We start from the raw sequence: 115343 nt of genomic DNA, 5'->3' as shown, positions 1-115343 counted from the left end.
CCGTCACCCGCGCCCCCGGTCCCGACCCGAAGGCCTCGAACAGGGCGAACACCAGCGCCAGACAGGTCAGCAGCACGATCGCCCACGACCACAGCGCCGTCGACCGCCGCGACCCCTCCGTCCTGCGCCGGTACCAGTTCCGCTGCTCGATGAGCCGGTCGCGGACGTACGTCTCGCGCCGCACGTGGTAGTCCCGGCCGCGCAGCCGCTCCATCGCCCCCGTGATCTCCGCCCCCTGCGGCACCAGCCCCGCCTCGCGCGGGTCCTGCCACCCCATCTTGCGCAGTTCGGCCAGCCCCGCCTCCAGGCGCGTCCGGTACAGCTGCGCCGCCCCCGCGTCGGCCTCCCCGAAGGGCGCCCCGTGCACCGCGTACCGCCAGGCCAGCGACTTGATGAACTCGGCGGCGCTCCGGTTGAGCTGCCACTGTGGACGCGCCCGGCGCCGGCCGGCCCGCAACCCCACCACCAGCACCCCCGCGTACGCCAGCGCGCTCAGCGCCCCGAACAGGCGCACCGGACCCGCCGAGGGTCCGGTGGGCAGGGCCGCCGCCCCCGCCGCCACGACCAGCAGCGTCAGTTGCGCACGGGTGGCCTGCGTCGACTCCCGCTGCCGGGAGATCGCCGCCCGGTCGGTGTGGTGGAAGAGGACCGGCAGGTCCTCGTTGGACAAGGTCATGCTGTCGCTCACAGCGCCCCCCAAGGTGCTGTCGGGCCTTGTGCCGTCCGGCGCCCACCGCCGTCCGGCCTTCCGCTGTCCGGCCTACCGCCGACCGGTCGGCGGGGCACCGAGGGCCCCGCCGACCGGACGGATCACACCGCCAGCGGCTCCAGGTCCCGGTGGACCCGCCGCTCGTCGCGCGCGTACCGGGTCAGACCGTGGTCCTCCCCGAGGAGCCGGGTCAGTTCCGACACCGTCTCCGCCCGCACCCGGGCCGCCTCCTCCTTGCGGCCCAACATGTCCAGGCTCACCGCCATGTTGGACGCGCTCGCCAGCGTCTCCGGGTGGTGCGTCCCGAGGGCCTCGCGCAGCCGCCGCACCGCGACCCGCTCCAGCTCCAGGGCACCCTCCGGGTCACCGAGGTCGGCGCGCGCGTTCGCCAGGTTCAGATGGGCGAAGATGGTGTGCGGGTGCTGGTCGCCCAGGACCTCGCGCATCGCGCGGATCGTGCGGCGCAGCATCGGCTCCGCCGTCTCCGGGGCGCCCGTGCCCCAGTGGAACACCGCCAGGTTGTTCACCGCGGCCAAGGTGTACGGGTGCCGCTCGCCCGGGACCTTCACGTACTCGTCCACCACCTCCTGCGCCAGGTCCCGCGCCGCGCCCGCCTCCCCGGTCGCGAACAGGTCCGCGGCCAGGTTGAGCTCGCAGGCCAGCAGGTCCGGGTTGACCGAGGTGTACTTGGCCCGGTAGCGGTTGCGGGTCGCCGTCGTCAGCCGCAGTGCGTCCTCCAGCTCCCCGGCCCGCCGCAGCGACACCGCGAGGTTCTTCGCCGCCGACAGCGTGCCGGGGAAGGCCCGGCCCAGCTGCCGCTTGTAGATCTCGTAGGTCCGGCTCAGCAGTTGCACCGAGTCGTCGTAGCGCCCCACCTCCCGCAGGTCCCGGGCCAGGTTCTGCGCCGAGGACAGGGTGTACGGGTGGTCGGGGCCCAGGACCTCCGTCCGCCGGTCGAAGACCTCCTGGTCGATCTCCCGGGCGCGCGCGTACTGCCCGATCATGCGCAGGTTCAGCGCCAGGTTGTTCGCGGCGGCCAGGGTGCGCGGGTGCGCCTCGTGGAAGATCTGCCCGAAGCCCTCGTGCGCGGCCGTCGCCAGCTCCATCGCCTCCCCGTACCGGCCCAGCGCGCCCAGGTCCATCGCCAGACCGCTCGTGGTCATGTACGTGTGCGGGTGCGAGGGTCCGAGCGCGGCCCGCTGGCGCTCCAGCGTGACCTCGTCCAGCTCCTTCGCCTCCACGAAGCGGCCCTGCGAGCGCAGGATGTTGGAGAGGTGGAAGCGCAGGTACAGGTACTGGAGGTCGTCACTGCCGAGCAGCTCCCGCCAGGACTCGCGCAGCTCCTCGCCCAGCGCGTACGCCGCCTTGAAGTCGCCGCGCTTCCACAGGTAGCGCACCCGGTCGATCAACAGCCGGCGGGTCTCCGGCTCCTTGCAGAACCGGGCCTCGGACGGACTGAGGTGCGGCCAGATCGTGTTGAACCGCGGCCAGGTCTCCGGGTTGTCTATCGGCTCGTCGTCGTCGGGCCGGGCACCCGCCAGGATCCGGTGCACCGCGTGCCGCGCCTCGCGCTGCTCCTCCTCCGACAGCTGCGCCCGGATGACGGCCTGCACCAGCCGGTGCACCTGGATGCTGTTGCCGACCTGGTCCACCTTGGCCATCGCGAAACGGCCGATCTCCCGGATCACCCGGCCCAGCACCAGCTTCTCCTGGAGGGAGGAGTCGTAGGGCTTGAGCGCGTCGATCATCTCCTTGCTGTACAGGAGGTTCGCGGAGATCGGCTCGGGCGCGAAGAAGGCGCACAGCTGCAGGAGCCGCACGGCGGCGGGGGAGCGGGACTGGAGCCGCTCGATCGACACGTTCCACGTCGCCGCGACCGGCTGCGGGTACCCGGGCGGCTGGTTCAGGCTGAGCACGCCGGCCGTCTGACGGTCCAACTGCTCCAGGTACGCGGACACCGGCGTCGCCGTCTCCGCGATCCAGGCACCCGCCTGCTCGACGGCGAGCGGCAGGTCGCCCACCGCGACGGCCACCTGCTCGGCGTCCTCCTTGGTCAGCCCCGGGGCCCGCCGCTGGAGGTGCTCGATCGACTCCTCGCGCAGGAACACGTCCACCGGCAGCGCGTCCCCGTACTGCGACCAGGACTGGTTGCGGGAGGTCACCAGCACGTGCCCGGGGCCGCTCGGCGGGAAGAACCGCTTGAGCGTCTCGGGATCGTCGGCGTTGTCGAAGACCAGCAGCCAGCGCGAGGTCGGGACCCCGCGCCGCAGCAGGTCGATCGCCTCCTGGGAGGCCGCCGACATGTCCTCGCCGGTCTGCGCGCCCAGCCGTACGGCCAGCTCCGCGAGGGCCGCCACCACGTCGTCGGTCTGCTCCGAGGAGATCCACCAGACCAGGTCGTAGTCGGCCATGAACCGGTGCACGTACTCCAGGGCCACCTGCGTCTTGCCGACGCCCCCGAGCCCGTACAGGGTCTGCGGCTGCGGCAGCACCACGGCCATGCCGCCGCCCAGCTGGTCGCGCATCCGCTCCAGCACGATGCTGCGCCCGGTGAAGCCGGGGTTGCGGGGCGGCGCGTTCCAGATCTTCGGCACCGTGCCGGGGAAGCGCGGGCCCGGCCCGTGGGCGCCGGCGACGGTGTCCGGCAGGGCCGCCGGGCGCTCCACCGCCCGCAGCAGGGCCGTGGTGGCGTGGACCTCGTCGAGGCGGAACAGGTCGACCGGGTTGCGGTCGATGTAGGGGGTGGCCAGGCGTACGTCGCCCACGCGCAGCGCCACGAGCTGCCGGCGCCCCCCGGTCGGGTCCTCGGCGGCGGCCCGGTTCCACACGTCGACGGCCCGCGCCGACTTCAGGTAGGCGCTGGAGAGCAGCACCACGGTCCGGGCGGCGGTGTCGACGGCGATGCCCGTCCCCCCGCCCAGGGTGTCGCCGGGGCCGGTGGGCGCCGACCGCTCGGCGGAGACGTCCTTGGGGACGACGCGGAACCCGGCCCGGGTCAGCACCGACTCGATCCAGTCGGCCCACATCCGGTTCTCGGCGACGTAGGACAGGAACAGGTCGGCGGGCAGCGCGGGGCGCCGGCGGGTGAACGCGTCCCGGATCCGCAGCCGCACCTCGTCGCCGATGACCGGCATGGAGGTGACCTCGCCCTCCGTGACCACGGCGGTCAGCCGCTCGAAGGCGGAGAGCAGGGAGTTGGTGAGCCCGGCCTCGTCGCCGAACGTGGCCAGCGTCTCCTCGTAGGCGTAGTAGGGGCGGTAGGGGATCTCCACCGCGCCCCAGTAGGAGGTGAGCTCGTCGCCGACCAGGCCGTTCGGGAAGCGGTCGAACTTGATCCGGGCCAGGGCCCGGCCCGCGTCGGCCTTCTCCTTCTCGCCCTCGTCGATGCGCATCGGCACCGGGTAGATCTTGATGCCGCGGTCGTTGAACCGGTCGTCGATCTGCCGCGCCACGGAGGCGGCGCCGTCGATGGACTGGTCGGAAAGGGTGAAGCAGTCGACGAGCACGTCGGGGAGGTGGACGGTGCAGATGTCGGCGATGTCGGACAGCCCGGTGCGGCTGTCGATCAGCACGTAGTCGTAGTTCCGCTTCATGTCGGCCCGCAGGGCGTCGAAGAAGAGGCCCCCGCCGAGGCGGTCGTAGAAGTTGTCCCAGTCGAAGGTGGACACGGTCGCCGAGTACTCGCGGTTCTGCCGGCCCGCGGAGACGAAGTCCAGGGTGCCGCCGTCCGGGAACTGCCAGCCCAGGTTCTCCGGGGTCAGGGAGACGGCGTGCGGCTGGATCCGGGCGTAGTCCTTGTGCCAGTCGTCGGCGCGCTGCACGGGGCTGGTCGCGGCCCACGCGTACTCGCTGATCAGGTCGATGACGCCGGTGGTGGCGCCGAGCGTGGAGGGGTCCAGGAAGGGGTGGAAGAAGCGGTGCAGGCCGGGGGCCTCCAGGTCCCAGTCCAGGGCGAGGACCCGCTTGCCGTTGGCGGCCAGGATCCAGGCGGTGTTGGCCAGCGCCATCGTGCGGCCCGTGCCGCCCTTGTACGAGTAGAAGGTGACGATCCGTCCGTCTCGGTTGTCACGACTCGCTGTCATCCGCGTCCCCCCGGTCGTTGTGGCTGCTGTCGTCGGTCCGTTCGGGTCCGCCGCGCCCGGGGCGGCCCCGGGCGCCGCCCGGCTCCCGGAGCGTGTCGGGCGGGAAGGGGGCGGGCGGCCCGTTCATCCCCATCGGCCCGAGCAGGCGCGGGCGTTCGGTGTGCGTGTTGCCCGCCGGCAGGTACACCTGGGCGTGTCTGAGGAACTGCTGCGCCGCCGCCTCGACGACCTGCGGCAGGATCTGCCCGAGGGTCTCCATGTTGGCCACGCCGTTGGCGGCGGCCCGGCAGGCGGCCCGGCCCTGGCCCATCTTGACCGGCAGGGTCTCCTCCAGCCGGCGGGCCAGCTCGTCCTCCTTGGCCTTGCTCTGGTGGTCGTAGCGGTTCCAGGGCACGACCACGTTGATCCACGGACGGGACTCCTGGTCGAAGGCGGCCAGGCGCCGGCGGCGCTGCTCGTCCTCCACGGCCCAGCGGTCCACGATCAGGATCTCGGGCCGGGTGGGCGGCTGCTTGCCGTCGAAGTGGCCGGCCTCGTCGTCGAAGGAGGACATCGTCGTGCGGTAGTTGAGGTTCTTGACCAGCTCCTCGGCGACGTAGGCGATCGGCCGCTGGGAGACGGGATGGTACGGGTTCCAGTCGAGCGCGCTCTCCCCGTAGTACTCGGGGCTGCGCCCCTCCGGCAGGTCGTGCCGGGAGGCGGCGGCGACGGTCACGTGCAGGGTGCGGACCGTCCCTCCGCCGGGCCCGCCGTGCCGGGAGCCGTGCCCCGCGGAGGGGCCGAAGGCGCTGGGCACCGTCCGGTAGTCCACCGGCCGGACGGGTTCCAGGCGTACGGTCTCGGCGACCCGCACGATGCGTTTGGCCAGCTCGTACACGGCCCGCTCGTACTGTTCTGCGTAGCTGCGCAGTTTGATCAGGCCGTACAGCCCGTCGGTGACGTAGCGCTCGCCGAAGGTGTTGTGGTTGAACTGCAACCGCTCTGCGGGTCCCGGGAGTTGGGTGGGCGGGACCGGCACCCACAGGGCGGGCACGATGGCCTCGGCCGGCTGGTTGCTGACCGCCCCCTGGTGGATGGCCCGCTGCGCGAAGGCGAACCACTCCTTGCCGCACATCTCACTGGCGAAGTAGCGCGGCGAGAACAGGGGGACGAAGACCCGGCAGGTGGCGAGCGCCGCCGCCAGCCGTTCCGACCAGCCCTCGCCGCTGCGTATCTCCCGGTCCATGAATCCGGCCTCGGACCCGGCGGGCAGGTCCGTCAGTGCCATGACGTGGCTGCACAGGTCCCGGAAGAGGCGCTCGACCCACATGTCGGGATCGGGGCCCCCGGCCCCGAACCTCGGCGTATGCGCGTAACTGAGAAAGAAATACGGCTGCACTGATGCGGGCACACGACCCCCGTCCCGAAGATGCGAGCGAAGGAACATCATTCCGGAGCCGCTTCGCCACATCCCCTCCTCGTTCAGTCAATCAGCGTCTGTTTTCGGTCATCCAATCGAGGGCGTGATCCACCGCGTCCGCGAGCGAGAAGAGGGTCGCGGGCACGCCGGCCACCCGACCCCGGCGCATCCGCGAAGCCGGGAAGGCCGCGCCGATCTCCGCGAAATCCCCGTCGTCCAGGGCGACGTCCTCGAACGCGGTCCACTCCTCCCCCTGATCGCCCTCCGGAAGATTCACCTTCACCACACAGTCGTACATGCGCAAGGGGGGCTTTGGAATTCGATACTCCGCGAGATGGAAAGCCGTGCAGGCCGAAAATCCCACATTGATCAGGAGTACCTGGCCCCCCTCCCAACACAGCTTTCCCAGCGGCGACTCCTCACCCAGGTGGCATTCCCGCCGGTGGCCCGCGCACAGCCGCGCGGCGTCCGCGCCGAGCGCCGCGAAGGAGGTCTGCGGATGCGCGCTGCGCGCGGCCCCGGCGGTGGTGCGGACGGTCTCGGCGAACGCGCCCATCCCCTGGGAGGGGGTCCGCCCGGGGTCGAAGGCGGGCATCCGGGAGCGGAAGAGGGCCTTCTCGGGCTCCGTGAGGCCCTCGACCCGGGCCAGGTGGGCGGTGGAGGTGAGGGAGTTCTCCGGGGTGAACGTCGGCACCACCAGCGTGCCGTGGGGGCCCAGCACCCCCCTCAGCGCGTCGCGCAGCACCTCGGCCCGCAGCCCGGTGCCGCCGAGGGCGGCGTGGACCAGCAGCGGCCGGCGGGGCCGCACTCCGAGCGACCGCAGGTGCACGGCCAGGGCGTACGCCGAGCCGGGCACGGTTCCGGCGGGTGCCGGGCCGGGCACGGGTCCGGCGGTCGGCGGGCCGGCGGGGCGGTCCGGGTGGCCGGGTCGGTCCGCGTGGGCGGGCCCGCTCACGCGTCCACCGTCTTCAGCTCCCAGCGCAGCCGGGCCAGCAGGTGCTTGCCGTCCACCGTCAGCTCGGCGGCCTCCGACAGCCGGTCCAGGGCCCGGTGGATGCGGTCCGCCCCGTCCGGCTCGTGGGTGCCCGTCGCCCGCCGGTACGCCTCGACGGCGACCCGCTCGTGCACGTCGGCCAGCAGCCGCGACACCGGGACCGGGCGGGTCCGCCACGGCGAGGGGTGCTGCCAGGCCCCGTCCAGCGCGTACAGGTCGGCCACCTCCGTCAGGGCCCGCAGCCGGGCCCGTCGCCGGCCCGTCAGCAGGGCCAGGGCGGTCTCGCGGACCCCGGCGGCGTACGGGAGGCCGAGCGCGCCCGGCCCGTGGCGTCCGGCCTCGCCCCAACCCCCCGCGCGGGGGCCCCCGGCCAGCGGGGTCAGCGTGTCCAGCCCGGCGGCGGCCTCCCGGGCGAACCCGGGAACGGTGCGGTGCAGCAGGGCCCAGGCCGCGTCCAGCCGGCCCCGCCAGGCCTCCGCCTCGGCCGCCCCCAGGCGCAGCCGGGCCGGGCGCGCGAAGCAGTTGCGGTACGGGTCCAGGTCCTCCAGCGCCACCGGGGCGCGACCGGGCCCGGGGGACCAGCTCCGTACGGGCAGCCACCGCGCGTCCCCCGCCGTCGGGCCGAAGCGGTGCTCGGTGCGCCCGTCCCGCGCCGCGTACCCGCCGTCGGCGGCGCGCAGGACCGCCCGGCCGTCGGTGCCCGGGGCCCCGAGCCGCAGCAGCCCCAGCGTCGGCAGGTAGACCTCGCCGTCGCGGTAGGTCACCTCGGCCCGCGGTTCCAGCCCGCCGCGCAGCACGGCCGCGGCCGTCAGCGCGGCGAGCCGGCGGGCCGCCGCGGGGGCGTCCGGGCGTCCCCGGCGGACGCCCTCCAGGGCTTCCAGCACCCAGGTCCGGGTGAAGGGGTGCTCCAGGACCGCGGCCAGCGCCCGCGCCCCCGCCTCCCCGGCCTCCTCGATTCCGACCAGCAGCTCCCAGGCCCGGGCCCAGTCCGGGTCGGCGGCCAGGTCGCCGCCCAGCCGGGCCAGCAGGACGCGGGTCAGCTCCTCCTGGGACCGGGCCAGCTCGGCCGGGTCGGCCAGCTCGGGCGAGGTCGCGCGGGAGGCGGTGCGGCCCTCGACCCCGTCGACGAGCTCGCGCAGGTCGGAGCAGTAGACCGACGGGTGGTCGAAGCCGGGCCCGGCGGGTCCGTCCTCCCGGTAGCGGTGGGTGTACAGCCCGCCGCCGCACGAACGTACGACGGGGCAGCGCCGGCAGGTCTCGCTGACTCCCGCCAGACCCAGCTGCCGGGCACGGACCCCGGGGTGGGCGGCGACCCGGTCGAAGGCGTGGTCGAACACGTCGAACCCGGTGGCGGCGGCGCCGTCGAAGGCGCTCTTGAGGGAGTCGACCTGCTCCAGCGTCCCGTCGGTCTCGACGACCACGAGGTCGGTCGGCGCGAGCCCGAGGGACTCCGTCAGGCTGGGCCCGCCGCGCAGCGTCGACAGCAGGGACTCGAAGAGCCGTACGGGCACCGGCCGGCCCCGCTCCTCCCAGCGGTCGAAGACGCGCAGCAGCCAGCGGGCGTACGCGTCGGGGGCGCCGTCGGGGCGCGGGGGCGGCGTCTGCCAGGTGGCGTGCGGGAGGAGGAAGTCCACCCGGGGCGGCTCCAGTTCGACCAGCGCGTCCAGGACGGCGACGGGGTCGTTGGCCACGTCCACGGTGCACAACAGGCCCTGGTAGAGCCGGCGGTAGGGCGCGGAGCGCAACAGGTCGACCGCGGCCAGGACCAGGGGGTGGCTGCTGCGGCCGTCCGCGAAGCGGCGGTGGCGGTCGTTGGCGACGCGGTCCCCGTCGAGGCTGATGCCGACGCGGACGTCGTACTCGGCGAAGAGGTCCAGGAAACGACGGTCGAGCCGGAGGCCGTTGGTGTGGATGCGCAGGTCCAGCGCGGCCGTCCCGGCGAGGGCGCGGGTGAACTCCTCGCACACGAGGCGGAGTCGGTCCGGGCCCGCCAACAGGGGTTCCCCTCCGTGGAGGATCACCGTGACGGAGGGGAGCGCGTGCTCACGCGCGTGTTCGGCGAGCCGCGACGCGGTCTGGGAAATGACCCCGGGGGAGATCACCTTCGGCCGGGCTCGCCAGCTCTGATCTGCGTGTTCGTAGACGTAGCAATGATCACAAGCGAGGTCGCACCTGCTGTGGACCTTGAGGACGATCTCGCGAAATGCGATCAGGCCGGTCATATCCGCCAGTGTAGGGGCGGACTTCGCCGTCAGAGCGCGGAGTTGAAGATCGGTGCCTGAACGCGACGACCGGATTCCGACGGAAGGACGCGACCGAGTGCGGCGGTGGCGGAGGCACTACGGAAATCGATCTTCGCGACGGGGACCGGACGGTCCTTGACCGTGCTGGTCTGGGGGGTTGCGGGAGTGTTCACGGAACCGTCCTCGGGGAGGCCATGTGAAAGGGGGAGGGAATGACACCAACACGTCGCTGCTGTCAAGCGTGGACTTTACTCGTCCACCCCCCATTGGCAACCGAGACATGACGCCTGGTCAAGCGTTCTATGGAAAGAGGTGCGGATTTGTCGAGAGGGCGTATTCGGCCGTTCGCCGCAATGCAAGATCCATTCCAGTGTGGGTGTACGGGCGACCGGCGCCCGGTGCACGCGGGGTGCCGGCGGTGGGTACGTTGGGCCGATGACCACGCCCCCCGTGATCCTCCTGCTCTCCGGAAGCCTGCGCGCCGGCTCCTCCAACGAGTCCGTCCTGCGCACCGCGCAGGCCCTGGCCCCCGGCGTCCCCGGGTCGCCGCGCACCGTCCTGTACGACGGCCTCGGCGGGCTCCCGCACTTCAACCCCGATGACGACCGCGCCCCGTTGCCCGAGCCGGTGGCCCGGCTGCGGGAGGCCATCGCCGGGGCCTCCGCGCTGCTGATCTGCTGCCCGGAGTACGCGGGCACGCTGCCGGGCGCCTTCAAGAACCTGCTGGACTGGACCGTCGGGGGCACCGAGATCGGCGACAAGCCCGTCGCCTGGGTGAACGCGGCGGCCCCGGGCCGGGGCGAGGGCGCCTCGGCCGCCCTGCGCACGGTGCTCGGCTACACGGGCGCCGCCGTGGTGGACGGCGCCTGCGCGCGGATCCCGGTGGACGCCCGTACGGTCGACGCCGACGGGACGATCGCGGACCCGGCGGCGCGCGAGCGCCTGTCCGCGGCGCTCGGCTCCCTGATCGAGGCGGCGGCCGCCGCCACCGCCGCCGACGAACCCGCCTGAGCCGTGTCCCGCGGATGCCGCCGGGCGGCGCGCCCTACACCGGCTGTTGTTCGCCCAGCGGGGTCGGCGACTCGCGCAGCAGCCAGGTGAGTACGTCGGGCAGCGCGCGCAGCGCCGCGAAGTGGGCGGCGGCCGGGTCGATGGTGGTCGTGGCGCCGGGGATGCGCCGGCCCAGCCACCGGGAGTGGCCGACGGGGGAGAAGACGTCGAGCTCCCCGTGCCAGATGAGCACCGGGCAGCGGATGTCGGCGGGGTCGAAGCCCCAGGGGCCGCTGAAGGCGAGGATGTCGTCGATCCACCCCCACGCGGAGGTGCGCACGCCCTCCCGGTAGTTGCGCAGCAGCATCGCCCGCAACCCGGCGTCGGAGACGATCATGCGGTCGTTCGCGGTCAGTTCCCGGCGCAGCTCGTCCAGCAGGCGCCCCGGGTCGCGTCGGATGCCGGCGGCCCGGGGGATCATCCGGGCGACGAGCCGCTCGGGGTCGGTGCCGGCCGTGCTGTACGCCTCCACGTTGGAGGCGGCCATCCCGGCGAACCAGTCGAGGTCCTCCGCGTCCCTCGGGGCGAGGGGGACCAGGGCGGCCGTCCGCGTGACCCGTTCGGGCAGCAGCGCGGCGCAGGCCAGGGCGCCGGGTCCGCCGCCCGAGCGGCCGGCCACGGCGAAGCCGTCCAGGCCGAAGGCGTCGGCGACGGCGGCCACCTCCCGGGCGACGTCGGCGACGGTGCGGCCGGGATGGCGGTCGGAGCCGCCGTAGCCGGGCCGGTCGTAGGCGATGAGCTGCACGCGCCGCTGGTAGAGCACCATGCCCCGAGGGGCGGGCCCCAGGCGGCTGCCCGGCATGCCGTGGAGCAGGAAGACGGGTTTGCCGTCCGGGTCGCCCCAGCGCTCCGCGACGAGGGAGCGTCCCTCCGCGGTGCGCACTTCTCGGCGCACGCGTTCCTCCTTCGCGTCCGTCGACGTGGACCGTCACGACGTGGACCGTCAGGCCGATTGTGCTCCCGGGTGGGGGAATGCGGTAGGGCGCACTCGACCGGAATTCTTGTGAAAGTTTTCACAAGCGCACGCGGGTCCAAGGTCCTGATCTTCCTTCGCAGGTCAGAGCCGGTTTGTGGGGCAGGTGAACGCGTGTGAACGGTCCTTCGACCCGCCGGGAAAGGGCTTTTTCGGCGGGGCGGCTTCCGCTTTCGGGTGTCGAATTGAGTCATCAGGAAAACGGGTCACCGGTTCGGACCGGGTCGAAATGAAGGAGTTCCCGTCATGCAGGCCGACGAGAGGGTGGACGGACTGGTCCGCGGCGCACTGGGCGCGCTGGAGCGGTTCGAGGCGCTGGGTCAGGAGCAGGTCGACCACATCGTGAAGAAGGCCTCCCTGGCGGCGCTGGGGCGACACGGCGAACTCGCCCGGCTGGCGGTGGAGGAGACCGGCCGCGGCCTGTTCGAGGACAAGGCCGTCAAGAACCTCTTCGCGTGCGAGCACGTCGTGAACTCGATGCGCGGACTGAAGACCGCGGGCGTCATCCGCCGCGACGAGGTCGCCGGCATCACGGAGATCGCCGAGCCGGTGGGCGTGATCTGCGCGATGACCCCCGTCACCAACCCCACCTCCACCACGCTCTTCAAGGCCCTGATCGCCCTGAAGACCCGCAACCCGATCGTCTTCGCCTTCCACCCCTCCGCGCAGAACTGCTCCGTCGAGGCCGCCCGCACGGTGCGCGACGCCGCCGTCGCCGCCGGTGCCCCCGAGGACTGCGTCCAGTGGATCGAGGAGCCCTCGATGGAGGCCACCTCGGCCCTGATGAACCACCCGGGCGTCTCGACCATCCTCGCCACCGGCGGCAACGCCATGGTCAAGGCCGCCTACTCCTGCGGGAAGCCGGCCCTGGGCGTCGGCGCCGGCAACGTCCCGGCGTACGTCCACAAGAGCGCCAGGCTGGGCCGGGCGATCCACGACATCGCGCTCTCCAAGACCTTCGACAACGGCATGATCTGCGCCTCCGAGCAGGCCGTCATCCTCGACGCCGAGATCTACGAACGCGGCGTGGCCGAGTTCGAGCGGCTCGGGGCCCACGTGGTCACCGCCGCCGAGAAGACCAAGCTGGAGCAGTACGTCTTCGGTACGACGGCCCACGCCGCCGACTGCTCCGGCGCCCGCCTGAACGCGGCGGTCGTCGGCAAGTCCGCCCGGTGGATCGCCGAACAGGCCGGCTTCACGGTCCCCGAGGGCACCTCCCTCCTGCTCGCCGAGTGCCACGAGGTCGGCGAGGGCGAACCGCTCACCCGCGAGAAGCTCTCCCCGATCCTGGCCGTCCTGAAGGCGGACGACACCGGGCACGGCCTCGAACTCGCCGCGCGGATGGTCGAGTTCCACGGGCTGGGGCACAGCGCCGCCATCCACGCCGAGGACGAGGAGCTCGTCGAGGAGTTCGGCCGGCGGGTCAAGGCGGTCCGCGTCATCGCCAACTCGCCCTCCACCTTCGGCGGCATCGGCGACGTCTACAACGCCTTCCTGCCCTCGCTCACCCTCGGCTGCGGTTCGTACGGCCACAACTCGGTGTCCGACAACGTCAGCGCGGTCAACCTGATCAACGTCAAGCGGATCGGACGGCGCAACAACAACATGCAGTGGTTCAAGGTCCCGCCGAAGATCTACTTCGAGCGCAACTCCCTGCGCTACCTGGGGGCGATGGACGGCATCGGCCGCGTCTCGATCGTCACCGACAAGACGATGGTCTCCCTCGGCTTCGTCCAGCGGGTCACCGACATCCTGAACTCCCGTCCCGGCGCGGTCTCCATCCAGGTCATCGACAACGTCGAGCCCAACCCCGAGCTCGCCACCGTGCGCGCCGGCGCGGCGATGATGCGGGAGTTCGGCCCCGACACGATCATCGCCCTCGGCGGCGGCTCCCCGATGGACGCGGCCAAGATCATGTGGCTGATGTACGAGCGCCCGGAGGTGGAGTTCGCCGACACGAAGGAGAAGTTCTTCGACATCCGCAAGCGGGCCTACACCTTCCCCTCGCTCGGCGAGAAGGCCCGGCTGGTCGCCGTCCCGACCACCTCGGGCACCGGCTCCGAGGTCACCCCCTTCGCGGTCATCTCCGACCCGGTCGCGGCGCAGAAGTACCCGCTCGCCGACTACGCGCTGACCCCGAACGTGGCCATCGTCGACCCGGTCCTGTCGATGGGCCTGCCGCCCGAGGTGACGGCCGACTCCGGCTTCGACGCCCTGACCCACGCCACGGAGGCGTACGTGTCCGCGTACGCCAACGACTACACGGACGGGCTCTGCCTCCAGGCGATCAAGCTGATCTTCGAGAACCTGCAGCGGTGCGTGGTCGACGGCCCGAACGACCCCGAGGCCCGCGAGAAGATGCACAACGCCTCGACGGTGGCGGGCATGGCCTTCGCCAACGCCTTCCTCGGCCTGGTGCACGCCATGGCCCACACCCTGGGCAACACCTTCAAGGTGGCCCACGGCCGCACCAACGCGATCCTGCTGCCGCACGTGATCCGCCACAACGGCACGGTCACGCACAAGGCCACCCCGTGGCCGAAGGCGGAGGTCTACCGGGCGCCGGAGCGCTTCCAGGAGATCGCCCGGATGCTCGGCCTGCCGGCCGACACCGCCGCCGAGGGCGTCGAGTCCTACGCCCGGGCCGTCGAGGAGCTGCGCACGCGGTGCGGGATCCCCGCCTCCTTCGCCGAGCAGGGAGTCGACGAGGCCGCCTTCGTCGAGGCCCTCCCGCAGCAGACCGCGAACGCCTACGCCGACCAGTGCGCCCCGGCCAACCCGCGGATGCCGATGATCGACGACATGCGCCGGCTGATGCTCCAGGCCTACTACGGCAACGCGGAGGGAGCCCCGGCCGAGGGTCGCTGACCCGCCCGCCCCGACGCACGCGACGGCCCGCCCGGAGTCCTCAGGCTCCGGGCGGGCCGTCGCGTCGTATCCGGGTCGGGGTCGGGGCGGGCCTGCCGGGCGCCTCAGGCCGGGCGCCTCAGGCCGGGCGCCTCAGGCCGGCGGCACCAGCAGGGCCGCCGCCGAGCGGGCCCGCTCCAGCGCCCCGGCCCGGTCCGCGCCGCGCTGGCCGAGGACGACCCGGGTGCTCAGGCCGTCCAGCAGGGCCAGCAGCTCCGATGCCCGCGCCGGCACGTCCACCGGCGCGAGGCGGCCCTGCTCCACGCCCCGGGTCAGCAGCGCCTCCAGATCGCGCCGCCAGCCGTCGTCGATCTCCTCCTGGGCGGCCTTCAGCGGCTCGTTGGACGCCGTGCGCGCCCACAGTTCGATCCACAGCGTCCAGCGCGGGTCGCGGGGGCCCCGCGGCAGGTACAGCTCGATGAACTGGTCCAGCTTGCGCGCCGCCGTCACCCGGCGGGCCAGCAGGGCCCGGCGCTCCGCGGTGAGCAGTTCCTCGCTCCAGCGCAGGGCCTCCAGCAGGAGCCGGTCCTTGCTGCCGAAGTAGTACAGGATGTGGCCGCCGCTGGTGCCGAGCCGGTCGGCCAGCGCGGACATGGTGAGCGCGGCCAGTCCGTCCTCGGCGATGGCCCGCATGGCCTCTTCCAGCATCCGCTCCTGGGCGATCCGCCCGTCGCGCCGCCGCGCTGCTCCCGCCACCGCTCCCGCCCTCCGGATCTCCCTGGCCCGACCTTATCCCGGACAGGGTCTTGACGGGCTCGCCGTCGAACCCTCATCTTGAATGCCATTCAAGAACTTAGAACGGCATTCAAGATCGCTCGCGGCGCACCCGCGGCCCGATCGCAGTTCGCCCACCGCGCACACAGTCAGGGGTCCGTCATGGGGCAGCAGGAGACAGCCGACGTCGACGAGGTGTTCCGGGTCGAGACACACGGCATCGACCCCATCCCCGACTCCGAACGCCACGGCAGCGCCAAGGACCTCTTCTGGCTCTGGTTCGGCTCCAACCTCACCTTCACCTACGTGATCAACGGCGCCCTCGCCGTCGCCTTCGGGCTCTCCTTCTGGCAGGCCACCGCCGTCGTCGTGATCGGCGGACTGTCCTTCTTCGTCATCAGCGCCGCCGGCCTCGCCGGCATCCGCACCGGCACCGCCACCCTGGTCGTCTCCCGGGCCGCCTTCGGCGTGCGCGGCAACTTCCCGGCCGGTGTCCTCAACTGGGTGGTGAGCATCGGCTACACCATCGTCAACACCGTGGTCGGCACGCTCGCGCTGGAGGTCTTCCTCGCCGGGATCGGCGGGCCGGGCGGCACGACGGGCCGGGCCCTCGCCCTCGGGTTCACCCTCGCGCTGACCTTCGCCGTCGCCATGTGGGGCCACGCCACCGTGCAGTTCGCCGAACGCTGGATGGCCTACGTCCTCGCCGCCGGCTTCGGCGCCCTGCTCCTGTTCGTCCTGCCCGGCGCCGACACCGCCGCCCCGGCGACCCCCGCCGGGCTCTCCGGCTGGAGCCTGGCCTTCGTGGTCATGTTCGCCGGGCCGTTCTCGTACGTGCCCATGCCCGCCGACTACACCCGCTACCTGCCCCGCACCACCACGCTGAGGTCCATCACCTGGACCGGCGCCCTCGGCGGCTTCCTCTCCTCCGTCGCCCTCGGCGTCGCCGGCGTCGCCGCCGCCACCCAGACCGACATGACCGACGCCGTCGCCGGCGCCGAGAGCCTGCTGCCCGGCTGGTTCCAGCCGCTGTTCCTCGCCCTCGTCCTCGGCGGCTCCGTCACCAACTCGATCATCACGCTGTACTCCTCCAGCCTGAACCTCCAGGTCCTCGGCATCCCGTGGAACCGCGCCCGGGCCATCGTCATCAGCGCCGCCGTCACCGCGGTCGGCTCCCTCGCCGCCCTGTTCCTGACGGACTTCACCACCTCCCTGCTCTCCTTCCTCTCCCTCCTGATCATCGTGTTCGCGCCCTGGGGCGGCGTCTTCCTCGCCGACATGCTGCTGCGGCGCTGCCACTACGACGCCGACGCCCTGCACGCGGGCGCCGCCGGCGCCTACTGGTACCGCTCCGGCTACCACCCCGCCGGCCTGGCCGCCCTGCTCGCCGGCATGACCTTCGCCGCCCTGACCTGCGACTCCGAACTGTGGACCGGGCCGCTCGTCGCCCCGCTCGGCGGCGCCGACCTCACCCTGCTCGGCGCGCTCGTCTCCGGCCTCGTCTACTGGGCCCTCGCCCGCCGCCGCGTACCCGCCTACGCCCCGGCCGCCTGAGGGCCGCCCGGCGCCGCCCGCCCGGCGCCGCCCCCCCGCCGCCCGCCCCTCCGCACCGCATCGCCCCCCCCGCACACCGCACGGCACCCCTGGAGCACCACCCATGCCTCACCACCCCCTCCCCGCCGACCTGCTGCTCACCGGCGCCCGCGTCCACACCGTGGACCCCGACCTGCCCGAGGCCCAGGCCCTCGCCGTCCGCGACGGGCTGATCGTCTGGGTGGGCCCCGACGCCGAGGCCGACGCCTGGGCCGGCCCGGACACCGAACGCCTCGACGCGGGCGGCCGACTCGTCCTGCCCGGCTTCGTCGACGCCCACAACCACGTCCGCCTCGGCTCCGACGCCGACTGCGTGCAGCTGGCCGGGGCGAACACCCTGGAGGGCATCCACGAGCGGATATGGGCCTGGCACGTGGAGCACCCCGACGCCGAGTGGATCGAGGCCGAGGCCTTCGACTACTCGGCCCTGCCCGGCGGGCGGATGCCGTGCGCGGCCGACCTGGACCCCGTCACCGGGGACACGCCGGCGATCGTCCTCTCGTACGACGTCCACACGGCCTGGCTGAACACCGCCGCCATGCGCCGCCTCGGCGTCACCCGCGACCGCACCGACCTCCCCTTCGGCACCGCCGCCACGGACCCGGAGACCGGAGAGCCGACCGGCTTCGTCAAGGACTTCGCCGTCAAGGGCCTCTCCCGCGCCGGCCACCGGGCCCTGCGCGAGCTGGGCGTGCCCTGGGCCTCGCCCGACCGGCAGTACGGGCGCCTCGCCAAGAGCCTCGACGACGCCATCGGCTTCGGCATCACCACCGTCGTGGAACCGCAGAACTCCCTCGACGACCTGGAGCTGTACGAACGGGCCCGCGCCGAGGGCCGGCTGCGCTCCCGCGTCGTCGCCGCGCTCTTCCACCCGCGCGGCACGGACGACGCCGACCTGGACGAGTTCGCCGACGCGGCACGCCGCTTCGCCGACGACCGGCTGCGCGTGGGCCCGCTCAAGCTGTACATCGACGACGTGGTGGAACCCCGTACCGCCGCCCTGCTGGAGCCGTACACGGGCTGCGGACGCCACCGGGGCGAGACCTTCTATCCGGCGGAGGAGTTCGCGGACCTGTTGGCGAAGCTGGACGCGCGCGGGTTCCAGTGCTTCGTCCACGCCACCGGGGACCGGGGCATCCGTACCGTCCTGGACGCGGTGGCGCACGCCCGCGCGCTGAACGGCCCGCGCGACGCCCGCCACCAGGTCGTCCACGTGGAGTGCCTCGACCCCGAGGACGTGCCGCGCTTCGCGGAGCTGGGCGTGGTCGCCTGCATGCAGCCCCGCCACTGCGCGCCGGAGATCGCGGGCCCCGGCAAGGACTGGGCCGAGAACGTGGGGGAGGGGCGCTGGCACAAGGCGTGGCCGATGCGCAGCCTGCACGAGGCGGGGGCGACGCTCGCCTTCTCCAGCGACTGGAACGTCGCCGAGATGGACCCGATGATCGGCATCTACACGGCGGTCACCCGCCGCTCCCTCGACGGCGGCCCGGCGTGGCAGCCGCAGGAGACGGTCGACGTGGAGACGGCGGTGTACGGCTACACGATGGGCTCCGCCCGCGCCAACTTCCTCGACCGGGAGCGGGGTTCCCTCACGGTCGGCAAGGCGGCGGACTTCGTGGTCCTGTCCCGGGACATCCTGCGCGTCCCGCCGCAGGAGATCCTCGGCACCGTCGCCGAGACGGTGGTCGTGGCGGGAGAGGTGGTCCACACCGCGTAGGGCGGGCGCCGGCGGGGTCGGTTGCGGGCCGGGGCGTCAGGCCTCCGGGTGTTCCTCGGGGGCGAGGAAGCGGCCCATCGGCAGCACCTGGCGTCCCCAGGTGCTCGCCATGATCTGACCGGCGAGCAGGTACGTGGCCCCCAGCGCGGCGAGCAGGCCGGACCAGCCCGTGATCCGCAGCCACGTCTGGGATCCGGTGAACCCGCTGACCGTCATCCCGACGAAGACGACCAGCACGCACGTGAAGGTCGACAGCAGCACCAGGTGGATGCGCAGGCTGCCGAGCCACAGGACGAACACCACGAACACCCAGGGCAGGGTGAACACCGCGCTCACCTCTCCGCGCAGGTCCGCGTCCAGGCCCGGCAGCACCCACTGGAGGAGGCATGCCTTCGCCATCCAGAAGAGTCCGAAGCCGCCGAAGACGGTGGCGTGCCAGGTGTCGCCGCGTTGGGCCTGGAACAGCCCGGCGAGGAGTTGGGCGAGACCGCCGACGAAGAATCCGACCAGGGGCAGCACCGGGTGCCCGAGCCTTTCGGGGAGGATCCCCGCGTCGACTCCGGTCGCGATGACGGTGACCACGATGAAGCCGGTCAGGCCGAGGGCGCCCAGCTGGGCCTGGGCGCTCGGTTCCATCCGCTTGACGGAGACGGCCTGTTCGGCGGGCCCCTGCCGGTTGCGCAGGGCGGGGGTGTTCACCGGCTCCCGCCGCCCTCGCCGCCCTCGGCGCCCTCGGCGGCGAAGCGGGGGACGGACGGGGCGTCGTCGGGGAGGCCGCTGCCCACCGCGGCCCCCGGCCGGCCGCGCCGGAACACGGCGCAGGCGAGGGTGACGGCGGCGCCCACCACCGCCCAGGCGGCCAGCACCAGCATCGGGCCGCCCGCGCCGTTGCCCCGGAAGTAGGCGATGGAACGCGCGGCGTACGTCCCGGCCCCCGGCGGGAGCGCCGGTCCGATGGCGCTCCAGAACGGCGGCAGCAGAGGGTATGCGTAGGCGCCGCCCGCGCTCGGGTTGCCGAACACCACGATCAGCAGGATCGCCAGGCCGATGCCGACCACGCCCGCGAGCCCCTGGAGGGCCAGGGTGACGGCGCCGACGGCGAAGACGACCAGGGTGCCGAGTCCCCACAGGGCCGGCAGGGAGCCGGGCAGCGCGCCGAGGACCGGGCCGGCGATGATTGCGCCGAGCAGTCCGGCGACGAGGGCGTACAGCAGCAGCGCGCCGAGCCGGACGACGGCGCGGGCGGAGTTCGCGGGCCGGGCGCCGGCGCTGATCGCGAGGATCGCGGCGCACAGGTAGCCGCCCACGCACCAGCCGACGACCAGGTAGAAGGAGCTGAGCCCGCGGCTGTCGCCCCGGTCGGCGGGGGCCACGTCGACGACCCGCACCGCGCGCCCCCGCGCCACCTCGGCCCGGCCGACGACCTCCTCCAGGGCCTGGGAGAGGGAGGCCCCGCCGCCGCTCGCGACGAGGAGCCTGTCGGTCTTCCCGGCCGGGTCGACGATCAGGGCCCCGTCCACCTCCCGCTCGCGGATCCGGTGCGTGGCCTCGGCCTCGTCGGCGACGGTGCTGGGGTCCAGGGGCTTGCCGGGCAGCTCCGCGAGCTGCCGCGCCGTCTGCTCGGCCACCCCGGCGACGGGGGCCGCCACCGCGAGCGGGACCTCGTGCGGCTTCGGATGGTGGAAGGCGCCGATGTAGGAGGTGACGAAGGCCAGCTGGAGGGCCAGTACGCCCAGGACCAGCAGGGCGGCCCGGAGGGTCACGGCGTCCTTGACCTCGGCGAGGAAGCCGTGACCCTCCGGGCCGGCCTCGGGGTTCTGGGTGGGCTGGGTCATGCCCCCACGCTCCGGGCGGAGGGGGGCGGGCGCAGCAGGGGAGCGCCGAATGGATGATCGAACACATGTTTCGCACGGATATTCGAATTGCTCTATGGTGGAGACGGGGGAGGTGATGATCGAGCGAAGCAGGAGGCCGCGGGTGCCTGGTTTTACGCATCTGCACACCGTTTCGGGGTTCTCCGTGCGGTACGGGGCCTCGCACCCGGAGCGGCTGGCGCAACGCGCCGCCGAAAGGGACATGGACGCGCTCGCCCTGACCGACCGCGACACCCTCGCGGGAGCGGTGCGCTTCGCGAAGGCCGCCGCCGAGGCCGGGATCCGCCCCCTGTTCGGCGTGGACCTGGCCGTGGCCCCCGCCGGGCCGGGGGAGCCGTCCCCCGCGCCGCGCGGGGCGGCCGGGGAGGTCTCGTACCGGCGCCGGGTCCCCGTCAAGGGCGGGGCCTTCGTCGACGAGTCCGCCCCCCGGGCCCTGTTCCTGGCCCGGGACGGCGCCACCGGCTGGGCGCGGCTGTGCCGGCTGGTCACCGCCGCCCACGCCCGGTCCGGCCGGGGGGCCGGACCGGGCGCGGGTTCCGCCGCGACCGCCCCCGCCGCCGGGGACCCGCGCCCGGCCCCGGCGCCCGCCCTCGGCCCCGGCGCGCTCGGCCCCGGTGCCCTTGCCCCCGCCGCTTTCGACCCTGCCGCTTTCGACCCCGCCGCCCCCGCTCTCGGCCTCCCCTCCCGGCGCCCGCCGCTGCTGCCCCGCGAGGCCCTGGGCGGCGACGGCGTGTTCGTCCTGCTCGGACCCGCCTCCGAGGTCGGCCGCGCCCTCGCCGCCGGCCGCCCCGACCGGGCCGCCCGGCTCCTCGCGCCCTGGCGGGAGGCCTACGGCGACGCCCTGCGCCTCGAAGCCGTCCACCACGGCCGCCCCGGCACCGGACCCGGCTCCCTGCGGCTGGCCGCCCGTACCGTCGGCTTCGCCGCCGAGCAGGGCGTCGCGGCCGTCCTCACCAACGCCGTCCGCTACGCCGACCCCGGCCAGGGCCCCGTCGCCGACGTCCTCGACTCGGCCCGGCGCCTGGTCCCCGTGGACCCCAGGGGGCCCCTCGACGGCGGCGAACGCTGGCTCAAGGACCCCACCGCCATGGCCCGGGCCGCCGAACGGATCACCGAGGCCGCAGGGCTTCGCCCCGCCGACGCCCGCCGGCTGCTCGCCCGTACCCGCGAGACCGCCGAGGCCTGCCGCGTCGACCCCGAGGACGACCTCGGCATCGGCTCCGTGCACTTCCCCGAGGCCCGCCTCGTCGGCGCCGAACGGCGCACCGCCCAGCGGGTCCTCGCCTCCCGCGCCGCGGCCGGCATGGTGCTGCGCGGCCACGCCCACGACCGCGCGTACTGGGACCGGCTGCACGAGGAACTCGACGTCATCGCCTTCCACGGCTACGCCTCCTACTTCCTGACGGTCGCCCGGGTCGTCGACGACGTGCGCGAGATGGGCATCCGGGTGGCCGCCCGGGGCTCCGGCGCGGGCTCCCTCGTCAACCACCTCCTCGGCATCGCCCACGCCGACCCCGTCGCCAACGGCCTGCTGATGGAACGCTTCCTGTCCCGCCGCCGCCGCGTCCTGCCCGACATCGACATCGACGTGGAATCCGCCCGCCGCCTGGAGGTCTACCGCCGCGTCCTCGACCGCTTCGGCGCCGAACGCGTCGCCACCGTCTCCATGCCCGAGACCTACCGCGTCCGCCACGCCGTCCGCGACGTCGGCGCCGCCCTGTCCATGGACCCCGCCGTCGTCGACCGCCTCGCCAAGTCCTTCCCGCACATCCGCGCCCGCGACGTCCGCGCCGCCCTGGCAGAACTGCCCGAACTGCGCGGGCTCCGCGAGGAACAGGCGGGGGAGCGCGGGGAGGCGTACGCACGGATGTGGGACCTCGTCGAGGCCCTGGACGCCCTGCCGCGCGGGGTCGCCATGCACCCGTGCGGGGTGCTGCTCTCCGACGCCTCGCTGCTCGCCCGCACCCCGGTGGTGCCCACCAGCGGCGAGGGGCTGCCCATGTCCCAGTTCGACAAGGACGACGTGGAGGACCTCGGGCTGCTCAAACTCGACGTGCTGGGCGTGCGGATGCAGTCCGCGATGGCCCACGCCGTCGCCGAACTGCGCCGCGCCGACGGCCGGGAACTCGACCTCGACGACCCGGCGCAGGTCCCGCCCGGCGACGCACCCACGTACGAGCTGATCCGCTCCGCCGAGACGCTGGGCTGCTTCCAGATCGAGTCCCCGGGCCAGCGCGACCTCATCGGCCGCCTCCTGCCGAGCACCTTCCACGACCTCGTCGTCGACATCTCCCTCTTCCGCCCCGGCCCGGTCGCCGCCGACATGGTGCGCCCCTTCATCGAGGCCCGGCACGGCCGCGCCCCCGTACGCTTCCCGCACCCCGACCTGGCCGACGCGCTGCGCGAGACCCACGGGGTGGTCGTCTTCCACGAACAGATCATCGAGATCGTGCACGTCATGACCGGCTGCGGGCGCGACGAGGCCGACCGGGTCCGGCGCGGCCTGTCCGACCCGCCGTCGCAGGGGCGGATCAAGGCCTGGTTCGCCGCCGCCGCCCGCGCGAAGGGGTACGCCCCCGAGGTCGTCGCCCGTACCTGGGAGATCGTCGAGGCCTTCGGCAGCTACGGCTTCTGCAAGGCGCACGCCGTGGCCTTCGCCGTCCCCACCTACCAGTCGGCCTGGCTCAAGGCCCACCACCCGGCCGCCTTCTACGCCGGACTGCTCACCCACGACCCCGGCATGTACCCCAAGCGGCTGCTGCTGGCGGACGCCCGCCGGCGCGGCGTACCGGTGCTGCCGCTGGACGTGAACCACTCGGCGGTCGCCCACCGCATCGAACTGGTGTCCGGTCCGCCGGAGCGCTGGGGCCTGCGCCTCGGGCTCGTCGACGTCCACGGCATCGGCGAGGCCGAAGCCCTGCGCGTCGAGACCGGTCGCCCCTACGCCTCCCTGCGCGACTTCTGGGAACGCGCCCACCCCGGCCGCCCCGTCGCCGAACGCCTCGCCCAGGTCGGGGCCCTCGACGCCTTCGGCGCCAACCGCCGCGACCTGCTGCTGCACCTGAGCGAGCTGCACGGCGACCGGCGCGCCGCCGGCGGCCGTGGCACCACCGGCGGCCGGGGCGCCGCCGGGCACGGCACCGCCGGTCGGGGCGCGACCCAGCTCCCCCTCGACGGGGGCCGCTCCACCGCCCCCGTGGGCCTGCCCGACCTCACCGAGGCCGAACGGCTCAGCGCCGAACTCGGGGTCCTCGGCATGGACGCCTCCCGCCACCTGATGGGCGACCACCACGCCTTCCTCGCCGAACTCGGCGTCACCCCGGCCCACCGACTGCGCGACACCGCGCACGGCCGGACCGTCCTCGTCGCCGGCGCCAAGGCCGCCACCCAGACCCCGCCGATCCGCTCCGGCCGCCGCGTCATCTTCACCACCCTCGACGACGGCACCGGCCTGGTCGACCTGGCCTTCTTCGACGACAGCCAGGAGGCCTGCGCGCACACCGTCTTCCACTCCTTCCTGCTGCTCGTACGGGGAGTCGTCCAGCGGCGCGGCCCGCAGAGCCTCAGCATCGTCGGAGCCGCCGCCTGGAACCTCGCCGAACTCGCCGAACTGCGCACCCGCGGCGGCCTCGAAGCCGTCACCGCCCGCCTCGCCGAACCCCCCGCGCCCCACGGACACCCCGGCCGCACCCGGGACGCCTCCGGCGACACCGGCCGCCGCATCCACCTCCCGACCGGCTACGAGATGAACCCGTGGGCCGACCTCCAGCCGCCCGGCGACCGCGCCGCGACCGGCCGCAAGCTCTGGCACTCCAGCCCCGGGAGCGCCGGATGACCGCGATCCTGCACGTCCGCTGCGCCGCCGTCCTGACCGAAGAGGGCTACCGCGAGGTCCTCGCACTGCTCCGCGAGTTCTCCCCCCTGGTCCAGGCCCTGCCACCGCGCGCCGCCCTGGTCCAGGTCCGCGGCGCCCAGCGGTACTTCGGCGCGGACCCGGCCCGCATCGCCGAACTCGTACGACTGCGCACCGTCGCCCGGCTCGGCACCGACGTCCGCATCGGCGTCGCCGGCACCCGGTCCGTGGCGGCCACGGCCTCCGACCGGGTCCCCGAACCCGGCGGGATCCTCGCCGTCCCCGACGACGCCGTGCCCGCCTTCCTCGCCCCCCTGCCCGTCGAGGCCCTCCACGGCCTCGGCGACCGGCAGGCGAAGGCCCTGCGCGGCTACGGGCTCCACACCGTCGGAGCCCTCACCGCGGTCCCGGCCGGGGTCGTCGAACGGATCCTCGGCACGCGCGCCGGCCGGCTCGCCGTCGAACGCGCCCGCGGCGTCGACCCCCGGCCCGTCACCCCCCGCGACCTGCCCGCCTCCGCCACGGCCCGCACCCGCTTCGACCGCCAGGAGCTCGACGGCCCCCACGCCCGGGCCGCCCTGCTCACCCTCGTCGTGCGCCTCGGCACCGAACTACGCGGCCGTCGACAGGCCGCCCGGGCCCTGACCCTGACCCTCCGCTTCGCGGACGGCACCCGCTGGGAGAAGACCCGACGCCTCCTCGAACCCTCCGCCCACGACGAGGATCTCCGCACCCTCGCCTACCGCCTCATGGACGCCGCCGGCCTCCAACGGGCCCGGCTGACCGGGATGGTCCTGCGCGCCGAGGACCTCACCGGCGCCGGCCCCGTCACCCGACAGCTCACCCTCGACGCCGTCCGCGAGTCCCGCCTCACCGTCGAGGCCGCCGTCGACCGGGCCAACGCCCGCTTCGGCCCGGGCACCGTCCGCCCCGCGGCGACGTTCCCGCGCCGGAGCCCCGTCCTCGCCTGAAGCGGGGCCGGGCGCCGGGGGAGCGGGGCCTCGGTTCTCGGGCCTCGGTCCTCAGTCCTCCAGGTCGGCCAGGAGGCGGCGGGCCGTCTCGGCGCGCAGGGCGCCCGTCTGCGCCTGGATCAGGTGGAACTGGGCCTCGCGCGCGAGCCGGCCCGCCGGGTGCCCGTACTGGACGGCCCGACCACCCGCCACCGCCACGCAGGTCGCGGCCGCCCGGACGGCCAGGTCCAGCGCCGCCGCCCGCAACCGCAGGCGCTCCCCGGCGCCCTCGCCCGGCGGGAGCCCGTCGCGCAACCCGTAGGCCTCGGCGCGCAGCGCGGCGGCCCGGCGGGCGACCCGCAGGCCGAGCTCCTCGTACTCCGTCGACTGGAGCAGGTGGTCGGCGGTGGCCCGGAGCTGGCCGAAGACGGCCGGCTGGGCGTCCGCGTTCTCCTCGTCGTAGGCCCGGATCCAGTCGGCGCGCGGCCGGCGCCCCCACACCCGCGCGTCCGGTACGCGCACGTCGCGCAGCTCCACGGCGGCCGTGTGCGTACCGTCCATCGCCCACAGCGGGGCCCCCGCGACGGCCTCCACCCCCTTGCCCGGTCCGCAGTCGACGAGGGCGAACACCACCTCGTCCTCGGTGGTGACGGCCCCCACGAACAGGCTGTCCGCCAGGCCCCACCCCGTCACCCACGGCACCCGTCCCGCGATCCGCCACCCGCCGGGCACCCGCTCCGCCGTCACCGGCGGTCGCGGATGCCGAAGGAACGCGAAGCCGGCCGTGGGCCGCAACTCCCCGCGTTCCAGGGCCGGCAGCCAGGTCCCGCGCAGCCGTTCCCCCTCCGGGCCGGCGGCCAGCAGCAGCCCCTTGGCGAGCGGCACGTGCTGGGTCCACACGAACCAGGTCGACGGGTCCACCGCCGCGAGCACCTCGTGCACCTCGCGCGACACCTGACGCGGCGTGAGTCCGCTGTCCGCGGCGGGCTCGTAGCCGGTCAGGCCGTACGCGCCGCACGCCGCCAGCGCGTCCAGGTGGGAGGCGGGCACACCCGCCCGCGCGGTGTGCTCCGCGACCGGCCGCAGGACCTCCACCGCCGTCCGGGTGACGGCGGCGACCAGCGGATCGGCCGCGAGGGCGGACGGGGTGGCCAGGGCGGTACCGGCCCCGGGGTTGCTCTGCACAGCCGTTCACCTCACATCGGATCGGGCGTCGGGTCGGGTGTCGGCTCGGGCGGGCGTCGACATCGGGCGGAGGGCCGCTGGGCGCGGACTCGACACACGATTTTTTACCGCCGCGTAACTTCCCAACTCTTGCTACTCGCCCGTAATTTAGCCGCAGCGGCACCCCTTGTGATCCGGATCACGGGATGAAACCCCCACGTCTTTCCCCTTGACCCGCAAGGAGATCACACGATGCTGCCCTGGAGACGCCTGCTCCGCCCGCTGGTCGTCCTCACCCTCGCCGCGGCGGCCGTCATGGCCCCCACCGGCGCCGCCCAGGCCGCCTCGGCGCCCAGCAGGGGCTGGAACGACTGGTCCTGCAAGCCGTCCGCCGCGCACCCGCGGCCCGTCGTCCTCGTCCACGGAACCTTCGGCAACTCCGTCGACAACTGGCTGGGCTTCGCCCCCTACCTCGTCAACCGCGGCTTCTGCGTCTACTCCCTCGACTACGGGCAACTGCCCGGAGTCCCCTTCTTCCACGGCCTCGGACCCATCGACAAGTCCGCCGGCCAGCTCGCCGCCTTCGTCGACAAGGTGCGGACCGCCACCGGCACCCCGAAGGTCGACATCGTCGGCCACTCCCAGGGCGGCATGATGCCGCGCTACTACCTCAAGTTCCTCGGCGGCGCGGACAAGGTCAACGCCCTCGTCGGCCTCGCCCCCGACAACCACGGCACCACCCTGCTCGGCCTCACCAAGCTGCTCCCCTACTTCCCCGGAGCCGAGGACCTGATCAGCACCGCCACCCCCGGCCTCGCCGACCAGATCGCCGGATCCCCCTTCCAGACCAAGCTGAACGAGGGCGGCGACACCGTCCCCGGCGTGAAGTACACGGTGATCGCCACCCGCTACGACGAGGTGGTCACCCCGTACCGCAGCCAGTTCCTCGACGGACCGAACGTACGCAACGTCCTGCTCCAGGACCTGTGCGTGCTGGACCTCTCCGAACACGTCACCATCGGCCTGACCGACCGGATCGCCTGGCACGAGGCCCTCAACGCCCTCGACCCCGCACGCGCGGAACGGACCACCTGCGCGTCGGTCTTCGACTGACGCGCGGGCGGTCCGTCCGTCCGGGACACCGGAGGGGGGAGACCGGTCGGGGGCACGACCGGCCCGGTGTCCGGTCTCGTGTCAGCGGCCGTGTCGGCCCGCCGTCGCCCGGCGGCGGGCCATCGCGAACAGCACGGCCGCACCGGCGGCCAGGGCCCCGGCCCCGGCGATCGCGATCATCGGGGTGGCGCCGCTGCCACCGGTCTCCGCCAGGTTGTCGCCCTTGGCCCCCGCCGGGGACGGGGAGGAGCCGGAGGAGCCGGCGGAGCCCGGAGCCGCCGGGGCGGCGATCGGGGTCCCGGCCGCCGAGCCGTTCGTCTTCGGGTCGTCGTCCCCGTGGCCGTTGTGCTCCACCGAGGACTTGCCGGCGCCGTCGGCGATCTGCTCGTCCGTCGGCGCCTTGGCGGTGGGCCCGCCGCTCGGCGCGGTGCTCGGCCGCCCGGGGGCGGTGCTCGGGGCGGCACTCGGCTTGGCGGTGGTCCCGGTCCCGGTTCCCGCTCCGGTCCCGCCGCCGTCCTTCCCGAAGACCACGTCCGAGCAGGTGTAGAAGGCCTCCGGGCTGTCCGAGCGCTGCCAGACGCTGTAGATCAGGTGACGGCCGCTCTTCTTCGGCACGGTCCCGCCGAAGACGTAGTCACCGGCCTGCATCCCGGGGTCGGTGACCTTCGCGAACGGCGCCGGCTCCAGGTCCGACCACTTCAGCGGCTTCGACGGGTCGTAGCCGTCCTTCGTCACGTACAGCTCGAAGGAACCCTTGTGCGGGGCGGTCCCCTTGTAGCGGAAGGTGTGCGCGCCGGCCGTCATCGGGCTCGCGGGCCAGTCGGTACGGGGCAGGTCCAGCCCCTTGTACTTGCTGTTGCCCGCCGAGCACAGCTGCCCGTCCGGGATCAGGGACCTGCTCTTGCCGGCGGCGTTGGCGATGTTCACCGCGTTCCAGTCGTAGAACGCCTGCGCCCCGCTCGCGGCGACGGCCGCCTTGCACGCCGCCGACTTCGGCGACTCCGGGCCCTCCGCGTAGCAGGCCGCCACCCGACTGACCGGGTCCGTCATCGAACCGTGGGCGGCCGCGGGCACGGCGGCGTACGCGGCCACCGCGAGCGGGGCCAGTCCGACGGCGGCGATACGGGTGGCCGTGCGGCGGCGTACGGGCATGGGTGGATCTCCTTCGAGCACGGGGCAGGGGCGTGCCAGACTCCGGGCCGCGCGGCGCCGTCCCCGACGGGGTGTCCGACGCCGCCACCGGCCTCCCTGGCCCCGCCAAACTAACCGCCCCGAACCGCAGTTCCCCCGCCTTCGACCCCCCTGAGCGGATCCTTAGGGTCCCTTTAAGGAAGGGGTAAGCGACACCTCAGGAAGCAGGGGCCCGAAGCCCCTGAACGCAGGGGTCGCGCCACTCCGGAAGTCCCCTGCAATCCGTGCAAGTCCACCCCGGTTCGCCTCGGTTGGCTCCCCGTTTTGGCTCCCCAGTGGGACCGGCTTGGATGGCAGGACCGTTCGCCTTCGAGGGTTACATCGACCCTGTAATTATGGGCCTTTCGTCCGTTTCGGCGAAGTTGGGCTAGGGAGCCTGGCAACCTGGATAGGGTTCCAGCTCAGAAAGTCCGCTCCCCGCACCCGCGGGGATGGTCCCGACGGGGGTGAACCCCGTGAAGGGACAGCGGTCAGTCCGGGTTCCCTCCGTACGGCCAGGTCGGGACGTCAGGCTCCGTGGGGCATACCTCGGGCTTAGAAGGCGCTCACCCGGCTGGGGGAGGTGGATCGTTCAGGCGGCCGACGCGGCCCCGACGTGGTCGATGCGACGTTCAGGGCATGACCACTGTGGAACGGACGATCAAGGTGCTCGGGAGGGCCTGGTGGCGGCGATGGCCTCGCTGGGTGGCCCGGGCGACGGTGCTGTGGGGGGTGTTGTACGCCTCCTTCGGCCTGGCGTGCGCGCTGAGCGGGACCTCCTTGCTCTACCACGGCGGTGGCTCAGGGGCTTCCGGGCTGGGTTGGGCGGTCGTGGTGGTGGGTGTGCTGGCGGCATTGGTCGGTGGAGCGGTGGAGCACTACGGGCTGCGGCCGGCGCTGCGTGTTCTGCTCTGGGCGGTCTGCGTCCTGGCCGGGGTCGCCGCGTTCAGCCTGCTGATGGATGTGATCACGCTGATGCTCGGTCAGGGAGTGGACAGCCGTGCCTCCGCCGCGAACAAGGCCCTGGCGGCGGTCGGGGCGGTCCTGCTCGCGGCCACGGCCCGGTCCGACCGCCTGCCCGCCGGCACCGGTGCGCGAGCGCCGTCCGCCGCGCCGCGACTCGTCCAACTCGCCGCCTGCGCCGGGACGCTGGCGTTCGTCCCGTACGCGGCGATGAAGCTGGTCTGGGCGTCCGGCGGCACGTTCGCGGGGATCACCGGTGAGGAGATGCTCGCGGTCTCGGAGCGAAACGGCGCCTCGGGGGTCTTCCTCACCCTGGAGTCCTGGGGCCTGGATCCCACCGCGCTGCTGGCCGCGCTCGGTGTCTTCCTGGTCTGGGGCCTGGTCCGCCCGTGGGGGCAGGTCTTCCCGCGCTGGACGCCGTTCCTGCGCGGCCGACGGGTGCCGCGCGGGCTCCCGCTCGCCCCGGCTCTGCTCGGCGCCGCCACGCTCGCCCCGTACGGCGTTGCGGGAGTCGGGTACCTGACCCTGGCCACGACCGGCGCGGTGACGATGAGGCGCGGCGACTTCCACTCCTCGGGCGACGCGCTGCTGGTCGGCTGGATCGGCATGATCGCCTTCGCCGTCTACGGCATCGCCCTGACCATCGCGGCCCGCTCGTACTGGCTTCGGACGCGCCCCGACCGCCGGAAGGACATCCACACGGAGTGACCGTGGGCGGCCGGCGCCCGCGGGGCGGTGTCGTGTCAGGTGAGCAGGGGGTGCAGGCCGGTCGGGGTGTGGGCCTGGTCGTCCAGGGCGTCGAGGGCGCGGATGGCCTGGGCGGCGGCCTCCGGGTCGCTCGCCTTGAGGCCGCTCGCCTCGAACTCGTCCTCGTCCAGCCGCAGGATCGATTCGCCGTCCGCCGACACCCACAGGTCCAGGTCCAGGTCCTCCACCACGATCCGGCCCGACCGCACCACCACCGGCCGCGTGATGTCGCAGTACCAGCCCTTCAGGACGCCCGCGCCGCTCCACACCTCCTTGATCGCGTACCAGCGGGTGCGCCAGTAGTGCTCCACGAACACGTCGCCCGGCTCGAAGCGGACGAAGCCGAAGTCCCGTACGCCCTCGGCGGCCCAGGGCGCGCGCACGGAGATCCGGTCCCCGTCGTCGGCCACCCCGACCGCCGGATAGCTGATCTTGGTGCGGCCGGCCTTGGTGAGGGTGACGGTCCAGGGTGTGGTCACTTCTTCGCTCCCAGCTTCTTCATGTGGCGCGTCTCGGTCGCGCAGATCTCGTATCCGAACCATTCGTTGACCGCGAGCATCGGCGCGTTGCCCGTGTCGTTGCCGGTGAAGGCGAGCCCGTAGCCGGCCGCGCGGGCCCGGCGCAGGGAGTCGGTCTTGGCCAGCTTGGCCAGCCCGCGCCCCCGGAAGGCCCGCAGCGTGCCGGTCATGGCGGAGGAGTAGCGGCCCGCGCCGTCCGTGCGCGCGGCGGAGAAGGCCGCCACGACCCCGTCGACCAGGGCCACCGTGGTCAGCTCGTGGTCCAGCGTCGGATCCCGCCAGACCTCCTCCAACCAGTCCTCGTAGTCGTCCAGTTCCACCGGCAGGTCACCCGGCTCGTCCCGTGACACCGCCGCGTCGGCCTCGTACAGCGGCCGGGGATCGGCGGCGAAGGCGGAACCCGGGCGCAGTTCGACCCCGGCGGGCAGGGGCGCCGGCAGTTCGGGCAGGGCGGCGGCCGCCAGGTCCAGGCGCAGGAAGTGCGCCGAGCGGCCGGTCCGGTAGCCGCGCCGCTCGGCGAAGGCCCGGCTCTCCGGCTCGTCCAGCACCCAGGCGTACGCGTCCACCGCGCCGGCCGCCGCGAGGTGCTCCTCGGCGGCGCGCAGCAGCGCGCCGCCGGCGCCGAGGCCCCGGTGCGCGGGGTCGACGTGCACGTTGAGGTACGAGTGACCCGGCTCCGGGGTGTCGAGGACGAGGCCCGCCTCGGCCGTGCCGACGACGACGCCCTCGGGCGTCTCGGCGAGCAGCAGCCGGTGCCGCTCGGCGGGCGAGGCGGCGGACAGTTCGTGGGTGATCCCGGCGGGGGTGGTGACGAGGAAGGGGATCGCGGCCCGCCGCACCCGGACGACGGCCTCCACGTCGGCGGGGTCCTCGGGGCGCGGCTCACGGATCAGAACGGTCATGAACCGGACGGTACGGGCGGGCCCGTGGCCCGCGCCTCCCAATTACGCCGGCCCCCGCGGCCCGTGGGGGAGAATCGGCCCCGTGACCTCGACCACGACACCGCTGAAGATCCGCATCGACGACTCGGCCGGCTCCCCGGCCCCGTACGAGCAGCTGCGCGCGCAGATCGCGGACCGCGCCCGTTCGGGCCGGCTCCCCGCCGGCTTCAAACTGCCCACGGTGCGCGGGCTGGCGCAGGAGCTGGGGTTGGCCGCGAACACGGTCGCCAAGGCCTACCGCGCGTTGGAGGAGGACGGGGTCGTCGAGACGCGGGGGCGCAACGGCACCTTCGTCGCGGCGGGAGAGGGCTCCTCGCGGGAGGCGGCCTCCGCCGCCCAGGCGTATGCGGAACGGGCGCACCGGCTGGGCCTGACGCGGGAGGAGGCCCTGGCGGCGGCCGACGCGGCACTGCGGGCCCGCTACGGCCGGTAGCCCCTGGCGGCGCCGAGCCCGCGCACCGGGCGGCCGCAGCCGAGCCCGCGCGACCGGGCGTCGCCGAGCCCGCACACCGGGCGGCCGCAGCCGGGCCCGCACACCGGGCCCGCGTGGCGGCCTCAGAGGTAGAGTCCGGCCTCCGAGGTGGGTTGCGCGGGCAGTACCGCCGCCGGGCCGGTGCCCCGGCGCAGGGCGAACAGTTCGGCCAGGGTCGCTCCCTCGCGGGAGATCCCCTCGTCGGTGCCGAGCCAGTCCACCGCCTCCCGGTGGGTCAGCCGGCCGACCTCGATGCGGGCCAGGCAGCGCCCCGGCCGCACCACGGCCGGGTGGAGCCGTTCCAGGTCCTCGTTGGTGGTGACGCCGACGAGGACGTTGCGGCCCTGGCCCAGCAGGCCGTCCGTCAGGTTCAGCAGCCGGGACAGCGCCTGGCCGGCGGTGTGCCGGGCCTCGCCGCGGATCAGCTCGTCGCAGTCCTCCAGGAGCAGCAGCCGCCAGCGCCCCTTGGCGGTGCCCTCGTCCTCGCCGATCGCGATGTCCATGAGGTAGCCGACGTCGTTGAACAGCCGCTCCGGGTCCAGGACGCAGTCCACCTGGCACCAGTCCCGCCAGGACCGGGCCAGCGTGCGCAGCGCGGAGGTCTTGCCGGTGCCCGGCGGGCCGTGCAGCAGGAGCAGCCGGCCGGCGATGTCGTCCGGGGTGACCTTCATCAGCCGGTCCATCGCCGTCGCCACGGGCGCGGTGTAGTTGGGCCGCACCTCCGCCCAGGTGCCGGCCGAGATCTGCCGGGTCGTGCGGTGGGGGCCGCGGCGCGGGGAGACGTACCAGAAGCCCATCGTGACGTTGTCGGGCTGGGGTTCGGGTTCGTCCTCGGCCCCTTCGGTCGCCGCGTGGAGCACCCGTGCGGCCACCTCGTCGCTGACGGCGGTGACGGTCACGTCGGCGCCGCGGCTCCAACGGGAGACGAGCAGGGTCCAGTCGGGGCCCTCGGCGAGGGTGGCGCTGCGGTCGGTGTCCCGGGCCGAGCGGAGCACCTGCGCGGCGGGCGGCAGCAGGGTCGCCTCGGCCTTCACCCGTTCGATCGTCACGCTCTGGGAGTACGGCTGTTCCCCGGACGCGAAGCGTCCGAGGAACAAGGCGTCGACGACGTCCGACGGTGAGTCGCTGTCGTCGACGTTCAGCCGGATCGGCAGCGCTTCCTGCGGGTCTGCTGGCATGGCGCCCATGATCCGGCACGAACCGGCCTCCCGCACCTGTGTTTCGCCGGATCGAGTGTCCGAATTCCCTCTTCAAACACAGCGGGAGTGAAGATTTGGCCGGTATCCCCACCCCGAACATTCTTGGCATGGACACTTCCAGCCAAGCCCGGCTGCTTGTACCACGGACTCAGGAGTAACCCCCCACAAGGAGCCGCACCCCATGAGTCGGAAACCCTCGCGCCTCGCCTCGCTCACCTCCCTCGCCACCACCCTGGCCCTCGCCGCGGGCGCCGCCCTCCTGGGCGCCGGCCAGGCCTCCGCCGCCCAGGCGGACTTCGGCTACGTCGCCCTCGGCGACTCGTACTCCTCCGGCCTCGGCGCCGGCGCCTACGACGGCGGGAGCGGCGACTGCAAGCGCACCTCCCGCGCCTACCCCGCCCTGTGGGCCGCGGCCCACGCCCCGCAGTCCTTCGCCTTCACCGCCTGCTCGGGCGCCCGCACGGGCGACGTCCTGTCGGGCCAGCTCGCCCCCCTCAACAGCGGCACCGACCTCGTCAGCATCACCATCGGCGGCAACGACGCCGGATTCTCCGACGTCATGACGACCTGTGTGCTCCAGTCCGAATCCACCTGCGTCAACCGCGTCAACCAGGCCAAGGCGTACGTCGACTCCACCCTCCCCGGCAAGCTCGACCAGGTCTACAGCGCCATCCGCAGCCGGGCGCCCGGCGCCAAGGTCGTCGTCCTCGGCTACCCCCGCTTCTACAAGCTGGGCGGGAACTGCGTCGCCGGCCTGAGCGAGGGTGAACGCTCGGCCATCAACGGCGCGGCCGACCACCTCAACGCCGCCGTCGCGCAACGCGCCGGCGCCCACGGCTTCACCTTCGCCTCCGTGGTCGGCACCTTCACCGGGCACGAGATCTGCTCGGGCAACGCGTGGCTGCACAGCGTCAACTGGGGCAACATCGGCGAGTCCTACCACCCCACCGCCGCCGGCCAGTCCGGCGGCTACCTGCCGGTGCTCAACTCCAAGACGCAGGCCGTCCTCAAGTAGGCAAGTAGGCAAGTAGGCAAGCGGTGAGGCGGCCGGGCCGCGCGCGCCCGCGCCACCCGTCCGTCGCGGCGCCTCAGGGCGCGGTCGCGGCGGACGGGGGCCCGGACGTCACGTCCACCGGCTCGATCGGTCCCGAGGGCCCCGTGGTGCCGGGCGAGGGGCCGGGGGAGCCGGTGGAACCGGGGGAGGGCGTCCCGGGCGTCGGGGTCTCCTCCCGGCAGGTCATCGTGAACTCCAGCCACGGCGAGGCGACCCCCGCCGGCGAGCGCACCTCCAGCCGGACCGCGTCCCGCAGCGTCCCGCCCGCCCGGGCGCCCGGTTCGGTGTGCGCGACCTGACGGCTCCTCGGCCCGTCCGCCTCGTACGTGAGGCTCTGCCAGGGCGTCCGCGCGTCCGAGGTCGACGCCGTGCGCGTGATCCAGCGGTACTCCACCACGGCGGGCGTACGGTCCACCTCCACCGTCCCGGCGAAGGCCGGCGAGGAGGCCTCGGGCGCGGGGCAGGCGCCGTCGTAGGACCGGCGCAGGGCGTAGGCGTACGCGTATGCCCTCGGCGCGGGTCCCGAAGGCGAGGCCGAAGCGGACGACGAGGCCGACGGGGACGATCCCGAAGCGGGCGGGGAGGCGGCCGGGGGAGGCGCCGGGGCCGACGGCGACGGGCCCGTGCCGCCCCGGTCGTCCGTGTCGCCGGGGGTGTCCCGCAGCAACAGCCAGCCCAGCAGGACCACCGCCACCAGCAGCACCACGATCCCGACGGTCAGCACCCACCCGGCCGCCCCCTGCCGCTCCCCTTCCGCGAGTCCCGGCCCGGAGGCGGGAACCGGCACGGTCGGGGCGCCGTACGGACCCCCCGCGGCCGTCGCCGCACCCGCACCCGTGCCCGCACCCGCGCCCGCCGCACCCGCCCCGCCCGCGCCCGGCCCGTGCGCCAGGGGCACGGTGGGCCCCGACACGGGGCCGCCCGCATCCCGTACGGCCCCGCCGGCGCCGACGACGCGCAGCATCCGGGAGGCCTCCGCCGCGTCGAGCCGGGCCCCGGGGTCCTTGCGCAGCAGCCCCTCCAGCACCGGCGCCAGCGCTCCGGCACGGCGCGGCGGCGGCAACTCCCCCTCCACGACCGCCCGCAGGGTGGCGAGCGGCGTGTCCCGCCGGAACGGCGAGAACCCCTCGACGGCCGCGTACAGGGTCACCCCGAGCGACCACAGGTCCGACTCCGGCCCCGGATCGCGCCCCAACGCCCGCTCCGGAGCCATGAACTCGGGGGATCCGAGCAACTCCCCGGTCATCGTGAGCGGGGAGGAGCCCGCCAGGCCGGCGATCCCGAAGTCGCCCAGCACCACCCGCCCGTCGTTGGCGACCAGGACGTTCGCGGGCTTCACGTCCCGGTGCAGCACGCCCGACCCGTGCGCGGAGCGCAGCGCGGCGAGCACCTGCTCCCCGGTGTGCGCGGCCCGCCGCGGGTCCATCGGCCCCTCGGCCTCCAGCACCTCCGCCAGGGAGAGCCCGCGCACCAGCTCCATCACGATCCAGGGCCGGCCGTCCTCGCTCGCCACGTCGTAGACCGTGACCACGCCCCGGTGGGAGACCCGGGCCGCCGCCCACGCCTCGCGCTCCAGCCGACGGTAGGTGCGCTCCACCCCGGCCGCGTCCAGCCCGGCGGGCGCCCGGACCTCCTTGACGGCGACCTCCCGACCCAGCACCTCGTCCCGGGCCCGCCACACCACCCCCATGCCGCCCCGCCCCAGCGGACCCAGCAGCCTGTACCGGCCGGCCACGACACGCGCGGCGTCCGCGCCCTCGAATCCGTTCACGCGAACCCCCAAGCGTCACCGGGCGATCACTCCAAGTTAGCGCAGAGCGCGCCGGTCGGCCCCCGTCGTGACGACACTCTCCGGAACGCGCCCGAGCGACCCCCCAAGTCGCCGAAATGATGCGGAGAGTGACGGTCGACTCCAGTGAGTAATCGTCAACTACCCGTAACTACAGGGGTAATTCACACCACCGGGATACCCGAGTGTGACGCGGGGGCGATAGGGTTACCCTGCCCGGGCCGGGTGCCCTCGTACGGGTGGGGAGAGACATGGAACAGATAACAATGCGCAGCAGGCCGCCCCGCGTGCCTGCCATCACCTGCGGCAGCAGCGCGACCAGCTCGCGCCTCGACCGCCACCTCGCCGTGCTGGGCGGTCCCGCCGTCCCGCGCCACGAGGTCGCCGAGGCGACCCTGCTGATGCGTGAGCTCACCTCCCGCGACCACACGCACGTCCAGCGGAGCCGGAGCGCGCGCGTCGCGCTCTTCGCCCCGTTGCGCAGGCTGCGGCGCACGCTCTTCGGCAGCCGCCGCTCGTAACCGACCCGTCGCGGCCGGTCCCCGGTCGCCCCAGGCCCGTCCTTCGGCCCCGTGTCCCCTTCTCCCGGCTCTTCCCGGCGTCCGGTGGGGATCCCGTCCCGGGATCCCCCGACGCCCACCCGGCTCAGGCGATCACACCGTCCCGACGCAGTGCCTCGATCCGCGCGCCCGACATCCCCAGGGAGCGCAGCAGGGCGTCGGTGTGCTCACCGAGCGCCGGCACCGCGCCCATCCGCGGCTCCTCACCGCCCGGCAGCACGACCGGCGGGAGCAGCGCCCGCAACGGCCCCACCGGCGAATCCACCGTCCGCCAGCGCCCGCGCGCCTCCAACTGCGGGTGCGCGGCGAGCTGCGCCACCGAGTTCAGCCGCGCGCACGCGATCCCGGCCGCCTCCAACCGCTCGACCGCCTCGTCCGCGCCGAGCCGCCCCAACGCCCGCGCCACCACCGCGTCCGTCGCCTCGCGGCCCCGGGTGCGTGCCGCGTTCGTCGCGTACGCCGGATCCTCCGCCAGCTCGGGGCGGCCCAACACCTCCCGGGCCAGCCGCCGCCACTCCCGGTCGTTCTGCACCGACAGCAGCACCCGGTCCCCGTCGGCCGTCGCGTAGGCGTCGTAGGGGACGATCACCGCGTGCGCGAGACCGGTCCTCGGCGGCTGCTCCCCTCCGTGCACGGTGTGGTGCAACGGATGCCCCATCCACTCGGCGAGCGAGTCCAGCATGGAGACCTCCACCGGCCCGCCGCGCCCCGTCGTCGCCCGCCGCAACAGGGCGGCGAGCACCCCCGAGAAGGCGTACATGGCCGCCGCGATGTCGGCGGCCGGGATGCCCGCCTTCACGGGGCTCTCGGGGGTGCCGGTCACCGAGACCAGGCCCGCCTCGCACTGGACGAGCATGTCGTAGGCCCGCTTGTGGGCGTACGGGCCCTCGGCCCCGTACCCCGAGACGTCGACGGCGACCAGGCGCGGGTGGCGGGCGCACAGCGTGGCGGCGTCGAGGCCGAGCCGGGCGGCGGCCCCCTGGGCGAGGTTCTGGACGAACACGTCGGCCCCGTCGAGCAGCGCGTGCAGCGCGTCGAGGCCGCGCGGGTCCTTCAGGTCGAGCGCCAGGGACTCCTTGCCGCGGTTCGCCCAGACGAAGTGCGAGGCCAACCCGTGGGCGGCGGTGTCGTAGGCGCGCGCGAAATCACCGCCGTCGGGACGCTCGACCTTGATCACCCGGGCGCCGAGGTCGGCCAACTGCCGGGTGGCGAAGGGGGCGGAGACCGCCTGTTCGACGGAGACGACGGTGATCCCCTCCAGGGGCAGCGGTGCGGGCATCGGTTCCATGGCACCGATCACTACCGGCCGGGCGGCGGGCGCGTCAACGCCGGCCGGGGGAGGGCCCGCCACCCGGCCGGGGCGGCCCCGCCTCCCGGCCGTGACGTCGGCCTCAGCCCCGGTCTCAGCCCCGGTCTCAGCCCCGGCCGCGGGCGAAGCGGCGCGTGGCCAGGGGCGCGAACACCGCGATGAGCAGCAGCGACCACAGCAGCGCCCCGGCCACCGGATGCGCGACGGGCCAGGCGGCGCCCGCCTGGACCGCGCCGCCGGTGTTGCCGCACAGCTCCCGTACGGCGGTGGCCACCGCGCTGATCGGGTTCCACTCGGCGACGGCGCGCAGCCCCGACGGCAGCCCGGCGGTCGGCAGGTAGGCGCAGGAGAGCATCGGCAGGACGAAGGTGGCGCCGCCCAGCTGCCCGGCCGACTCCTCGTTCGGGACCGACAGCCCCAGGAAGGTGCCGACCCAGGCGGTGGCGAAGCGGAACAGCAGCAGCACCCCGAACGCCCCCAGCGCGCCGGGCAGTCCGTTCTCGATCCGCCATCCCATGGCGAGCCCGACGAGCATCAGCGGCACCATCGACACGGCCGTCGTCAGCAGGTCGGCGGCGATCTGCCCGAGCGGTACGGCGGCCCGGCTCATCGGCAGCGTGCGGAAACGGTCCGTCACCCCCCGGTGGGCGTCCTGCGCGGCGGTGAACAGGCCGGTCATCAGGCCGTTGGCGGCGGTCGCGGCGAGCAGTCCCGGCACCAGGAACTCGCGGTAGTCGGCGGCGGGCATGGCGAGCGCGCTGCCGAAGACGTAGCCGAAGAACAACAGCATCGTGATCGGCATGGTCTGGGTGAGGAGGGGCAGCGCCGGGGCGTGCCGGGCCTTCTGGAGCTGTCGGGTCAGGACGGCGCCGCCGTCCGCGAGCAGGGTGCTCATGCCGCGTCCTCCCGGTGGGTGGGGGTGGGGGTGGGGGTGGGCGTGCCGGCGGGCGGGGTCGTGCGGGTCGGGCCCGGCGCGGCGGCGCCGGTGAGGCGCAGGAACACCTCGTCGAGGGTGGGCGGGCGCAGGCTCGCGTCGGTCACGGGCACCCCGGCGGCGTCCAGCGCGCGGACCAGGCGGGGCAGCGTCAGCCCCGGGTCCGCCACGCTCACCCCGACGCCGAGCCGCTCCTCGTCGAGGGCGGGCGCGGCGCCGGTGAGCCGGTCGAGGACGGCGGCCGCGGCGGCGAGTTCCTCGGCCCGGGTGACGGTGACCCGGGCGTGCGAGCCGATCCGGGCCTTGAGCGCGGTGGGGCTGTCGGAGGCGACGGCCCGACCCCGGTCGACGACCACGACCTCGTCGGCGAGCCGGTCGGCCTCCTCCAGGTACTGGGTGGTGAGCAGCACGGTGGTGCCCTCGTCGGCCAGTTCCCGCACCGCCGTCCAGATGTGTTCGCGGGCCGCCGGGTCCAGACCGGTGGTGGGTTCGTCCAGGAACAGCACCCGGGGGTGGGCGATCAGTCCGGCGGCGAGGTCGAGGCGGCGGCGCATGCCGCCGGAGAGGGTGGACGCCGTCCGGTCGGCGGCCCCGGCGAGGCCGAAGCGCTCCAGCAGGCCGTCGGCCCGGTCCCGGCCGGGGCGGCCGCGCAGCCCGGCGAGGCGGGCGAACAGCCGGAGGTTCTCCCGGCCGGTCAGGTCCCCGTCGACGGAGGCGTACTGGCCGGTGACGCCGATGGCGCGGCGTACGGCGTCCGGGGCGCGGGTGACGTCGTGGCCCGCGACGAGCGCGCGGCCGGCCGTGGGCGTGGTGAGGGTGGTGAGGATCCGTACGGCGGTGGTCTTGCCGGCGCCGTTGGGCCCCAGCAGCCCGCACACGCTTCCCGCGGGCACCGCCAGGTCCAGCCCCCGCAGGGCGTGCACCGCGCCGTAGCGCTTCTCCAGACCTTCACTAAGTACAGCGTACGTAGTCGTCATGGGGCGCACCCTACCGCACTACGTACGGTGTACGTAACTAAGATGGTGCTCGCAGCGACCGGACGACAGCGACCGGCGACATCAGGTGAGGCGAGGTGAGGTGAGCGATGACCGCCGGAGGGCGCCCCGCTGAACCCGAGGTGATCTGGGCCCGGCCGCAACGGGCCGGCCGCGGGCCCAGGCCCGCGCACAGCCGCGAGTCCATCGCCGCCGAGGCGGTGCGGATCGCCGACGCGGAGGGGATCGACGCCGTCTCCATGCGGCGCGTGGCGGCCGGCATCGGCGCCGGGACGATGTCCCTGTACAACTACGTGCCGCGCAAGGATGACCTGTACGAGCTGATGGTCGACGCGGTCAGCGCCGAGTACGAACTGGCCCCGCCCACCGGGCGGTGGCGCGCCGACCTGCTCGGACTCGCCCGGCAGACGCGGTCGCTGATGCACCGCCACCCCTGGCTGCCCCGACTGCTCAGCCCCGTCCACGGCTTCAGCCCGCACGCCCTGCGCTACCTGGAGCACAGCCTGACCTGCCTGGCGCCGCTGGACGCGACGGGGGGCGAGAAGCTGGAGCTGATCGCCTCCGTCAACGGCATGGTGGCGACCTTCGTCGCCAACGAGCTGGCCCTCGCCGAGCGGTCCCGCGCACTGCCCTGGAGCGAGGACGCCGAGCAGGAGGCGCGGATGGGCTGGCTCGCCTCGCGGCTGGCGACGGGAGAGTACCCGGGACTCGCGGCGGCGCTCGCCGAGGGCGTCGCCGGCGCCGCCCCGGGGCTGGACATGGACCGGACCTTCGACCGCTCGGTGTCCCGCCTGTTGAACGCCTGGGACCCGACCCCGACGGCCTGAGCGGCGCGAACCGGCGCCGGATCGGGCCGGGGTCGGGTCGGCCCCGGGGCGGGCCACCGCCGCGCCGGGCCGCCCCTCGGGCGGGGGTGTCGGGCCCGGAGGGTCGGGTGCCACCGGACCGCCGGGGGCGCGCCGCGCGCCGCGCGGGCGGTGGCGGGACCGCGTCGCGGGGCCGCCCGGCGCGCGCGGTGCGGCTACAGCAGGGCGAACTGTCCGCCCGGGCCCTCCTCCTGGTGGTCCAGGACCGACGCGGGCCGCCGGCTCCAGCGCGGCGGCGGCAGCACCCCGGCCGCCGCCAGCCCGTCCCTCGGCAGCGGCGGCCCGGGGGTGAACGCGGCCCGCTCCGGAGCCAGGTCGCGGAGCAGCGCGAGGGTGGTGACCAGCGCCGTCAGCTCCGAGGTCCAGGCCTGCGGCCACTGCGCGGGCCCGAGGGCCTCCAACCCCGGCTCCGCGCCTTCCGGGGCCCGCCGGTGCGCGCTGCGCGCGGCCAGCCAGGACTCCAGCACCCGCACCCCCTGCACCTCGTACTCCCAGGCCCCCGCCGGGACGGGGGAGACGGTCCCGTCGCCGAGCGAGAGCGTCTCGGTCTCCGGGTCGTACGCGAGCTCCCGAGGCCATGCGGTGAGCGCCGAGCGGACGTAGGGCCGCCGCCCGCCCGGCAGCCGGGGCGGCTCCCCGCCGCGCGCCCCGCGCAGCTGGACGGTCAGCAGCCGGTGCCCCAACTCCAGCCCGGCCCGCCAACGCTCCGGATCGGCGGCGAGCGGTACCTCGTACCCCCGCGGCCCGGGGCGCCCGGCGGCGAGGATCCAGCACAGGACGTCCTCGGGGGTCACCCAGCCCCCGTACCGGGAACCCAGCAGGGGCAACAGGCCCGGCGCGAGGTTCGGCTCGGCCCCGCCCGGCCGGCGGTGCAGCGGGCGGATCCGTGCGGGGCGGCCCACCGGCAGGTGCGCGGTGACCAGCGGTTCCGGGGTCTCGACCAGGAACACCTGATGGCCGTCGCGCACCCGCCACAGCTCCGGGCGGGCGGAGTCGATCAGCCGCTGGTCGGGCAGCAGCCACTGCTCGTCGAAGGGGGCGCGCAGCACCCGTACGGGCTCGGGGAAGGGGCCCGGGTCGTCGGTGAACCGGGTCGTCGCCGAACGCTGCCCCGGCAGGGCGGCCGCGCCGGAGGTGGGCTTGCGGGACCGGCTCGGCCGGAACAGCCGCTCCCGTTCCGCCCCCTCGGCCGCGGTCAGCTTCGTCCAGCGGGCGCGCAGGGTGGCGGGATCGGGTGCCACGACCCAGTCCCGGCCCAGGCGCGGGCCGTCCACGGCCCAGGGCATCAGCTCGTCCAGCAGCGGTGCGTCAGCGCTCACCCGGCAGATGGTAGCGACGGGGCGCGGGGCCCGCCCCGGGGTCGGGCCGTGTCCCGGCCGAAGGGTTACGCTCCTTTTGTAGGGATCCGTGGCGGTGTGCTCCGCACCGCACCACGGACCTCACCCGCGCCGACGGAGCGCCGTCGGAGCACCGACGGAGGACCGACGGAGGAGCCGGCCATGAGCCAGTACGACGAATACTCGACGCCGTCGCAGGCCGAGGGCGAGCGGCTCGACGAGGACATGGACGACCAGCAGAGGAAGCAGACGCACCCCCAGACCATGCGCACCACGCCCTCCCAGGCCGAGGGCGAGCGCGGCGCGGAGGACGACGACGGCCGGTGAGACGACCCGGTGGTGACCGGCGACCGATGACGGGCGCCTGGTGACCGGCGACCGGTGACGGCGCGAGCGGGCGGGGCGGCGACGCAAGCGCTCCGCCGCCCTCCCGGTCAGGGCGCGTCGACCGTGACCGTGAAGGAGAAGCGGTCGCCGCGGTAGCGGATCCGGGCCACGTCGGCCACCCGCCCGTCCTCGTCGTAGGTCACGCCCGTGTAGTGCAGGATCGGGCTCAGCAACGGAACCTGGAGCAGCTCCGCCGTGACCGGGTCGGCGAGCCGCGCCTCGACCGTGTCCGTGATCCGGCTGATCCGCACCCCGACCACGTCCCGCAGCACCTTGGTCATCGGCCAGCGCTCCAGGTCGGCCAGGTCCACCGCCTCGGCGAACTCCGGGCGCACGGCGTTCTCCGCCCAGTTGGTCGGCTCGCCGCTCTGCCCGTCGTGGCGGAGCCTGCGGTACGTGACCACCTCGGCGATGTCCGGAAAGTGCTCCAGCAGCTCCCCGGACACCGGCGTCCGCTCGTGGCCCAGGATCGTCGTGCGCTCACCCGACTGCTGGGCCACGATCGCGTCCACGGAACCCAGCAACCGCACCGGCGAGCCGCGCCGCGCGCCCGGCTCGATGAAGGTCCCGCGCCGACGGTGCCGGCTGATGAGCCCCTCGCCCTCCAGCTCCTTGAGCGCCTGGCGCATCGTGAGCACGCTGACGCCGTAGTGCTCGGCCAGCTGCTCCTCGGTCGGCAGGCGCAGCGAGGCGTCCGGAGTGCGACCCAGTATCGAGGCGCGCAACGACTGGGACACCTGGTACCAGAGGGGTAGCTTCCGGTTCAGCACCAGGGAGTCGGGGGCGAAGGCGGTCACGGGTGGTTCTCCGTAGGCTGGCGGGGCTTCAGGCGGCGCGGTGGGTGCGCGCGCGGGCGCGCATGCGCATGTTAGGCGCGGAAGTGGCGTTCGAGACCCTGCCATACGTCGTCGTAACGCCGCTGGAGGTGATCCGCGCCGGCCGCCTGCGGGGTGGCGGTGATCGGCCAGCGCGTCTCGAACATGAAGGCCAGACCGTCGTCGATCTTCTGCGGCTTCAGCTCGGCGGCGCTCGCCCGGTCGAAGGTCTCCCGGTCGGGCCCGTGCGCGGACATCATGTTGTGCAGGGAGCCGCCGCCGGGCACGAACCCCTCGGCCTTCGCGTCGTAGGCCCCCTCGATCAGGCCCATGTACTCGCTCATCACGTTGCGGTGGAAGTACGGCGGACGGAAGGTGTCCTCGCCGACCAGCCAGCGCGGGGCGAAGACCACGAAGTCCACGCCCGCCAGCCCCGGGGTGTCCGAGGGCGAGGTCAGCACCGTGAAGATCGACGGGTCGGGGTGGTCGTAGCTGATCGACCCGATGACGTTGAAGCGCCGCAGGTCGTAGACGTACGGCGTGTGCGTGCCGTGCCAGGCGACGACGTCCAGCGGCGAGTGGTCGTAGGTCGCCGACCAGAGGTTGCCGCAGAACTTGTTGACCACCTCCGTCGGGCGCTCGCTGTCCTCGTACGCCGCGACGGGCGCCCGGAAGTCACGGGCGGCGGCCAGGCCGTTGGCGCCGATCGGGCCCAGGTTCGGCAGCTCGAAGGGCTGCCCGTAGTTCTCGCAGACGTAGCCGCGCGCGTCCGCGTCGAGGAGCTCCACGCGGAAGCGGACCCCGCGCGGGATCAACGCCACCTCGCCGGGACCGGCGCTCAGCAGACCCAGCTCGGTGCGCAGCAGCAGGCCGCCGCGCTCCGGGACGATCAGCAGCTCGCCGTCGGAGTCGCTGAACACTCGGTCGGTCATGGAGGCGTTGGCGGCGTAGAGGTGGATGGCCATGCCGGTGCGCTGCGTGACGTCGCCGTTGCCGCCGAGCGTCCACAGGCCGGCCAGGAAGTCGGTGCCGGGGGCCGGGTCCGGCAGCGGGTTCCAGCGCAGCCGGTTCGGGTCCGGGACGGCCTCGGTGAAGGGCGCGCTGCGCAGGGCGCCGTTGTCGACGCGGGTGAAGGCCGGGTGCGCGGCCGAGGGGCGGATCCGGTAGAGCCAGGAGCGCCGGTTGTGGGTGCGCGGCTCGGTGAAGGCGCTGCCGCTGAGCTGCTCGGCGTAGAGGCCGAGGGCGGCGCGCTGGGGCGAGTTGCGGCCGTGCGGGAGTGCGCCGGGCACCGCCTCCGAGCTGTGCTCGTTGCCGAAGCCGGTGAGGTACTCCAGCGCCTCCGCCGTCTTCCTGGCCTGCTCACTCATGGGCTGCTCCCGCTCCGTAGAAGGAATCCTATGGCCGACAGTAGGATTCCGAGGCCCCCACGTCAACGCCGGCCCGCGCGCGGAAGCCGGCCTGAGGCTGACCGGAGGTGGCCCGGAGGCCGCCTGGAAGCTGCGCGGAAAGTGCGCGGACGGTGTGCGGAAGCGCGCGGAAGGTCGGCCGCGCGGATTCGCGCGCGAGGGGCTCACAAAAGATGAACATTGCTCTACTCTCACGCGCATGTCGTGGACCCGCAGGTTCCCTGCCGTGCCGGAGGCGCTCCTCGCCGCCCTCCTCGCCCTCCTGTCCCTCCTCGCCGCCGCGCCCGCCGCCCGCGCGCACGAGGAGCGCCCCGTCGCCCTTCCCGACGGCACCGGCTCCGTACCGGCCTACCGCGCGACCGAGCCCGACCTCATCGTCTGCAAGACCGACCGGCCCGCGTTCGAACGCCGCGTCTCCGCCTTCCCCGAGGACCTCCGCCGACGCAACCTCGACCTCTACGAACGCTGCGAGAGGAACGGCTACCGCCACCTCCAGCAGGCCGTGGACGCCGTCGACCGACCCGGCATGAACATCGCCGTCCTCCCCGGCCTCTACGAGGAGGAGCCCTCCCTCCCCAAGCCGACGGGGGAGTGCGCCGCCCTCAAGGCCCCCGACTCCTCGCTCGGCTACCAGATCCTGTCCTGGGAACAACAGGTCGCCTGCCCCCACAACCAGAACCTCGTCGCGATCCTCGGCAAGACGAACCTCCAGATCGAGGGCACCGGCGCCTCACGACTCGACGTCGTCATCGACGCCAAGTACCAGAAGCTGAACGCCCTGCGCGCCGACCGCTCCAACGGCGTCTACTTCCGCAACTTCACCGCGCAGCGGACCACCTTCAACTCGCTGTACGTCCTCGCGGGCGACGGCTTCGTCATCGACGACGTCCTGACCCGCTGGAACGACGAGTACGGCTTCCTGACCTTCGCCAGCGACCACGGCCTCTACAAGAACTGCGAGTCCTACGGCAACGGCGACTCCGGCATCTACCCCGGCAGCGCCTCGAACATCAACGACGGGCGCGGGTACGACGTGCCCCGCTACTCCATCGAGATCACCGGCTGCCGCAGCCACCACAACATGGTCGGCTACTCCGGCACGGCGGGCGACTCGGTGTGGGTCCACGACAACGAGTTCGACCAGAACATGGGCGGCGCCTCCATGGACAGCGCCTTCCCCGGCCACCCCGGACTCCCGCAGAACCACGCCCGGTTCGAGCGGAACCTGATCCACGACAACAACCAGGACTACTACCGCTTCGTCGCCGACGGCACCTGCGCCAAGCCGCCCGCCGAACGCGGCTACGAACAGGGCGTCGTCTGCCCCCAGATCTCCATGCCGCCCGGCACCGGCATCATCACCGCCGGCGGCAACTGGAACCTCTACGAGGACAACTGGGTCTACGGGCACCGGCGCGCGGGCTTCTACCTCAGCGCGGTACCCGCCTTCATCCGGGGCGAGGAGAGCTGGTCCAAGCAGGCCGACACCTCGCACCACAACCGGTACGCAGGCAACGTCCTCGGCAAGGACCGCTCGGGCGCCCCGCGCCCCAACGGCGCCGACGTCTGGTGGGACGGCCAGGGCAAGGGCAACTGCTGGCAGGACGGGCCCGCCGGCTCCTCGCCCGGCACCCTGCCGCAGTGCGGGAAGGAACGCGGCCAGGTCAGCGGGGCCTCCGCCCGCCTGGTCGGCGAACCCGTCAAACTCACCCAACTGCTCGTCTGCGCCGACTACAACGTGCAGGCGCGCAGGCTCCCGGCCGGGTGCGACTGGTACGGGGCGCGCGGCCTGGAGCGCGTCGAGACGCAGCTGGCGCTGGCCGTGGCCGCGGTGCTCGCCCTGGTCGGCGGGGTCCTGTGGTGGCGCCGGCTGCGGCATTCGCGCCTGGGCACCGCGGCCTGCCTCCTGGGCCTCGGCGGACTGGCCCTGGAGGTGGCCGGCTCCACCACCTCCCTGATGAACACCCCCGTCCCGGCCCTGGCCCTGCTGCTGCTCGGGCTGTGGTGGACGGGCGCCGGGATCGCCCTGCGGCCGCGACGCCCCTGGTTCGCCCGACTCACCCTGCTGCTGGGCGCGTTGACCCTGCTCGACGCCTTCGACAAGGCCGTCCTGATGATCCCCTGGATCCCGCTGAGCCCCGCCTGGATACGCGCCCTGGTCGCGGTCGCGTGGGTGCTGTGGGCGGTCGTCGCCGCGGCCCGCCCGGACGCGGGCGCCCCGGCCCGCACCACCGACCCGGCCGACCCCCCGCCCCCCGCCCGAACCCCCGTTCCGGCCGCCGGCCCCGCCCGCCCGGGCCCGACCGCATGACCCCCCGCCCGGCCCTTCCCCGCCCCGCCCCCGCCGCTCCGCCCCTGGGCCCCGCCCCGGCCGGCGGCGCGTCCCGGCCCGACCCCGGAGGCCCGCAGTGACCCTCCCCGCGCAGGACCGTGCCCCGTGCGACCCAGGCCGGCCCGCCCCCGCCCCCCTCTCCTCCCGCGGGCCGCGTCCGCCGCGCGGGCCCGCCCGTACGGCCGCCCTGGTGGCGCTGCTCCTGCTGCTCACCGGCGGGGCCGTCGCCGGCTGCGGGGGGCGCGCCACCACCCACCACAAGCCCGGCACCACCCACGAGCAGGCCTCCGGCGCCGTGGGCACCCTGCTGGACGCGCGGGACGGCAGCGGCCACCGCCTGCGCGAGGTGGCCGCCGAGAACGCGCCCCGGGTGACGCTCACCGCCCGTCCGGACTCCGAGGACGGATGGAACCTCCACCTGGCCGTCACGCGCTTCGCCTTCACCCCCGACAGCGTCGGCGGCGCCGCCCTCCCGGGCGCGGGCCACGCCCACCTGGAGCTCGACGGTCGCAAGCTGGCCCGGCTGTACGGCCCCTGGCACCACCTCCCGGCGGCGCAGGTACCCGAGGGCGCGCACACCCTGACCGTCCGCCTCTACGCGGACGACCACACCGCCTGGGCGGTGGCCGGCAAGCCGGTCGAGGCGTCCGTCGGGCTGACCGCGGGCCCCCCGGGCCAACCCGCCCACAGCCATCCCGCCGAACCCCCGACCGGCACCCCGACCGGAACCGAGGCCGGGACCGAGTCCGGGACCGCGGCGCCGCAGCCCGCGGACCGCACCGTCACCATCGCCGTCCGGGACGGCAAGGTGGTCCCCGCCCCCAGCCGCACCGAGGTCAAGCGCGGCGAGCGGATCGCCCTGCGCGTCACCAGCGACCGCGCCGACACCCTGCACGTCCACGGCTACGACAGGGAACTCGCCCTCCCCGCGGGCCGGGAGGCCACCCTGCTCCTGACCGCCGACCGCACGGGCCTCTTCGAGGTGGAGACCCACGACTCCGACCTCGTCCTGACCCAACTCCTCGTCCGATGAACCCCTTCCCGGCACTGGCGCTGTTCCCGGCACTGACGCCCCACGCCGCCGCCCCCGCCTCCGCGTTCGCCCCCGTGCCCGGGGCGGGCCCGGGGCCCGGCCGGGGCGCGGTCCTCCACCCGGCCGACCCGTCGACCCTCCTCGCGCACGGGATCGGATCCCAACACGACCTGCCGATCTCCCCCTTCTACGCCTTCGCCGGAGCCTTCGCCGCGCTGTTCGTCTCCTTCCTGGCCCTCGGCCTGCTCTGGTCCGCCTCCCGTTTCCGCGGCGACCGCTCCGGACTTCCCCTGCCCGCCGGGATCCAGCGGGTGGCCGACGCGCCGGCCACCCGCACCACCCTGCGCGGACTGGGTCTCGCCGCAGCCCTCGCCGTCCTCGCCCACCTCCTCCTCGGCCCCGACGATCCGGCCCGCAACCCCGCACCCGGCGCCGTCTACGTCCTGCTGTGGGTCGGACTCGTACCCGCCTCCCTCCTCCTCGGCCCCGTCTGGCGCCTCCTCAACCCCCTGCGCACCCTGCACCGCCTCCTCGCCCGCGTCCGCCGCCGCCCGCCCGGGGCCGGCCGCCCGCTGCCGCCCCGAACGGGCCTGTGGCCCGCCGCCGCGGGCCTGTTCGGCTTCACCTGGCTCGAACTGGTCGCTCCCGATCCCGCGTCCACCACCACCCTCCTGATCGCACTCGCCTGCTACGCCGCCGTCCACCTGCTGCTCGCCGCCCGCTTCGGCGAGGGCTGGTTCGCCGTGGCCGACGCCTTCGAGGTCTACTCCGACCTCCTGGCCTCGCTCTCCCCCCTCGGCCGCCGCGACGACGGCCGCCTCGTCCTGCGCAACCCCTTCCACGGACTCGACGCGACGCCCGAGCGGCCCGGACTCGTCGCCACCGTCTGCGTCCTCCTCGGCTCCACCGCCTACGACGGCTTCTCCGACAACCCCTCCTGGATCAACGCCCTCCAGACCTCCCCCCTCGGCCGCACCCCCACGGCCACCCTCGGACTGCTCGCTTCCGTCGCCCTCGTCGCCACCCTGTACTGCCTGTGCGCCGCGGCCACCCGCCTCGTCAGCGGGCCGCACCCCCGCCCGCTGACGGCCTTCGCGCACTCACTCGTGCCGATCGCGCTCGGCTATCTCGTCGCCCATTACTTCTCCCTCTTCGTCACCGAAGGGCCACGTACGGTAAGCATGGCATTCGGCACTGACAACGGCTCCGAGCCCGGTTCCCCCTTGGGTTCCGGCGGCTTGGCCGCCCTCCAGGTGATCGCCGTCGTCAGCGGACACGTACTCGGAGTGATCGCCGCGCACGACCGCTCCGTGCGCCTGTTCCCTCCCGCCCGGGCCGTCGCCGGCCAGCTCCCGCTGTTCGCGCTGATGATCACCTACACGGTCGGCGGGCTCACCCTCCTGCTGAACTGAGTCCCGGCGCCCCGCCCGCCCCCGCGCCGGCGGGCCGGGGGCCCCGAACCCGCGGGCCCCGAATCCGCGGGCCGCGCCCCTCGGACCCCACCGCGAGGAGCGGCATGATGTACCCCGTGCCTCCCGCCCACCCCCTGCGCCGGACCCCCGTCCAGCAACGCAGCGCCGACCGCCTCGCCCGGATCCTCGACGCCTGCGCCGAACTCCTCGACGAGACCGGCTACGAGAACCTCAGCACCCGGGCCGTCGCCGTACGCGCCGGAGTGCCCATCGGCTCGGTCTACCGCTTCTTCGGGAACAAGCGGGCCATGGCCGTCGCCCTGGCCCACCGCAACCTGGACCGCTACGCCGACGGCATCGAGAAGCGGCTCTCCCTCCTGCCGGCCACCCACTGGCGGCCCGTCGTGGACGCCGTGCTGGACGAGTACCTGGCGATGAAGCGCAGCGTGCCCGGCTTCGCGCTGGTCGACTTCGGGGTGCCCGCGCCGCCCGCGGAGGGGCCGGCCTCCGACCCCAACCACCTCGTCGCCTCCCGCCTCACCGAGCTGCTCTGCGCCCACCTGGGCCTGACCCCGGACGCGGCCCTGGCGCGGGCCGTGCTGGTCAGCGTGGAGGCGACCGACGCCCTGGTGCAACTGGCCTTCCGCAACGACCCGGCCGGAGATCCCGACCTCGTCGCGGAGACCCGGGCGATGATGCACGCCTACCTGGCCCGCGTCCTCGACTGACCGTCCGCGCCCCGACCGCCCCACGCGCCCCGACCGCCCCGCCGGCCCCGCCCCCAGACCCCGCCCCCGGACCCCACCGGTCCGGCCTCCGCCCGGTCGGGGTTGCGCACACCCCTCCCCATCCTCCCGACTGGTCGGTATGCTCGGGCCCCGTGCCGTGCCGTCCGCCGCACCAGGAGGGCTCATGCCCCGCACCGCCCCGCGCATCTGCCCCCTCTGCGAAGCCACCTGCGGCCTCACCCTCACCATCGAGGGCGCCACCGTCACGGGGGCCCGGGGAGACCGCGAGGACCTCTTCAGCCGCGGCTTCATCTGCCCCAAGGGAGCCGCCTTCGGCGCCCTCGACGCCGACCCCGACCGGCTCCGCACCCCCCTCGTCCGCCGCTCCGGCCGGCTCCGCGAGGCCGGCTGGGAGGAGGCGTACGCGGCCGTCGCCGAGGCGGTACCGGCGCTCGTGCGCGCGCACGGACCCGGCGCGGTGGGCGTGGTCCTCGGCAACCCGAACGTCCACACGATGGCCGGTGCCCTCTACCCGCCGCTCCTCCTGGGCGCCCTCGGCACCCGCAACCTGTTCACGGCGAGCACCCTCGACCAGATGCCGAAACACGTCTCCAGCGGGCTCCTCTTCGGCGACCCCTTCGCCATCCCCGTGCCCGACCTCGACCGCACCGACTTCCTGCTGCTCATCGGGGCCAACCCGGTCGAATCCAACGGCTCCCTGTGCACCGCCCCCGACTTCCCCGGGCGGCTCAAGGCCCTGCGGGCCCGCGGCGGCACGCTCGTCGTCGTCGACCCGCGCCGTACGCGCACCGCGGCCCTCGCCGACCGGCACCTCGCCCCGCGCCCCGGGAGCGACGCCCTGCTCCTGGCCGCGCTCGCGCACACCCTGCTCGCGGAACGGCTCGCGGCCCCCGGAGCGCTCGCCGAGCACCTGGAGGGCCTCGGGGAACTCACCACCGCCCTCGCCCGTTTCACACCCGAGACCGTGGCCCCCGCCTGCGACCTCCCGGCCGCCGACATCCGCGACCTCGCCCGCGCGCTGGCGGCGGCGCCCACCGCCGCCGTCTACGGGCGGATCGGCAGCTGCACCGTCGAGCACGGCACGCTCGCCGGTTGGCTCGTCGACGTCCTGAACATCCTCACCGGCAACCTCGACCGGCCGGGCGGGGCGCTCTTCCCCCTGTCCGCGACCGGCCCGCGCCCCCGTCCCGCCGGCCCCGGCAAGGGATTCGCGCTCGGCCGCTGGCACAGCCGCGTCGGCGGTCACCCCGAGGCGAAGAGTGAACTGCCCCTCGCCGCACTGGCCGAGGAGATCGACACCCCGGGCGAGGGTCGCCTGCGCGCCCTCGTCTGCATCGCCGCCAACCCGGTCCTCTCCGCGCCCGACGGCCGACGGCTCGACGCCGCCCTCGCCGGCCTCGACTTCATGGTCAGCGTGGACCCGTACCTCAACGAGACCTCCCGCCACGCCCACGTCGTACTGCCCCCACCCCCGCCTTCCCGCAGCGCGCACCACGATTTCGCCCTCAACGGCTTCGCCGTCCGCAACCAGGTCCGCTACACCCGCGCCGCCGTTCCCCTCGAAGCCGACCGGCTCGACGAATGCGAGATCCACGCCCGTCTCGTCCTCGCCGTCTCCGGCCGGTACGGCGAGGTCGAGCCGTCCGTCGTCGACGAGTCGGCCCTTCGCGGCGCCCTGGCCCGGGAGACCTCGGACCCCCGATCGCCGCTGCACGGCGAGGACCCGGCCGCTCTCGCCGGGCTGCTCACCGGCGAGAGCGGCCCGGAGCGCCGACTCGACCTCATGCTCCGACTCGGGCCCTACGGCGACCTGTTCGGCGCGCCCGCCGCCACGAACCCCGACCACCCCGACGCCCCCCACCGCCCCGAAGGGGCGCGAGGCGCGGAGGATCCGGCGCCGCACGGGCTGAACCTGGAGCGGCTCCTCGCCCACCCGCACGGGATCGACCTCGGGCCGCTGCGGCCCCGGCTCCCGGGCGTGCTGAGGACCCGCAGCGGCAGGATCGAGCTGCTCCCGGACCCGATCGCGGCCGAACTCCCGGCGCTGGCCGCGACCCTCACCGACCGCCCCGCCGCCCTGGTGCTCGTGGGCCGCCGCCACCTGCGGTCCAACAACAGCTGGATGCACAACGTCCCGGCCCTGGTCGGAGGTTCCAACCGGTGCACCCTCCAGGTCCACCCGCGGGACGCGGACCGGCTCGGCCTCGCCGACGGCGGACGGGCGCGGATAACCTCCGACGGTGGCAGCCTCGACGTGCCGGTGGAGGTCACCGAGGCCGTCCGTGCCGGGGTGGTGAGCCTGCCGCACGGCTGGGGCCACGACCGGGAGGGCACCCGCCTCACGGTGGCCGGCGCCGTGCCGGGGGTCAACGTGAACCAGCTCCTCGACGGCAGCCGGCTCGACCGGCTCTCCGGCACCGCCGTGCTCAACGGTTTCCCCGTCACCGTCACACCCCTGCCCTGAGCTGGGGTTTTGCTCGTATTGCTCACGCGTGGACGTCTTGTTGGGGCCCGGAGGCGACACCTACGTTCCCTGCATGCTGACCTTCCTCGGCTTCGCCATGATCGCGACCTTCCTGGTCCTGATCATGCTGAAGAAAATGTCGCCCATCGCGGCGCTCGTCCTCATCCCCGCGCTCTTCTGCGTGTTCGCCGGAAAGGGCGCGCACCTGGGGGACTACGTCATCGACGGCGTCGGCAAACTGGCCCCGACCGCCGCCATGCTGATGTTCGCCATCGTCTACTTCGGCGTGATGATCGACGTTGGCCTGTTCGACCCGATCGTCCGGGGCATCCTGCGCTTCTGCAAGGCCGACCCGATGCGGGTCGTCGTCGGTACGGCGGTCCTCGCGGCCATCGTCTCCCTCGACGGGGACGGCTCGACCACCTTCATGATCACCGTCTCGGCGATGTACCCGCTCTACAAGCGCCTCGGCCTGAGCCTGGTCGTCATGACGGGCGTCGCGGCCACCGCCAACGGCGTCATGAACACCCTGCCCTGGGGCGGCCCCACGGCCCGCGCCGCCACCGCGCTCAAGCTGGACGCCGGCGACATCTTCGTCCCGATGATCCCGGCCCTCGCCGTCGGCCTGCTGTTCGTCTTCGTCCTCGCCTACGTCCTGGGCGTCCGCGAACGCCGCCGCGTGGGAGCGCTGGCGATCCCCGGCGAGGGAACCGTCGAGGGGATCACCGAGGAGGCCCTCGTCACGACCGGCGCCGGCAAGGCCACGGGCACGGGCAAGGCGACGGGCAAGGACAAGGCCGCGGGCGATGGCGTCGGCCCGGCTCCGGCCCCGGCTCCGGCCGGCGGAGCGCTCGCCCCCGGCGCCGCGACCCCCGCGGGCGACCGGGAGGGCGACGACGGCGACGGCTTCCAGGGCCTGGACCCGCACCGGCCCACCCTGCGCCCCCGCCTCTACTGGTTCAACGCGGGCCTCACGATCGCCCTCCTCACCGCGATGATCATGGAGCTGCTCCCGATCCCGGTGCTGTTCCTGCTGGGCGCGGCCCTCGCCCTCACGGTGAACTTCCCGCACATGCCCGACCAGAAGGCCCGCATCGCCGCCCACGCGGACAACGTCCTGAACGTCGCGGGCATGGTCTTCGCGGCGGCCGTCTTCACCGGCGTCCTCTCCGGCACCGGCATGGTCAAGAGCATGGCCGACTGGCTGGTCGGCGCCATCCCCGAGGGCATGGGCCCGCACATGGCCCTGGTGACCGGCCTCCTGAGCCTGCCCCTGACCTACTTCATGTCCAACGACGGCTTCTACTTCGGCGTCCTGCCCGTCCTCGCCGAGGCGGGCGCGGCCCACGGTGTGTCCCCGCTGGAGATCGCCCGCGCCTCCCTCGTCGGCCAGGCCCTGCACATGTCGAGCCCGCTGGTTCCGGCCGTCTACGTACTCGTCGGCATGGCCAGGGTCGAGTTCGGCGACCACACCCGCTTCACCGTGAAATGGGCGGCCCTCACCTCTCTGGTGGTCCTCGGGGCGGGGATGCTTTTCGGCATCGTCTGAATCGCCGACCCCCTGGCGCGCGAAAAACTACCGACGCTAGTTTGTAGGGTGTTGGCCACGTCATCAACGCGCTCGTGCGTGCTCGGGAGGAATGCCATGAAGGCACACGACGGGATGTACATCGGCGGGGAATGGCGCCCCGCCGCCGGAAACGACCGGATCGAGGTCGTCAACCCGGCCGACGAGCAGGTCGTGGCCTCGGTCCCGGCGGGCACCCCCGAGGACGTGGACGCCGCCGTACGCGCCGCCCGCGCGGCCCTCCCCGCCTGGGCCGCCACGCCTCCGGCGGACCGGGCCGCCCTGGTCGGGGCGGTGCGCGACAGGCTCGCCGCCCGCCGGGCCGAGATCGCCGAGACCGTCACCGCCGAACTCGGCTCGCCGCTCGGCTTCGCCGACGCCGTACACGTCGGCTCGCCGATCGCGGTGGCCGCCTCCTACGCCGAGCTGGGGGCCTCGTACGCCTTCGAGGAGCGCCTCGGGAACTCCACGGTGCTGCTGGAGCCGGTCGGCGTCGTCGGGGCGATCACCCCCTGGAACTATCCCCTGCACCAGGTCGTTGCCAAGGTGGCGCCCGCACTCGTCGCCGGCTGCACCGTCGTCCTCAAGCCCGCTGAGGACACCCCGCTGACCGCACGGCTCTTCGCCGAAGCCGTGCACGAGGCGGGCGTCCCGGCGGGGGTCTTCAACCTCGTGACCGGCACCGGCCCGGTCGCCGGCCAGGCCCTGGCCGAACACGAGGGGGTCGACCTCGTCTCCTTCACCGGCTCGACAGCCGTCGGCCGGAAGATCGGCGCCATCGCCGGCGCCGCCGTCAAGCGCGTCGCCCTCGAACTGGGCGGCAAGTCGGCGAACGTCATCCTGCCCGGCGCCGACCTGGCCAAGGCCGTCGCGGTGGGCGTCGGCCACGTCATGAACAACTCCGGCCAGAGCTGTAACGCGCTCACCCGCATGCTCGTCCACCGCGAGCGGTACGAGGAGGCCGTGGCCCTGGCGGCCACCGCCGTCGCCAAGTACTCCCTCGGCGACCCCCTCGACCCCGCCACGCGCCTGGGCCCGGTCGTCAACGCCGGCCAGCGCGACCGGGTGCGTTCGTACATCGAGCGCGGCGTCGCCGAAGGCGCGCGCCTGGTCGCGGGCGGCCCCGAAGCCCCCCGGGAGCGCGGCTACTTCGTCGCGCCGACCGTCTTCGCCGACGTCACCCCCGACATGACCATCGCGCAGGAGGAGATCTTCGGCCCGGTGCTGGCGATCCTCCCCTACGAGGACGAGGACGACGCCCTGCGCATCGCCAACGGCACCGTCTACGGCCTGGGCGGAGCGGTCTGGGCGGCGGACGAGGAGAGCGCGGTGGCCTTCGCCCGCCGCATGGACACCGGCCAGGTGGACATCAACGGCGGCCGTTTCAACGTGCTCGCGCCCTTCGGCGGCTACAAGCAGTCGGGCGTGGGTCGCGAGCTGGGTCCGCACGGCCTGGGGGAGTACCTCCAGACCAAGTCCCTGCAGTTCTGACCCGCCCGCGCGGCTTTGCCCCACCACCCCACCGTCCGCCGGGCCCCGCCCGCCCGGCACCGAAGACACGGAGACGACGACCATGGTCCGCGCCGCCATCCTGCCCGCCGTCGGAGCCCCGCTGGAGATCAGGGAGATCGTGCTCCCCGAGCCCGGTCCCGGCCAGGTCCGGGTGCGGCTCGCCGCGGCCGGCGTCTGCCACTCCGACCTCTCCCTCACCAACGGCACCATGCGGGTGCCCGTCCCCGCCGTCCTCGGCCACGAGGGCGCGGGCACGGTCCTCTCGGTCGGCGAGGGCGTCACGCACGTGGCTCCGGGTGACGCCGTCGTGCTCAACTGGGCGCCCTCCTGCGGGGCCTGCCCGCACTGCCTGATCGGCGAGGTCTGGCTGTGCGCCGAGGCCCTGACGGGCGTCGGCGCCGTCTACGCGCACGACGCCGAGGGGACCCCGCTGCACCCCGGGCTCAACGTGGCCGCCTTCGCCGAGGAGACCGTCGTCGCGGCGAACTGCGTGCTGCCCGCGCCCGCCGGGATCCCGCCGGTCGAGGCCGCGCTCCTCGGCTGCGCCGTCCTCACCGGGTACGGGGCCGTCCACCACAGCGCGCAGGTCCGCCCCGGGGAATCGGTGGCCGTGTTCGGCGTCGGCGGGGTCGGCCTGGCCGCGCTCCAGGCCGCCCGGGTCGCGCAGGCGGGGCCGATCGTCGCCGTGGACGTCTCCCCGGCCAAGGAGGAGCTGGCCCGCGCGGCCGGGGCCACCGACTTCGTGCTCGCCTCCGACGCCACGCCCCGGCAGATCCGGGCGCTGACCGCCGGAGCGGGCGTCGACGTGGCCGTCGAATGCGTCGGCCGCGCGGAAACCATCCGCGGGGCCTGGGAGTCCACCCGACGGGGCGGGCGCACCACGGTCGTCGGCATCGGCGGCAAGGACGAGCGGGTCTCCTTCCACGCGCTGGAGATCTTCCACTTCGCGCGCACCCTCACCGGCTGCGTCTACGGCAACAGCGACCCCGCCCGCGACCTGCCGGTCATCGCCGAACACGTCCGCGCGGGCCGGCTCGACCTGGGCTCGATGGTCACGGACCGCATCACCCTCGACGGCATCCCGGCCGCCTTCGACGCCATGCTCGCCGGCAAGGGCGGCCGTTCCCTGATCGTCTTCTGACGCCCCCGACCCCGCCCCCGCCCCCGGACGGACCGCCGTACGGGAGGACCGCCGTACGGGCGCACGGGCGGACGTCGGCCGGACCCACCCCGGTCGGCGCCCGCCCCGTGCGCCCCTCTGTCCTGCCCGGCGTACCCGAGGCGCCCGCCCCCGCCCCTACTCCGGCGTCCGCTCCCCGGGCAGGGCGGCGAACTGGAGGGCGAGGCCGTCCAGCAGGGCCGTCAGGCCCGTCTCGAAGGCCCCCTCGTCCACCTCGCGCCGTCGCTCCGCCAACAGGTGGGCCTGCCCCAGGTGGGGGTAGTCCGCCGGGTCGTAGGCGCTCTCGTCGTCGACGAACCCCTCGGCGAAGGAACCCACCGCCGAGCCCAGGATGAAGTACCGCATCAGCGCGCCGATCCGCGTCGCGTGCCCCGGCGGCCAGCCGGCCTCCGTCATCGCCCCGAACACCGCGTCGGCCACGCGCAGTCCGGCCGGGCGGCGCCCCGGACCGCGCGCCAACACCGGGACGATGTTCGGATGGTCCGACAGCGCGGCCCGGTAGGAGTGCGCCCAGTCGTGCAGCGCCTCGCGCCAGTTCCGGCCGTCCCCGGCCTCGAACATCGACAGGTCGACCCGCGCGCTCACGGCGTCCGCCACCGCCTCCAGGATCGCGTCCTTCGTCCGGAAGTGGTTGTACAGCGAGGGCCCGCTGACCCCGAGCGCGGCCGCCAGCCGCCGCGTCGACACGGCCTCCAGCCCTTCCTCGTCCACCAGGGCGCCCGCCGCCTCGACGATGCGGTCTCTGCTGAGGAGGGGCTTGCGCGGTCTGGCCATGCGCCACATAGTAGGCCTGCCGCCATAAACTACCGGTGCTAGTTAAAGTGCCGGTTCCGCGCCCCGGAGGGACCCGTGAACCTGGAGCTCAGCGAGGAGCAGGAGGCCGTCCGCCGGCTCGCCCGCGCCTTCAGCGACCGCGAGATCGCCCCGTACGCCGCCGAGTGGGACCGCGCCGAAAGCGTGGACCGGTCGATCGTGAAGAAGCTCGGCGACCTCGGCTTCCTCGGCCTCACCGTCCCCGAGGAGTACGGCGGCTCGGGCGGCGACCACCTGTCCTACGTCCTGGTCACGGAGGAACTGGGTCGCGGCGACTCCTCCGTGCGCGGCATCGTCTCCGTCTCCCTCGGTCTGGTCGCCAAGACGCTGGCCGCGTGGGGGAGCGAGGACCAGAAGCGCGCCTGGCTGCCCCGGCTGTGCTCCGGCGAGGCCCTCGGCTGCTTCGGCCTGACCGAGCCCGGCACCGGATCCGACGCGGCCTCCCTCACCACCCGCGCCGTGCGCGAAGGGGACGCCTACGTCATCAGCGGCAGCAAGATGTTCATCACCAACGGCACCTGGGCCGACGTCGTGCTCCTCTTCGCCCGCACGAACGACACCCCCGGCCACCGGGGGATCTCCGCCTTCCTCGTCCCCGCCGACAGCCCGGGCCTCACCCGCCGGGAGGTCCGCGGCAAGCTCGGCCTGCGCGGGCAGGCCACCGCCGAACTCGTCCTCGACGCCGTCCGCGTCCCCGCCTCGGCGATGCTCGGACCGGAGGGCAAGGGCTTCTCGGTGGCGATGTCGGCCCTGGCCAAGGGGCGGATGTCGGTGGCGGCCGGGTGCGTCGGCATCGCGCAGGCGGCACTGGAGGCGGCGGTCGCGTACGCCGCGCGGCGCGAGCAGTTCGGCAAGCCGATCGCCCATCACCAGCTGGTGCAGGAGCTGATCGCGGACATCGCCGTCGACGTGGACGCCGCCCGCCTGCTGACCTGGCGCGTCGCCGACCTCGTCGACCGCGGCCGGCCCTTCGCCACCGAGGCCTCCACGGCCAAGCTCTTCGCCTCCGAGGCCGCCGTGCGCGCCGCGGGCAACGCCCTCCAGGTGCACGGCGGATACGGCTACGTCGACGAGTACCCGGCCGGCAAGCTGCTGCGCGACGCCCGCGTGATGACCCTCTACGAGGGCACCAGCCAGATCCAGAAGCTGCTGATCGGGCGCGCCCTCACGGGGGTCTCCGCCTTCTGAGCGCACCCGCCGCGAGTATCCGACCGGGTGCGGCGCGAAGGGCGGCTGAGTACCGGGGTGAGTACGCGCGCCCATGTGCGCGGGGCGCCGCGCACCGATCCTGGGGCCATGAACGAGACACCGGTCAAGCAGCAGAACACGGGGGCGTACTACGGCCAGGCCGTCGCCTCCTTCGGCATCGCCCTCGGCGCGGTGTCCCTGGGGATCTTCAACCTGGACGCCGACGCCTGGGTGCGGGCCTTCCTCGGCATCGCCGTCCTCTACCTGACCACCTCCGCCTTCACCCTCGCCAAGGTCATCCGCGACCGCCAGGAGGTCACGCAGATCGTCTCCCGGGTCGACCAGGCGCGGATGGAGAAGCTGATGACGGAGTACGACCCCTACTCCGCGACCCGCAAGCAGCCGCCCGCCCGCGAGTCCTAAGCGCTTGCTCACCTTCGGGTAGGGTGTTCCTTTCCCGCGGGTCCGCCCGGCCCCGCGGGGCTTCCTGTACGGCGAAGAGGGTGGGCGAGCGATGGAGAGCGCGGCGGAGACCGGCGGCTACCGGCCGTGGTCGGAGGTCACTCCCGACGCCGCGCGGCGGCTGCTCGTCGCCGCGGTCGAGGCCTTCGCGGAGCGCGGCTACCACGCGACCACCACGCGCGACATCGCCGGCCGCGCGGGCATGAGCCCGGCCGCCCTCTACATCCACTACAAGACCAAGGAAGAGCTCCTCCACCGGATCAGCCGCATCGGGCACGACAAGGCGCTGGAGATCCTGGAGACCGCCGCCGACGGGGCGGGGAGCGCCGCCGATCGGCTCGACGGGGCCGTGCGGTCCTTCGTCCGCTGGCACGCCGCCCACCACACCACCGCGCGCGTGGTCCAGTACGAGCTCGACGCCCTCGCCCCCGAGCACCGCACCGAGATCGTCGCGCTGCGCCGGCAGAGCGACGCCGCCGTGCGCCGGATCCTCTCCGACGGCGTGCGGGCCGGTGAGTTCGACGTCCCCGACGTGCCCGGCACCACCCTCGCCGTGCTGTCCCTGTGCATCGACGTGGCCCGCTGGTTCAGCGCCGAGGGCACCCGTACGCCGGACGAGGTCGGCGGGCTCTACGCCGACCTCGTGCTGCGCATGGTGGGCGCCCGGGCTCAGAAGTAGTACCGCGACACCGATTCCGCCACGCAGACCGGCTTCTCGCCGCCCTCGCGCTCGACCGTCACGGTGGCCGCGACCTGCACCCCGCCGCCCGCCTCGGTGACCGCCGTGATCACGGCCGTGGCCCGCAGGCGCGAGCCGACCGGCACCGGGGCCGGGAAACGGACCTTGTCCGTCCCGTAGTTGATGCCCATGCGCATGCCCTCGACCCGCATGACCTGCGGCACCAGGCTCGGCAGCAGCGACAGCGTCAGGTAGCCGTGCGCGATGGTGGAGCCGAAGGGGCCGTCGGCCGCGCGCTCCGGGTCCACGTGGATCCACTGGTGGTCTCCGGTCGCGTCCGCGAAGAGGTCGATCCGCTTCTGGTCCACCTCCAACCACCCGCTCGGGCCCAGCGGTTCGCCGACCCCGGCGCGCAGTTCCTCGGCGGAGGTGAAGATCCTCGGTTCGGCCATGCCCTGCCCCTGTCTTCCACAGCTGGATGAATAAGCGCTTGCTCAGCATGCTGGGGCCGTATGTGTATGTCAACGGACGCCCGGCTACGCTCGGTGGCGTGCCGCAGATTCCCGAAAAAGTCCACGAACTCACCGTCGGCCAGCTGTCCGCCCGCAGCGGAGCGGCCGTCTCGGCGCTCCACTTCTACGAGACCAAGGGCCTCATCAGCAGCCGCCGCACCTCCGGAAACCAGCGGCGCTACACCCGTGACGCGCTGCGCCGGGTCGCCTTCGTGCGGGCGGCGCAGCGCGTGGGCATTCCGCTCTCCAGCATCAGGGACGCGCTCTCCCAACTCCCGGAGGAGCGCACCCCCACGAAGGAGGACTGGGCGCGCCTGTCCGAGAACTGGCGTGCCGAGCTGGACCAGCGCATCAATCAACTCGGGCGGCTGCGCGACCACCTGACGGACTGCATCGGCTGCGGCTGCCTCTCCCTGGAGAACTGCGCCCTGTCCAACCCGGACGACGTCTTCGGCGAACGGATCACCGGCTCCCGGCTGTCGTCGTAGGCGCGGGCGCGGGCGCGGGCGCGATCGTGGTCCCGGGCGCGTGCGCGATCGGGGTCCCGGTCACGGGGGAGGGGACCCCCGCGGCACCGGCCGCGCGGGCCATCTCCTCGCGGGCCGCCGCGACCAGCTCGGCGTTGGAGCGGGCGGGCGCCCCGTCCGGCAGGCGCAGCACGTCACCCACGCCGATCCGCGCGTCCGCCCCGCACCGCGCGGCCGCCCGCAACACGGTCCAGGCGGCGGCCTCCCGGCCGAACAGCATGATCCGCACCGGCGGCAGCCGGCACAACCCGGCCAACGCCGCCGCGTCGGCCGGTTGCGCCACCAGCCGGACCGGCCCCCGGTCGGGCGCGGCCCACTCCAGGAAGCGGGCCAACGGCTCCGGACCCGCCCCGCCGCCCAGCGGCACCACCGCGTCCACCGCGATCCCGCGCGCCAGCAGCGCGCCCGCCACGTCCCGGGCCCCCGGCTCGCCGAACCGTACGGTCGCCCGCTGCGGCAGCACCGTCCACGACCGCACCCGCTCGATCCGCGCCCCGGGATCCGGCTCCCCGTCGGCGTCCGTCGGAACCGACAGAGGTACGCGCACCCCCGCGTCGCGCAACTCCGCCAACAGCGGCCCCACCACACGGGCCGACAGGCTCACCCGGCCGCACGGGGTCCTGGGGTGCACCAGCACCTCCCCGGCCCCGGCGGCGACCGCGGCCGACGCCGACCGCGCCAGGTCCCGCGGCGACATCGGCACCGCCGGCCCGTCGGCGCCGCCGCGTTCGCCGTTCAGCACCACCTGGAGCGAAGAACCGCCCCGGGGCAGGCCCGCGAAGCCGCCGAGCCCCGCGCCGTACCCCGCCCCCGCAACGCTTCCCGCCCGGGCGCTCACGCCGCGCCCGCCGACGCCCTGTGCACCGCCGGCGCGTCCGCCAGCGCCGGTCTGGGCACCACGATCCCGCACCCCCCGCACACCGGCCCGTCCCACGCCCACGCCCCGGCCCACGACCCGGGCCCCGACAGGGCGCTCGGCCAGCTCAGCTCCCGCTCCCCGCACACCGGGCACGCCGTCCCCGGCTCCGACTCCAGCGCCCTCACCAGCCGCCGCAGCACCTCGCCCAACGTCCCCTCCGGCCGCACCCCGGGATCCGCGCACCGCACCACCGCGTCCCCGCTGCCGCCCCACGCCCACTCCGGCCTGCGCACACCGTCGTGCTTCTCCCGTCTGCGCCGGGCCGCGAACTGCCTCTCGTACTCCAACCAGACCGCTCGGGCGTCCTCCAACTCCTCCAACGCCGCGACCAGCCTGAGCGGATCCGCGCCCCGGTCCTCGGGGGCGATCCCGTGCCGGTCGCACAGGTGCCACCACGTGGCCCTGTGCCCGTACGGGGCGAACCGTTCCAGGCAGCGGCGCAGCGAATGGCGCCGCAGGGCCCGGTCGTTGCGCGCGTCGCGCACCTGATAGGCCAGACTCCGAAAACCCGCCATCGCACCTTCACCTCCGCCGTGCCCCTGCCCCACACCTGAGTCCGCGCTACCCCGTCGAACGAAGCAGCCCTCCCCGACGTGCCCAACATGCCCTGTCGGATGTGGGCGCATGCGGGGGCGGTCGAGGCGTGCGGGTGGCACATGGCCGGAAGTCAGCGCCCCATGCGCCCCGCCGCCACCACGATCCGGGCCAGCTCCTCGTGGCAGATGTCGCTGTGCGCCCCCGACGGGGCGCCGCCCCGCCGCACCACCGAGCCCGCGTCCACACTGACGCAACCGGTCGACGGCAACCCCCCGCGCAGGGCGGCGTCGAGGGTCAGCCGCGGCGCGCCCGGCACGTCCCGGACCCCGTCGTGCCCGATCGCGCCCCACCGCGCGTCGAAACCGAGCAGTCCGGCCGAATCCCCCGCCATCCGGGAGGCCATCGGATAGAAGAGCCGCAGCGCGGAGTCGTGGGGGGAATGGCAGGCCACCACCGGTCCGGTCACCCTGCGCTGGAGCCCCGCCAGGGCCCCGCCGCGCCGCGTGTCGTGGGGCAGCCGGCCGCTGAAGGCGTAGTGCGAGAAGGCGCCCTGGAGCAGGGTCAGGGAGCCGAGGTGGCGGGAGCCGTCCGGGGCCGCGCGCAGCGAGAAGGAGACCAGGCGGGCCCCGAAACTGTGGCCGATCAGGTGCACCCGCAGGGCGGGCCGGCGGCGGGCCAGGTCGGTCAGGAGCGGTCCGAGCCCCCGCTCCCCGACCACCCCGGCCCGCTTCTTCATCTCGTAGTACGAAGCCTGGCGCAGCAGCTCCTTGGCCCCGCCCCACAGGGCCCGCAGCCCGCCGCCGAGCGCGTACCCGGTGGCCACGCCCCCGGCTCCCTCGCCGTCGGCCACCTCGCCCCCGCCCCCGCCACCATCCCCGGCGCCCGCCTCGGACAGGGCCCGCGCGAGGTCCCGGCACACCGTGAGCACGTCCAGCGCGAACAGGGCCGGCACCTCCACCGCGGCGGCCGTCGCGGCCCCGTCCACCCCGGCCAGCTCCCGTACCAGCGCCCCGAACTCCACGAGCGCCGCCTCCGACTCCGGCCGCTCCTCCAACAGTTCGGCGACCCGGTCCAGCTGCGCCTCCCGCCCCGGCCAGAACTCCCCGAGCGCCCGACGGGTGCCCGGATCCAGGGCCGTCCCGTACCCCGGCTCGGCCAGGGCGCCGGGCGGGTCGAAGTCGGGTATGGGCTCGTCGGAGAACCGGATCGAGGGCCACACCACCCCCACGTACCCCAGCCGTACCCCCGTCCCCACCAGTCCGGGGAACGGGGCGAAGAACCGGTCGAACAGGCGGATCGAGGTCGCGCGGTCGCTGTTCCACCCGTGGGCGAAGACCAGCAGGTCCGTTGCCTCGATCCGGGCCACCGCCTCCCGCGTCGTCGGATCCACGTCCCCGTGCGCGTCGAAGACCAGCTCCCGGTACGGACCCACCCCGATCCCGATCCCGCCCGCGGCCCCGGCCACGGCCCCCGCCCCGGCAGCCGATCCCGCCCCGGACCCGGGCCCCGCCCCGAACCCGAAGCCGAACCCGAACCCGCCCACGGCCCCGATCCCCGCCATGACGTCCCCCTCCGCGCCGCGCCTCCCGTGTCGTCCGCAGCATCCCGCCGCCCGCCCTTCCCGACCAGCCCCGCGGCACCACCGGTTCGGGGCCCGCTCACGGGTAGAGCAGGTACTCCTCCCGCATCGCGGCGAACCGCGCCAGCCCCGCCGCCCAGTCCGCCGCGACCTCCTCGACCCCCGCCCCCGCGTCGACCAGGGTCCGCACCCGGTCCGTGCCGGTCAGCCGGTCGATCCAGTGGTCCGCCCGCCACTCGAAGCCGCTCCACACCCGCCGCGCCGTCACCAGCAGCCCGATCCCCGCCCGGACCGGGTCGAAGGCCTCCCGGTCGTGCACGACCAACCGGACCCCGCCGCACACCTTCCCCGCGTGCTTGGAGAAGGACGGAGTGAACCAGGTCTCGCGGAACCACACCCCGGGCAGTTCCAACGCGTTCGCCGCCTCCGCCCACCGCCGGTCCACGCCCTGCGCCCCCACCACCTCGAAGGGGGTCGTCGTGCCCCGCCCCTCGGACAGGTTGGTCCCCTCGAACAGGCAGGTCCCCGCGTACGCGAGCGCCGTGTCCGGCGTCGGCATGTTCGGGCTCGGCGGCAGCCACGGCAGCCCGGTCGCCCCGAAGAAGGACTCCCGCCGCCAGCCCGACATGCGCACCGTCCGCAGCCGCGCCGGCTTCCCGCCCAGGAACTCCCCGTTGAACAGCAGGGCCAGCTCCGCCGCCGTCATCCCGTGCGCGAGCGCGATCGGCTCCCGCCCCACGAAGCTCGCGTACGCGGGTTCCAGCACGGGCCCGGCCGCCCGCCGGCCACCGACCGGGTTGGGCCGGTCCAGCACCACGACCGCCTTGTCGGCGAGCGCGGCCGCGCGCATGCAGTCGTAGAGGGTCCAGACGTAGGTGTAGAAGCGCGCCCCCACGTCCTGGATGTCGAAGACGACCGTGTCGATCCCCGCCGCCGTGAAGAGGTCCGCCAGCTTCTGCCCGCTCGCGCCGTACGTGTCGTACACCGGCAGGCCCGTCGCCGGATCGCGCCCCGCGCCCTCCGAACCACCGGCCTGCGCCGTGCCCCGGAACCCGTGCTCGGGCCCGAACACCGCGACCAGGTCGACGCGTTCGTCGGCGTGCAGGACGTCCACCAGGTGACGGGCGTCCGCCGTGATCCCCGTCGGATTGGTGACGACCCCGACGCGCTGCCCGGCGAGCGACGCGTACCCCCCGGCGGCCAGCTCCTCGAAGCCGGTCCGCACCCGGTCCGTCGCGCCGGCGGGCGGCGCGGCCCACGCGGGCGCCCCCGCGCCCACCGCCCCCGCCACGGCCCCCGTGCCCACGGCTCCCGTACCCACGACCCCCGCCAGTCCCAGCACCCCGCGTCGCGACAGCGTCATCCGAACACGCTAGGCCCTCGCCCGCGGATCCGACCCGACCCACGCCGCCCGCACCCCCTTCCGCCGGACATACCGACTGGTTAGTCTGCCGGGATCCCGTTCCATCCGGCAGGACCCGGCGAGAGGTGACCCCATGAGCGAGAGCGGCGCGTACCAGGACCGACGGGTCGTCGTCACCGGCGCGGGCGGCGGCATCGGAGCCGCCCTCGCCCGACGCTTCGCCGCCGAGGGCGCCACCGTCGTCGTCAATGACCTCGACCCGGACCGGGCCGCCGCCGTCGCCGAGGCGATCGGCGAACGGGCCCTCGCCCTGCCCGGCGACGCCTCCACGGTCGCCGAGCGGGCCCGGGAGGCCCTCGGCGGCACGGTCGACGTCTACTGCGCCAACGCCGGACTCGCCTCGGGCGGCGACGCGTTCGCGGACGAGGACGTCTGGGAGGCCGCTTGGGACACCAACGTCATGGCCCACGTCCGTGCCGTCCGCACCCTGCTGCCCCACTGGCTGGAGCGGGGCGAGGGCCGGTTCGTGTCGACCGTCTCCGCGGCGGGACTGCTGACCATGATCGGAGCGGCCCCGTACAGTGTCACCAAGCACGGCGCCCTCGCCTACGCCGAATGGCTGTCGCTGACCTACCGCCACCGCGGCGTCCGGGTCCACGCCATCTGCCCGCAAGGCGTGCGCACCGACATGCTGACCGCCGCGGGCTCGGCGGGCGAACTCGTCCTGGCGCCGACCGCGATCGAGCCGGACGCGGTCGCGGACGCCTTGTTCGACGGCATGGAGAAAGGCCGGTTCTTGATCCTCCCGCACCCCGAGGTGGCGGATTACCACGTCACCCGCGCGAGCGACCCCGACCGCTGGCTGGCCTCCATGAACCACCTCCAGCGGAAATGGGAGGCATCGTGACGACGACACCGCCCCGGCCGGCCGCGACCTCGGCCGGCGCCTCCCCCTACGCCGCCATGCCCTGGCTGGGACGGCTCAGCCCCGCGCAGCGCGCCCCGATCGACCCCGCGCCCAGCGTGCTGCACGCCTTCCGGCGGGCCGTGGCCCGGGCCCCGGAGCGCACCGCCCTGGCCTACTTCGACGGCCGCGTCGACTACGCGCAGGCCGACGCGCTGTCCGACTCCCTGGCCGGCCACCTCGCGGAGCGGGGCGTCGTGCGCGGCGACCGGGTCGCGGTGATGCTCCAGAACACCCCGCACTTCGTGCTCGCCGCCCTGGCCGCGTGGAAGGCGGGGGCCGTCGTCGTCCCGCTCAACCCGATGTACAAGGCCGCGGAGGCCGGGCACATCCTGCGCGACTCCGGCGCGGTCGCGCTGGTCTGCGAGGAGCGCGCGTGGGAGGCGTACCTGCGGGAGACCGCGCGGGACACGGGCGTACGGATCACCCTGACCGCCCGTGACCGGGACTTCCAGACCCGCGACGACCCGCGCGTCCTCCCGGCGCCGACGTCGGCCCCGGCGTCGGCCCCGGCGTCGGCCCCCGCCGTCCCCGGCCCGCGCGCGGACAGCCCCGGACCCGCCCCCGCCGACCTCGCCACCACGGCCCGCCGGGGTCACCCCGCGCCCCCCGACCCCCGCCTCACCGCCTCCGACACCGCCCTCATCAGCTACACCTCCGGCACCTCCGGCACCCCCAAGGGCGCCCTCAACCCCCACGGCGCCCTCACCTACAACGCCACCCGTCAGGTCACCGGCCACCCCCTGCCCGAGGGCTCCGGCTACTTCGCCCTCGCCCCGCTCTTCCACATCACCGGCCTGGTCTGCGAACTCGCCGCCTGTCTCGTCAACGCGGGCACCCTGGTCCTCGCCCACCGCTTCGACGCGGGCACCGTCCTCGACGCCTTCCTCGAACACCGCCCCGCCTACGCCATCGGACCCGCCACCGCCTTCACGGCCCTCGCCGCGCACCCCGCCGCGTCCCGGGACCACTTCGCGTCGTTCCAGGTGCTGTCCTCCGGCGGGGCCCCGCTCCCGCCCGCGCTCGTCGCACGCCTGCGCGCCGACTTCGGCTTCCACCTCCGCAACGGCTACGGCCTCACCGAGTGCACCGCCCCCTGCGCCTCGGTCCCCGTCCACCTCGAAGCCCCCGTCGACCCCGTCTCCGGCACCCTCTCGGTCGGCGTCCCCGGCGCGCAGACCCTCGTACGGATCCTCGACGAGGACGGCGCCGAACTGCCCCTCGGCGAGACCGGCGAGATCGCCGTCCGCGGCCCCCAGGTCGTCCCCGGCTACTGGGGGCTGCCCCGGGAGAGCGCCGAGACCTTCCCGGACGGCGAACTGCGCACCGGAGACGTCGGGTTCATGGACCGGGACGGCTGGCTGTACGTCGTCGACCGCAAGAAGGACATGATCAACGCCTCGGGCTTCAAGGTCTGGCCGCGCGAGGTGGAGGACGTCCTCTACACCCACCCCGCCGTCCGCGAGGCGGCCGTCGTCGGGGTACCCGACCCCTACCGCGGCGAGAGCGTCAAGGCCTACGTGAGCCTGCGTCCGGGCGCCTCGGTCCGACCCGCCGAACTCTCCGCGTACTGCGCCGAGCGCCTCGCCGCGTACAAGTACCCGCGCCTGGTCGAGATCCTGCCTGTTCTTCCCCAGACCACGAGTGGCAAGATCCTGCGACGGGAACTGCGCGAGCGCGGCTGAAAACAGTCGGACGGTCGTACGGTCCGCGTCAGTAGAGCGATCACGAGAGGGAGGCGAGCCCATGGCCGCGAGGAGCACCACGGAGCCCGAGGAAGGCGACCGCGAGATCCCGGTGCCGCAGCGGCTGCTGGCCGTCGCCACCAGGCTGTTCGCCGATCGGGGCTACGACCGCACCTCCGTGCAGGAGATCGTCGAGGCGGCCGGTGTCACCAAGGGCGCGCTCTACCACTACTTCGGTTCGAAGGACGACCTGCTGCACGAGGTGTACGCGCGGATGCTGCGCCTCCAGCAGCAGCGGCTCGACGCGGTGGCCGGATCCGAGGCCCCCGTGGAGGAGCGGCTGAGGTCCGCCGCCGCGGACGTGGTGGTCACCACGATCGAGAACCTCGACGACGCGATGATCTTCTTCCGGTCGATGCACCAGCTCAGCCCCGAGAAGAACAAGCAGGTACGGGCCGAACGCCGCCGCTACCACGAACGGTTCCGGGCGCTCGTCGAGGAGGGCCAGCGGTCCGGGGTGTTCTCCACGGCCACCCCCGCCGACCTGGTGGTGGACTACTACTTCGGCTCCGTCCACCACCTGTCGACCTGGTACCGCACGGACGGCCCGCTGACCCCGCACCAGGTGGCCGACCACCTGGCCGACCTCCTGCTGCGCTCCCTGCGCCCCTGAGTCGGGGAGCTCCGGGCGGGCCGGCAGGCCCGGCGGGCTCGACCCCGCCGGCTCAGCCCAGCGGGAGGACCCGCCGGCCCCAGGTCTCCTCGGCCACCACGGCGAAGGAGACGTACCAGGCGATCCCGGCGCACAGCAGGCCGAGGAGGCCGCCGACCCGGCCGAGGGCGGTGACCTGCGACAGGTCGCCGAGCGCGAGGAAGAGGAAGGTCAGCGCGAGGACGCCGAACAGCAGTCGGTGCGCCAGGTCCAGCTTCAGCGCGGCGATCGCCATGTAGGCGGTGAAGACGAACCAGGCGACGAGGAACCAGCCGGTCGCGACGTGCGCCTGATCGGCCGGCAGCGCGGGGACCACGAACTTCACGTAGCCGGCGAAGGACATCCAGAACGCGCCGTACGAGACGAACGCGGTCGTCGCGAAGGTGTTGCCGCGCCGGAACTCCATGAGGCCCGCGACGAACTGGGCGAGCCCGCCGTAGAAGAGGGCGAGCGGCAGCACGACGGCGCTGAGGGCGGTGTTCGTGATCAGCCCCGAGTTGAAGAGGCTGAGGACGAAGGTGGTCAGCGCGAAGGCGGCCAGGCCAAGCGGACCGGGGTTCGCCAGGCGGGGGGCCTGCGGGGCGGTGGCGGGGACGACGGCGGCCGGGGTCACCGGCGCGGTCGCGGCGGGGGCCGCGGTGGTGCTGGGCATGACGATGTGCACTTTCGGTGGGGGGTATAACGAATATATCGGACCTTCGGAGTGGTCTAAACCACCCGGAAGGGACCCCTCCGACCCCTCCAACCCCGCCGCCCCGCCGTGCCCCCGCTGCCCCTGCCCCCGCCCCCGCTCCTCAGCGGTGCCGCTTCAGCTCCCGGTGGGCCAGCGAGCGCTGGTGCACCTCGTCCGGTCCGTCGGCCAGCCGCAGCGTCCGCGCCGCGGCCCACAGCTCGGCCAGCGGGAAGTCCTGGCTGACCCCGCCCGCCCCGTGCAGCTGCACCGCGTCGTCCAGGATCCGCACCACCGCGCGCGGGGTGGCGATCTTGATGGCCTGGATCTCGGTGTGCGCGCCCCGGTTGCCGACGGTGTCCATCAGCCAGGCCGTCTTGAGCACCAGCAGCCGCAGCTGCTCGACGGTCACCCGGGCATCCGCGATCCAGTTCTGCACGACCCCCTGCGCCGCCAGCGGCTTCCCGAAGGCCGTACGGTCCACGGCGCGCCGGCACATCAGCTCGATCGCCCGCTCGGCCATCCCGATCAGCCGCATGCAGTGGTGGATCCGCCCCGGCCCGAGCCGGGCCTGGGCGATGGCGAAGCCCGCGCCCTCCTCACCGATCAGGTTCGCCGCCGGCACCCGGGCCCCGTCGAAGACGACCTCGGCGTGCCCGCCGTGGTCGTGGTCCTCGTACCCGTACACCGTCATGGCCCGGCGCACCTCGACGCCGGGGGTGTCGCGGGGGACCAGGATCATCGACTGCCGGCGGCGCGGGTCGGCGCCGTCCGGATCGGTCTTGCCCATCACGATGAGGATCCGGCAGTCCGGGTTCATGGCGCCGGAGATGAACCACTTGCGGCCCGTGACCACGTACTCGTCACCCACCCGCTCGATCCGCGTCTCGATGTTCGACGCGTCCGAGGAGGCCACCTCCGGCTCCGTCATCGCGAAGGCGGAGCGGATCTCCCCGGCCAGCAGCGGCTCCAGCCACCGCTTGCGCTGCTCCTCGTCGCCGAACTGCGCGAGCAGCTCCATGTTCCCCGTGTCCGGGGCCGCGCAGTTGGTCGCCATCGGGGCCAGGTGCGGGCTGCGGCCGGTGATCTCGGCGAGCGGGGCGTACTGGAGGTTGGTCAGCCCGGCGCCGTACGTCGGGTGGGCGGGGCCCCCGCCGTCCCCGGAGCCGTGCGGGTCCACGAAGAAGAGGTTCCACAGTCCCCGGCGGCGCGCCTCGGCCTTCAGTTCACCGAACACGGCCGGGGTGTCCCAGGGCGAGGCCAGCCGCGCGCGCTGCCCGGCGGCGACGGCCTCCGCCGGGTAGACGTACTCCTCCATGAACGCGAGCAGCCGCTCGCGGAGTTCCTCGGTCCGGGCGTCGAATGCGAAATCCATGCTGATCGGCTCCTCAGCCTTCCTGGAGGTCCTGCAAAGCGGTCAGGCCGTGCTCGATGAAGACCGGGACCAGTTCCCCGATCCGGTCGAAGCCCGCGCCCACGGTCTGTCCGAGCGTGTACCGGTAGTGGATGCCCTCCAGGATCACGGCGAGCTTGAACCAGGCGAACGCGGTGTACCAGGCGATCGCGCCCGTGTCCCGCCCCGAGCGGGCGGCGTACCGCTCGATCAGCTCGGCCGGCGCCGGATGCCCCGGCGCGCGGCTCGTGGTGCTCACGGGGGAGTCGCCGAGGCCCAGGTCCGAGCTGTACATGACCAACAGCCCCAGGTCCGTCAGCGGATCGCCCAGCGTGGACATCTCCCAGTCCAGCACCGCGCGCACCGCGTCGTCCGGGCCGCCGATCAAGACGTTGTCCAGCCGGAAGTCCCCGTGCACCACCGTCGGGGCGGGGGAGGACGGCAGCGACCGTCCGAGGGCGGAGTGCAGCTCGTCCACCCCGGCCAGCTCCCGGCCCCGGGAGGCCGCGAGCTGCTTGCCCCAGCGGCGCAGCTGCCGGTCGAGGAAGCCCTCGGGGCGGCCGAAGTCGCCCAGGCCCACCGCCTCCGGGTCGACCGCGTGCAGGTCGACCAGCGTGTCCACCAGGCCGAGCACCGCCCGCCGGGTCCGCTCGGGCCCGATCTCCGCGAGCTGCTCCGCCGTCCGGTAGGGGACCCCGTCCACGTACTCCATGACGTAGAACGGCGCGCCCAGCACGCTCTCGTCCTCGCACAGCAGCACGGTTCCCGGCACCGGGACCGCCGTCCCGCGCAGCGCGGAGATCACCCGGTGCTCGCGCCGCATGTCGTGCGCGGTGGCCAGGACGTGGCCCAGGGGCGGCCGGCGCACGACCCAGCGGGAGGTGCCGTCGGTGACCTCGTACGTCAGGTTCGACCGGCCCCCCTCGATCAGCCGGCCGCCGAGCGGCCCGGCGACGAGGCCCGGACGCGCGGCGTCGAGGTGGGCACGCAGGCGGACCGGATCGAGTCCGCGCGGATCCTGCGGATCCCGTGGGGTCGACGTCATGCGGGGCACCTCCGTGGGCTGGGGACGTGGACGACACCGGACTGCTCTCCGGGTCATCATGCCGACCAGTCGGTATGCCGTCCAGAGGGCGGGCCGAAGAACTCCTCGGGCCGAAGGACCCCTCGGGCCGAAGGACTCCTCCGGCCCGAGAACTCCCCCGGCCCGCCTGCGGTCGTACCCGCCGTCACCTCACGCGTGACACAGGATCGGCGTCCCGCCGTTCATCACCGTCATGTCCCGCAGCACCGCCATGATGTCCAGCGCGCAGCCCTCCGGCTCCCCGGCCAGCTCCGCGTAGGCCCGGTGCACGTTCGCCACCAGCCGCTCGCTCTCCCGCCACCCGGCGAACTCGCCGAGATCGGCCTGCCAGGCCGTCTCCAGCGGGGTCAGCCCCTTCTGCCGGCCCTCCCGCGCCAGCTCGGCTACGTACCGCAGGTACCTCTCCGTGGCCTCGTACGCCGAGGGGTCCGTCAGCGGCCCGTGCCCGGGTACGACGGTCTCCGCGTCCAGCGCGCGCAGCAGCTCCAGCGCCCGCAGCGAACCGGACAGCGAGCCCATCGCCAGGAACGGCGTCCCCCCGGCGAATATCAGGTCGCCGGTGAACACCACCCGCTGCGCCGGCAGCCACACCACCGAGTCCCCGGTGGTGTGCGCGACGCCCGGGTGGATCACCCGGACCTCGGTCCCGCCGACGTGCAGCGTCAGCCGGTCGGTGTAGGTGAGGGTCGGAGCGGTGATCTCCACCGACCCGAAGTCCGTGTCGGGCCAGATCAGCTCCAGCTGCCTTCCGGCCGCGAGCTGCTCGGTGCGCGCGTTCTCGTGCCCGACGACGACCGCCCGGTCGGCGAACACCCCGTTGCCGTAGGTGTGGTCACCGTGGTGGTGGGTGTTCACCACCGTGTCCGGGGCAGGCGCCCCGGCCGCCTCGACGGCCGCCCGCAGGGCCAGCGCCCGCCGCTCCGTGGCGGCCGTGTCGACCAGCAGCGTCCGCCCGCTGTCGGAGACGAAGCCCGCGTTGTTCAGGCACCAGCCGCCGTCCGGCTGCACGTACGCGTACACGCCGGGCGCGGGCTGGACGAGGTACGGCTCTTCGACGGTCATGGACGCTCTCCCCGGGTCGTTTTGACGGACGGTCGGCATCCTGCCGGCCGTCGCCGGCCCGGGGGAGGGCGGGTGGCGCGGGGGCGGGCGCCGTCGGGGCCCGCCGGGGGTCGTCAGCGGTTGTCAGCGGCTGTCAGTGGTCGTCGTAGTGTCCGTCGTGCTCGGCGTGCCGGTGCCCGTCGTGCAGGTAGTCGACGTGGTCGCCGTGCGTCACGGACTCGTGGCCGCAGTCCGCGCCGTGCGCGTGCGGGTGCGCCTCGTGCGTGCTGTGCTCCGGGGCCTCGCACTCGTCCCAGTGGCCGGAGTGCTCCCGGTGCAGGTGGCCGTCGTGCGCGTAGTCCACGTGGTCGCCGTGCGGCACCTCCCGGTGCCCGCAGGCCGGACCGTGCGTGTGGGTGTGCGTGGGGTGTTCGTGGTGCAGGGTCGTCATGGCGCCGAGGCTAGACCCGATACGCCCGTCGTGTCCGCTCTGTCCCCCCTCGTGTCGCCCCTCCCGCCGGTTCAGAGGACGAGGGCCACCGCCAGCAGGGCGAGCGCCGCCGTGCACGCCACCAGCGCCGACGCGGCGCGCGGCGCCAGTCCGGGCGGACGCGCCGCCGCCAGGGCCCGGATCCGGCGGTGCGCCACCCCGAGGAAGGCCAGCCAGACGAACGTGACCACCGCCGCGCCGGCCACCTCCACCGGGGAACCGGAGCCGTGCAGCGTCTGCCGGATCGCGAGGACGGCCACCACCGAGGCGGCCAGGGTCGTACGCCGCCACGCCAGCCGCGTCCGCTCGGGCTGCAACCCGGCGTCCCGCGCCTCGCCGCCACCCGCCCCGCCCGACCCGGACGCCGCTCCCGAGCCCGCCCCGAGCCCCGGAACCGGCCGCGCGCCGCTCACCGCCCCGTCGTCCAACCCAGCAGCACGACCACCACCATCGCCACCGCGACCAGCCCCACCCCCAGGCTCAACACCACCGGGAAGCGGGACACCGGCAGGTCCTCGCCCCGGCGCATCGCCCGCTCGCACCGCGCCCAGTGGTTCACCGCCCGCAGCGCGCAGGCGGCGCCCACCGCCAGCAGGGCGAACGCCATCGAGACCCGCACCCCCCAGCGCAGGTCCGGCAGGAACTGGTCCACCGCGAACCCGCCGCCCACCAGCGCCAGCGCGGTCCGGATCCAGGCCAGGAAGGTCCGCTCGTTGGCGAGCGAGAAGCGGTAGTCCGGGGTGTCGCCCTCGTCCCTAAGCCGCTGCGGCGCGAACCAGAGGCGCACGTCCTTGACGAAACCGATCATCGGACCAATCTACGGTGGACGGCCGCGCGAACCCGGAACGACCCCGCCGCCCTCACCCCCGCGCCGCCCCGCCCTCACCCCCGCGCCGCCCCCGACCCCCGCCACGCCGCCAGCCGCCGCCACGCCTCCAGCCCGTCCGGCACCCACGGCCACCGCCCGTCCGCGACCCGCCGGTCGAGCTCCCCGGGCGACAGCCACGCGTGCCAGTCCACCTCCGAGGCCTGCGGAGCCACCGGCCGCCCGCACCGCACCTCGTGCACGTACGACCACCAGGCCCCGCCCGGACCCTCGTACAGGAACTTGAACAGCGGGGTCGGCGCTTCGAGCCCGCTCACCCCCAGCTCCTCCGAGGCCTCCCGCAGCGCCGCCGCCCCGTACTCCTCCCCGGTGCCCAGCACCCCGCCCACGAACATGTCGTAGTGCGAGGGGAAGACCAGCTTCGTCGCCGTCCGCCGGTGCACGAAGACCCGCCCCCGCCCGTCCGTGGCCAGCACGAACACGCACCGGTGGATCAGTCCCCGGCGGTACACCTCGCCCCGTGGCGCCCGCCCGACCACCCGGTCGTCCCGGTCCACCACGTCCAGTACCTCGTCAGCAGCGTTCACGTCCTCATCCAAGCACCGCTGTTGACGGGTTACCGCTCCGTAGCAAAGGATCTGCCCCACCACCGACCGGAGGACGGGCAACGCATGACGTACGACGCTGACGTGATCGTGATCGGAGCGGGCCTCGCGGGCCTCGTGGCCACCGCCGAGCTGGTCGACGCGGGGCGCAAGGTGATCCTCCTCGACCAGGAACCCGAGCAGTCGATGGGCGGCCAGGCCCACTGGTCCTTCGGCGGGCTGTTCTTCGTCGACTCGCCCGAACAACGCCGCATGCGCGTCCGGGACAGCCGCGCCCTCGCCCTCCAGGACTGGTTCGGCACCGCCGGCTTCGACCGCGAGGAGGACGCCTGGCCGCGCCGCTGGGCCGAGGCCTACGTGGACTTCGCCGCCGGCGAGAAGCGGCCCTGGCTGCACGCCCGGGGCGTCCGCTTCTTCCCGGTGGTCGGCTGGGCCGAGCGCGGCGGCTACGACGCCAACGGCCACGGCAACTCCGTCCCCCGCTTCCACATCACCTGGGGCACCGGCCCCGGCCTCGTCGAACCCTTCGAGCGCCGGGTCCGCGCCGGCGTCGCCCGGGGCCTGGTCCGGCTCGCCTTCCGCCACCGCGTCACCGGCCTCGCCACCACCGCCGGCGCCCTGGACACCGTCACCGGCGAGGTACTGGCGCCCTCGCGGGCCGTACGGGGCACCGCCAGCGGCCGCGAGAGCACCGGCACCTTCACCCTGCGCGCCCAGGCGGTCGTCGTCACCAGCGGCGGCATCGGCGGCAACCACGACCTCGTCCGCACCCAGTGGCCCGCCCGCCTCGGCACCCCGCCCAAGCGACTGCTGTCCGGGGTCCCCGCCCACGTGGACGGGCTGATGCTCGGCATCGCCGAGGCCGCCGGCGCCAGCCACATCAACAAGGACCGGATGTGGCACTACACCGAGGGCATCGAGAACTGGAACCCGATCTGGGCCCGCCACGGCATCCGCATCCTGCCCGGCCCCTCCTCGCTGTGGCTCGACGCCACCGGCAGGCGGCTGCCCGTGCCGCTCTTCCCCGGCTTCGACACCCTCGGCACCCTCGACCACATCACCCGCACCGGCCACGACCACACCTGGTTCGTCCTCAACGAGCGGATCATCGGCAAGGAGTTCGCCCTCTCCGGCTCCGAACAGAACCCCGACCTGACCGGCAAGTCCGTACGGGGCGTCGTCGAGCGGGCCCGGCAGGCGGTCCCCGGTCCCGTCAGGGCCTTCATGGAGCAGGGCGCGGACTTCGTCGTCGAACGCGACCTCGCCTCCCTCGTGCGCGGCATGAACGCCGTCACCAAGGAGGACCTCCTCGACGAGGACACCGTCCGCCGCGAGATCGTGGCCCGCGACCGCGAGATCGCCAACCCCTTCACCAAGGACCTCCAGGTCACGGCCATCCACGGGGCGCGCCGCTACCTCGGCGACAAGCTCATCCGCACCGCCGCCCCCCACCGGATCCTCGACCCGAAGGCGGGACCCCTGATCGCCGTCCGCCTCTCGATCCTGACCCGCAAGTCCCTCGGCGGCCTGGAGACCGACCTCTCCTCCCGTGTCCTGACCCCCGGGGGCGAGCCGCTCCCCGGGCTCTACGCGGCCGGCGAGGCCGCCGGCTTCGGCGGCGGCGGCGTCCACGGCTACCGCGCCCTGGAGGGGACCTTCCTCGGCGGCTGCATCTTCTCGGGCCGCGCCGCGGGCCGGGCGGCCGCCGCGGCGACCGTCTGACGTCGATCCCGACGGATCACCGGCACGGAACCACCCGCACGGAACCACCCGTACGGGACCGCCCGCACGGACCACCCGTACGGACCGCCCGCCGAGGGCTCAGAGCGCGAAGGGGCCCTCGGCGAGGCGGAAGCGCTCGGCGACGACCGGGGTGGCGTCGCCCACCGTGTACCGGGGGTCGCCCACCGCCGCCCGCACCGGCTCGCTGTGCCAGAACCCCTCGTGTGCCGTACGCCATTCGGCCACGGACCCGTAGCCCTCGCCCTCGTCCAGCGCGTGCCGCAGGTCCACCTCGGCCAGCGGCAGCACGCGCACCTCCGTCACCTCCAGCACGGCCACCGTCCGCTCGTCGGAGTCCACCAGCGCCACCCGCTCGCCCGGCACGGGCAACGGCTCCCCGACCGCCTCGTACTCCTCCAGCAGCCCGGTCGTCGTCGTCTTCGCCCCGCTCAACACCGCCGCCACCAGTTGGTCGCGCAGCGGCCCGGGGAAGCCCAGCTCGAACGGGCGCAGTTCCTCGTAGCTCGTCATGTGATCACCCTACGGGCGCCCCCCCGCGCCCCTCCATCGGTTTGAACGGCCGGAGATCGTCGCCACATCCGCCCCAACTCGTCCACCTTCCACACCAGTTGAAACCCGCCACCCACCGGGACGGACCTTGACGCGGAGCGCTGCCTACCGGTTTGCTGTGCGTGATCATCCGGTTTCACGAAGACACGAACCGGCCGCACCGCCCCGAGACCACCCCGTGCGCCCCCGCGTACGGCGCCCACCCGTGCCCGCGTCCTGGAGGGAACCCGCGGATGTCCCCGCCGCCGCCCCTCGGCCGCGCCCGCAAGCGGGACGCCCAACTCTTCGACCCCGCCCTCGGCGACACCGAACTGGTCGACGTACGCACCCAGTTCGCCCAGGGGCGGTGGGCCCGGGCCCGCTCCCTGCTCGTCGGCACCGGCGACGACTGGGACCGCCGGGGCCACCGCGTCGTCGTCCTCGCCGAGACCCCGGCCGCCGGCGCCTGGGCCCGCGAATGGCTCCTCGCCGAACCGGAGAGCGCCGACGCCGCCACCCTGCTGGCCTGCGCCGCCGTCTTCGCCGCCCTGCGCGGCAAGGGCACGCCCGAGGCCGCCGACGAGGCCTGCCGGCGCGCCGCCGCCCTGCACCCCGCCGACCCCACCCCCTGGCTGGGCCTGCTGCTGCTCTGCGGCACCTTCGGCACCGAGGAGGAGTTCAGCCGCCACTTCGACCAGGTCCGGGCCCGCCACCGCGAGCACCACCACGCCCACCACCTGATGGTCGCCAAGCTCGCCGAGCGCACCCCCGCCGCCGGCCGCGACCCCCTGCACGAGGTCTACGACTTCGCCGCCTGGGCCGCCGAGGAGTCCCCGGCCGACTCCCCGCTCGCCGTCCTGCCCGTGATCGCCCACTCCGAGCGCTACCGGGTCCTCGCCGCCGACCGGGGCAGCGCGCTGCCCGAGGCCGCCATCGAGCACTGGACCGGCCGCCGCGCCCGCCAGGTCCTGCGCGCCGCCTTCGACTGGTGGCTGGAGTGGGAACGCGAGGACCACCCGCGCAACCGGGTCGACCTCAACTTCCTCGCCCACGCCAAGCTCTGCGAAGGGCGGCCCGCCGAGGCCGCCGCCCTCTTCCACCGCATCGGCAGCCACGCCACCCGCGCCCCCTGGTCCTACCCGGACCGCGACCCCCACAAGGCCTTCCTCGCCGCGCGCAGCGCCGCGCTCGGCACCCCCTAGCCCCCTGGGTCCCACGCACGGAACGCACCCGGACCGACACCCCCGAAAGGATCCCGCCATGCCGACGGGCAGATCCACCACGCTCCCCGCCGAGGCCGAGATACGCACGTACAAGGGCCAGGACCGGGCCCTTCGCGCCGACCGCCTCGGTACCGCCGGACTGCTGCTCTCCGTACTCGCCGCCAGCGCCCCCCTGATGGTCGTCGCCGGGGTCATGCCCACGATCTTCGGGGTCATGGGCATCGTCGGCCAGCCCCTGCTCTTCGTGATCCTCGGCGTCGTCCTCGCCCTCTTCGGCGTCGGCTACGCCGAGATGAGCCGGCACGTCCACAACGCCGGCGCCTTCTACGCGTACATCGCCCGGGGCCTGGGCCCCACCGCCGGCGCCGCCGCCTCGCTCGTCGCCCTCGTCGCCTACAGCGCCATGCAGGTCGGCGTCTACGGCATCCTCGGCTTCGAGGTCTCCGGCCTCTTCGCCACCTACCTCGACGTCGAACTCGCCTGGTGGATCCCCGCCCTCCTCGCGGTCGCCGCCACCGGCGCCCTCGGCTGGCTGAAGATCGACCTCAACGCCAAGGTGCTCGGCGTCCTGCTCCTCATCGAGTGCGCCCTCGTCGTCATCTTCGACGTGGCCGCCCTCGGCAAGCCCGGCCCCGAAGGCCTTTCCCTCGGCGCCTTCGACCCCGCCGCCCTCTCCGGCGCCGGCCTCGGCACCGCCCTGTGCTTCTGCATCGCCGCCTTCGTCGGCTTCGAGCAGTCCCCGGTCTACGCCGAGGAGACCAGCAAGCCGCACATCGTCGTCTCCCGCGTGATGTTCCTCGCCATCGGCTTCGTCGCCCTCTTCTTCGCCCTGAGCGCCTGGGCCCTGACCGTCGCCACCGGACCCGGCGCCGTCGTCAAGGCCTCCGCCGAGGCCGGCCCCGGCCTCCTCTTCGAACTCACCGGGAGCCGGCTGGGAGCCGGCTTCACCGACGTCCTGCACGTGCTCTTCGTCACGGGCATGTTCGCCGCCATGCTCAGCTTCCACAACGTCGTCGCGCGCTACGCCTTCGCCATGGGCCGCGAGGGCCTCCTCCCGGCCCGCTTCGGCCGCACCAACCCCGGCACCGGCGCCCCCGCCACCGGCTCCCTGCTCCAGACGGTCATCGCCCTCGTCGTCGTCCTCGCCTTCGCGCTCACCGACGACCTGCCGACCGGCGACCCCACCGCGCCCGTCCTGCACCTGTTCACCTGGATGGGCAGCGTCGGCGCCCTCGGCGTGACCTCCCTCATGGCCACCGCCTCCTTCGCCGTCATCGCCTTCTTCGTCCGCAGGGGCACCGCCGGCGCCCAGGTGTGGCGGCTCGTCGCGGCGGGCCTCGCCGGGATCGCCCTCGTGGGCATCGCCCTCTACACCGTGAAGGACTTCGGCGTCCTCGTGGGGGCCGAGGAGGGCTCCGCCCTCTCCTGGGCCCTGCCCGCGATCATCCTCGTCGCCGCCCTGGCCGGCCTCGCCCACGGCCTGCTCCTGAAGTCCCGCCGCCCCGAGGCGCACGCCCGCATCGGCCTCGGCAACGAAGCCTTCCGCCTCGACCAGGCGGCGGAGGCCACCCCGCGCGATTGAGGCCGCAGGCCTGCGATCCGAGCCCGTACGAAGCCCCCGGCGACCGTTTCCATGGTCGCCGGGGGCTCCCGTGCGTCAGGGGCCGATTTTGGCGGGTGGCCGAACCTCATGGTCTCCTGGGGCGACAAAATCACCGGAACGCGGCACGGGGGACACCACCCAGCTCCCCACGCGCCGCGCCCGGACCTGCCTGTCCGAACCACGAAGGCGAAGTCCCGTATGAGTGACCGCACCTTGACCGAGGCCCCCGCCGAGGCGTCCGTCCGCCACGTCGACGCCGGTGACGAGGGCTACAGCAAGGACCTCAAGTCCCGCCACATCAACATGATCGCGATCGGCGGGGCGATAGGCACCGGCCTGTTCCTGGGCGCCGGAGGCCGCCTCGCCGGCGCCGGCCCCTCGCTGGCCATCGCCTACGCGGTCTGCGGCGTCTTCGCCTTCTTCGTGGTCCGGGCCCTCGGCGAGCTGGTCCTCTACCGCCCGTCCTCCGGAGCCTTCGTCTCCTACGCGCGCGAGTTCATGGGGGAGAAGGGCGCCTACACGGCCGGCTGGCTCTACTTCCTCAACTGGTCCACCACCACCGTGGCGGACATCACGGCCGCCGCGACCTACGCCCACTTCTGGTCGATGTTCACCGACGTCCCCCAGTGGGTCCTCGCCTTCATCGCCCTGGCCGTCGTCCTCACCGCGAACCTGATCTCGGTGAAGTACTTCGGCGAGATGGAGTTCTGGTTCTCCCTGGTCAAGGTCGCCGCCCTGGTGATCTTCCTGATCGTCGGCATCTACCTCGTCGCCACCAGCCACGACATCGGCGGCAACACCCCGGGCCTCGCCAACATCACCGACAACGGCGGCCTCTTCCCCTCCGGCGTCCTGCCGATGCTCCTGGTCATCCAGGGCGTCGTCTTCGCGTACGCCTCCGTGGAGCTGTGCGGCGTCGCCGCCGGTGAGACCGAGAACCCCGAGAAGATCATGCCGAAGGCGATCAACTCGATCATGTGGCGCGTGGGCCTCTTCTACGTCGGCTCCGTGGTCCTGCTCGCCCTGCTGCTGCCGTACACGGCGTACTCGGCCGACCAGAGCCCCTTCGTCACCGTCTTCGACAAGCTCGGCGTCCCCGGCGCCGCCGGCGTCATGAACCTGGTCGTCCTGACCGCCGCGCTCTCCAGCCTGAACTCCGGCCTCTACTCCACCGGCCGCATCCTGCGCTCGATGGCGATGTCCGGCTCCGCGCCCAGGTTCACGGGCGTCATGAACAAGGGCAAGGTCCCCTACGGCGGCGTCCTGTTCACCGCCGCCTTCGGCGTCGCCGGCGTCGGCCTGAACTACTGGATGCCGGGCGAGGCGTTCGAGATCGTCCTGAACCTGGCCTCCATCGGCATCCTCGGCACCTGGGCGATGGTCATGCTCTGTTCGCTGTTCTTCTGGCAGCGCTCCCGCAAGGGCCTGGTCGACCGCCCCGCGTACCGCCTCCCGTGGGCCCCGTACACGCAGATCGTCACCCTGGTCTTCCTCGTGACGGTCCTGGTGCTCATGTGGAGCGACGGCGGCGTCGGACGCACCACCGTCATGTTCCTCCCGGCCATCGCCGCCGCCCTGGTCGGCGGCTGGTTCCTGGTCCGCCGCCGGGTGGCCGAGATCGCTTCGACCCGCGACTGACGCACCCGTACGCACGACGAGGCCCCCGGGCCGGGAACCCCTCCCGGCCCGGGGGCCTCGTCGTGGCCGCCGCGCTCCGGCGCACGGCCGGGAGCACGTTCCGGCGCACGGCCCGGTGCCTGCGGCGGGAGAACCCGGGCGGAAAACGAGAAGGACCCCGCCGAAGCGGGGTCCTTCTCCGTTGTGTCCGAGGGGGGACTTGAACCCCCACGCCCGATAAAGGGCACTAGCACCTCAAGCTAGCGCGTCTGCCATTCCGCCACCCGGACGGGGTGTGTCCGCGCCGACCCTTGCGGGGCCGTTGCGACGAGGGAAACATTACCAAACATTCCAGGTCCGCCGTCCACGCCCGGTTCCGGGGCCGGAGCCCCGCGGGCGGAAAACGAGAAGGACCCCGCCGAAGCGGGGTCCTTCTCTGCTGTGTCCGAGGGGGGACTTGAACCCCCACGCCCGATAAAGGGCACTAGCACCTCAAGCTAGCGCGTCTGCCATTCCGCCACCCGGACCGGGTGCCTTCCGCGCACCCTTGCGGGCCGCGGCGACGTGGAAAACATTACCAAACAGTCCGGGGTCCTCGATCACACCCCCGCCGGCCGGGCTTCGGCCTTGGGGAGACGGGCCCGGCGCGCGAGGATGGGGGAGGCAGCCGGTACCGATCAGTGGGAGGAAGCAGCGTGAGCGCAACGGGCGCGGGCAGGACCGTCTCCGGCCAGGACGAGGTCGTGGACCTCTGCCGGGACCTCATCCGGATCGACACCAGCAACTACGGGGACCACTCGGGCCCCGGCGAGCGCAAGGCGGCGGAGTGGGTCGCCGAGAAGCTCGCCGAGGTCGGGCTGGAGCCGCAGATCTTCGAGTCGCACAAGGGGCGCGCCTCCACGGTGGCCCGCATCGAGGGCGAGGACCCCTCCCGACCGGCGCTGCTGATCCACGGCCACACGGACGTCGTTCCGGCCAACGCGGCGGACTGGACGTACGACCCCTTCTCGGGCGAGATCGCCGACGGCTGCGTGTGGGGCCGGGGCGCCGTCGACATGAAGGACATGGACGCGATGACGCTGGCCGTCGTGCGCGACCGCATGCGCAGCGGGCGCAAGCCCCCGCGCGACATCGTGCTGGCCTTCCTGGCCGACGAGGAGGCCGGTGGCGTCTACGGCGCCCGCCACCTCGTCGACAAGCACCCCGGCCTCTTCGAGGGCGTCACCGAGGCGATCGGCGAGGTCGGCGGCTTCTCCTTCACGGTGAACGAGAACCTGCGCCTGTACCTCGTGGAGACCGCCCAGAAGGGCATGCACTGGATGCGCCTGACGGTGGAGGGCACCGCCGGTCACGGCTCCATGACCAACAACGACAACGCCATCACCGAGCTGTGCGAGGCCGTGGGCCGCCTCGGCCGCCACCAGTGGCCGGTGCGCGTGACGAAGACCGTACGGTCCTTCCTCGACGAGCTCTCGGACGCGCTCGGAACCCCGCTCGACCCCGACGACATGGACGCCACCCTCGCCAAGCTCGGCGGCATCGCCAAGATGGTCGGCGCGACGCTGCGCAACTCGGCCGCCCCGACCATGCTCGGCGCCGGCTACAAGGTCAACGTCATCCCCGGCCAGGCCACGGCCCACGTCGACGGTCGCTTCCTGCCGGGCTACGAGGACGAGTTCTTCGCCGACCTCGACCGGATCCTCGGCCCGCGCGTGAAGCGCGAGGACGTCCACGGGGACAAGGCCCTGGAGACGGACTTCGACGGCCGCCTCGTCGACGCCATGCAGGGCGCCCTGAAGGCGGAGGACCCGATCGCGCGGGCCGTGCCGTACATGCTGTCCGGCGGCACCGACGCCAAGTCCTTCGACGACCTCGGCATCCGCTGCTTCGGCTTCGCGCCGCTCCAGCTGCCGCCGGAGCTGGACTTCGCCGGGATGTTCCACGGCGTGGACGAGCGGGTGCCGGTCGAGGGCCTGAAGTTCGGCGTCCGCGTGCTCGACCGTTTCATCGACGAGGCATAACGCCGAAGAATCGCGAAGGTGTGCGCATTGCACTGAGAAGAGTGAATGCGCTCATACGCTCGTAGCCCTGGTGATCCCTCCTCGTTACAGGTGGTGCGGTCCGCGGCTGGGACCGCACTTGCCTACTAGGAGGAACAATGCTCAAGAAGGTTGTCGCCGCTGCGGCTGCCACCGGTGGTCTGGTTCTCGCGGGTGCGGGTCTGGCCGTCGCCGACGCGGGCGCCCAGGGTGCGGCCATCGGCTCCCCCGGCGTCCTGTCCGGCAACGTCGTCCAGGTTCCGGTCCACATCCCGGTCAACGTCTGCGGCAACACGATCTCCGTGATCGGCCTGCTGAACCCGGCCTTCGGCAACACCTGCGTCAACGCCTGACGCGACTGAAGGTTCTGGCCCCGGGACGCATTCCAGCGTCCCGGGGCCGCCGGGCTTTTCCGGCCCGGAATCTCACTTTTCGGCACATCAGGCGGGGGAGCCTGGCCGAACACGTACACACCAGGGGACGAGTACAGATGCGACGACCGGTTCAGGTCACGAGGAAGACACTGATCACGATGGCGGCCGCGGGGGGTGTCCTCGCGCTGGCGGGTGGTCAGGCGCAGGCGGACTCCCGAGCGTCCGGACACGCCGCGAACTCTCCGGGCCTCCTGTCCGGCAACAACGTGCAGGCTCCGGTGGACGCGCCGGTGAACGTCTGCGGCAACACGGTCTCGGTGATCGGCCTCTTGAACCCGGCCTTCGGGAACCACTGCGCCAACGCGTCGGGCAAGCCCGGCGGGCCGCAGCACCCCGGACACCCGGGGCACCCCGGCGGCGGGGACGACGAGCCCTGCGAGGAGGAGCCGGGGCAGCCCGGTCACCCGGGTCACCCGGGCGGCCAGAACCCGGGTACGCCGGGTGGACACACCCCGGGCGGCCAGAACCCGGGTACGCCGGGCGGGCACACCCCCGGTGGCCAGACCCCCGGTGGCCAGACGCCGGGTGGTCAGACGCCGGGTGGTCAGACGCCGGGCGGCCAGACCCCCGGCGGCCAGACCCCTGGCGGTCAGACGCCGGGCACCCCGGGCACGCAGAACCCGGGCGGCCAGACGCCCGGAACCCCCGGTGCGCAGACCCCGGGCACGCCGGGTACGCAGAACCCGGGCGGTCAGACTCCGGGCACCCCGGGCGGCACCCCCGGTGCGCCGGGCGTGCAGAACCCCGGCACGGGGCCGGGCGCCACCGCCCCGCAGCCGGGCACGGGTGACCGGGGCCCCGGCCTCGCCGCCACCGGCGCCGGTGACGCCCTGACGGCCGGGGTTCCGCTCGCGGGCGGACTGTTGCTGGCCGGAGCCGTGCTCTACCGCCGGGCCCGCAACGCGGCCTGACGCACGCTCACGACGCGGATCCCGGCCCCCGGGGTCCGCGTCACCAGGTCGCCCGGACCTGGCGGATGATCCGGCGTCGCAACCGGACGCGGCGGCTGCCGTCCCGGTGCAGGGTCAGGCGGTCGAGCTCCCAATGCCCGTACTCCGCGTGGTCGGTCAACAGTCGGGTGGCCTCCTGGCGGGGGGTCCCGCGGGGCACGTACACGTCGACGAATTCGTATTCCGGCATCGCATCTATTGTGCGGGCACCGGCCCGCTACGGATAGCGTCTGCACTATGTCTGATGCCGCTCTGCCCACTGTTGCCGAGGTACGCGCCGCCGCCGAGGCGGTCAAGGCCGCTCTCGACCGTCACCTCGCCGCGGTCGAGAGCAGGATCGGGGACGAGGATCCGGCCGTCTACGCCGCGTTCAACGAACTCGCCGCCGCCGCCGAGGAGTACGACGAACTCCTCTACGACCGCTACGACGAGGTCACCCCCTTCGAGATCCCCACCCCCGAGGACGGAGTCCCGTACACCGGCCCCGCCGAGCCCGTCGCGTTCAGCGTGCTCATCCGCCGCGACTACGCCGTCGTCGAGCCGGCCCGACTGGTCGCCCAGGCCGAACGGGTCGCCGCCCACGACCGTGACGCCGAACTCGTCGACGACGGCGGCACCGCCGGCGCCCTCGGGGTGCTCTTCGGGGAGTACGAGCCCGACGAGATCGCCTCCCGCTACAAGGAGTTCGGATTGGAGGAGGGCGACTCCACCCTGTGGATCGCCGCCCTGGAGGAGACGGCCGAACCGGGGGAGTGGCTCGGCGCGCCCTTCGGGCAGACCGACCCGCAGGACGTCCTGCACCGCTTCGACGTGAGCGCCGTCTTCGACGACGAGGGGGAGTTCTTCGACGACGCCCCCGACGGGGCGGACGAGGGCACCACCGCGCCCGGACTCACCCCCGCCTGACGCCGCCCGTGCCCCCGCCCGACCGGGCGGGGGCACGGAACGGCCCCGCCCTACGCCCCCGGCTCCTCCTGGGCCGCCGTCAGGGCCCGCAGCAGACCCGTCAGGCGGGTCGTCCGCGGCTTCGGCGGCACCTGGGCCACCGCGTGCGCCAACGCCTGGTCGACGCCGTGCACCACCGACAGGTGCCGCTCCGCCCGACCGAAGGCCGTGTACACCCAGTCCCGGGACAGCGCCTGCGCCGCGTCCCCCGGGAGCACGACCACGGCCGCCGGCCACCGGGCTCCGGCGGCCTGGTGCGCCGTCAGCGCCCAACCGTGCCGCACGCGCGCCTCCACCCGGTCGCGCGGTACGAGGATCCGCTCGCCCGCGGGGTCCTCCAGGTGCAGGCCCCGCTCGTCGGCCGACACGACCCGGGCCGGCAGCGCCCGCCCGGGAGACGGTACGTGGACCACCAGATCGCCGGGGTCGAAGCCGCCGAACCGGCCGGGGCCGGGGTTCAGCCGCTCCTTGAGGGCCGCGTTCAGCGCCCGGGTGCCGGTGGTGCCGCCGTGGCCCGGGGTGATCACGCGCACGGCCTCCGGCGGGATCCCGAAGGCGCGCGGCACCGACTCGGCGACCAACTGCACGGTGCGGTGCACGGCCTCGCCGGCGTCCCGCACGGGAACGATGACGATCTCCTTGCCGGGGGCGTCGACCTGGTTCAGCTCCCCGATCCCGATCCCCGAGACCAGCTCGCCGAGCGGGCCGGGGTCCGGCGTGCGCGACACCACCCGGGGGTGCGCCCCCGCCGCCAGGACGTCCGCGAACACCCGGCCGGGTCCGGCCGATCCGAGCACGCCGGGATCGCCGGACAGCACCAGACGGGCCCCGTCCGGCACGGATTCCACCAGGGCCGCGGCCGTCTCCACGTCCAGCTGCGGGGCGTCCAGGACGACCAGCAGGTCCAGGTCGAAGCGGCCCTCGGCGTCCCGCCCGGGGCCTTCCGCGCCCGCGAGGAGCCCCGCGACGGTGACGAGGCCCGGGGCCGGGACGTGCGCGGCCAGACAGACCCGCAGCCCCCGCTCGCGGGCGCTCGCGACCAGGGCGAGCGGCTCGGCGCGGGCCGCCTCGCCGCCGGTGTGCAGGACCAGGCCGTGGGCGGCGACGGCCGCGGCCAGCTCGGCGCCCGGGGCTCCGGCCGCCGGCCCCGGGTCCGCCCCGCCGGTGAAGGTCGCGGACAGTCGGGCCAGGCCGTCGGCGAGGCTCTCCTCGGCGAGCGCGTACTCCTCCAGGCCCACGAGGATGCGTACGGGCTGCTCCTCGTCCTCCCCGACGGGTTCGCCGAGCGGCTCGTGGAACGCCAGTACCGCGCCGTCCCCGACGGCGGTCTCCACGGCCGCGTCGGGGGCCGGCACCCCGTACTGAGCCAGGGCCTTCTCCAGCAGCGGGGCCTCCAGGGCGGTGTGCCCCTTGAGGGCGGCCTGCGCGAGCAGCCAGGTCACCAGGGCGGCCCCGCGGCGTTCGTCGGCGGGACCGGCCTGCGGGCCCAGCAGGGCCTGCGCGAAGCCGTCGGCCTGCGCGGGACGCACGCCGGGCAGGGCGAGGAGCCGCCAGGGGTCCTCCGCGAGCCTCTCCGCGGCGCCCTCGCCCAGCGCCGAGGCGGCCTGGGCGGCCAGGGCCTCGGGGGCGCCGCCGCGGGCCAGCACGGCCCGTACGGAGGCCACGTCGGCCTCGGCGGGCTCCGGGGCGGTCGGGACCGCGGCCGGGCGGGGCGGGGCCGGGGGAGCGGGGGCCTGCCTGCGGGGGGCGGCCGGGGCCTCGTCGAAGAAGACGGGGGACGGCTTGCCGCCGGCCTCGACGGCCCGTACGGCGGCGAGCAGGTCGGCGGCCTTGCCGCTGAGCTTCGCGCCGGCCTCGACCGGGGCCTCGCGTTCGGCCTTGCGGCGGGCGATGCGCTCCCGCTCGACCTTCTGCGCGGCCAGCTCGGCCTGTGCCTCGGTGAGCCCGGGGGGCGCGTCGGCGGCATCGGCGGCGGCCGGCTCCCCCTCGGTGCCGTCGCCCTCCGCGGCGTCCCCCTCTGCGGCGTCCGCCGCCGAAGCGTCGGCCTCGTCGGCCTCCGCCGGAGCGTCGGTCCCGGCGTGCTCGTCGCTCTCGCTGCCGTGGTCGCCGTCACCGCCGTCGCTGCCGTCGTCCTCCGCGTCCGCGTCGTCGGCGTTCGCGGGGTCCTCCTCGGGGGCGGTCGCGGGAGCGGCGGCCGGGTCGACGGCCCCGGGCGCCCCGGCGGTTGCCTCGGGGTCGGCGGCGGGGCCGTCCGGGTCGGTGGCCTCGGGGTCCGTGCTCACAACGTGCTCCAGTCCTGATCGGGGTAGCGGTGCACGGGCGCCGACACGTCGTCCAGCGCCCGGCGGATCTCCTCCGGAAGGGTAAGGGCCTCCACCGACAGCGCCGCCCCGAGCTGCGCGGACGTCCGGGCCCCGACGATCGGCGCGACCACCCCCGGGCGGTCCCGGACCCACGCCAGGGCCACCTGGAGCGGGGTCACGGCCAGCCCCTGCGCGGCGGTCACCACCGCGTCCACGATCCGGCCCGCGGCCTCGTCCAGGTACGGGTCCACGAAGGCGGCCAGGGACTCCGAGGCGCCCCGCGAGTCGGCGGGGGTGCCGTCGCGGTACTTGCCGGTGAGCACCCCGCGTCCCAGGGGCGACGAGGGCAGCAGCCCCACGTCCAGGTCGAGGGCGGCCGGCAACACCTCCCGTTCCACCCCGCGTTGCAGGAGCGAGTACTCCATCTGGGTCGAGGCGAGCCGCGTCCGCGTCCCGGGCGCCGCCAGCTGCCAGGTGGCGGCCTTCGCCAGTTGCCAGCCGCTGAAGTTGGAGACGCCGGCGTAGCGGGCCCGGCCGCTGGCGACGGCGAGGTCCAGCGCCTGGAGGGTCTCCTCCAGCGGGGTCGCCGGGTCGAAGGCGTGGACCTGCCACAGGTCCACGTGGTCGGTGCCGAGGCGGTCGAGGGAGTCGTCGAGGGCGCCGAGCAGGTGTCCGCGCGAGCCGTTGAACCGCCGGTCGGGATCCGGCACGCTGCCGGCCTTCGTCGCGATGACCAGGTCCCGGCGCGGGACGAGGGAACCCACCAGTTGCCCGAGCAGGTACTCGGCCTCCCCGCCGCCGTACACGTCGGCGGTGTCGACGAGCGTGCCCCCGGCCTCCCAGAAGGTCTTCAACTGCTCGGCGGCGGCTTCCTCGCCGGTGTCACGGCCCCAGGTCAGGGTGCCGAGGCCGATCCGGGAGACGCGCAGTCCGGTGCGGCCGAGATGCCTCTGCTCCATGAGCGCTGAGACTACTGGGGCACTGCCGCAGCGCCGTCGGGCGCGCTACAGTCCCCGCAGACTCACGTTACTGATGGGTAAGACGCACCGCGTGAACCGCGCATCGTAAGGGGACGACACATGAGGCTCGGCATCAATCTCGGCTACTGGGGTGCGGGCATGGACGCCGACAACCTCGCCGTCGCGCAGGAGGCGGACCGCCTCGGCTACGACGTCTGCTGGGCGGCCGAGGCGTACGGGTCCGACGCCGCGACCGTGCTGGCCTGGGTCGCCGCGCAGACCGAGCGCATCGACGTCGGCTCGGCCATCTTCCAGATCCCGGCCCGCCAGCCGGCGATGACCGCCATGACCGCCGCCACCCTCGACTCGCTCACCAAGGGCCGTTTCCGCCTGGGCCTGGGCGTCTCCGGCCCCCAGGTGTCCGAGGGCTGGTACGGGGTGAAGTTCGACAAGCCGCTCGCGCGCACCCGCGAGTACGTGGAGATCGTCCGCAAGGCGATGACCCGCGAGCGCCTCTCCTACGACGGCGCGCACTGGACCCTGCCGCTGCCCGGCGGCCCCGGCAAGCCGCTCAAGCTGACCGTGCACCCGGAGCGCGAGCACATCCCGCTCTACATCGCCGCCATCGGCCCGAAGAACCTGGAGCAGACGGGCGAGATCGCCGACGGCGCCCTGCTGATCTTCCCCGCCGCCGAGCACCTGGAGGAGACGGCCCTGCGCCACATCCGCGCGGGTCGCGAGAAGGTCGGGCTGACGATGGAGGGCTTCGACGTCTGCCCGACCGTGCCGCTGGCCCTCGGCGAGGACGTGAACGCGCTGGCGGACGTGTTCCGTCCGTACACCGCCCTGTACGTCGGCGGCATGGGCAGCGCCAAGCAGAACTTCTACAACCAGCTCGCCTGTCGCATGGGCTACGAGAAGGAAGCCGCCGAGATCCAGTCCAAGTACCTGGCCGGCGACAAGACGGGCGCGGCCGCCGCCGTCCCGCACTCGCTGATCGACTCGACCACCCTGCTGGGCTCGGTCGAGCGGATCGCGGACGGGATGCGGGCCTACGCCGACGCCGGGGTCACCACCCTGACGCTGGCCCCGGCCGGCTTCACCCGCGACGAGCGGCTGGCGGCCCTGAGGGCGGGTACGGAGGCCCTGGAGCTGGCGGGCCTGGCGTAACGCCGGCCCGGAAGCTCCGGGAAGGGGTCCTGCGGCCGTGGTGGGGGCTCGGGGGGTCTTCCCCGCCACGGCCGACACCCCGCACAACGCGCGGGTGGCCCCCGGGGTTACGCCCCGGGGGCCGACGGCTCGGTTCGTTCGTTCGGGCGAGTGGGGCCACCGCACGGTTGCCGGCCCGGAACATCCGCATTTGACTCGTTCCATGCTCTCTGCCCGCAGCCTGTTCCAGGAGATCGTCGACCACGACGACTCCTTCCAGCTGTTCTGCTCCATCGCCGCCAGCGGGGAGTCCCAGGGCGGCTGGGAGAACGCCCGGATCGCCGCCCTCGTCCCCGAGGGCATGCGCGACCTCGCGCCCAAGATCACCCGGCACGGCGCCGACGAGGACAAGCACGGCCGCATCTTCCGCGCCCTGCTGCGCAACCGCGGCCTGCCCGTGGTTCCCGTCCCTCCCGAGACCGACTACACGATGCTGCTGGAACGGCGCGGCATCGGCCTCGCGCACGACAAGCTGCGCCGCGACCGGCCGCTGACCGAGGAGGACGTCGTCGTCTACCTCGCGCACAGCCGGGTCACCGAACAGCGCGCCGCGGACCAGATGGCCCTGCTCGTGCGCCTCTTCGGCCGCAACCCGGAACTGGGCCGGGCCGTCCGCATGATCAGCGACGACGAGGAGAACCACCTCGCCTACTGCCACGAGGAACTGCTGCGCCTGGCCCGCGCCGGACACGGCCGGACCATCCAGCGGGTGCTGCGCGAGAGCGCGCTCGCCGAGATCGCCGTCTACCGCGACGTCAGCCTCGTCGTCATGGACCACATGGGCCGGCTGCTGCGCTGGCCGGCGCCCAAGGCCGCCGCGCTCGCCGCGGGGATCCGCGCGGTGTACGCGTACGAGCGTTTCAGCGGCTGGCACCGCATGATCGACCTGCGCCCCCCGGAGCGGCGCGACGCCCTCGGGGGCCGGCCGACCGCCGAGCCCGGTTTCGCCCGGGCGTAGGCCCGAGCGTGGGCGGCCCGAGTCCGGCCCGGTCGGCCGCGGGCCGCTGCCGGGCCGCGGGTCAGAGCCAGCCGCGGCGCTTGAACATCCGGTGCAGGCCCAGACACACGACCACCATCAGCACCACCACCGCCGGATAGCCGAAGCCCCACGTGAGCTCCGGCATGTGCTCGAAGTTCATCCCGTAGATCCCGGCGACCATCGTCGGGACGGCCGCCATGGCGGCCCAGGCGGAGATCTTGCGCATGTCGTCGTTCTGCCGCACCCCCATCTGCGCCAGGTGCGCGGCCAGGGCGTCCGACAGCAGCCGGTCCAGGCCCTCGATGTACTCGTTCGCCTTGGTCAGGTGGTCGGCGACGTCCCGGAAGAAGGGCTGGGAGTGCCCGTCCACGAACGGCACCCGCCCGAAGGCCAGTCGGTCCATCGGCTGGAGCAGCGGACTGGTCGCCCGACGGAACTCCAGCACCTGCCGCTTCGCCGCGTAGATGCGCGCCGCCGTGTTCTTGAAGTCCGGGGCGTTCGGCGCGAACACCTCCGCCTCCAGCCCCTCCAGGTCGCCCTGGAGCTCGGCCGCCACCTCGATGTAGTGGTCCACCACCGCGTCGGACACCGCGTACAGCACCGCCGTCGGACCGTGCCGCAGCACCTCCGGCTCCTGCTCCAGCCGGTGGCGCACGGCGGTCAGCGCCGCCCCCTCGCCGTGGCGGACGGTCACCACGAAGGAGTCGCCGATGAAGACCATCAGCTCGTTCGCCGTCACCGTGTCCGCGGCCTCGTCGTAGACCACCGGCTTCAGGACGACGAACAGCGAATCGTCGTACACCTCCAGCTTCGGCCGCTGGTGCGCCGTCAACGCGTCCTCCACCGCCAGCGCGTGCAGACCGAACTCCCGGCTCACGTGGTCGAACTCCGCCGCCGTCGGCTCGTGGATCCCGATCCAGACGAACGCGTCGCCGTGGGCGCGCGCCTCGTCGAGGGCGTCCGAGAAGTCCTCGGGCGCCGGGGAGCGGCGGCCGTCCCGGTACATCGCGCAGTCGACAATCACGCCGGGCATTCTTCCCCCATCGGCGCCCGCCCGCACGCCGTCGCCACCGCATAGGGTGCTTCCATGGCCACGCTGATCCTCGTACGACACGGGCGGTCCACCGCCAACACCGCGGGACTGCTCGCCGGCTGGACGCCGGGGGTAGCCCTTGACGAACGCGGCGCCGAACAGGCCGCCGCCCTGCCCGCGCGCCTGGAGGGCATCCCCCTCGCGGCCGTGGTCAGCAGCCCCCTCCAGCGCTGCCGGGAGACCCTCGCGCCGCTGCTCGCCTCCCGTCCCGGGCTGCGGGAGCACACCGACGAGCGGATCGGCGAGTGCCACTACGGCGACTGGTCGGGCCGCAAGCTCTCCGAGCTCGCCGACGAACCCCTCATGCGCGTCGTCCAGCAGCACCCCTCGGCTGCCGCGTTCCCCGGCGGCGAGTCCATGCGCGCCATGCAGGCGCGCGCCGTGGACGCCGTACGCGAGTGGAACGACCGCGTCGAGGAGGAGCACGGCGCCGACGCCGTCTTCCTCGTCTGCTCCCACGGCGACATCATCAAGTCCCTCGTCGCGGACGCCCTCGGCATGCACCTCGACCTCTTCCAGCGCGTCCACGTCGACCCCTGCTCGGTCACGGCGATCCGCTACACCCCCACCAGGCCCTTCCTGCTGCGCCTCGGCGACACCGGGGACCTCTCCGCCCTCGCCCCCCGGCCCGCGCCCGACGCGGAGCGGGAGGCCGAGCGCGAGAGCGAGGGCGACGGCAACGCCGTCGTGGGGGGCGGCGCGGGCGCGGCCTGATCGAACGGCGCAGTAGGGTGGCAGGGCCAACACAAGCGCGCAGCCCTGCCCCGCCTCAGACTTGGAGACTGGACGTGCCCCGTCAGGTGTTCCTTTACGACCCGCCGGACCGCTTCGTGGCCGGCACGGTCGGTTTGCCTGGGCGCCGTACGTTCTTCCTCCAGGCGTCCTCAGGCAGCCGCGTCACCAGCGTCTCCCTGGAGAAGACGCAGGTCGCGGCCCTGGCCGAGCGGATGGACGAGCTGCTGGACGAGGTCGTGCGCCGCACCGGGGGCAACGCCCCCGTCCCGGCCGTCGCCTCCACCGAGGCCGCCGACACCGCCCCGCTCGACGTCCCCGTCGAGGAGGAGTTCCGCGTCGGCACCATGGCGCTCGCCTGGGACGGCGAGGAGCAGCGGATGATCGTCGAGGCGCAGGCCCTCGTCGAACTCGACGCCGACTCGGAAGAGGATCTCGCCGAGGCGGAGGAACGCCTGCTCCAGGACGAGGAGAACGGCCCGCCCATGCTGCGGGTGCGGCTGTCCGGCGCGCAGGCCCGCGCCTTCGCCAAGCGGGCCCTGGACGTCGTCAACGCGGGCCGTCCGCCGTGCCCGCTGTGCAGCCTGCCGCTCGACCCCGAGGGACACGTGTGCCCGCGCCAGAACGGCTACCGGCGCCAGGTGTGAGCGCCGTGACCCCGCCCCCCGTCGAAGAGCTGCTCACCCGCGGTGAGCTCACCGTCCACGGTCGGATCGCCGAGGCGTCCAACGCCGTGCTGCGGTGCACCGTGACCCACGAGGGGCACACCGCGGAGTGCGTCTACAAGCCCGTCAAGGGCGAGCGGCCGCTGTGGGACTTCCCCGACGGCAACCTCGCCCGGCGCGAGCGCGCCGCCTACCTGGTCTCCGAGGCCACCGGCTGGGGGCTCGTCCCCACGACGGTGCTGCGCGACGGCCCGTACGGGGAGGGCATGGTCCAGCACTGGATCGACGCCGGAGGATCGCCGGAGGACGGGCTGCTCGCGCTGGTCGAGGGCGAGGAGGCCGGGGAGGGGTGGAAACCGGTCGCCTTCGCCGAGGTGGGGGAGGGGCGCACCGCCCTCCTCGTCCACGCGGACGACCCCAGGCTGCGCCGCATGGCCGTCCTGGACGCGGTGATCAACAACGGTGACCGCAAGGGCGGCCACCTCCTGCCCGGCCCCGACGGCAGGCTCTACGGCATCGACCACGGGGTGACCTTCCACACCGAGGACAAGCTGCGCACCCTGTTGTGGGGGTGGGCCGGGGAGCCGCTCACCGACGAGGCGCGCGCCGTCCTGGTCTCCCTGGAGGCGCGGCTGGCCGAGCCGGAGCCGCTCGCCACCCGCCTGGCCGAACTGATCACACCGGTGGAACTGGCCGCCGTACGGGCCCGTGTGGCGCAGTTGCTGCGGGAGGGCACGCACCCGAAGCCCTCGGGGCAGTGGCCCGCGATCCCCTGGCCGCCGGTCTGACCGGGCAGGACGTCGAACGCACGGATCCAGCCGGATCGCAAGAGGGTGTATCCGGCCAACAGTGCTGGTCCGGTTCGTTTCCGGAACACCCGTCCGGTTAGGCTCGAAGCATGCATGCCTGGCCCGCTTCTGAGGTCCCCGCCCTGCCCGGCAAGGGCCGCGACCTCCAGATCCACGACACCGCGACCCAGGGGACGATCACCCTCGACCCCGGTCCCGTCGCCCGCCTCTACGTCTGTGGGATCACCCCGTACGACGCGACCCACATCGGTCACGCGGCGACCTACAACGCGTTCGACCTCGTGCAGCGCGTGTGGCTCGACAACAAGCGGCAGGTCCACTACGTCCAGAACGTCACGGACGTCGACGATCCCCTGCTGGTGCGGGCGCAGCGCGACGGACTCGACTGGACCGAGCTCGCGGTGCGCGAGACGGCCCTCTTCCGCGAGGACATGACCGCCCTGCGGATGCTGCCGCCGCAGCACTACATCGGCGCCGTCGAGGCCATACCGGGCATCGTGCCGCTGGTCGAACGACTGCGGGACGCGGGCGCCGCCTACGAGCTCGACGGCGACGTCTACTTCTCGGTGGAGGCGGACCCGCACTTCGGCGGCGTCGCCCACCTGGACGTCCAGGCGATGCGCCTGCTGTCCGCGGAGCGCGGCGGGGACCCGGAACGCCCGGGGAAGAAGAACCCGCTCGACCCGATGCTGTGGATGGCGGCGCGCGAGGGCGAGCCCAGCTGGGACGGCGGCTCGCTGGGCCGCGGCCGGCCGGGCTGGCACATCGAGTGCGTGGCCATCGCCCTGGACCACCTCGGCATGGGCTTCGACATCCAGGGCGGCGGTTCCGACCTCGCCTTCCCGCACCACGAGATGGGCGCCTCGCACGCGCAGGCCCTGACCGGCGAGTTCCCGATGGCCAAGGCCTACGTCCACGCGGGCATGGTCGCGCTGCACGGCGAGAAGATGTCGAAGTCCAAGGGGAACCTGGTCTTCGTGTCCGCGCTGCGCCGCGCCGGGGTCGACCCGGCGGCCATCCGCCTCGCCCTGCTGGCGCACCACTACCGCGCCGACTGGGAGTGGACCGACGAGGTCCTCCAGGAGGCCGTGGCCCGCCTGGAGCGCTGGCGCGCGGCCGTCTCGCGCCCGGACGGGCTCCCGGCCGAGGCCCTGGTCGAAGAGGTCCGCGAGGCCCTCTCCCGCGACCTGGACGCCCCGGCCGCACTGGCGGCCGTGGACCGCTGGGTGGAGCTCCAGAACGCCTCGGACGGGGACGACGAGTCGGCCCCCGGCCTGGTCTCCCGCACGGTGGACGCCCTGCTGGGCGTGGCCCTGTAGCAGCGCGGAGCCCGCGCGCTCACGACGACGACGGCGGGGCCGGAGATGATCTCCGGCCCCGCCGTCGTCGTCTCCCGGTGTCGCGGCCGGCGGCCTACGCCCGCGGGGCGTCGTCCCCCGGCTCCTGCGTCGGCTCGGAAGGTTCCGACGGCCCCGACGGCCCCGACGGCTCGGACGCCTCCGTCGACTCCGTCAGGTCCGACGGCCCCGACGGCTCGGGCGGCTCCGCGGCCGGGGCCGGCGGCTCCGTCGGGTCCTCCCCGGCCCCCGGGCCCGCGCCGGTCCCGGAGACGTCCGGCCTGCGCTTCGGCGGGCGGGTCAGCCCGCTGGAGGTGTCGCGCAGGTACGAGCCGTCACCCGGCTCGGCGGTCGCCGACGGATCCCGACGCCGCAGGTACCGTTCGAACTCCCGGGCGATCGCGTCGCCCGAGGCCTCCGGCAGGTCGGCCGTGTCCCGGGCCTCCTCCAGCGTCTGGACGTACTCGGCGACCTCGCTGTCCTCGGCGGCCAGCTGGTCCACGCCCAGCTGCCAGGCCCGCGCGTCCTCCGGCAGCTCGCCCAGCGGGATCCGCAGGTCGATCAGGTCCTCCAGCCGGTTCAGCAGCGCGAGCGTCGCCTTAGGGTTCGGCGGCTGCGACACGTAGTGCGGCACCGCCGCCCACAGCGACACCGCCGGCACGCCCGCGTGGGTGCACGCCTCCTGGAGCACGCCCACGATGCCCGTCGGGCCCTCGTACTTCGTCTCCTCCAGGTCCATCGTCCGCGCCAGGTCCGCGTCCGAGGTGACACCGCTCACCGGCACCGGCCGGGTGTGCGGGGTGTCCCCGAGCAACGCGCCCAGGATGACGACCATCTCCACGCCCAGCTCGTGCGCGAAGCCCAGCAGTTCGTTGCAGAACGACCGCCAGCGCATCGACGGCTCGATGCCGCGCACCAACACCAGGTCGCGCGGCTTCGCGCCGCCGATCCGGACCACCGACAGCCGCGTCGTCGGCCAGGTGATCTTCCTGACCCCGTTGTCCAGCCACACCGTCGGCCGGTTGACCTGGAAGTCGTAGTAGTCCTCGGCGTCCAGAGCCGCGAAGACCTCGCCCTTCCACTCCCGGTCCAGGTGCGCCACCGCACCGGAGGCGGCGTCACCCGCGTCGTTCCAGCCCTCGAACGCGGCCACCATGACCGGGTCGATCAGCTCGGGCACGCCCTCAAGCTCGATCACCCAGGTCTCCTTCCGAAGTTCCCCTTGTGTACAAGGGCCAGCCTAAGCCTTGGCGGCTCGCGGGCCACAGCCCACGACAGAGGGGCGGTTCCCCTCGGAACCGCCCCTCTTCCCCACCTGCGTGACACCTATGCCTGGCGGCCCAGCATCTCCTCGACGCGGGTGCGCACGGCCTCGTCGTCCAGGCCGCGGACCGTCACCGTCGTACGGCGACGCAGCACGTCGTCGACGGTCTCGGCCCACTCGAAGTCACGGGCGTACGCGACCTGCGCCCAGATCTCCGGACCGTCCGGGTGGATGCGCTCGGCCAGCGCCGGGTCCTCGTTCGCCAGACGGGCGACGTCGAAGGCCAGCGAGCCGTAGTGCGAGGCCAGGTGACGGGCGGTCAGCGGGTCCATGCGGGCGCCGGGCTCGCGGTCCACCAGCAGACGGTGCGCGACCGCGTTCGGGTTGGCGACACCGGGCAGCGGGACGCGCCGCACGAGGGACTTGACCGGCTCCATGTCCTCGGTCAGCGGGCTGCCCGGGAGCTTGGCGAGCTTCTCCATCACCACGCGGCCGATGTGACGGTACGTCGTCCACTTGCCGCCGGCCACCGACAGCATGCCGCCGGCGCCCTCGGAGACCACGGTCTCGCGCTTGGCCTTCTCGACGCCGCCGGGGCCGCCGGGCAGCACCCGCAGGCCGGCGAAGGCGTACGTCATCAGGGACCGGTCGAGGTCGGCGTCCTTCACGGAGAAGGCCGCCTCGTCGAGGATCTGCTGGATGTCGGACTCGGTGGCGCGCACGTCCGCCGGGTCGCCCTCGTAGACCTCGTCGGTGGTGCCGAGCAGGAGCTGGTCCTCCCACGGCAGGGCGAAGGTGATGCGGTACTTGTCGATCGGGGTGGCCATGGCGGCCTTCCACGGCGACTTGCGCTTCATGACGATGTGCGCGCCCTTGGAGAGGCGGATCGACGGCATCGCGTGCTTGTCTTCCATGCGCCGCAGGTGGTCCACCCACGGGCCGGTGGCGTTGAGCACGACGCGCGCGTCGACCCCGAACTCGGTGCCGTCGAGGCGGTCCTTGAGCTCGGCGCCGGAGACCCGACCGCGCGTGGTGCGCAGGCCGGTGACCTCGGCGTGGTTGAGGACGACCGCACCGGACTCGACCGCGGCGCGGACCGTCATCACGGCGACGCGCGAGTCGTTCATCTGGTGGTCGTAGTAGACGGCGACGGCCTTCAGGTTGTCCGTCTTCAGACCCGGGTTGTCGGCCACGGCGCGGGCGGGCGAGATGACCTTGCCGATGCCGTCGCCGAAGGCCGAGAGCGCCGAGTACGCGAACACGCCCGCGCCCAGCTTCGCCGCGCCGACCGGACCGCCCTTGTACACGGGCAGGTAGAAGGTCAGCGGGTTCACCAGGTGCGGGGCCACGTCCTTGGCCAGCACCCGGCGCTCGTGGTGGTTCTCGGCGACCAGCTTGACCGCGCCGGTCTGCAGGTAGCGCAGACCGCCGTGGACCAGCTTGGAGGAGGCGGAGGAGGTGGCGCCGGCGAAGTCGCCGGCGTCCACCATGGCAACCCGCAGACCCGACTGCGCGGCGTGCCAGGCCACCGAGGTGCCCAGGATGCCACCGCCGATGACGAGCAGGTCGTAGGTGGCCTTCGACAGCTGCTCACGGGTCTCGGCGCGGCTCGCGTTCGAGCCGGCGTTGGGGTGCGTACCCAGCGTGGGAACGCTCTGCAGGGTGCTCATATCTCTTTCAGCTCCTCGTCGATTGACTCAGCCGGTGCGGTCAGCTGGCGTCTTCGTCGTCGATCCAGCCCATGGACCGCTCTACGGCCTTGAGCCAGTTCTTGTACTCGCGGTCCCGCTGGTCGGCGGGCATCCGCGGGGTCCACTCCGCCGCGCGGCGCCAGTTGGCGCGCAGGGCGTCGGTGTCGGGCCAGAAGCCGACGGCCAGGCCGGCGGCGTAGGCGGCGCCGAGACAGGTGGTCTCGGCGACCATCGGGCGCACCACGGGGGCGTCCAGGAAGTCCGAGAGCGTCTGCATCAGCAGGTTGTTGGAGGTCATACCACCGTCGACCTTGAGGGCCGCCAGCTCGACGCCGGAGTCCTTGGTCATGGCGTCGGTGATCTCGCGGGTCTGCCAGGCGGTGGCCTCCAGGACGGCACGGGCGATGTGCGCCTTGGTGACGTACCGGGTGAGGCCGGCGATCACACCGCGGGCGTCGGAGCGCCAGTACGGGGCGAACAGGCCGGAGAAGGCCGGGACGAAGTAGGCGCCGCCGTTGTCCTCGACGGAGAGCGCGAGGGTCTCGATCTCGGCCGCGGTCTTGATCATGCCCATCTGGTCGCGCATCCACTGGACGAGCGAGCCGGTGACGGCGATGGAGCCCTCCAGCGCGTAGACCGGCTTCTGGTCGCCGATCTGGTAGCCGACGGTGGTCAGCAGGCCGCTGTAGGAGTTGATGATCTTGTCGCCGGTGTTCATGAGCATGAACGTGCCGGTGCCGTAGGTGGACTTCGCCTCGCCCTCGGCGAAGCAGGTCTGGCCGAAGAGGGCGGCCTGCTGGTCACCGAGCGCCGAGGCGACCGGGACGCCGGCGAGGACGCCTTCCTTGACGTGGCCGTAGACCTCGGCGGAGGACCTGATCTCGGGGAGGACGCCCAGCGGGACGTCCATGGACTCCGCGATCTTCTCGTCCCACGCGAGGGTGTGCAGGTTCATGAGCATGGTGCGCGAGGCGTTCGTGACGTCGGTGACGTGCACGCCGCCCTCGGCGCCGCCCGTGAGGTTCCAGATGACCCAGGAGTCCATGGTGCCGAAGAGGATGTCGCCGGCCGCGGCGCGCTCGCGCAGGCCCTCGACGTTGTCCAGCAGCCAGCGGACCTTCGGGCCGGCGAAGTAGCTCGCCAGCGGCAGGCCGGTCTCGCGGCGGAAGCGGTCCTGGCCGACGTTGCGGCCGAGCTCCTTGCACAGGGCGTCGGTGCGGGTGTCCTGCCAGACCAGCGCGTTGTGCACCGGCTCGCCGGTGTGCCGGTCCCACAGGACGGTGGTCTCGCGCTGGTTGGTGATGCCGACGGCCTTGACGTCGGCGGCGGTGATCTCGGCCTTGGCGATGGCCCCGGCGACGACCTCCTGGACGTTGGTCCAGATCTCGGTGGCGTCGTGCTCGACCCAGCCCGGCTTCGGGAAGATCTGCTCGTGCTCCTTCTGGTCGACGGCGACGATGCGGCCGTCGCGGTCGAAGACGATGCAACGGGAGGAGGTGGTGCCCTGGTCGATCGCGGCGATGAACGGGCCGGTGCTGCTGGTCATGATGGCTGCTCCTGGCAGGTCTGGTGAGTTGGCGGAATCAGGAACGCGGTGCGGATCTTACGAGCGCTGCAGATGCTGATCAGGCGAACGCGATGTTGTACAGACCACCGGCGACGGCGGCACCGACGAGCGGGCCGACGACGGGGATCCAGGAGTACCCCCAGTCCGAGCCGCCCTTGTTGGGCAGCGGGAGCAGGGCGTGGACGATGCGGGGACCGAGGTCGCGGACCGGGTTGATGGCGTAGCCGGTCGGACCGCCGAGCGAGAGGCCGATGCCGACGACCACGAAGGAGGTGATCAGGACGCCGATGACGCCGAGGCCCTTGCCGTCGTCCTGGAGGCCCTGGGTGAGGATCGCCAGGACCAGGACGAAGGTGCCGATGATCTCCGTCGCCAGGTTCTGGACGACGTTGCGGATCTCGGGGCCGGTCGAGAAGATGCCGAGCACCGGGCCGGCGACGTCGTGCGGGTGCGGGTCCTCGGGGCCGAGCTTGGCGTCCTTGATGTTCTCCGGGTCCGCCAGGTGCGCGCGGAACTGGCCGTAGTACGTGATCCACATCAGGACCGCGCCGAGCATGGCGCCGAGGAGCTGGCCCGCGAAGTAGACGGGGACGTCACCCCACTCGCCGGTCTTGACGGCGATGCCGACGGTGACCGCCGGGTTGAGGTGCGCGCCGGACAGCGGCGCGGAGACGTAGGCGGCGATCAGGACCGCGAAGCCCCACCCGAAGGTGATCGAGAGCCAACCCGCGCCGCGGGCCTTGGAGCTCTTGAGCGTGAGGGCGGCGCACACGCCGCCGCCGAGCAGTGTGAGCAGGGCGGTACCGATGGTCTCGCCGATGAAGATGTCGGAGCTGGACACCCGCGACTCCTTTGTCTTACGTCCAGGGGTGGGCGGACACCGGGTCCCTCCGGTGGTCCACGCACTCGGTGAGTGCTGCACCGGTCCTTGGCCTCGCCATACCCTAACGCGTATTGCCGGTAGGTGTTCGACAATGCCGACCGATGAACGGCAGTTTTCCGCCTGAGTGAAGAACGCGTCAAGGGCTGACCAGGTCAAAGAACCGGATCGTTACCCCGCAGTACGATCGCCCAAATCAAGCCAACGATCGATCGGTAAAAGACAAAATCCACCCAAATGGCGCCCGTAGGCGCCATCGGGTGGATCGAAACCTTCAGGTCAAGCTCAGAACCGGCCCGCGCCGAGGTCGCGCGAAACCGACCGCGCGCAGTCGCGCACGGAGGCCACCAGGGCCGCCCGCGGCTCCCCGGACTCCCCGCAGACCCGCTCCACCGCCCCCGCGACCGCCACGGCGCCCACCGGCATCCGGCGACGGTCGTGGATCGGCGCCGCGACCGAGGCGATGCCCTCCCAGGTCTCCTCGACGTCGGCGGCCCAGCCGCGCGCCCGCGTCAGGTCCAGGACCTCCTCGAAGCCCACCGCGTCCGTGACCGTACGGGGCGTGAACGCCTCCCGGTCGAGCTCCATGACCTCGGAGTGCGCCACCGGGTCGTAGGCCGACAGCACCTTGCCCAGCGCCGTGGAGTGCAGCGGCTGCATGGCCCCCACCTCCAGCACTTGACGGCTGTCGTCCGGGCGGAACACGTGGTGCATGATCAGCACCCCGCTCTTGTGCAGCACCCCCACGTACACGCTCTCCCCGCTCGCCCGGGCCAGGTCGTCCGTCCAGACCAGCGCGCGGGCGCGCAGCTCGTGCACGTCCAGGTAGCTGTTGCCCAGGCGCAGCAGCTCCGCGCCCAGCTGGTAGCGGCCCGAGGCGGGGTCCTGTTCCACGAAGCCCTCGGCCTGTAGCGTGCGCAGGATCCCGTGCGCCGTGCCCTTGGCCAGGCCCAACGAGGACGCCACGTCCGACAGGCCCAGCCGGCGCTCCCCGCCCGCCAGGAGTCGCAGCATCGCAGCGGCTCGTTCGAGCGACTGGATGTTCCGTGCCATCGCGCAGCCTCCTGCTGACGTAGTTCGACAATGCTGAACAGTATCGGTCGATGCCGACCTTGTGCATGCTCGGGCGGTCACCCGGTGCGGCGCACCCACCCTCCCGTGCGCAGCCCCCGCCGCACAGAATGCAGTCCGTTCCGTGGGACGCCCTCACCGGGTGGGGCCCGGCACGGTTACCCTGACCGCGTGCACCCCTGACACAGGCAGGAGTGCAAAGCCGACAGCCGTCGCACTCCAGGGAGCCCCACCATGGCCTCGTTGCCGAACCCGTCCGCCGACACCCAGACCCGGGCCGACGCCCTCCGAGAGGCACTCGCGACCCGCGTGGTCGTCGCCGACGGGGCCATGGGGACGATGCTCCAGGCACAGGACCCCAGCATGGAGGACTTCCAGCAGCTCGAAGGCTGCAACGAGGTCCTCAACGTCACCCGCCCCGACATCGTGCGCTCCGTCCACGAGGCGTACTTCGCCGTCGGAGTGGACTGCGTGGAGACCAACACCTTCGGCGCGAACTTCTCCGCGCTCGGCGAGTACGACATTCCCGAACGCAACTTCGAGCTGTCCGAGGCCGGTGCGCGCATCGCCCGCGAGGTCGCCGACGAGTTCACCGCCTCCACCGGCCGACAGCGCTGGGTCCTGGGCTCCATCGGCCCCGGCACCAAGCTGCCCACCCTCGGTCACATCACCTACGACCGGATCCGCGACGCCTACCAGACCAACGCCGAAGGCCTGATCTCCGGCGGCGCCGACGCGCTGCTCGTCGAGACCACCCAGGACCTCCTGCAGACCAAGTCCTCCATCATCGGCGCCCACCGCGCCATGGCGGCCCTCGGCGTCAAGGTCCCGCTGATCTGCTCCGTCACCGTCGAGACCACCGGCACCATGCTGCTCGGCTCCGAGATCGGCGCGGCCCTCACCGCGCTGGAGCCCCTCGGCATCGACATGATCGGCCTGAACTGCGCCACCGGCCCCGCCGAGATGAGCGAGCACCTGCGCTATCTCGCGCGCCACTCCCGCATCCCGATCTCCTGCATGCCCAACGCCGGTCTGCCCGTCCTGACCAAGGACGGCGCGCACTACCCGCTGACCGCCCCCGAGATGGCCGACGCCCAGGAGACCTTCGTCCGCGAGTACGGGCTCTCCCTCGTCGGCGGCTGCTGCGGCTCCACCCCCGAGCACCTGCGCCAGGTCGTCGAGCGGGTCCAGGGCCTCGCCCTCGCCCCGCGCGACCCCCGGCCCGAGCCCGGCGCCGCGTCCCTGTACCAGACCGTGCCGTTCCGGCAGGACACCTCGTACATGGCCATCGGCGAGCGGACGAACGCCAACGGTTCGAAGAAGTTCCGCGAGGCCATGCTGGAGGCCCGCTGGGACGACTGCGTGGAGATGGCCCGCGACCAGATCCGCGAGGGCGCGCACATGCTCGACCTGTGCGTCGACTACGTCGGCCGCGACGGCGTCGCCGACATGCGCGAGCTCGCCGGCCGCTTCGCGACCGCCTCCACCCTGCCCATCGTCCTGGACTCCACCGAGGTGCCCGTCATCCAGGCCGGCCTGGAGATGCTGGGCGGCCGCGCCGTCATCAACTCCGTCAACTACGAGGACGGCGACGGCCCCGACTCCCGCTTCGCCAAGGTCACCCGACTGGCCCGCGAGCACGGCGCCGCGCTGATCGCCCTGACCATCGACGAGGAGGGCCAGGCCCGCACCGTCGAACACAAGGTGGCCATCGCCGAGCGCCTCATCGAGGACCTCACCACCAACTGGGGCATCCGCGAGTCGGACATCCTCATCGACACCCTGACCTTCACCATCTGCACCGGTCAGGAGGAGTCCCGCGGCGACGGCGTCGCCACCATCGAGTCGATCCGCGAGCTCAAGCGCCGCCACCCCGACGTGCAGACCACCCTCGGCCTGTCCAACATCTCCTTCGGCCTCAACCCGGCCGCCCGCGTCCTGCTCAACTCCGTCTTCCTCGACGAGTGCGTCAAGGCCGGGCTGGACTCCGCGATCGTCCACGCCTCCAAGATCCTTCCGATCGCCCGGTTCGACGACGAACAGGTCACCACCGCCCTCGACCTCATCTACGACCGCCGCGAGGGCGACTACGACCCCCTCCAGAAGCTGATGGCCCTCTTCGAGGGTGTCAACACCAAGTCCCTCAAGGCCGGCCGCGCCGAGGAACTGCTCGCCCTGCCCCTGGAGGAGCGCCTGCGGCGGCGGATCATCGACGGCGAGAAGAACGGCCTGGAGGCCGACCTCGACGAGGCCCTTCGGGACCGCCCCGCCCTGGAGATCGTCAACGACACCCTCCTGGAGGGCATGAAGGTCGTCGGCGAGCTGTTCGGCTCCGGCCAGATGCAGCTCCCCTTCGTCCTCCAGTCCGCCGAGGTCATGAAGACGGCCGTCGCCCACCTCGAACCCCACATGGAGAAGAGCGACGACGAGGGCAAGGGCACCATCGTCCTCGCCACCGTCCGCGGCGACGTCCACGACATCGGCAAGAACCTCGTCGACATCATCCTCACCAACAACGGCTACAACGTCGTCAACATCGGCATCAAGCAGCCGGTCTCCGCGATCCTCGAAGCCGCGCAGGAACACAAGGCCGACGTCATCGGCATGTCCGGGCTCCTCGTCAAGTCGACCGTGATCATGAAGGAGAACCTGGAGGAGCTCAACCAGCGCAAGCTGGCCGCGGACTACCCCGTCATCCTCGGCGGCGCCGCCCTCACCCGCGCCTACGTGGAACAGGACCTCCACGAGATCTACGAGGGCGAGGTCCGCTACGCCCGCGACGCCTTCGAGGGCCTGCGCCTGATGGACGCCCTCATCGCCGTCAAGCGCGGCGTCCCCGGCGCCAGCCTGCCCGAGCTCAAGCAGCGCCGCGTGCCCAAGCGCGACACGCCCGCCCTCCAGGTGGAGGAGCCCGAGGAGCCCGGCGCCCGCTCGGACGTCGCCGTCGACAACCCCGTGCCCACCCCGCCGTTCTGGGGCACCCGCGTGGTCAAGGGCATCCCGCTCAAGGACTACGCCTCCTGGCTGGACGAGGGCGCCCTCTTCAAGGGCCAGTGGGGGCTCAAGCAGGCCCGCGCCGGCGGGGCCACGTACGAGGAGCTCGTCGAGAGCGAGGGCCGACCGCGCCTGCGCGGCCTGCTGGAGAAGCTGCACACCGAGAACCTGCTGGAGGCGGCCGTCGTCTACGGCTACTTCCCCTGCGTCTCCAAGGGCGAGGACCTGATCATCCTCGACGAGCAGGGCAACGAGCGGACCCGCTTCACCTTCCCGCGCCAGCGCCGTGGCCGCCGCCTGTGCCTCGCCGACTTCTTCCGCCCGGAGGAGTCCGGCGAGACCGACGTCATCGGCCTCCAGGTCGTCACCGTCGGTTCGAGGATCGGCGAGGCCACCGCCAAGCTGTTCGAGTCCGACTCCTACCGCGAGTACCTGGAGCTGCACGGCCTGTCCGTCCAGCTCGCCGAGGCCATGGCCGAGTACTGGCACGCCCGGGTCCGCGCCGAGCTCGGATTCGGCGGCGAGGACCCCGCCTCCGTCGAGGACATGTTCGACCTCAAGTACCGCGGCGCCCGCTTCTCGCTGGGCTACGGCGCCTGCCCCGACCTGGAGGACCGTGCGAAGATCGCCGACCTCCTGCGCCCGGAGCGGATCGGCGTCCACCTCTCGGAGGAGTTCCAGCTCCACCCCGAGCAGTCCACCGACGCTCTGGTCATCCACCACCCCGAAGCGAAGTATTTCAACGCACGCTGACGCGTAGCGGCGTACACTGGTCGGTCCCATACAGGCCGGTCACCTGTTCCCCGGAGGGATGCCCCCCGCGGGTCGAGGTGACCGGCCTTGTCGTCCCCCAGAGAGGCGTACGCATGACCAGCACCGTCCCCGCCCCCGTCGCCCGCACGGCCGACGGTCACGCCCTGCAGGCGGTGCTCCTCGACATGGACGGCACCCTCGTCGACACCGAGGGGTTCTGGTGGGAGATCGAGGCGGAGATCTTCCAGGAGCTCGGCCACACCCTCGACGAGGCCTGGCGCGACGTCGTCGTCGGCGGCCCCATGAGCCGCAGCGCCGGATTCCTCATCGAGGCCACCGGCGCCGACATCGGCCTCGCCGAACTCAGCGTCCTGCTCAACGAGCGCTTCGAGGCCCGCATCGCCGGCCAGGTCCCCCTGATGCCCGGCGCCGAACGACTGCTGAGCGAGCTCGCCCGGCACAACGTGCCCACGGCCCTCGTCTCCGCCTCCCACCGACGCGTCATCGACCAGGTGCTGCTCACCCTCGGTCGCGACCGCTTCAGCCTCACCGTCGCCGGCGACGAGGTCCCCCGCACCAAGCCCCACCCCGACCCCTACCTGCTCGCCGCCCAGGCCCTCGGCGCGCACCCCTCGCGCTGCGCCGTCATCGAGGACACCGCCACCGGCGTCGCCGCCGCCGAGGCCGCGGGCTGCCGGGTCGTCGCCATCCCCTCCGTCGGCCGCATCGAGCCCGCGCCCGGCCGCACCGTCGTCCGCTCCCTGGAGGACGTGGACCTGCCGTTCCTGCGCTCCCTCATCACTCCCCTGAACTGAGCGCGCACGCTGAGTACCGAACGGAAAAGGGGCGGGCCCCAGGTCTCGCGGGAGGATCTTCCGCGCCTGGCACCGGAGGCCGAAATTCCATCCTCTCCAAGGGGGCGAAACCGGGTGACCTTGGTCACCCGCGAACCCCTCCGAGGGCCCGCCCCGCACCCCCGGAGCCTTCCCATGTGTCCGGATTGATCATCTCCTGACCCCATCTGCGAAGACACCCGTATGAGCGGTCAGTCCGCGCCCATCACCGTCCGATTACGCCCCAACTCCTGACGGTTCAAGCCATCCCGTCCCGGGCCACTAATGTCGACGCGGGCACTACGCACGCACCTCTGCCGTACCGGACACACACCCCTGTGCCGGCACCGCGTGGACCGATCGTCAAACACCGGCCCGATCGTTCCGCCCTGAACGGGCGACGCCGCGAAGTGCCCTCTACGCCGCTTTGAACAAGTGCCGGGTGAGGGAGTACGTCCAGCATGAACCGCAAGACCATGGTGCTGACGGCCGCGATCGGCCTGCTCACCCCCGCGCTGTCCGCCTGCGGCAGCGCGAGCGGCGGAGGAGCAGCGTCCGGAGCGATCGTCGTCGGCACCACCGACCGGTTCGAAGCCGCCGACTACGCACCCGCCCCGTTCGACCCCGCCTACGCCTACGACGCCGGCGCCTGGAACGTACTGCGCCAGACCGTCCAGACCCTGATGCACACCCCGCGCGGCGGCGGCCAGCCCGTGCCCGAAGCGGCCTCCGACTGCCGCTTCACCGACACCGGCAACGAGAGCTACCGCTGCACCCTGCGCCCGGGCCTGAAGTTCGCGAGCGGCGACCCGCTCACCGCCAAGGACGTCAAGTTCTCCATCGACCGCGTCCTCGCGATCAAGGACGAGAACGGCCCCTCCTCGCTGCTCTCCACCCTCGACACCGTCGAGACCAAGGGCACCGACACCGTCGTCTTCCACCTGAAGACCGCCGACGCCACCTTCCCGTACAAGCTCTCCACCCCGGCCGCCGGCATCGTCAGCGAGAAGAACTACGAGGCCAGGAAGCTGCGCCCCGGCTTCGCCGTCGACGGCTCCGGCCCCTACACGATGAAGGCCGAGGTCAAGGACAACCACCTCGTCCGCGCCGTCTTCACCAAGAACCCGAACTACAAGGGCGACATCAAGGTCCAGAACGACAAGGTCGAGCTGCGCTCCTTCAACGACTCCGCCGCCATGGGCAAGGCCCTCGCCGACGGCGCCGTCCACATGGTCTCGCGCACCCTGTCGCCCGCCCAGATCACCGAGTTCTCCGCCAAGCCCCCCAAGGGCGTCAAGCTCGTCCCCCTGCCCGGCCTGGAGATCCGCTACCTCGGCTTCAACACCGACGCCCCCGTCGTCAAGGACAAGGCCGTACGCCAGGCCCTCGCCGCCGCCGTCGACCGCAACAACGTCATCTCCAAGGTCTACGGCAAGTCCGCGCAGCCCCTGTACTCCCTGGTCCCCACCGCCGTCGGCGGCCACGTCAACTCCTTCTACAACCGCTACGGCGAGGCCAACACCGCCAAGGCCGCGAGCATCCTGAAGGAAGCCGGGATCAAGACCCCCGTCAAGCTGACCCTGAACTACACCACGGACCACTACGGCGACGGCACCGCCGCCGAGTTCGAGGCCCTCAAGACCCAGCTCAACTCCACCCAGCTCTTCGACGTCACCGTCCAGGGCAAGGAGTGGAGCGACTTCCGTCCCGCGCAGAAGAAGGGCGACTACGCCGCCTACGGGCTCGGCTGGTTCCCCGACTACCCGGACGCCGACAACTTCCTCGCTCCCTTCCTGGAGCAGGACAACTTCCTGGGCACGCCGTACGCCAACAACGCGGTGCGCACCAGGCTCATCCCCGAGGCCCGGCGCGCGGCCGACCGTACGGTCACCTCGCCCGCGATCACGGAGATGCAGGACATCGTCGCCGAGGACGTACCCGTCCTGCCCCTGTGGCAGGGCAAGCAGTACGTCGCCGCACGCGACGGGATCACCGGGGTGGAGTGGTCGGTCAACGCCATCTCCGACCTCCAGCTGTGGGAACTCGGCCGAGGTGTCAGCGGCTGAGACCGGCAGTACCGGCAGCATCCGGCGGCGGACGTCGCAGGCCGGCGCAACGACCAGACAAGACTGTGAAGGACTTTCGCGTGAAGAGACGTAACCAGTGGTTGGCGGCCCCGCTCGGCGCGGCCACTGCGGCCGCGCTGCTCAGCGGTTGCGGTTCGACCGACGGTGCCAACGCCGGCAGCGGCAAGGGCGTGGTCATGGGCATATCCGACAAGGTGAAGTCCGTGGACCCGGCCTCCGGCTACGACCCGGGCTCCTGGCTCCTCTTCAACAACGTCTTCCAGTCGCTGCTCAGCTTCCCCAAGGGCGGCACCAGCCCGGAGCCCGACGCCGCGCAGACCTGCAACTTCGAGGGCGGCGACAGCAAGCAGTTCAAGTGCGTGCTGCGCCCCAACCTGAAGTTCAGCAACGGCCACAGCCTCACCTCGAAGGACGTCAAGTTCTCCTTCGAGCGCACGCTGAAGATCAACGACGCCAACGGCCCCGCCGTCATGCTCTCGTCGATCGCCGGCATCGACACCCCCGACGAGAAGACCGTCGTCTTCCGCCTGAAGACCTCCGACGCGACCTTCCCCAGCAAGATCGCCTCGGGTGCGGGCTCCATCGTCGACCACGCCGAATACCCGGCCGACAAGCTCCGCACCGACGGCAAGGCCGTCGGCTCCGGCGTCTACAAGCTCGACTCGATCAACGACAAGAGCGCGAGCTTCTCCGTCAACGAGTCCTACACCGGCAAGGCCAAGGCCAAGAACACCGGGGTCACGCTCAAGTTCTTCAACGGCGACCAGGCCGCCCTGAAGAACACCCTCCAGAGCGGCGACGTCGACTTCGCCTTCCGCGGCCTCGCCGCCAAGGACATCGCCGCCCTCTCCGCCACCAAGACCGGCGACCAGAAGATCGACGTCGTCGAGGGCACCGGCGCCGAGGTCGAGCACATGGTCTTCAACGTCAACGACCCCGTCGTCGGCAAGCTCCCCGTGCGCAAGGCCATCGCCTACCTCGTGGACCGCGAAGCCCTCGTCAAGGACGTCTACGCCGGCACCGCCGCCCCGCTCTACTCCATCGTCCCGGCGGGCATCGCGGGCCACACCACCCCGTTCTTCGACCGCTACGGCGGCAGCCCGAACGTGGAGAAGGCCAAGGCCGTCCTCAAGGCCGCCAACATCACCGGCAAGATCAAGCTGACCCTGTGGTCCACGCCGTCCCGCTACGGCCCCTCCACGGACCAGCAGTTCCAGGTGATCGCCAAGCAGCTCAACGACAGCGGCCTCTTCGAGGCCGACATGAAGTCCGTCGAGTACGAGCAGTACGAGAAGGACATCGAGGCCGGCAAGTACGGCGTCTACGTGAAGGGCTGGGTCCCCGACTACCCGGACGCCGACAACTTCACGCAGCCGTTCTTCGGCCCGGACAACGTCCTGCACAACAACTACGACAACAAGGAGATCAGCGGGACCATCATCCCCTCGACCTCCGCGAAGTCGGACCGCACGTCGGCCAACATGGACTACAACCGGCTCCAGGACATCGTCGCCGACGAGCTGCCGATCCTCCCGCTCTGGCAGGGCAAGCAGTACGCCGTCACCCGCCAGAACGTCACCGGCCTCCAGTGGTCCCTGGACGCCTCCACGGTCTTCCGCTTCTGGGAGATCAGCAAGGGCTAGGCCCTCCGGACCCCCGGAAACCACTCGCCCGTACGACCTCCCTCGGAGGGCGTACGGGCGGTGGTGTCCCCGGGGCCGCGCGGGCCGCGGGCCCAGGGCCTGTCGACGACAGGCCCTACAGCGCGCCCGGGCGGACCAGGCCGCTCTCGTACGCGTACACCGCCGCCTGCACCCGGTCCCGCAGGCCCAGCTTCGTCAGCACGTGCCCGACGTGCGTCTTCACCGTCGTCTCGCTGACGAACAGGTCCGCCGCGATCTCCGCGTTCGACAGACCCCGCGCCACCAGCTTCAACACCTCGACCTCGCGCTCGGTCAGCGTCCCCAGCGTGTCCGGGACCCGCTCCTCGCCCGACGGCAGGTGCACCGCGTACTTGTCCAACAGCCGCCGCGTGATGCTCGGCGCGAGCATCGCCTCACCGCCCGCGACCACCCGGATCGCCTGCACCAACTCGTTCGCCGGGGCGTCCTTCAGCAGGAACCCGCTCGCCCCCGCCCGCAACGCCTCCACCACGTACTCGTCCAGGTCGAAGGTGGTCAGCACCAGCACCTTCGCCGGTCCGTCCCGCTCCGGGCCCGTGATCCGACGCGTCGCCTCCACCCCGTCCATCCGCGGCATCCGGATGTCCATCAGCACCACGTCGGGCTGAAGCGCCCGCACCTGGTCCAGCGCCTGCAGACCGTCCCCGGCCTCACCCACCACCACCAGCTCCGGCTCGGCCTCCAGGATCATCCGGAAACCGGTGCGCAGCAGTGGCTGGTCGTCGACCAGCAGGACGCGGATCGCCACGGGGTACCTCGTATTCGTCGGACGACTTCGGCGGTCCCGCCCCATTCTGCCCTGACCCGAAGATCACGACCCAGCCGGGAGATCCCCCCGGCCGACCACCGTCAACGGGTACACCGGGGGAGTGCCGCCGAACTCCGGACACACCGCCTGGTGATCGCACCAGCCGCACAGCTTGGTCGGACGAGGACGCCAGTCACCCGTCTCCGTCGCCTCCCGGATCGCCTCCCACAGCGCGTGCAGCTTGCGCTCCACCCGCTCCAGGTCCGCCGGCACCGGGTCGTACGTCAGCACGTCCCCGCTGCCCAGGTACACCAGCTGGAGCCGCCGCGGCACGACCCCCTTCAGCCGCCACACCACCAGCGCGTAGAACTTCATCTGGAACAGGGCGCCCTCCGCGTACTGCGGCCTCGGCGCCTTGCCCGTCTTGTAGTCGACGATCCGCACCTCACCCGTCGGCGCCACGTCCACCCGGTCGATGATCCCGCGCAGCCGCAGCCCCGACTCCAGCTCCGTCTCCACGAAGAACTCCCGCTCCACCGGCTCCAGCCGCGTCGGGTCCTCCAACGTGAACCACCGGTCCACCAGCGCCTCGGCCTCCGAAAGCCACCGCGCCAGCCCCTCGCCCCCGTCGTCCGCCGGGAACAGCTCCGCCAGCTCCGGCTTCGACTCCAGCAAGCGGTCCCACTGCGCCGGGATCAACGCCTTCGCCCGCGGCGCCGTCCGCTCCACCGCCGGATGATCGAAGAGACGCTCCAGCACCGCGTGCACCAGCGTCCCCCGCGTCGCCGCCGTACTGGGCTTCTCCGGCAACCGGTCGATCACCCGGAACCGGTACAGCAACGGGCACTGCATGAAATCGCCGGCCCGCGAAGGGGACAGCGACGTCGGCCGGGCGGCGCCCGGGGCCACACCGGCGCCGGCCTCGGCGGGCGAGACGTCTGCCGCGACGTCGGCCGTGACCGCGGGTACGTCGGCGGAAGCGCCGGCGGAGGTGTCATCGCCCCGCGCACCGGGCACGGGACCGGGGATCGTCGTCATGCGCGAAACCCTACGGCCCCACGCCGACAGCACGCGCATACCATCGACTGCGGGCACCCTCGCCCTGCATGATCGGAGCATCACGCCGCGCGACCACCCCCGCCGCGACACCACCCCGGCACCAGGCACCACACTGGAGACAGACCCCCCGCCGGACCCCACCCCCGGGGGACCCCCCGAACGAAGGAAACCCGTGGCAGACACCGACGAAACCGGCGCGCGCCGCACCAAGCGCTCCGATCCGGGCGGCGGCATCCTCATGGGCCGCCCCTTCGGCGTACCCGTCTACGTCTCGCCCAGCTGGTTCCTCGTCGCCGCCCTCATCACCTGGGTCTTCGGCGACCAGCTCGACCGCGTCCTGCCCGACCTCGGACCCGCCCGCTACCTCGTCTCGCTCTTCTTCGCCGTCGCCTTCTACGCCTCCGTGCTCGTCCACGAGCTCGCGCACACCATCGCCGCGCTCCGCTTCAAGCTGCCCGTGCGCCGCATCCAGCTCCAGTTCTTCGGCGGAGTCTCCGAGATCGAGAAGGAATCCGAGACCCCCGGCCGCGAATTCGTCCTCGCCTTCGTCGGCCCCCTCCTCTCCCTCGCCCTCGCCGGCGTCTTCCACCTCGGCATGAAGGTCGTCGACCCCGCCACCGTCCCCGGCGTCCTCCTCGCCGGGCTGATGATCTCCAACCTCCTCGTCGCCGCCTTCAACCTCCTGCCCGGCCTCCCCCTCGACGGCGGACGCATGCTCCGCGCCGTCATCTGGGGCATCACCGGCAAACCCATGGCCGGCACCGTCGCCGCCGCCTGGGTCGGCCGCGGCCTCGCCGTCGCCGTCCTCCTCGGCCTGCCGCTCCTCACCCACACCGGACTCCTCGGCAACCCCGCCCAGGAGATCGGCGGCATGAACACCGTCATGGACGCCCTCCTCGCCGCGATCCTCGCCGGCATCATCTGGACCGGCGCCGGCAACAGCCTGCGCCTGGCCCGCCTGCGCGAACACCTCCCCGAACTGCGCGCCCGCACCCTCACCCGCCGGGCCATCCCCGTCGAACACACCACGCCCCTCTCCGAGGCGCTCCGCCGCGCCAACGAGGCCGGAGCCCGCGCCCTCGTCGTCGTCGACGGCCTGGGCGACGCCACCGCCATCGTCCGCGAGAGCGCCATCGCCTCCGTCCCCGAACACCGACGCCCCTGGGTCGCCGTCAGCACCCTCGCCCAGGACCTCACCGACGGCATGAGGGTCTCCGCCGAACTCGCCGGCGAGGAACTCCTCGACCACCTGCGCGCCACCCCCGCCACCGAGTACCTCGTCCTCGAACCCGAAGGCCGCATCTACGGCGTCCTGTCCACCCTCGACGTCGAGAAGGCCTTCGTGAAGGCCATGGCACGCCCCCAGTCCTGAAGCCAATACACTGGTCACATGTCCGAACCGACCGGTGCCGCCCGCCGACGCGGGCCCTTCGAGGTCGGGGACCAGGTTCAGCTCACCGACCCCAAGGGCCGCCACTACACGTTCACGCTCGAAGCCGGGAAGAATTTCCACACCCACAAGGGTTCCTTCCCCCACGACGAGCTGATCGGCGCCCCCGAAGGAAGCGTTGTCCGCACCACGGGCAACGTCGCGTACCTCGCGCTGCGCCCCCTGCTCCCCGACTATGTCCTGTCCATGCCCCGCGGTGCCGCCGTGGTCTACCCCAAGGACGCCGGCCAGATCCTGGCCTTCGCCGACATCTTCCCCGGCGCCCGCGTCGTGGAGGCGGGCGTCGGCTCCGGCTCGCTCAGCAGCTTCCTGCTGCGCGCCATCGGCGACCAGGGCATGCTCCACAGCTACGAGCGCCGCGCGGACTTCGCCGAGATCGCCACGGCCAACGTCGAGCGCTACTTCGGCGGTCCCCACCCCGCGTGGACCCTCACCGTCGGCGACCTCCAGGACAACCTGTCCGACACCGACGTCGACCGCGTCATCCTCGACATGCTCGCCCCCTGGGAGTGCCTGGAGGCCGTCTCCAAGGCCCTGGTCCCCGGTGGCATCCTGTGCTGCTACGTGGCCACCACCACGCAGCTCTCGCGCACCGTCGAGTCCATCCGCGAATTCGGCTGCTACGCCGAACCGCAGCCGTGGGAATCGATGATCCGCAACTGGCACGTCGAGGGCCTCGCCGTCCGTCCGGACCACCGCATGATCGGCCACACCGGCTTCCTCGTCACCGCCCGCCGCCTCGCGGACGGCGTCGAGCCCCCCATGCGCCGCCGCCGCCCCTCCAAGGGCGCCTACGGCGAGGACTACGACGGCCCCGGCAGCGACCGCTCCGCCTGACCCCCGCACCACCGGACCCGCCACCGCGGATCCGGGCACGGCCCAACACCAAGGCGCTGTGCCGCAGTTCCCCCGGCCCCGGGGGGCCACCCGCGCCCCCCCCCAGCAGTGTGACCACCCGGGGGCCAAGAGCCCCCCCCCCCCCCCCCCCGGCGCGCCCCACC

At 73.5% G+C, this 115343-nt stretch carries 95 protein-coding genes and 2 tRNA genes (1 of these 97 running past the window's edge); 48 read left to right on the top strand and 49 right to left on the bottom strand.

Annotated features, from left to right (window positions below; all coding sequences use genetic code 11):
* The 5 genes from AB0D01_RS19135 to fxsB form a co-directional block, all read right to left on the bottom strand.
* A protein-coding gene (locus tag AB0D01_RS19135; protein WP_363056752.1) for a DUF4231 domain-containing protein crosses the window boundary here: on the bottom strand, positions 1–676 show its 5' portion. Its footprint begins 221 nt before the window's first position; only the first 676 of its 897 coding nucleotides appear in the window; its start codon is at positions 674–676; its stop codon lies beyond the left edge, outside the window.
* Between the two features lie 134 nt (positions 677–810).
* A complete protein-coding gene (gene fxsT, locus AB0D01_RS19130; RefSeq protein ID WP_363056652.1) occupies positions 811–4791 on the bottom strand; it encodes an FxSxx-COOH system tetratricopeptide repeat protein in 3981 nt (1326 codons plus the stop codon).
* Complete coding sequence (locus AB0D01_RS19125) at positions 4775–6217, bottom strand: TIR-like protein FxsC (RefSeq protein ID WP_363056750.1); 1443 nt, start codon at positions 6215–6217, stop codon at positions 4775–4777. Before AB0D01_RS19125 ends, fxsT begins: the two co-directional genes overlap by 17 nt.
* Positions 6218–6260: 43 nt before the next feature.
* Complete coding sequence (locus AB0D01_RS19120) at positions 6261–7046, bottom strand: AAC(3) family N-acetyltransferase (protein ID WP_363056748.1); 786 nt, start codon at positions 7044–7046, stop codon at positions 6261–6263.
* A gap of 95 nt (positions 7047–7141) precedes the next feature.
* On the bottom strand, positions 7142–9406 hold the full coding sequence (fxsB, locus tag AB0D01_RS19115) for a radical SAM/SPASM protein FxsB, inactivated metallohydrolase extension form (RefSeq protein WP_363056650.1): 2265 nt from the start codon (positions 9404–9406) through the stop codon (positions 7142–7144).
* Between the two features lie 456 nt (positions 9407–9862).
* Between fxsB and AB0D01_RS19110 the strand changes: the two genes are divergently transcribed.
* Positions 9863–10438, top strand: coding sequence for an NADPH-dependent FMN reductase (locus tag AB0D01_RS19110; protein ID WP_363056649.1), 576 nt, complete (start codon positions 9863–9865; stop codon positions 10436–10438).
* A gap of 34 nt (positions 10439–10472) precedes the next feature.
* Here the strand turns inward: AB0D01_RS19110 and AB0D01_RS19105 are convergent, their stop codons facing one another.
* Positions 10473–11372 (bottom strand): alpha/beta hydrolase, encoded by a 900-nt coding sequence (locus tag AB0D01_RS19105; RefSeq protein ID WP_363056647.1) that lies wholly within the window; start codon positions 11370–11372, stop codon positions 10473–10475.
* Positions 11373–11696: 324 nt separating this feature from the next.
* Between AB0D01_RS19105 and adhE the strand changes: the two genes are divergently transcribed.
* A complete protein-coding gene (adhE, locus tag AB0D01_RS19100) occupies positions 11697–14318 on the top strand; it encodes a bifunctional acetaldehyde-CoA/alcohol dehydrogenase (RefSeq protein WP_363056645.1) in 2622 nt (873 codons plus the stop codon).
* 132 nt (positions 14319–14450) lie between these two features.
* Here the strand turns inward: adhE and AB0D01_RS19095 are convergent, their stop codons facing one another.
* Positions 14451–15053 (bottom strand): TetR/AcrR family transcriptional regulator, encoded by a 603-nt coding sequence (locus AB0D01_RS19095; protein ID WP_363056643.1) that lies wholly within the window; start codon positions 15051–15053, stop codon positions 14451–14453.
* A gap of 180 nt (positions 15054–15233) precedes the next feature.
* On the opposite strand from AB0D01_RS19095, the gene AB0D01_RS19090 reads away from it, so the two are divergent.
* Together AB0D01_RS19090 and AB0D01_RS19085 are read left to right on the top strand one after the other, a co-directional pair.
* Entirely contained in the window at positions 15234–16625 is a 1392-nt protein-coding gene (locus tag AB0D01_RS19090) for a cytosine permease (protein ID WP_363056641.1), read from the top strand.
* 103 nt (positions 16626–16728) lie between these two features.
* Entirely contained in the window at positions 16729–18381 is a 1653-nt protein-coding gene (locus AB0D01_RS19085; RefSeq protein WP_363056639.1) for an amidohydrolase, read from the top strand.
* A gap of 36 nt (positions 18382–18417) precedes the next feature.
* Here AB0D01_RS19085 and AB0D01_RS19080 read toward each other — a convergent pair whose 3' ends face one another.
* Together AB0D01_RS19080 and AB0D01_RS19075 are read right to left on the bottom strand one after the other, a co-directional pair.
* On the bottom strand, positions 18418–19080 hold the full coding sequence (locus AB0D01_RS19080; protein ID WP_363056637.1) for an acetate uptake transporter: 663 nt from the start codon (positions 19078–19080) through the stop codon (positions 18418–18420).
* A complete protein-coding gene (locus tag AB0D01_RS19075) occupies positions 19077–20216 on the bottom strand; it encodes a DUF3533 domain-containing protein (protein ID WP_363056635.1) in 1140 nt (379 codons plus the stop codon). Before AB0D01_RS19075 ends, AB0D01_RS19080 begins: the two co-directional genes overlap by 4 nt.
* Positions 20217–20331: 115 nt before the next feature.
* Here AB0D01_RS19075 and dnaE point away from each other — a divergent pair, with 115 nt between their 5' ends.
* Together dnaE and AB0D01_RS19065 are read left to right on the top strand one after the other, a co-directional pair.
* Positions 20332–24090, top strand: coding sequence for a DNA polymerase III subunit alpha (gene dnaE / locus AB0D01_RS19070; RefSeq protein WP_363056746.1), 3759 nt, complete (start codon positions 20332–20334; stop codon positions 24088–24090).
* Positions 24087–25079, top strand: a complete 993-nt coding sequence (locus AB0D01_RS19065) for a hypothetical protein (RefSeq protein ID WP_363056633.1) — start codon at positions 24087–24089, stop codon at positions 25077–25079. The genes dnaE and AB0D01_RS19065 overlap by 4 nt, the downstream gene beginning before the upstream one ends.
* Positions 25080–25130: 51 nt before the next feature.
* Here the strand turns inward: AB0D01_RS19065 and AB0D01_RS19060 are convergent, their stop codons facing one another.
* Entirely contained in the window at positions 25131–26243 is a 1113-nt protein-coding gene (locus AB0D01_RS19060; protein ID WP_363056631.1) for an acyl-CoA dehydrogenase family protein, read from the bottom strand.
* 231 nt (positions 26244–26474) lie between these two features.
* Between AB0D01_RS19060 and AB0D01_RS19055 the strand changes: the two genes are divergently transcribed.
* Positions 26475–27335, top strand: a complete 861-nt coding sequence (locus AB0D01_RS19055) for an alpha/beta fold hydrolase (RefSeq protein ID WP_363056629.1) — start codon at positions 26475–26477, stop codon at positions 27333–27335.
* 81 nt (positions 27336–27416) lie between these two features.
* Here AB0D01_RS19055 and AB0D01_RS19050 read toward each other — a convergent pair whose 3' ends face one another.
* Positions 27417–28487, bottom strand: a complete 1071-nt coding sequence (locus tag AB0D01_RS19050; RefSeq protein ID WP_363056627.1) for a lytic polysaccharide monooxygenase — start codon at positions 28485–28487, stop codon at positions 27417–27419.
* A 657-nt stretch (positions 28488–29144) separates the two neighbouring features.
* On the opposite strand from AB0D01_RS19050, the gene AB0D01_RS19045 reads away from it, so the two are divergent.
* Positions 29145–30176: a hypothetical protein gene (locus tag AB0D01_RS19045; RefSeq protein WP_363056625.1), complete on the top strand. Its 1032-nt coding sequence runs from the start codon at positions 29145–29147 to the stop codon at positions 30174–30176.
* 35 nt (positions 30177–30211) lie between these two features.
* Here the strand turns inward: AB0D01_RS19045 and AB0D01_RS19040 are convergent, their stop codons facing one another.
* Both AB0D01_RS19040 and AB0D01_RS19035 read right to left on the bottom strand, forming a co-directional pair.
* A complete protein-coding gene (locus tag AB0D01_RS19040) occupies positions 30212–30694 on the bottom strand; it encodes a DUF402 domain-containing protein (RefSeq protein WP_363056623.1) in 483 nt (160 codons plus the stop codon).
* A complete protein-coding gene (locus AB0D01_RS19035) occupies positions 30691–31635 on the bottom strand; it encodes a GNAT family N-acetyltransferase (protein ID WP_363056621.1) in 945 nt (314 codons plus the stop codon). Before AB0D01_RS19035 ends, AB0D01_RS19040 begins: the two co-directional genes overlap by 4 nt.
* Positions 31636–31717: 82 nt before the next feature.
* Between AB0D01_RS19035 and AB0D01_RS19030 the strand changes: the two genes are divergently transcribed.
* Positions 31718–32107, top strand: a complete 390-nt coding sequence (locus tag AB0D01_RS19030; RefSeq protein ID WP_363056619.1) for a GntR family transcriptional regulator — start codon at positions 31718–31720, stop codon at positions 32105–32107.
* 122 nt (positions 32108–32229) lie between these two features.
* Here AB0D01_RS19030 and AB0D01_RS19025 read toward each other — a convergent pair whose 3' ends face one another.
* The gene (locus AB0D01_RS19025; protein ID WP_363056618.1) at positions 32230–33324 is read right to left on the bottom strand and encodes a DUF5925 domain-containing protein; all 1095 of its coding nucleotides are present in this window, start codon (positions 33322–33324) and stop codon (positions 32230–32232) included.
* A gap of 202 nt (positions 33325–33526) precedes the next feature.
* Between AB0D01_RS19025 and AB0D01_RS19020 the strand changes: the two genes are divergently transcribed.
* Positions 33527–34360, top strand: coding sequence for an SGNH/GDSL hydrolase family protein (locus AB0D01_RS19020; protein ID WP_363056616.1), 834 nt, complete (start codon positions 33527–33529; stop codon positions 34358–34360).
* A gap of 73 nt (positions 34361–34433) precedes the next feature.
* Here AB0D01_RS19020 and AB0D01_RS19015 read toward each other — a convergent pair whose 3' ends face one another.
* Entirely contained in the window at positions 34434–36170 is a 1737-nt protein-coding gene (locus tag AB0D01_RS19015; RefSeq protein ID WP_363056614.1) for a serine/threonine-protein kinase, read from the bottom strand.
* A 269-nt stretch (positions 36171–36439) separates the two neighbouring features.
* Here AB0D01_RS19015 and AB0D01_RS19010 point away from each other — a divergent pair, with 269 nt between their 5' ends.
* On the top strand, positions 36440–36709 hold the full coding sequence (locus tag AB0D01_RS19010) for a hypothetical protein (protein ID WP_249765348.1): 270 nt from the start codon (positions 36440–36442) through the stop codon (positions 36707–36709).
* A gap of 124 nt (positions 36710–36833) precedes the next feature.
* Here AB0D01_RS19010 and AB0D01_RS19005 read toward each other — a convergent pair whose 3' ends face one another.
* The 3 genes from AB0D01_RS19005 to AB0D01_RS18995 form a co-directional block, all read right to left on the bottom strand.
* A complete protein-coding gene (locus tag AB0D01_RS19005) occupies positions 36834–38027 on the bottom strand; it encodes a CaiB/BaiF CoA-transferase family protein (RefSeq protein ID WP_363056612.1) in 1194 nt (397 codons plus the stop codon).
* A 136-nt stretch (positions 38028–38163) separates the two neighbouring features.
* Complete coding sequence (locus tag AB0D01_RS19000) at positions 38164–38952, bottom strand: ABC transporter permease (protein WP_363056610.1); 789 nt, start codon at positions 38950–38952, stop codon at positions 38164–38166.
* Positions 38949–39968, bottom strand: coding sequence for an ATP-binding cassette domain-containing protein (locus AB0D01_RS18995; protein ID WP_363056608.1), 1020 nt, complete (start codon positions 39966–39968; stop codon positions 38949–38951). Before AB0D01_RS18995 ends, AB0D01_RS19000 begins: the two co-directional genes overlap by 4 nt.
* A 107-nt stretch (positions 39969–40075) precedes the next feature.
* Between AB0D01_RS18995 and AB0D01_RS18990 the strand changes: the two genes are divergently transcribed.
* Complete coding sequence (locus tag AB0D01_RS18990; RefSeq protein ID WP_363056606.1) at positions 40076–40813, top strand: TetR/AcrR family transcriptional regulator; 738 nt, start codon at positions 40076–40078, stop codon at positions 40811–40813.
* A gap of 194 nt (positions 40814–41007) precedes the next feature.
* Here the strand turns inward: AB0D01_RS18990 and AB0D01_RS18985 are convergent, their stop codons facing one another.
* Entirely contained in the window at positions 41008–42138 is a 1131-nt protein-coding gene (locus AB0D01_RS18985) for a type ISP restriction/modification enzyme (protein ID WP_363056744.1), read from the bottom strand.
* A gap of 213 nt (positions 42139–42351) precedes the next feature.
* Here AB0D01_RS18985 and AB0D01_RS18980 point away from each other — a divergent pair, with 213 nt between their 5' ends.
* Entirely contained in the window at positions 42352–42516 is a 165-nt protein-coding gene (locus tag AB0D01_RS18980; protein WP_363056604.1) for a hypothetical protein, read from the top strand.
* A 107-nt stretch (positions 42517–42623) separates the two neighbouring features.
* Here the strand turns inward: AB0D01_RS18980 and AB0D01_RS18975 are convergent, their stop codons facing one another.
* Together AB0D01_RS18975 and hmgA are read right to left on the bottom strand one after the other, a co-directional pair.
* Complete coding sequence (locus AB0D01_RS18975) at positions 42624–43373, bottom strand: GntR family transcriptional regulator (protein WP_363056602.1); 750 nt, start codon at positions 43371–43373, stop codon at positions 42624–42626.
* Between the two features lie 71 nt (positions 43374–43444).
* The gene (hmgA, locus tag AB0D01_RS18970) at positions 43445–44758 is read right to left on the bottom strand and encodes a homogentisate 1,2-dioxygenase (protein ID WP_363056600.1); all 1314 of its coding nucleotides are present in this window, start codon (positions 44756–44758) and stop codon (positions 43445–43447) included.
* A gap of 238 nt (positions 44759–44996) precedes the next feature.
* Between hmgA and AB0D01_RS18965 the strand changes: the two genes are divergently transcribed.
* The 8 genes from AB0D01_RS18965 (at position 44997) to AB0D01_RS18930 (ending at position 57007) form a co-directional block, all read left to right on the top strand.
* Complete coding sequence (locus AB0D01_RS18965) at positions 44997–47108, top strand: right-handed parallel beta-helix repeat-containing protein (protein WP_363056598.1); 2112 nt, start codon at positions 44997–44999, stop codon at positions 47106–47108.
* Between the two features lie 208 nt (positions 47109–47316).
* Positions 47317–48162 carry a hypothetical protein gene (locus AB0D01_RS18960; protein WP_363056742.1) on the top strand — a complete coding sequence of 282 codons (846 nt, stop codon included), beginning with the start codon at positions 47317–47319 and terminating at the stop codon, positions 48160–48162.
* Positions 48159–49574, top strand: coding sequence for a hypothetical protein (locus AB0D01_RS18955; protein WP_363056596.1), 1416 nt, complete (start codon positions 48159–48161; stop codon positions 49572–49574). Before AB0D01_RS18960 ends, AB0D01_RS18955 begins: the two co-directional genes overlap by 4 nt.
* Positions 49575–49681: 107 nt before the next feature.
* Complete coding sequence (locus tag AB0D01_RS18950) at positions 49682–50302, top strand: TetR/AcrR family transcriptional regulator (RefSeq protein WP_363056740.1); 621 nt, start codon at positions 49682–49684, stop codon at positions 50300–50302.
* 184 nt (positions 50303–50486) lie between these two features.
* Positions 50487–52787, top strand: coding sequence for a molybdopterin-dependent oxidoreductase (locus AB0D01_RS18945; RefSeq protein ID WP_363056594.1), 2301 nt, complete (start codon positions 50487–50489; stop codon positions 52785–52787).
* 73 nt (positions 52788–52860) lie between these two features.
* Positions 52861–54336: a citrate:proton symporter gene (locus AB0D01_RS18940; protein ID WP_363056592.1), complete on the top strand. Its 1476-nt coding sequence runs from the start codon at positions 52861–52863 to the stop codon at positions 54334–54336.
* A gap of 96 nt (positions 54337–54432) precedes the next feature.
* Positions 54433–55845 (top strand): aldehyde dehydrogenase family protein, encoded by a 1413-nt coding sequence (locus tag AB0D01_RS18935; protein WP_363056590.1) that lies wholly within the window; start codon positions 54433–54435, stop codon positions 55843–55845.
* A gap of 82 nt (positions 55846–55927) precedes the next feature.
* Positions 55928–57007: a Zn-dependent alcohol dehydrogenase gene (locus AB0D01_RS18930; protein ID WP_363056589.1), complete on the top strand. Its 1080-nt coding sequence runs from the start codon at positions 55928–55930 to the stop codon at positions 57005–57007.
* 156 nt (positions 57008–57163) lie between these two features.
* Here AB0D01_RS18930 and AB0D01_RS18925 read toward each other — a convergent pair whose 3' ends face one another.
* Positions 57164–57820 (bottom strand): TetR/AcrR family transcriptional regulator, encoded by a 657-nt coding sequence (locus tag AB0D01_RS18925; RefSeq protein WP_363056587.1) that lies wholly within the window; start codon positions 57818–57820, stop codon positions 57164–57166.
* 75 nt (positions 57821–57895) lie between these two features.
* Between AB0D01_RS18925 and AB0D01_RS18920 the strand changes: the two genes are divergently transcribed.
* From AB0D01_RS18920 to AB0D01_RS18910, 3 genes are all read left to right on the top strand, one after another.
* Complete coding sequence (locus AB0D01_RS18920) at positions 57896–59047, top strand: acyl-CoA dehydrogenase family protein (protein ID WP_363056585.1); 1152 nt, start codon at positions 57896–57898, stop codon at positions 59045–59047.
* Between the two features lie 108 nt (positions 59048–59155).
* Complete coding sequence (locus AB0D01_RS18915; protein ID WP_363056583.1) at positions 59156–59470, top strand: YiaA/YiaB family inner membrane protein; 315 nt, start codon at positions 59156–59158, stop codon at positions 59468–59470.
* 91 nt (positions 59471–59561) lie between these two features.
* Positions 59562–60188, top strand: a complete 627-nt coding sequence (locus AB0D01_RS18910; protein ID WP_363056581.1) for a TetR/AcrR family transcriptional regulator — start codon at positions 59562–59564, stop codon at positions 60186–60188.
* Here AB0D01_RS18910 and AB0D01_RS18905 read toward each other — a convergent pair.
* Positions 60179–60640, bottom strand: a complete 462-nt coding sequence (locus AB0D01_RS18905) for a MaoC family dehydratase (protein WP_363056579.1) — start codon at positions 60638–60640, stop codon at positions 60179–60181. The two genes, AB0D01_RS18910 and AB0D01_RS18905, sit on opposite strands and share 10 nt — an antisense overlap.
* Positions 60641–60738: 98 nt before the next feature.
* Here AB0D01_RS18905 and soxR point away from each other — a divergent pair, with 98 nt between their 5' ends.
* Positions 60739–61188, top strand: coding sequence for a redox-sensitive transcriptional activator SoxR (soxR, locus tag AB0D01_RS18900; RefSeq protein ID WP_363056577.1), 450 nt, complete (start codon positions 60739–60741; stop codon positions 61186–61188).
* Here the strand turns inward: soxR and AB0D01_RS18895 are convergent.
* From AB0D01_RS18895 to AB0D01_RS18880, 4 genes are all read right to left on the bottom strand, one after another.
* The gene (locus AB0D01_RS18895; RefSeq protein WP_363056575.1) at positions 61163–62065 is read right to left on the bottom strand and encodes a 3-keto-5-aminohexanoate cleavage protein; all 903 of its coding nucleotides are present in this window, start codon (positions 62063–62065) and stop codon (positions 61163–61165) included. The two genes, soxR and AB0D01_RS18895, sit on opposite strands and share 26 nt — an antisense overlap.
* Positions 62062–62661, bottom strand: coding sequence for a hypothetical protein (locus AB0D01_RS18890; RefSeq protein ID WP_363056573.1), 600 nt, complete (start codon positions 62659–62661; stop codon positions 62062–62064). Before AB0D01_RS18890 ends, AB0D01_RS18895 begins: the two co-directional genes overlap by 4 nt.
* A gap of 152 nt (positions 62662–62813) precedes the next feature.
* Complete coding sequence (locus tag AB0D01_RS18885) at positions 62814–64244, bottom strand: serine-threonine protein kinase (RefSeq protein ID WP_363056571.1); 1431 nt, start codon at positions 64242–64244, stop codon at positions 62814–62816.
* Positions 64245–64341: 97 nt separating this feature from the next.
* Complete coding sequence (locus AB0D01_RS18880) at positions 64342–65625, bottom strand: DUF1343 domain-containing protein (RefSeq protein WP_363056569.1); 1284 nt, start codon at positions 65623–65625, stop codon at positions 64342–64344.
* A gap of 133 nt (positions 65626–65758) precedes the next feature.
* On the opposite strand from AB0D01_RS18880, the gene AB0D01_RS18875 reads away from it, so the two are divergent.
* The 3 genes from AB0D01_RS18875 (at position 65759) to AB0D01_RS18865 (ending at position 68947) form a co-directional block, all read left to right on the top strand.
* Positions 65759–66532, top strand: coding sequence for an SDR family NAD(P)-dependent oxidoreductase (locus AB0D01_RS18875; RefSeq protein WP_363056567.1), 774 nt, complete (start codon positions 65759–65761; stop codon positions 66530–66532).
* Positions 66517–68274 carry an AMP-binding protein gene (locus tag AB0D01_RS18870; RefSeq protein WP_363056565.1) on the top strand — a complete coding sequence of 586 codons (1758 nt, stop codon included), beginning with the start codon at positions 66517–66519 and terminating at the stop codon, positions 68272–68274. Before AB0D01_RS18875 ends, AB0D01_RS18870 begins: the two co-directional genes overlap by 16 nt.
* A 61-nt stretch (positions 68275–68335) precedes the next feature.
* Positions 68336–68947, top strand: a complete 612-nt coding sequence (locus AB0D01_RS18865; protein WP_363056563.1) for a TetR/AcrR family transcriptional regulator — start codon at positions 68336–68338, stop codon at positions 68945–68947.
* Between the two features lie 52 nt (positions 68948–68999).
* Here AB0D01_RS18865 and AB0D01_RS18860 read toward each other — a convergent pair whose 3' ends face one another.
* The 8 genes from AB0D01_RS18860 to AB0D01_RS18825 form a co-directional block, all read right to left on the bottom strand.
* Positions 69000–69638, bottom strand: coding sequence for an acetate uptake transporter (locus AB0D01_RS18860; protein WP_363056561.1), 639 nt, complete (start codon positions 69636–69638; stop codon positions 69000–69002).
* Positions 69639–69780: 142 nt separating this feature from the next.
* Positions 69781–71031, bottom strand: a complete 1251-nt coding sequence (locus AB0D01_RS18855; protein ID WP_363056559.1) for an acyl-CoA dehydrogenase family protein — start codon at positions 71029–71031, stop codon at positions 69781–69783.
* 13 nt (positions 71032–71044) lie between these two features.
* The gene (locus AB0D01_RS18850) at positions 71045–72094 is read right to left on the bottom strand and encodes a phosphotransferase family protein (RefSeq protein ID WP_363056557.1); all 1050 of its coding nucleotides are present in this window, start codon (positions 72092–72094) and stop codon (positions 71045–71047) included.
* Between the two features lie 189 nt (positions 72095–72283).
* A complete protein-coding gene (locus AB0D01_RS18845) occupies positions 72284–73195 on the bottom strand; it encodes an MBL fold metallo-hydrolase (protein ID WP_363056555.1) in 912 nt (303 codons plus the stop codon).
* 133 nt (positions 73196–73328) lie between these two features.
* The gene (locus AB0D01_RS18840) at positions 73329–73625 is read right to left on the bottom strand and encodes a hypothetical protein (RefSeq protein ID WP_363056553.1); all 297 of its coding nucleotides are present in this window, start codon (positions 73623–73625) and stop codon (positions 73329–73331) included.
* 71 nt (positions 73626–73696) lie between these two features.
* The gene (locus AB0D01_RS18835; protein WP_363056738.1) at positions 73697–73981 is read right to left on the bottom strand and encodes a DUF202 domain-containing protein; all 285 of its coding nucleotides are present in this window, start codon (positions 73979–73981) and stop codon (positions 73697–73699) included.
* Positions 73982–74073: 92 nt separating this feature from the next.
* A complete protein-coding gene (locus AB0D01_RS18830) occupies positions 74074–74472 on the bottom strand; it encodes a DUF202 domain-containing protein (protein WP_363056551.1) in 399 nt (132 codons plus the stop codon).
* Positions 74473–74546: 74 nt separating this feature from the next.
* Positions 74547–75077, bottom strand: a complete 531-nt coding sequence (locus tag AB0D01_RS18825) for an NUDIX domain-containing protein (protein WP_363056549.1) — start codon at positions 75075–75077, stop codon at positions 74547–74549.
* An 84-nt stretch (positions 75078–75161) separates the two neighbouring features.
* On the opposite strand from AB0D01_RS18825, the gene AB0D01_RS18820 reads away from it, so the two are divergent.
* Positions 75162–76817 (top strand): FAD-binding dehydrogenase, encoded by a 1656-nt coding sequence (locus tag AB0D01_RS18820; protein ID WP_363056547.1) that lies wholly within the window; start codon positions 75162–75164, stop codon positions 76815–76817.
* 99 nt (positions 76818–76916) lie between these two features.
* Here the strand turns inward: AB0D01_RS18820 and AB0D01_RS18815 are convergent, their stop codons facing one another.
* Positions 76917–77348 carry an ASCH domain-containing protein gene (locus AB0D01_RS18815; protein WP_363056545.1) on the bottom strand — a complete coding sequence of 144 codons (432 nt, stop codon included), beginning with the start codon at positions 77346–77348 and terminating at the stop codon, positions 76917–76919.
* 272 nt (positions 77349–77620) lie between these two features.
* Here AB0D01_RS18815 and AB0D01_RS18810 point away from each other — a divergent pair, with 272 nt between their 5' ends.
* From AB0D01_RS18810 to AB0D01_RS18800, 3 genes are all read left to right on the top strand, one after another.
* Positions 77621–78568 carry a hypothetical protein gene (locus AB0D01_RS18810; protein ID WP_363056543.1) on the top strand — a complete coding sequence of 316 codons (948 nt, stop codon included), beginning with the start codon at positions 77621–77623 and terminating at the stop codon, positions 78566–78568.
* Between the two features lie 58 nt (positions 78569–78626).
* A complete protein-coding gene (locus AB0D01_RS18805) occupies positions 78627–80171 on the top strand; it encodes an APC family permease (protein ID WP_363056541.1) in 1545 nt (514 codons plus the stop codon).
* 219 nt (positions 80172–80390) lie between these two features.
* Positions 80391–81830, top strand: a complete 1440-nt coding sequence (locus AB0D01_RS18800; protein WP_363056539.1) for an amino acid permease — start codon at positions 80391–80393, stop codon at positions 81828–81830.
* A gap of 184 nt (positions 81831–82014) precedes the next feature.
* Here AB0D01_RS18800 and AB0D01_RS18795 read toward each other — a convergent pair.
* Together AB0D01_RS18795 and AB0D01_RS18790 are read right to left on the bottom strand one after the other, a co-directional pair.
* Positions 82015–82099 (bottom strand) — tRNA-Leu (locus tag AB0D01_RS18795).
* Positions 82100–82251: 152 nt separating this feature from the next.
* A tRNA-Leu gene (locus tag AB0D01_RS18790) sits at positions 82252–82336 on the bottom strand.
* 153 nt (positions 82337–82489) lie between these two features.
* Between AB0D01_RS18790 and AB0D01_RS18785 the strand changes: the two genes are divergently transcribed.
* The 3 genes from AB0D01_RS18785 to AB0D01_RS18775 all read left to right on the top strand — a co-directional run bounded on the left by AB0D01_RS18785 (position 82490) and on the right by AB0D01_RS18775 (position 85193).
* Positions 82490–83830, top strand: coding sequence for a M20/M25/M40 family metallo-hydrolase (locus AB0D01_RS18785; protein ID WP_363056537.1), 1341 nt, complete (start codon positions 82490–82492; stop codon positions 83828–83830).
* Between the two features lie 137 nt (positions 83831–83967).
* Positions 83968–84201: a chaplin ChpH gene (gene chpH, locus AB0D01_RS18780; RefSeq protein ID WP_362877285.1), complete on the top strand. Its 234-nt coding sequence runs from the start codon at positions 83968–83970 to the stop codon at positions 84199–84201.
* A 179-nt stretch (positions 84202–84380) separates the two neighbouring features.
* Positions 84381–85193: a chaplin gene (locus tag AB0D01_RS18775; protein ID WP_363056535.1), complete on the top strand. Its 813-nt coding sequence runs from the start codon at positions 84381–84383 to the stop codon at positions 85191–85193.
* 40 nt (positions 85194–85233) lie between these two features.
* Here AB0D01_RS18775 and AB0D01_RS18770 read toward each other — a convergent pair whose 3' ends face one another.
* Positions 85234–85422, bottom strand: coding sequence for a DUF5703 family protein (locus AB0D01_RS18770; RefSeq protein ID WP_281205875.1), 189 nt, complete (start codon positions 85420–85422; stop codon positions 85234–85236).
* A 47-nt stretch (positions 85423–85469) separates the two neighbouring features.
* Here AB0D01_RS18770 and AB0D01_RS18765 point away from each other — a divergent pair, with 47 nt between their 5' ends.
* A complete protein-coding gene (locus tag AB0D01_RS18765; RefSeq protein WP_363056533.1) occupies positions 85470–86138 on the top strand; it encodes a hypothetical protein in 669 nt (222 codons plus the stop codon).
* Between the two features lie 50 nt (positions 86139–86188).
* Here AB0D01_RS18765 and AB0D01_RS18760 read toward each other — a convergent pair whose 3' ends face one another.
* The gene (locus AB0D01_RS18760) at positions 86189–88459 is read right to left on the bottom strand and encodes a helix-hairpin-helix domain-containing protein (RefSeq protein WP_363056531.1); all 2271 of its coding nucleotides are present in this window, start codon (positions 88457–88459) and stop codon (positions 86189–86191) included.
* Complete coding sequence (locus AB0D01_RS18755) at positions 88456–89439, bottom strand: aldo/keto reductase (RefSeq protein WP_363056529.1); 984 nt, start codon at positions 89437–89439, stop codon at positions 88456–88458. The genes AB0D01_RS18760 and AB0D01_RS18755 overlap by 4 nt, the downstream gene beginning before the upstream one ends.
* 120 nt (positions 89440–89559) lie before the next feature.
* On the opposite strand from AB0D01_RS18755, the gene AB0D01_RS18750 reads away from it, so the two are divergent.
* Entirely contained in the window at positions 89560–90609 is a 1050-nt protein-coding gene (locus tag AB0D01_RS18750; protein ID WP_363056527.1) for an LLM class F420-dependent oxidoreductase, read from the top strand.
* 202 nt (positions 90610–90811) lie between these two features.
* Positions 90812–91606, top strand: coding sequence for a ferritin-like domain-containing protein (locus tag AB0D01_RS18745; RefSeq protein ID WP_363056525.1), 795 nt, complete (start codon positions 90812–90814; stop codon positions 91604–91606).
* Positions 91607–91667: 61 nt separating this feature from the next.
* On the opposite strand, the gene AB0D01_RS18740 is transcribed toward AB0D01_RS18745, so the two are convergent.
* On the bottom strand, positions 91668–92660 hold the full coding sequence (locus AB0D01_RS18740) for a magnesium and cobalt transport protein CorA (protein ID WP_363056523.1): 993 nt from the start codon (positions 92658–92660) through the stop codon (positions 91668–91670).
* A gap of 54 nt (positions 92661–92714) precedes the next feature.
* Between AB0D01_RS18740 and AB0D01_RS18735 the strand changes: the two genes are divergently transcribed.
* From AB0D01_RS18735 to mshC, 4 genes are all read left to right on the top strand, one after another.
* Positions 92715–93434, top strand: coding sequence for a histidine phosphatase family protein (locus AB0D01_RS18735; protein ID WP_363056521.1), 720 nt, complete (start codon positions 92715–92717; stop codon positions 93432–93434).
* 74 nt (positions 93435–93508) lie between these two features.
* Complete coding sequence (locus AB0D01_RS18730; protein WP_363056519.1) at positions 93509–94099, top strand: DUF3090 domain-containing protein; 591 nt, start codon at positions 93509–93511, stop codon at positions 94097–94099.
* A 5-nt stretch (positions 94100–94104) separates the two neighbouring features.
* A complete protein-coding gene (locus AB0D01_RS18725; protein WP_363056517.1) occupies positions 94105–94905 on the top strand; it encodes an SCO1664 family protein in 801 nt (266 codons plus the stop codon).
* Positions 94906–95015: 110 nt separating this feature from the next.
* Entirely contained in the window at positions 95016–96245 is a 1230-nt protein-coding gene (gene mshC, locus AB0D01_RS18720; protein WP_363056515.1) for a cysteine--1-D-myo-inosityl 2-amino-2-deoxy-alpha-D-glucopyranoside ligase, read from the top strand.
* Positions 96246–96339: 94 nt separating this feature from the next.
* Here mshC and AB0D01_RS18715 read toward each other — a convergent pair whose 3' ends face one another.
* The 5 genes from AB0D01_RS18715 to AB0D01_RS18695 all read right to left on the bottom strand — a co-directional run bounded on the left by AB0D01_RS18715 (position 96340) and on the right by AB0D01_RS18695 (position 102718).
* Entirely contained in the window at positions 96340–97461 is a 1122-nt protein-coding gene (locus AB0D01_RS18715; RefSeq protein WP_363056513.1) for a PAC2 family protein, read from the bottom strand.
* 128 nt (positions 97462–97589) lie between these two features.
* The gene (locus tag AB0D01_RS18710) at positions 97590–99197 is read right to left on the bottom strand and encodes a glycerol-3-phosphate dehydrogenase/oxidase (protein ID WP_363056511.1); all 1608 of its coding nucleotides are present in this window, start codon (positions 99195–99197) and stop codon (positions 97590–97592) included.
* A 40-nt stretch (positions 99198–99237) separates the two neighbouring features.
* Positions 99238–100764: a glycerol kinase GlpK gene (gene glpK, locus AB0D01_RS18705; protein ID WP_363056509.1), complete on the bottom strand. Its 1527-nt coding sequence runs from the start codon at positions 100762–100764 to the stop codon at positions 99238–99240.
* Positions 100765–100843: 79 nt separating this feature from the next.
* On the bottom strand, positions 100844–101626 hold the full coding sequence (locus tag AB0D01_RS18700) for an MIP/aquaporin family protein (protein ID WP_363056507.1): 783 nt from the start codon (positions 101624–101626) through the stop codon (positions 100844–100846).
* A 324-nt stretch (positions 101627–101950) separates the two neighbouring features.
* Entirely contained in the window at positions 101951–102718 is a 768-nt protein-coding gene (locus AB0D01_RS18695) for an IclR family transcriptional regulator (RefSeq protein ID WP_363056505.1), read from the bottom strand.
* Between the two features lie 252 nt (positions 102719–102970).
* Here AB0D01_RS18695 and metH point away from each other — a divergent pair, with 252 nt between their 5' ends.
* From metH to AB0D01_RS18675, 4 genes are all read left to right on the top strand, one after another.
* A complete protein-coding gene (metH, locus tag AB0D01_RS18690) occupies positions 102971–106483 on the top strand; it encodes a methionine synthase (protein ID WP_363056503.1) in 3513 nt (1170 codons plus the stop codon).
* Positions 106484–106596: 113 nt separating this feature from the next.
* Entirely contained in the window at positions 106597–107298 is a 702-nt protein-coding gene (locus AB0D01_RS18685) for an HAD family phosphatase (protein WP_363056501.1), read from the top strand.
* Positions 107299–107777: 479 nt separating this feature from the next.
* Positions 107778–109382, top strand: coding sequence for an ABC transporter substrate-binding protein (locus AB0D01_RS18680; RefSeq protein WP_363056499.1), 1605 nt, complete (start codon positions 107778–107780; stop codon positions 109380–109382).
* 80 nt (positions 109383–109462) lie between these two features.
* Positions 109463–111046, top strand: coding sequence for an ABC transporter substrate-binding protein (locus AB0D01_RS18675; RefSeq protein ID WP_363056497.1), 1584 nt, complete (start codon positions 109463–109465; stop codon positions 111044–111046).
* A gap of 115 nt (positions 111047–111161) precedes the next feature.
* On the opposite strand, the gene AB0D01_RS18670 is transcribed toward AB0D01_RS18675, so the two are convergent.
* Both AB0D01_RS18670 and AB0D01_RS18665 read right to left on the bottom strand, forming a co-directional pair.
* Positions 111162–111833: a response regulator transcription factor gene (locus AB0D01_RS18670; protein WP_363056495.1), complete on the bottom strand. Its 672-nt coding sequence runs from the start codon at positions 111831–111833 to the stop codon at positions 111162–111164.
* Between the two features lie 63 nt (positions 111834–111896).
* A complete protein-coding gene (locus tag AB0D01_RS18665; RefSeq protein ID WP_363056736.1) occupies positions 111897–112685 on the bottom strand; it encodes a PD-(D/E)XK nuclease family protein in 789 nt (262 codons plus the stop codon).
* A gap of 379 nt (positions 112686–113064) precedes the next feature.
* On the opposite strand from AB0D01_RS18665, the gene AB0D01_RS18660 reads away from it, so the two are divergent.
* Entirely contained in the window at positions 113065–114264 is a 1200-nt protein-coding gene (locus AB0D01_RS18660) for a site-2 protease family protein (RefSeq protein WP_363056493.1), read from the top strand.
* A gap of 18 nt (positions 114265–114282) precedes the next feature.
* The gene (locus AB0D01_RS18655) at positions 114283–115179 is read left to right on the top strand and encodes a tRNA (adenine-N1)-methyltransferase (protein ID WP_073920425.1); all 897 of its coding nucleotides are present in this window, start codon (positions 114283–114285) and stop codon (positions 115177–115179) included.
* The last annotated feature ends 164 nt before the right edge of the window (positions 115180–115343 follow it).

This window comes from Streptomyces sp. NPDC048606 (assembly GCF_040650855.1).
In the GTDB taxonomy this organism is placed as follows: domain Bacteria; phylum Actinomycetota; class Actinomycetes; order Streptomycetales; family Streptomycetaceae; genus Streptomyces.
The sequence above is the reverse complement of the archived record's forward strand: the minus strand, read 5'-3'. Positions and strand labels throughout refer to the sequence as shown.

What these genes read in the sequence shown, in the direction of transcription:
- AB0D01_RS18665 (WP_363056736.1), bottom strand. Translation starts at nt 112,685, where the DNA reads ATGCAGTGCCCGTTGCTGTACCGGTTCCGGGTGATCGACCGGTTGCCG.
- mshC (WP_363056515.1), top strand. Translation starts at nt 95,016, where the DNA reads ATGCATGCCTGGCCCGCTTCTGAGGTCCCCGCCCTGCCCGGCAAGGGC.
- AB0D01_RS19010 (WP_249765348.1), top strand. Translation starts at nt 36,440, where the DNA reads ATGGAACAGATAACAATGCGCAGCAGGCCGCCCCGCGTGCCTGCCATC.
- metH (WP_363056503.1), top strand. Translation starts at nt 102,971, where the DNA reads ATGGCCTCGTTGCCGAACCCGTCCGCCGACACCCAGACCCGGGCCGAC.
- AB0D01_RS18880 (WP_363056569.1), bottom strand. Translation starts at nt 65,625, where the DNA reads ATGACGCTGTCGCGACGCGGGGTGCTGGGACTGGCGGGGGTCGTGGGT.
- AB0D01_RS18810 (WP_363056543.1), top strand. Translation starts at nt 77,621, where the DNA reads ATGTCCCCGCCGCCGCCCCTCGGCCGCGCCCGCAAGCGGGACGCCCAA.
- AB0D01_RS18860 (WP_363056561.1), bottom strand. Translation starts at nt 69,638, where the DNA reads ATGCCCAGCACCACCGCGGCCCCCGCCGCGACCGCGCCGGTGACCCCG.
- AB0D01_RS18865 (WP_363056563.1), top strand. Translation starts at nt 68,336, where the DNA reads ATGGCCGCGAGGAGCACCACGGAGCCCGAGGAAGGCGACCGCGAGATC.
- AB0D01_RS18940 (WP_363056592.1), top strand. Translation starts at nt 52,861, where the DNA reads ATGCTGACCTTCCTCGGCTTCGCCATGATCGCGACCTTCCTGGTCCTG.
- hmgA (WP_363056600.1), bottom strand. Translation starts at nt 44,758, where the DNA reads ATGAGTGAGCAGGCCAGGAAGACGGCGGAGGCGCTGGAGTACCTCACC.
- AB0D01_RS18710 (WP_363056511.1), bottom strand. Translation starts at nt 99,197, where the DNA reads ATGAGCACCCTGCAGAGCGTTCCCACGCTGGGTACGCACCCCAACGCC.
- AB0D01_RS18915 (WP_363056583.1), top strand. Translation starts at nt 59,156, where the DNA reads ATGAACGAGACACCGGTCAAGCAGCAGAACACGGGGGCGTACTACGGC.
- fxsT (WP_363056652.1), bottom strand. Translation starts at nt 4,791, where the DNA reads ATGACAGCGAGTCGTGACAACCGAGACGGACGGATCGTCACCTTCTAC.
- AB0D01_RS18820 (WP_363056547.1), top strand. Translation starts at nt 75,162, where the DNA reads ATGACGTACGACGCTGACGTGATCGTGATCGGAGCGGGCCTCGCGGGC.
- AB0D01_RS18875 (WP_363056567.1), top strand. Translation starts at nt 65,759, where the DNA reads ATGAGCGAGAGCGGCGCGTACCAGGACCGACGGGTCGTCGTCACCGGC.
- AB0D01_RS18935 (WP_363056590.1), top strand. Translation starts at nt 54,433, where the DNA reads ATGAAGGCACACGACGGGATGTACATCGGCGGGGAATGGCGCCCCGCC.
- AB0D01_RS19000 (WP_363056610.1), bottom strand. Translation starts at nt 38,952, where the DNA reads ATGAGCACCCTGCTCGCGGACGGCGGCGCCGTCCTGACCCGACAGCTC.
- AB0D01_RS19055 (WP_363056629.1), top strand. Translation starts at nt 26,475, where the DNA reads ATGCTGCCCTGGAGACGCCTGCTCCGCCCGCTGGTCGTCCTCACCCTC.
- AB0D01_RS18800 (WP_363056539.1), top strand. Translation starts at nt 80,391, where the DNA reads ATGAGTGACCGCACCTTGACCGAGGCCCCCGCCGAGGCGTCCGTCCGC.
- AB0D01_RS18840 (WP_363056553.1), bottom strand. Translation starts at nt 73,625, where the DNA reads ATGACGACCCTGCACCACGAACACCCCACGCACACCCACACGCACGGT.
- AB0D01_RS18775 (WP_363056535.1), top strand. Translation starts at nt 84,381, where the DNA reads ATGGCGGCCGCGGGGGGTGTCCTCGCGCTGGCGGGTGGTCAGGCGCAG.
- dnaE (WP_363056746.1), top strand. Translation starts at nt 20,332, where the DNA reads ATGATCGAGCGAAGCAGGAGGCCGCGGGTGCCTGGTTTTACGCATCTG.
- AB0D01_RS19065 (WP_363056633.1), top strand. Translation starts at nt 24,087, where the DNA reads ATGACCGCGATCCTGCACGTCCGCTGCGCCGCCGTCCTGACCGAAGAG.
- AB0D01_RS18890 (WP_363056573.1), bottom strand. Translation starts at nt 62,661, where the DNA reads ATGGCGGGTTTTCGGAGTCTGGCCTATCAGGTGCGCGACGCGCGCAAC.
- AB0D01_RS18885 (WP_363056571.1), bottom strand. Translation starts at nt 64,244, where the DNA reads ATGGCGGGGATCGGGGCCGTGGGCGGGTTCGGGTTCGGCTTCGGGTTC.
- AB0D01_RS18980 (WP_363056604.1), top strand. Translation starts at nt 42,352, where the DNA reads ATGAGCCAGTACGACGAATACTCGACGCCGTCGCAGGCCGAGGGCGAG.
- AB0D01_RS18765 (WP_363056533.1), top strand. Translation starts at nt 85,470, where the DNA reads ATGTCTGATGCCGCTCTGCCCACTGTTGCCGAGGTACGCGCCGCCGCC.
- AB0D01_RS18955 (WP_363056596.1), top strand. Translation starts at nt 48,159, where the DNA reads ATGAACCCCTTCCCGGCACTGGCGCTGTTCCCGGCACTGACGCCCCAC.
- AB0D01_RS19090 (WP_363056641.1), top strand. Translation starts at nt 15,234, where the DNA reads ATGGGGCAGCAGGAGACAGCCGACGTCGACGAGGTGTTCCGGGTCGAG.
- AB0D01_RS18735 (WP_363056521.1), top strand. Translation starts at nt 92,715, where the DNA reads ATGGCCACGCTGATCCTCGTACGACACGGGCGGTCCACCGCCAACACC.
- AB0D01_RS18930 (WP_363056589.1), top strand. Translation starts at nt 55,928, where the DNA reads ATGGTCCGCGCCGCCATCCTGCCCGCCGTCGGAGCCCCGCTGGAGATC.
- AB0D01_RS18695 (WP_363056505.1), bottom strand. Translation starts at nt 102,718, where the DNA reads ATGGCACGGAACATCCAGTCGCTCGAACGAGCCGCTGCGATGCTGCGA.
- AB0D01_RS19020 (WP_363056616.1), top strand. Translation starts at nt 33,527, where the DNA reads ATGAGTCGGAAACCCTCGCGCCTCGCCTCGCTCACCTCCCTCGCCACC.
- AB0D01_RS18745 (WP_363056525.1), top strand. Translation starts at nt 90,812, where the DNA reads ATGCTCTCTGCCCGCAGCCTGTTCCAGGAGATCGTCGACCACGACGAC.
- AB0D01_RS18950 (WP_363056740.1), top strand. Translation starts at nt 49,682, where the DNA reads ATGTACCCCGTGCCTCCCGCCCACCCCCTGCGCCGGACCCCCGTCCAG.
- AB0D01_RS18910 (WP_363056581.1), top strand. Translation starts at nt 59,562, where the DNA reads ATGGAGAGCGCGGCGGAGACCGGCGGCTACCGGCCGTGGTCGGAGGTC.
- AB0D01_RS19075 (WP_363056635.1), bottom strand. Translation starts at nt 20,216, where the DNA reads ATGACCCAGCCCACCCAGAACCCCGAGGCCGGCCCGGAGGGTCACGGC.
- AB0D01_RS18985 (WP_363056744.1), bottom strand. Translation starts at nt 42,138, where the DNA reads ATGCCCTGGGCCGTGGACGGCCCGCGCCTGGGCCGGGACTGGGTCGTG.
- adhE (WP_363056645.1), top strand. Translation starts at nt 11,697, where the DNA reads ATGCAGGCCGACGAGAGGGTGGACGGACTGGTCCGCGGCGCACTGGGC.
- AB0D01_RS18855 (WP_363056559.1), bottom strand. Translation starts at nt 71,031, where the DNA reads ATGGATTTCGCATTCGACGCCCGGACCGAGGAACTCCGCGAGCGGCTG.
- AB0D01_RS18755 (WP_363056529.1), bottom strand. Translation starts at nt 89,439, where the DNA reads ATGGAGCAGAGGCATCTCGGCCGCACCGGACTGCGCGTCTCCCGGATC.
- AB0D01_RS18965 (WP_363056598.1), top strand. Translation starts at nt 44,997, where the DNA reads ATGTCGTGGACCCGCAGGTTCCCTGCCGTGCCGGAGGCGCTCCTCGCC.
- AB0D01_RS19005 (WP_363056612.1), bottom strand. Translation starts at nt 38,027, where the DNA reads ATGCCCGCACCGCTGCCCCTGGAGGGGATCACCGTCGTCTCCGTCGAA.
- chpH (WP_362877285.1), top strand. Translation starts at nt 83,968, where the DNA reads ATGCTCAAGAAGGTTGTCGCCGCTGCGGCTGCCACCGGTGGTCTGGTT.
- AB0D01_RS19035 (WP_363056621.1), bottom strand. Translation starts at nt 31,635, where the DNA reads ATGACCGTTCTGATCCGTGAGCCGCGCCCCGAGGACCCCGCCGACGTG.
- glpK (WP_363056509.1), bottom strand. Translation starts at nt 100,764, where the DNA reads ATGACCAGCAGCACCGGCCCGTTCATCGCCGCGATCGACCAGGGCACC.
- AB0D01_RS19110 (WP_363056649.1), top strand. Translation starts at nt 9,863, where the DNA reads ATGACCACGCCCCCCGTGATCCTCCTGCTCTCCGGAAGCCTGCGCGCC.
- AB0D01_RS19025 (WP_363056618.1), bottom strand. Translation starts at nt 33,324, where the DNA reads ATGCCAGCAGACCCGCAGGAAGCGCTGCCGATCCGGCTGAACGTCGAC.
- AB0D01_RS19125 (WP_363056750.1), bottom strand. Translation starts at nt 6,217, where the DNA reads ATGTTCCTTCGCTCGCATCTTCGGGACGGGGGTCGTGTGCCCGCATCA.
- AB0D01_RS18740 (WP_363056523.1), bottom strand. Translation starts at nt 92,660, where the DNA reads ATGCCCGGCGTGATTGTCGACTGCGCGATGTACCGGGACGGCCGCCGC.
- AB0D01_RS18995 (WP_363056608.1), bottom strand. Translation starts at nt 39,968, where the DNA reads ATGACGACTACGTACGCTGTACTTAGTGAAGGTCTGGAGAAGCGCTAC.
- AB0D01_RS18925 (WP_363056587.1), bottom strand. Translation starts at nt 57,820, where the DNA reads ATGGCCAGACCGCGCAAGCCCCTCCTCAGCAGAGACCGCATCGTCGAG.
- AB0D01_RS18945 (WP_363056594.1), top strand. Translation starts at nt 50,487, where the DNA reads ATGCCCCGCACCGCCCCGCGCATCTGCCCCCTCTGCGAAGCCACCTGC.
- AB0D01_RS18680 (WP_363056499.1), top strand. Translation starts at nt 107,778, where the DNA reads ATGAACCGCAAGACCATGGTGCTGACGGCCGCGATCGGCCTGCTCACC.
- AB0D01_RS18990 (WP_363056606.1), top strand. Translation starts at nt 40,076, where the DNA reads ATGACCGCCGGAGGGCGCCCCGCTGAACCCGAGGTGATCTGGGCCCGG.
- AB0D01_RS18845 (WP_363056555.1), bottom strand. Translation starts at nt 73,195, where the DNA reads ATGACCGTCGAAGAGCCGTACCTCGTCCAGCCCGCGCCCGGCGTGTAC.
- AB0D01_RS18655 (WP_073920425.1), top strand. Translation starts at nt 114,283, where the DNA reads ATGTCCGAACCGACCGGTGCCGCCCGCCGACGCGGGCCCTTCGAGGTC.
- AB0D01_RS18750 (WP_363056527.1), top strand. Translation starts at nt 89,560, where the DNA reads ATGAGGCTCGGCATCAATCTCGGCTACTGGGGTGCGGGCATGGACGCC.
- AB0D01_RS18815 (WP_363056545.1), bottom strand. Translation starts at nt 77,348, where the DNA reads ATGACGAGCTACGAGGAACTGCGCCCGTTCGAGCTGGGCTTCCCCGGG.
- AB0D01_RS19085 (WP_363056639.1), top strand. Translation starts at nt 16,729, where the DNA reads ATGCCTCACCACCCCCTCCCCGCCGACCTGCTGCTCACCGGCGCCCGC.
- AB0D01_RS18870 (WP_363056565.1), top strand. Translation starts at nt 66,517, where the DNA reads ATGGGAGGCATCGTGACGACGACACCGCCCCGGCCGGCCGCGACCTCG.
- AB0D01_RS18770 (WP_281205875.1), bottom strand. Translation starts at nt 85,422, where the DNA reads ATGCCGGAATACGAATTCGTCGACGTGTACGTGCCCCGCGGGACCCCC.
- AB0D01_RS18850 (WP_363056557.1), bottom strand. Translation starts at nt 72,094, where the DNA reads ATGACGTCGACCCCACGGGATCCGCAGGATCCGCGCGGACTCGATCCG.
- AB0D01_RS19045 (WP_363056625.1), top strand. Translation starts at nt 29,145, where the DNA reads ATGACCACTGTGGAACGGACGATCAAGGTGCTCGGGAGGGCCTGGTGG.
- AB0D01_RS18685 (WP_363056501.1), top strand. Translation starts at nt 106,597, where the DNA reads ATGACCAGCACCGTCCCCGCCCCCGTCGCCCGCACGGCCGACGGTCAC.
- fxsB (WP_363056650.1), bottom strand. Translation starts at nt 9,406, where the DNA reads ATGACCGGCCTGATCGCATTTCGCGAGATCGTCCTCAAGGTCCACAGC.
- AB0D01_RS18905 (WP_363056579.1), bottom strand. Translation starts at nt 60,640, where the DNA reads ATGGCCGAACCGAGGATCTTCACCTCCGCCGAGGAACTGCGCGCCGGG.
- AB0D01_RS19050 (WP_363056627.1), bottom strand. Translation starts at nt 28,487, where the DNA reads ATGCCCGTACGCCGCCGCACGGCCACCCGTATCGCCGCCGTCGGACTG.
- AB0D01_RS18830 (WP_363056551.1), bottom strand. Translation starts at nt 74,472, where the DNA reads ATGATCGGTTTCGTCAAGGACGTGCGCCTCTGGTTCGCGCCGCAGCGG.
- AB0D01_RS18805 (WP_363056541.1), top strand. Translation starts at nt 78,627, where the DNA reads ATGCCGACGGGCAGATCCACCACGCTCCCCGCCGAGGCCGAGATACGC.